We start from the raw sequence: 115343 nt of genomic DNA on the forward strand, positions 1-115343 counted from the left end.
TGTTAAGCCAAAGCGAAATAGAAGCACTAAGAGCGGAACATGAAAAAGCACCGCACCTGCGTGTATTGCAAAAAGCATTGGCCAAAGAAATAACCATTCGTACGCACAGCGAAACTGATTATAATGCAGCTGTTGAAGCCTCGAATATATTATTTGGAAACGCCACAGCCGAGGCTTTTGCCCAACTGGACGAAGCTACTTTTTTAGATATTTTTGAAGGTGTACCGCAGTTTAGCATTGCAAAAACAGAACTGGAAAATACGATTAATATAGTAGATTTATTGGCAGAGAAAACGAGTGTATTTCCATCGAAAGGGGAAGCCCGTAAAATGATAGCAGGTGGTGGCGTAAGTATGAATAAAGCCAAAATAGAAAACGATACGGTAAGTATTGGCACAAACGACTTAATAAACAACAAATTTTTAATTGCTCAAAAAGGCAGGAAAAACTATTTTTTAATTACTGTGAACTAAGTTTGGGGTAGTTTAGTGTAGTTTGAGCGTAGTCGAAAACTATCGGAAGAGAACCCAAAATAATGTTTCGACTCCGCTCAACATCCACGACTCCGCTCGACAGCCGCGACTCTGCTCGACAGCCGCGACTCCACTCGACATCCGTAAGAGCAACAACGTAAAAATATTTAAGCAAATAATGAAAACCATTACACCTAAAGACTTACCATTGGCTGAATTTCACAATGCATTGTTAACCGCTATTGCACCACGACCTATTTGTTTTGCAAGCACCGTTGATAAAGATGGAAATCCAAACCTAAGTCCTTTTAGTTTCTTTAATATATTTGGTTCAAACCCCACTACACTTATATTCTCTCCTGCCCGCAGGGTTAGGGACAATACCATTAAGCATACCTTAGAAAATGTAATGGCTACCAAAGAAGTTGTTATCAATGTAGTTAACTACAATATGGTGCAGCAAATGAGCTTAGCCAGTTGCGAGTACCCGAAAGGCGTAAACGAATTTACCAAATCGGGCTTCACTCCTATTGCTTCAGAAAAAGTAAAACCTTTCCGCGTAAAGGAAAGCCCCGTACAGTTTGAATGTAAAGTACGCGATATTATTGAAACTGGTAACGAAGGTGGTGCAGGTAATTTGGTAATAGCTGAAATTATACTGATGCATATTGATAACTCGGTTATGACATTGGATGGTAAAATAGATCAGCACAAAATGGATTTAGTAGGCCGTTTGGGAAGCGACTGGTATGTAAGAGCCAATGGCGATGCTTTATTTGAAGTACCTAAACCCAACAGGAACCTTGGTATGGGTGTAGACAGTTTACCGGAGGCTATACGTTTAAGTACCATTTTAACGGGTAATGATTTGGGCTTATTAGCCAATGAACAAAACATACCTGATGCTGACAGTGTGGCTATTTATAAACACATGAACAAAGACTTATTAGGCATACACCAACGCTTTAATGACGATGCGGAGAAACTACAATCGGAATTACACCGCTTAGCGCATTATTTGTTAAGTCAGGGTAAAGCAAGCGATGCTTGGAAAACATTGTTAAGTTAAACCAACAAAACATATAAATATGGAAATAGCATCAAAAATAATTATCGCATTCATAGCACTCGAACATTTCTATATTTTATGGTTAGAAATGTTTGCTTGGGAAACCCAGGGCAAGAAAACCTTTAAAGGCTCTTTAAAAGATGAAATGTTTGCACCTACTAAAAAGCTGGCCGCTAACCAGGGTTTATACAATGGCTTTTTAGCTGCAGGTTTAATCTGGTCGTTGTTAATAAGCGATACTGTATGGCAAACCAATGTAGCCTTTTTCTTTTTAGGTTGCGTTACGGTTGCCGGTATTTATGGTGCTTTAACAGCTGCCAGAAAAATATTTTTTGTACAGGCTTTACCTGCTTTAATTGGTTTATTGGTTTTATACTTTGCTCAATAAATGATGGGTATTGTTTTTGAAACGGAAAGACTAAACATACGTCCATTTACTTTACAGGATACTGCCTTTATTATTGAATTAGTTAATAGCGAAGGTTGGTTAAAATATATTGGCGATAGAAATATAAAAACCACCACGGATGCAGAAGCTTATTTAAGCAACGGCCCTATAAAAAGTTATACGCAACACAGCTTTGGCTTGTGGATGGTTGAACTTAAAAACAACACACCTATTGGTATGTGTGGTTTAATTAAGCGCGATACTTTGGCAAACCCAGATATTGGTTTTGCTTTTTTACCTGCATTTGAAAACCAAGGTTATGCTTTTGAAGCTGCACAGGCAACCATGCAATACGCAACCAATATATTAAAGCTGGCTAATGTTTTAGCCATTACTTTACCTGAAAATAATTCATCCATAAAACTACTGAATAAAATAGGTTTACAGTTTGTAGAACATATCACCATGCCCGGTGATGATGAAAAACTAATGTTGTTTAGTAATTAAAGTTTAAGCCTTTTGTATTTTACGTGTTACTAAATCTTTAAAGTAGCACATTTCCGATTCGTCTTTAAATGTACGCTTAGGAATTATCATAGCCATATTGGTATCCATAAATAAATAAAAAGCAGTTTTACCTTCTTCTATACTTTTAATTGCATCCCATCCGGTGCTTGCTTCTGAATTACGCGTTTTGTAAAAATACCTCTCCTCGGTAAATTCTACTTCTTTTTTCCCAAGTATATAACCATTTTCAAGGGGTATTCTTTTTATTACAACATAACTTCTGTAAAGAATAAAAATATATACAACAATACCGAAGAGTGATGAAACAGTAGTTCTCATCAAATCGAATCCATCACTATTCAAAAAATATTGTACAATTAGGAGCGTACATACAATCGCAATAATTGATTGCTTCAACCTAGTTTTCATAAAATGAAACTTATTGAAGTCAGCGTAGTCTTCCCTGGTAATATCTATATTTAATTTCATAGGCTAATACGGTTTACTCCACTACAAACATTTTAGCTTGCTGGCTGCTGTTGTTTTCTATTTTAAAGTAATAAACGCCTTTAGCCAAATTATCTATATTAATGGTTTGGGTAGTTTTAGACAATTGTACTTTGGCAAACTGCTTACCGTTTACATCATAAATAACGGCATCACTATTCAATAGCCTTTCATTTATTTCAATATTTATCTGGTGCTTGGTTGGATTGGGATACAATAAAAAACCACTTTCCTTTTCCTGTATATTTTTAACTCCTGATTTAAAATCGTACATGCCAATGGCATACATTCCTTTTTCAATTTTATTGGTAGTAAACCTTCCGGTTTTATCAAGCTTGCTACCTCCTGAAATGCGTATATTATCAGTATGTAAAACCCATTCGTTGGTTCCTTGTGGTTTAAACAATAAAACCAAACTGTCTTCGTTGGTAAATGGCAAAGTATAATCTAACCAACCGCCACTTGTACTGGCAGGTGTTGTACCATCAAAGTTAAAATATACTTGTGCTTTAAATTTACCAGCGTCAAAATTACCATCTATATTCCAAAACCTGTATTGGCTTATTCTTATGCCTTTTGGTGTTACTTCGTTTTGTTTAGCGCCTACCCAATAGTGTTCAGCTAATATGGTAGCTGAATCGGTATTTTGTTGCACGTTGAGAGTAATTAATGCATTGGCATCTGTTTTTATGCCTGTACCTTTTATGGTTTGTAATGAATAGGTTTTAGCCAAAGGCAATTCATTGTTTTCGTTAATTAAAACAAAAGCCGGCATAAAAGTATAAGGAACACGAACCATAATTTGTTTCTCACTTCCGTTCAGTGAATCCTGTTCTACATATTTATTACCTAAGGTATCAAACAAAGTAATTTTAAATGGTATATAAGAATAAGAAATGTTATTTCCCCTGCTATATTGTTTAACATTTAGTTCCACAAAATTGGCAGCATTACCCACCATCACTTTATAACTACTTAAAACCACTGCTGCACTTCCGGCTGTAAAAACCCAATCGTTAAAAAACTGGGTAAGGTTTACAGATGTAAACTTCTGAAACTCGTCTCTTAACTTTAGTGAACTACTTGTTTGAAATTTGTATTTGGTTAAATAACTATTGCATGCTTTAAAAAAAGCGGTATCGCCCATATAATATCTGAGTGCCGCTACTGTTAATGCGCCTTTTTTGTACACGTGGGTTCCGTATGTTACCTCATGCGGAATTTGGTTCAATACTAAAAAGCTTTTGTCGGCAACATGTGCAAAACGCATTACTTCCAATAACTTTTCATTCATATCTGTATAATAAGTATTCTTATCATACATCAATTCCAAAAACATAGCTTCGCAAAAACTGGCCCAACCCTCGTTTAACCACATTTCACTGGCACTTTCGCAAGTTACCATATCGCCCCACCACATATGGCTTAACTCATGTGCCATCAGAGTTTCATAAGTTAAAGTTCCATCTACACCAAATAATGGATAAGTAATACAAGTAGCATGTTCCATAGCTCCACCGTTAAAAGGAACCATTACATAACCGGCTCGCTCAAACGGATAAGGTGCAAATTTATCTTCAAAAAACTGCAGTGCTTTTGTTAAGTTAACCATGCTCAACTTTACTTTGGCTGTATCTTGTGCTTGTGCTGCCAGTATAATTTCATAAGCTTTTTCTTTACCTTGGTAAACATATTTTACGGGTGTATAGGTACTCACCGCCACACAAGCTAAATAGGTAGGAATAGGGTTGCTTAAAACCCAATTCCAGGTAATAGTTTGGTCGTTATGCACATTTGATGCTTGCGGAATTCCATTACAAACTGCCATGTATCCGCTGTCAGTGGTAATATGAAAATCATAAGTGCTTCTCTCTTCAAAGTTATCCACACAAGGGAACCAGGCACGACCAAAATTATGCGGATTTACCGTAAAACCGACTCCCATATTGAAAGCATACTTACCACTAAAATAAAAGCCTCCCCACTTGGAATCCTGAATTGGAACACCTCCATAAAAACAGTTTAAATCAACCGTATCACCTGTGTTAAAATCCTGACTTACAGATATAAATAACTGAGAGTCATTTTTTGTAAAACTTTGTTTTATACCTTGTATTAGTATAGAATCAACCCCTAATTTGGCTAAATCAAGCACAATTAATTTTACACTGCTTTTTATCAGTTTTACTTTTAGAACAGCATTCCCATTTATGGATTTGCTTCCCAAATTTACGATATTTAACCGAATTGAATAATTGAGTACATCGAACTCACTAGTTCTTGAATCACTGGCATTTACACTTAAAAAAAATGTGGACAAGCCTAGCAGGCAAAATAATTTTATTCTATTTAACATATTCATTTTTTCTTTTTTACAAACAACTTACAAGTTTTTTACACCAATTTAAACCCAAAAACAAGCCCAATTTAAAAATAAATATACACATATTGTCAATAAACTATAAATTGCCGTCTAATTAATTAAAATCCTATGTTAAAGAAAATACTTGCAACGTTATTTACTTTATTAATTTTAGACCTTAGTGCTCAGGTTAGTATTAGTAATTATTTACTAACGACAGGCAATAATGCTTCGTTGTTACAAACCAATGGTAGTGCTTTTGACGATATTGACATGTCGATAGGTACTACTATTTTATTAGGTGGTAGTAATACTAACACGCAATCAAGCACATTATCACCTATTGGTTTCGATTTTTTTATAAACGGAACCAGACAAACTACTTTTAACGTTACCACCAATGGTTTTATTGGAATAGGTAATTTTGCTACTCCGGGTGTGGGTTGGCTAGTTGGTAGTGGTGTAAAACTAGCCCCGTTTTTAACTTCGGGAACCACCAGTATGGGAACCGGTCTTACCGGACGTATCCATTACAAAGTAATAGGTTCTTACCCAACTAGGGTTTGTGTAATTGAGTTTTTAAACATGGTGGTAACATCGGCATTAACGCAGGATACTACTACTTTTCAAGCTCGCTTGTACGAAGAAAATGGCTCGATAGAGTACGTATATGGCGCTATGCGAGTAGGAGCAAATGCACCTGTTAATTACAATATAGGTTTTCAGTTTACCAACCTTATTTATCAAAATATAAATACAACTACTAATACTACTTCTACCACTTCGTCAGCGGCTAACACTGCTTCTACGGTAGCAGTAATTTCTCAATTAAACAGTTTTGCCAATGGTTCAAGAAAATATTACAGGTATGTTCCCACACCACCTAACGAACCGACTAATTTAACATTTTCAAACATTACTTCATCAGGTATGACTTTAAACTGGACCGATGCAAGTAACGAAACAGGTTATGCACTTTACCGTTCATTAGATGATATTACTTACACGTGGGTGGCTAATTTTGGTGCCAATTCAATAGGAACAACCCAAACAGGATTACCTGCAGGTACTGATATTTACTGGAAGTTATTTTCATTCAGAGAATCAATTGCCAGTCCTCTTGTTGGGGTAGCAACTACTTTACCCCCTCCAAGAATTACACCTGTTAGTGATGGTAATTGGAATAATCCGCTTATCTGGTCATCAGGAACAGTTCCATTAAGTTCTGATACCGTTGAAATTTCAACCGGAAGAACAGTAACTATTTCGGCAACGGGTGCAGTTTGCGCTTCATTAGAGGTAAAAGGAAACCTTGTATATGGTAGCAGCGTAGGTGGTTTAACTGTTGGAAGTGATATAGTTGTATTTGGTGGCGGTAATTTTAATGCAGGAACAAGTGCACTTACTACACATGCTTTAATTATTGGAGGTACTAATACCGCAACTAACCAAGGTAATTTAACGGTAGATGGAATATTTGATATGAATACCACTGCAGCAGTTACCACAACATTTGCAGGAAATTTAAATGGAACTTTAAGTGGAGCCGGCTCCACTATTGATTTTGCTTCCATAACAGTTAACAAAGGAACTACGAATGTTGCAACTATTGAAGTTGTAACACCAATAACGCAAGCAATAGCAACCAACATAGTTACTTCACGTTTAACTATTACCAATGGAACACTTAAAATGTCGGGTCCTTGTAATATTAGTCCTTTTTATGGCGGTTCAAGTGTAGTACTTACCAGTCTTACCGGTAAATTATGGTTAAATAATGCCGGATGTTTTCTTAATACAACTGTAGTTACCGGCTTTGGCGCTGCTTTTATACAAGGAGAATTAAGAATTGACGATGGTACAATAACTTTAGGTAATGGAGGTAATACATCAACTATTACTGGTATACTCAGAATAAACGGAGGTACTTTAAATGTATTAGGTGGATTAACTATTCAAAATACTGTTACCAGTAATTTCATTATGACTGGCGGTAACGTAAATATTGACCCTCAAGCCACAGCTGTATTAAATGCATTCAATGCTTGTTTAAATATTAATTCTCAATCAAGCTTTACGTGGAGTGGAGGTAATATTACTATTATTGATCCACACTCAACAGGAACAGGTAATGCTGTTTTAATAGCAAGTGGAGGAACAAAATCAGTTACAGGAGGAACACTTAAGATAGGTAATGGTGTTTCAACTACTGCCAGTGCTGCTAGTCCGTTAAATACTTCTGGTTTTGGTATCAATAGCCAAATTGATTTATATAATGTTGAAATCAGCAATACTATTGGTTCTTCAAATACAAGGTTAGCACGATTAACCGGGCCATTAACCGTTTTAAATAAATTAGAAATAAGAAGTAATGCTTACCTGTTTTTAGGTAATGCAGCTACTGGTGCTACTTTAACAGTTAAAGGTGCTTGTATTAATGATGGTGTATTGGCCGGAAGTGAACCCTCAGGTACACAAAGCATAGGTACCCTATCTTTCGAAGGTACGAGTGCACAAACTTTTTCAGGTGCAGGAAGTACTTTTAATACAAACACTATAGCATTTAATAATAACAATGGCGTAACGCTAACAAACGGAATCAATTGGTCATTTGTAAGAGCTAACTTATTAAAAGGATTGGTTTCAAATGGTGCCAACTTAACTATTGGAAGTGCTTCATTTGCTCCAACCATTCAAATAGGTGGTGTTGATGAATTAACAACTGCCGGTAACTTTTCAACTATTCCTGCTTTTAATACTACTGCCGGCTCAGCTTCTTATATATATGGGCCTAGTTCTAGCACACTTACAACCGGTTCTTTTAATGAAATGGTATCCGGCCCTCAAACTTTATTGTCACTAAATGTTAATGATGCACAAGGATTAACATCTAATAGAAATATAACAACCACCGGTTTAACATTAGGTGGTGGCAACTTAGCAATGGGTACTAATAATTTAACCATTGGAACCAGTTTAGCAAGTGTTGGAACACTAACCAGAACAAGTGGTTTAGTATCATTTACTACCGGTACTTTTACCAGATGGTATGCTACGGGTTCAACACCGGTAAGTGGTTATACAAATGGATTCCCACTTGCTGTTGGTGCTAACGACAGAAGTGTATTTATAGGTACTTCTTCAGCTCTTACAACTGGTGGTAGTATTACAGTTAACTGCAATAATGTTTTTGGTACAAGTAATATTGTTCCATCGTTTATTGAAAACGGTGTTAATGTAGACAGAAGAACAAACAGCAATTGGACTGTTACAAAATCAACAGGTCTTAATTTAGGTGGAGCTACCCTATCGTTAAAATTAACAGGACAAGGAATAAGTGGTGTAACGAATGTAGCTGACTTAAGAATGGTAAAAGTGAACGGTGTTGCAGCCGGAGTTTCTGTAAACGGAAGTGGCTCATTAACTATACCTGAAGTAAACAGAACCTTTACACAAGCTACTTTCCCTTCTACTGATAATTATTATTTTGGAGGAAACGCAACAACTAATTTATTATCGGCTTCATTCACTGCTGTAACCAATGGCGATTGGAATACTCCAGCTACTTGGGATGCGGGTGCTGTTCCTGGCCTATTAAATGATGTAGTAATACCTTCCCCTTTTTCAGTTACTGTTTCAAGCGGAACTGCTTCTGCCAGTAATATTGATATTTCAAGCGGAGGTACTCTTTCTATTGCAGCCGGTACATTAAATACATCAAATAATATTACTGTAAATGGAACTTTAACTCAAACCGGAGGCTCAGTTAACGTTACGGGAGGTTCATTAAACGGATTAACCATTGCATCGGGTGCTACTGCAAACTTATCAGGTGGTTCATTTGCTATAGGTGCTACCGGAGGTGATAACAGAACGCTTAATGTAAATGGAACATTAAATGTTTCGGCTACTTCTTCACTTACTATAAACGGTAACTTAATATTGGCTAACGGTTCAACTTTTAACCAAAGCGGTGGTACTATTAGTGTAGATGGTAATTCAGGAACAGTAGGAACTAGTGTAGCTTCAGGAACAAGCCATATTGCTATTAATACCAGTAACCTTAACTGTACTGCCGGAACAATTATTTTGGTTGATCCACCACACTCTTCTTATGCATTGCTTTCAACACAAAGTTTAAGAATTAACACTACCGCTAATTTAACCGCATTTTCAGGTACACATACTTTCCAGTTTGGAGATGGTGTAAGTACAACTGTTGGAAATACTAACGGATTTAATATTGAAACCAAAAGAAGTGGTGTTGTTCCAATTCAAAATGTAGTGGTTAACGCAGGTGCGGCTACAGGAAGATGGGCATCATCATCATTTACCTCAGGTTCTTTTGGTACTCATATAAAAGGAAATTTAACTATTAATGCGGGTTCGGAATTCAGACATACAACCAATACACAATTAGCTATTGGTGGAAATATTATAAACAATGGTATTTTAACCATTGCTCATCCTGTTGCTTCTACTCAGTTATTTACTTTAGGAGGTAACGGATATACCATTACCAACGCTCAAACTATAAGCGGTACCGGTAGTTTCAGAAACTCAACAACTGCATCAACAGGTGCATTTACCAATATAAACATAACCAATGGAACAGGTTTAACTTTGGCTACAACTTCACAAAGTTTTGGTGTAAGTGGAACTTTAACCATTGGTGCTGTAAATATTACAACAGGAACCAATGCCATTAAAATTAACTCAACCGGTACTTTATCTAGAACTACTGGTTATATTGTTGGAAATTTAACCAGGAATTTTGCAACAGGAAGTTCTGTTGCCAAAACGTTTGAAGTAGGAAGTGCCACTGGTTATTTACCTACAACCGTTACTTTCCCAAGTATAACTACTGCTGGTGATATGACGGTTTCAAATACTGCTGGAGACCATCCTCAAATTGCAACTTCTTGCTTAAACGCTAGTGCTTCTATAAACCGTTACTGGAGTTTAACAAATAGCGGTATTGCACCGGTTAACTATAATATTACTTTAAACTATTTAAGCGCTGATAATGATGCATCAATATCCCTTTCAAATGTTAGAGGCCAATTATACAATGGTTCTTCTTGGTCGGGTAATACAAATGCCGGTGCTACAACTACAAGTGCTACTATTAATGGATTGACCGGCATGGGCGATATTCAGTTAGCTGAGTTTGCAGCCTTCCCGGTTTCTGTTACTATTGCAACTGCTTCTACTACGGTGTGTAACGGTACTTCTGTTACCTTTACTGCCACTCCAACAAACGGAGGTTCTGCTCCTACTTATGTATGGAAAAAGAATGGTGTTACTGTTGGAACCAATGCTAATACTTATATAGATGCTACTTTGGTAAATAACGATGCTATTACTTGTACACTTACATCAAATTCTGTTTGTGCCTTGACTCCTACTGCAGTTTCAAACACCGTAACAATGACGGTAAATACAACTGTTGCCGGAAGCGTGGGCGGAGGAACAAGTGTTTGCCCTAGTTCAACAAGTGGTGTATTAACTTTAACAGGAAATACTGGTTCTGTAGTGAGATGGGAAAGTGCTGTATCACCTTTCAGTACCTGGACTACTATTGCTAATACTACAGCTACTTATACTTCGGGTGCATTGACTCAAACTACTCAATTCAGAGCAGTAGTGCAATTGGGTTCTTGTACAGCAGCTAATTCAACTGCAACTACAGTTACAGTAACGCCCGGTACAACAGGCGGAGCTGTTACAGGTGGAACAACTATTTGCCCTAGTACTACCAGTGGTACCTTAACTTTAAGTGGAAATGTTGGTTCAGTGGTAAGATGGGAAAGCTCAGTAGCGCCTTTCAGTACTTGGACTACTATTGCTAATACTACAACTACTTATACTTCGGGTACATTAACCCAAACTACTCAATTCAGAGCAGTAGTACAAAATGGTTCTTGTACAGCAGCTAACTCAACTCCAACTACTGTTACAGTAAGTGCCGGATCAGTTGGAGGAGCAGTAGCCGGTGGAACAACTATTTGTTCTGGTTCTACAAGTGCTGCTTTAACTTTAAGCGGACATACAGGTACTATTGTTAGATGGGAAAGTTCAGTTGCTCCTTTCAGTACCTGGACTACTATTGCCAATACTACAACAACTTATACTTCGGGCGCTTTAACACAAACTACTCAATTCAGAGCAGTAGTTCAAAATGGTTCTTGCTCTACAGCTACTTCAACTACTACAACGGTTACTGTTGACGCAACTTCTGTAGGTGGAGCGGTTACTGGCGGAACAACTATTTGTTCAGCTTCAACCAGTGGTACTTTAACTTTAGCCGGATATACAGGTACTATTGTTAGATGGGAAAGTTCAGTTGCTCCTTTCAGTACTTGGACAACTATTGCTAATACTACAACTACTTATACTTCGGGTGCTTTAACGCAAACTACTCAATTCAGAGCAGTAGCTCAAAGCGGTTCATGTGCTGCGGCTAACTCAACCCCTACTACGGTTACGGTTGATGTACCTTCTGTTGGTGGAACTATAGCAGGTGGAACAACTATCTGTTCTGGCTCAACCAGCGCAGCTTTAACTTTAAGTGGAAATACCGGTTCGGTAGTAAGATGGGAAAGCTCTGTGGCTCCTTTCAGTACTTGGACTACTATTGCCAATACTACTACAACTTATACTTCGGGTGCTTTAACTCAAACTACTCAATTCAGAGCAATAGTTCAAAATGGTTCATGTGCTACCGCTAGTGCAACTCCTACTACTGTTACGGTAACTGCCGGAAGTGTTGGTGGAGCTGTAACAGGTGGCACAACTATCTGTTCTGGTTTAACAAGTGCTGCTTTAACTTTAGCCGGACATACCGGTACTATTGTTAGATGGGAAAGTTCAGTGGCTCCTTTCAGTACCTGGACTACTATTGCTAATACTACTACAACTTATACTTCGGGCGCGTTAACCCAAACTACTCAATTCAGAGCAGTAATTCAAAATGGTTCTTGTGCTACGGCTAATGCTACTCCTACTACGGTTACTATTACTGCTCCTTCTGTTGGAGGAACTGTTGCAGGTGGAACTACTATTTGTTCCGGTGCTACCAGCGCAGCTTTAACTTTAAGTGGAAACACTGGTTCTGTAGTGAGATGGGAAAGCTCAGTAGCGCCTTTCAGTACTTGGACTACTATTGCTAATACTACAACTACTTATACTTCGGGCGCATTAACTCAAACTACTCAATTCAGAGCAGTAGTTCAAAATGGTTCTTGTGCTACAGCTAATGCAACCCCTACTACGGTTACGGTTGATGTACCTTCTGTTGGTGGAGCTGTTGCAGGTGGAACTACTATTTGCGCTGGCTCAACCAGCGCAGCTTTAACTTTAAGTGGACATACAGGTACTATTGTTAGATGGGAAAGCTCAGTAGCGCCATTCAGTACCTGGACTACTATTGCTAATACTACAACTACTTATACTTCGGGAGCTTTAACTCAAACTACTCAATTTAGAGCAGTGGTACAAAGTGGATCTTGTAATACAGCTAATGCAACTCCTACTACGGTTACGGTAAATCCGGGAAGCGTTGGTGGAACTGTTGCAGGCGGAACAACTATTTGTTCTGGTGCTACAAGTGCTGCTTTAACTTTAAGTGGAAATACTGGTACTGTGGTAAGATGGGAAAGCTCAGTAGCTCCTTTCAGTACCTGGACTACTATTGCCAATACAACAACAACTTATACTTCGGGTGCATTGACTCAAACTACTCAATTTAGAGCAGTAGTTCAAAATGGCTCATGTGTTACCGCAAACTCAACCCCTACTACGGTTACTGTTGATGCTCCTTCTGTTGGAGGTACAATAGCAGGTGGAACAACTATTTGTTCCGGTTCTACAAGTGCTGCTTTAACTTTAAGCGGACATACTGGTACTATCGTTAGATGGGAAAGCTCAGTAGCACCTTTCAGTACCTGGACTACTATTGCCAATACTACAACTACTTATACTTCGGGTGCTTTAACACAAACTACCCAATTCAGAGCAGTAGTTCAAAGCGGTTCATGTACACCTGCTAATGCAACTCCTACTACAGTTACTGTTACTGCAGGAAGTGTTGGAGGAACTGTTGCGGGTGGTACATCTATCTGTTCTGGTTCAACCAGTGCTGCTTTAACCTTAAGTGGAAATACTGGTTCGGTAGTAAGCTGGGAAAGTTCGGTAGCTCCTTTCAGTACATGGACTACTATTGCTAATACTACAACCACCTATACTTCAAACACTTTAACACAAACTACTCAATTTAGAGCAGTGGTACAAAGTGGATCATGCGCTACGGCTAATGCAACCCCAACAACTGTTACAGTAAGTCCGGGAAGTGTTGGTGGAACTGTTGCAGGTGGCACAACTATTTGTTCTGGTGCTACCAGTGCTGCTTTAACTTTAAGTGGACATACCGGTTCGGTGGTAAGCTGGGAAAGTTCGGTAAGTCCTTTCAGTACCTGGACTACTATTGCTAATACAACTACTTCTTATACTTCGGGTGCATTGACTCAAACTACTCAATTCAGAGCAGTAGTACAAAGTGGTTCTTGTACCAGTGCAGCCTCTACTCCTACTACAGTAACTGTTGGTACAGGAAGTATTTGGACGGGAACGGTAAGTGGCGCATGGAGCAATGCAGGTAACTGGTGTGGTAGCGTACCAACTGTAGGAAGTGATGTAACTATTAATTCAGGAACTCCTAATAATCCAATCATTACTACATCAGCGACTATTAATAATTTAACCATTGCAAGCGGAGCCTCACTAACTGTAACAGGTGCAGGAAGCAACATTGCAATTACTGGAACAATAACCAATAACGGAACATTTACAACCACAGGTGGCACGGTAATATTTGCTGGTAGTACAACTCAAACCATTCCAGCTATGATATATGGTGGACTAATGATTACCGGAGGTTCAAACAAAACATTGGCTGGTAATACCACGGTAAATGGCACTTTATCTTTAAGCAGTGGTACCGTTACACTTGGAAGTAATAACTTAACTATTGGAAGTGCCGGAAGTATTTCTGGAGGTTCGACATCTTCATATATTGTAACAGATGGAACTGGTAAACTAACTCAATCTAATATAGGAGCAACTGGCAGAACAGGTAGTATTTTATATCCTGTTGGAATAAGCAGTTCTTCATATACTCCGGTATCTGTAAACAATGCCGGTACTAATGATGATTTCAGTGTAAGGGTAATTAATGGTGCTTACAACAGCTATACAGGAGAAACTCCGGGAGGTTCAGCTATTGCTAATAATGCAGTTGATAAAACATGGTTTGTTACTGAAGGCGTTGCCGGTGGTTCAAATGCGAGCTTAAGCTTCCAGTGGAACGGTAGCAATGAATTATCAGGATTTACAAGAGGTACTTGTTACGGTGCGCATTATACCACTACCTGGTTAGGGGGTGCAACCAGTGCAGCTACAGGCTCTAATCCATATACACAAACTTTAACAGGTGTTACTTCATTCTCTCCATTTGGAGTTGGTTCAAACGGAACATTACCTGTTAAATATTTAAGTTTTAACGGTTCGTTAAACAACAATATTTCAACTATTGTATGGGCTACTGCAGGAGAAATAAACAATGCAGGATTTGATGTAGAAAGAAGTTTTGACAACAAAACATTTACTAAAGTAGCCTTTGTTAAAGGTAATGGAACAACTAATAATACCAGCAAATATGAATATACTGATATTATTGGAGGCAATAATGTAAATGCTGTTTACTACCGATTAAAACAAATAGATTTTGATGCAGTTTATAATTACTCTAAAACTATTTTATTAATCAATAATCAAAACGAAATAGAGGAGACTGCAGCTGTTTATCCTAATCCATTTAACCATAACCTTACTATTGATATTAACTCATTCAACAATAAAAATGTTGAAGTGGTAATAACTGACTTAAATGGAAAAACGATTGGTAGCCAGGTATTCGACTTAAATATTGGAATCACTAAACTGGATATCTCAACTATGAGTACTAATTTGCAATCAGGTATTTATTTTGTAAAAACAATTACTGATAGCAAAACCCAAACATTTAAAGTTGTTAAACAATAATCAATATTAAAAGAACAGAAAAAAGCATAGCTAAATTAGCTATGCTTTTTTTATTTAAGCACAAATGAAAAACTGGAAAGTAATAAGCTTAGGTATTTTTATTGCTTATTTGTTGTTTGCCCAAAGTTGCTTACGCATGCGTACCAGCGATTCGGAGGCAATAAAAATTTTCAAAACAGCAGGTGTAGCCATAATACTCAATAATTTTATAGACAGTACAAATGCGTTACACTTTGCTAAAACGGGCAATGATAGCCTGCCTACACTCCTATTTGTGCATGGTTCACCGGGCAGTTGGAATGCCTATGAGAAATATTTATTGGATATTGATTTATGCAAAAAATACAGGCTTATTAGTATTGACAGAATGGGATTTGGTTATAGTCATTTTAACCAGGCACAAAACTTACAAAGTCATAGTGATATAATTAATAAGCTCCTAAAAAGTATTGATAACAATAAACCCGTTTATGTAATTGGCCATTCGTACGGAGGGCCTGTTGTAGCTAATATGGCTGCTGATAATGCACGTATAAATGGTATTGTTATTATTGCCGGGGCTTTAAGTGCAACACTTGAAGAATCTGAAAAATGGCGTAAAATATTTATCAATAACCCACTTGAATATTTAGTTCCAGGTGCATTGAACCCAAGTAATAAAGAACTTTACTGGCTTAAAGATGATTTAAAGGTTTTAGATAAAAAGCTGAATCAAATTCATTGCAAGGTAGTAGTTATACATGGTACCAAAGACCAATTGGTGCCTTATGAAAATACACTCTTTATGAAAAATAATTTAACTGCTGCTGATACCATAAAAATAGTAAGCATAACGGATGAAAACCATTTTATTCCCTGGAACAATTTTGAATTGGTAAAAAAGGAATTAATGCTTTTAGAATAATAAAACTGATTGGTTAAACAAAAAGGCCCCATTGAAAATTCAATGAGGCTTTTTTTATCAGACGTTGCGTGCAACGTTTCTACAATACAATGGCTATGGTCTATTGTCTATACACCATAGTCTGTCTAAGCTTCTTTCATAAAGTCATACTCATATCTTGTTGGCGATACAAATGTTTCTTTGATGGTACGTTGACTTACCCAACGCATTAAGTTAATCATAGCTCCTGCCTTATCGTTGGTACCGCTTGCACGTGCACCACCAAATGGTTGTTGACCAACTACTGCGCCTGTAGGTTTATCGTTAATATAAAAATTACCTGCTGAGTTACGTAGTTTCCATGTAGCTAAATCAATGGCGTATCTGTCTTGAGCCAAAATAGCCCCGGTTAAAGCATACTCACTTGTAGTATCTACTATATCCAAAGTCTCTTCAAATTTATCAGCATCATATACATATAATGTTAAAACAGGGCCAAATAACTCCTCACACATGGTAGTATATTTTGGATTGGTAGTTACAATAATAGTCGGGTCAATAAACCACCCTTTGGTTTTATTATAAGTTCCACCGGTTATAATTTCGCAGCTTGCGTCCTTTTTAGCTTCATCAATGTATTTAGCCAATTTATCAAACGATTTTTCATCGATAACCGCATTCACAAAATTTCTAAAATCTTCAACCGGGCCTACTTTAATGGTAGCCATTTCTTTCAGCACTTTTTCTTTTACTGCTGGCCAAATATTGCTTGCAATGTATGCACGGCTGGCTGCTGAACATTTTTGTCCTTGGTATTCAAAAGCACCACGAACAATAGCTGTTACCACTGAATCAATATCGGCTGATTTATGGGCTACGATATAATCTTTACCACCCGTCTCTCCTACTATTCTCGGGTATGTTTTGTATTTATGAATATTGTTACCTATGGTTTTCCAAATATCCTGAAACACACCTGTACTTCCTGTAAAGTGAATACCTGCAAAATCAGCATGGTTAAATACCACTTCCGCAGCTACCGGACCACTTGGATAAATTAAATTAATAACGCCATCAGGTACACCTGCTAGTTTAAATACTTCCATTAATACATTGGCCGAATACACTTGCGTATTACTCGGTTTCCAAACTATTACGTTACCCATCATAGCAGCACTGGTAGGTAAATTACCTGCAATAGCTGTAAAATTAAATGGAGTTAAAGCATATATAAATCCTTCTAGCGGACGGTATTCAATTCTGTTCCACATGCCTTTACCCGATTGTGGTTGCTCATGGTAAATCTGACTCATAAAGTTTACGTTAAAACGTAAAAAGTCAATAAACTCACAAGCTGAATCAATTTCTGCCTGATAAGCATTTTTACTTTGGCCTAACATAGTAGCTGCATTTAATTTAGCACGGTAAGGGCCTGCTATTAAATCGGCTGCTTTTAAAAATATGGCTGCACGTTGCTCCCAAGTTAAAGCTTCCCATTTAGGTTTAGCTGCTAAAGCTGCATTAATAGCATCGGTTACATGGCTTGCATCACTTACATGAAACTGGCCTAATAAATGCTGATGATCGTGTGGCGGACGCATTTCCATGGTTTTACCACTGCGTACTTCATTGCCACCAATATACATCGGCACATCTATAACCTTTGAGCGAGCTTCAGCTAAAGCATCTTTTAAATCTTTACGCTCTTTGCTACCGGGAGCATAATTTAATACTGGTTCGTTAACTGGACTAGGAACTTTAAAAAATCCGTTCATATGTTTGATATTTTGAATGTTATGTTAAAAACAGGATGTATTTATTCACCTTTGGGAATACTAAACAAAGCCGAAGTATGAAAAAATCGTGCGCGAAAATAAAGCTTATTTTCGATTTATTGCTTATTGATAGTACTTAGCAAAAAACTTATCCGTCAATTCACAATTAGAATAATGGTCGTAGTAATAAGTACCTAAATGTTTGTTTTTAAGTGCATTTAAATACGGGTTGTTTTCATTTGGTTTGGTAATTCTATTGGAAGCCACCCAAGCCATATAGGTACACATACCTGCTAAATCTTCGGTTTTCGATTCCTGCAAAGCCATTAAATAATATTTTAAAGCCCACGTTGGTTTAAAATAAGTTGGATGTTTTTTTATAAAATCGCGGTCATACTCCAGATAGGCTTCATCTGCCTCATTAGAATAACCATACCAATAGTTGTTTTGCAAAAGCCAATACTTACCATAGGTTGTGGTACTTAGGTAAAAATTAGCTATTTGAAAATAGGCTAGGGCTTTTGCATTTCCATGACTGTTACCGGCTATCTTAAACAAATTTAACACCTGCTTTAACACCACATTTTTATTATACCTTTTACCTGTTTTGTTAAATGAATAGTGCAAATCACTCGGATAAACCCAGAACGGATTATCATTTGTAAAATAATAATTAGGGAATCGGTTCCAGTAACCCGTATCAATATGGCACGTAGCTGCGTATGCTTTAGTTAACTCATTACGTTGTATATGATAGGTGCTTTTCATATCATATATTTTATTCAAATCCCATTTATAGCTATTTATCCTTTCATAATAGTTATTATCCCAATTATATGTATTGTCATCATCGTATTGCTCCACATGCTGTATTCCTGAAGCACACAATATTTGCTCAAACGCTGTTTTTTCTTTTTTGTTAAGAGTATAAATAATGCTGTCGTAGTCGGCTTCATTGGCTCTGTCCAGCATTAAGTGATAAGCATTTTTAGCATAATACGGAGACTGGTAATCAAATACATTTTTGCTATGTGCTAACAGCATAATTCCTTTGTAAGTAGCCCCTTTTTCTAAATACAACTGGCCTACAAAAAACAATAATTGCGATTGAATATATTCCGGGTAAAAATACTCCGCCCCTTTCCTGTTAACAGTTGCCAATAAATTAACCACTGCTGTTTCCGTATTTTCATCTACAGTATTGCTTTGGCTTATGTTGAGCAATAATTTATTAATAGCCAGTTGTAATTGCACACTTTTATCTTTTTCATTGATTAAAGCATTTTGCATATAGTAATAATTGGCCTGACCGTAATCTCGGTTGATATAAGATAAATAACCTGTTGCCAATTGGTAAAACGACTGGTATTTGCCTGCTTTGGTACTTAATACTTTGACCAAGGCTAAGCATCGTTTTAGCTGCATTTTTTTCTTCCTGTCCCTGTCAATAATTTTCTTTTCGTCAGCCGCTTTATTCTCCCCCCAACTGTAATAATCGTCTTTATTCTCTTCATAAGTATAGTTGGCTAACTCTCCTCCTATGCCTGTGTATTGATCGCCCAGTAAGCCGTCTTCTATTTTGTTAATTTCACGGGTAAGTATAAAGGGAATGAGTTCGTGGTTTGGCGCTATACTTATTATTCTTTCTACCTTATCAAGGCAGTTGTATGGGTTTTGTGCTATACCCATCATTAATATAGTGGCTTCCTCTTCTTTATTTTTAGCAAAGGCTAAAGTTCCTGCCAGTAATTTGTACTCAAAAAGTTCCTGTGTTCTGTACCTTTTTTCAGGACAGTTTTTATACACTATACTGAACAAATAATTCTGCTCTTCATCAGGCTTAGTCAATGCTAAAAAATATAAGGCATAATTTTTCAGGAAATAATCATCAGGCAACTTCGTAAAATATTTTTGATAGGTTTCAGCCAATAAATTGTACTCAAAACCATAATAATAGTATCTACATAAAACAAAAGCATACCTGTTAATTAAAAACTGGTTTTTGGTACTGCTTATATTTTGCAGTACTCTATCAAGTACATCTATCTGAACAGGATTGTTGTTTTTAATAAAATAATCCTTATTCGTAATTTCATTGCTATACACATCCTTCCACTCCAACTCCCCATTTTTGGTTATTACCGGACAATCAGGGCAATTCCATTCATCGCCTGCATAATTGGCCAGTTCTATTTCTTTTATTATTTCAAAATAGGCTAGCTCCTCTTTGTAAGCAGGTGTTTGTAATAATTTGTAAAATGGATTGTTTGCTTTTAACGAATCATATTTTTGGTAAAATGTTCTTACATCCATACCAAATAATAAATCGCTAATTGATTCACGCGATACTTTATTTTTTAAATGTCTTTGCCAGTCTTCGGTTATAATATCGTAGTCAGATATATAATAACGACTGTTTAAATCAATAGTACTTTTATCACCATAATTGGCATATTCATTATCGTATAAGTTGGTTTGAAAATAAATACTGTTGGAATAAAAAAACGGGAACATTTCTCTAGGCGATTTTACCGCAGGCTGAAACAAACAAACCCTTGACAAATCACCTGTCATTACGTAAATACCGCAACTATCAGTACCAATATGTATAGCACACAATAAAAGTGCTAATAAACTACCAGGTATATGCTTTTTCAATGCTTTCATGGTTTATGTGTTTAATGTCCGTTGCGTTTAAATCAAATAAGGCTACTTCCAGTGTATCTTTAGCAGCTATGCGATGCATGGCAAAATTGGCTTGTGTTATTTCTGTATTGTAACATTGTTCTATCTTTAAAATATTGCCTGTTTCGTAATTTACATTATTAAAAACGGTGTCGTACTTCACTACAAAATCGTTCGCATTAAGCTGCTGTAAAAAACCAAGCTCCTTTGCTTGTGTTTTATTCATATCGTTTACAACTGCTTTAAAGGTATAGTTGTTAAATAATATACCCCAACTAAACATAGGTAAAGCTACACTAAGCGATAAAGGATAGGGATGATTGGGTGGTAAATATTTTACTGCTTCCGATAAATTAAAAATGCTGTTTTGGGTACTGTATTTGGTAGCATTATTAATATTGTAAAGCATAAGCATGCCTTTATCTACCGGTGGTACACCCGCTTTGCTAAAGTATTTGTATTGGTATAAACGTATAGTGGCCGATACTTTTTTGGTAGGCAAATAGCTTTTCATTTTCCTTATCAGGGAAAAATATTGCTGCTGTGTAGTAGCAGTCCAGTCACAGTCTAATTGGTATTCTGTTATTTCCTGCCCGGCATATTTTTGTATTCTGAATAAGTGCTTTAAAATTTGCTCGGCTAAATAATTTTCACTACTGCTGTCCATATGCGCAATGGCTTTGTTGGTAATAAACACTACTGGCACAAACTGTATGTCCTGTCGTAGTCTATCAGATTCATATCCACTTTCAGGAATGGGTTGGTTATGGACGTATGGGCGAAAAAAATTCAAGCCATCACTGTAGTCAGATAAATAAGTTTTGGTAATGGGTACTATGCCTTGTTTAAAAACCCAATCTACATCCAACATTTTTACATATACTTTTTTTATTTGGTGCGTATCAATAAACTGCGGATATACCGTATCGCCCTGATACCAATTAAAAGTAGCATTGTTTTTCCAATAATAAATAGCCCTTTTAATAACCACTTGATGGGATTTAAACTGAGTAATACTATAAATAACTAAAAGGAATGAAATAAGTGCGGTGCACTTAATAATTTTGGGGCTCATGAAATAAAAATATGGGAGTACAACGAAAGTAAAAGAAGATTATTATATTATTTAAAAACTTTTTAAACATTATTTTTTGGGTGGAGACGTAGCATGAAAAAATCATTACCAAACAAAACAATTAAAACTATTTTTGCGCTTGCATAAACAATAAAATTTAAATGAAATTGTACGTAAAGAATATGGTTTGTCCGCGCTGCATTACCGCTGTTGAAGGGGTTGTGAGAGATTCGGGTGAAGAATATAAATATGTAGTATTGGGTGAAATGGAGTTGAAGCAAAAGCCGAGTGCCGGCTCATTGACCTATATAAAAACAGAACTACAAGCGTTGGGTTTTGAACTATTGGATGACCAGAAAACACAGATTATTGAAAAAATAAAAACAGCTTTAATAGCTGTAGTACAAACAGGGCAAATTGCCGAACACTTCTCCATGAGTGAGCATTTAGCCGGTTTATTAAACAAAGAATACTCCAGTATATCTAAACTGTTTTCGCAGGTAGAAAGCATTACCATTGAACAATATTTTATTTTACAAAAAATTGAAAAAGTAAAAGAGTGGCTTATATATGATGAACTTTCTTTATCGGAAATAACTTTTAAACTGGGTTATAGCAGTGTGGGTTATTTAAGCAACCAGTTTAAAAAAGTAACGGGCTTAACACCATCTGCCTTTAAAACACACCACCAAGGTTTACGCAAAACCATTGACCATATTCACCACTAAAAACATATAACTACAAACATTACCCATAAATACGTAACATTATAAATAGGGAACGAATCAATCTTTGCATACCAAAATAAAAAGAAATGAACACCCAAAATATAACTTACGAATTACCTCTTATAAACGTGCACAGTGAACATTGTGCATTAATAATAGACAAAGAACTTGGTACTATTGAAGGCATTACTTCACACCATGTAGAACTTAACAATGAAAAAGCTTTTATAGCAATAGCCAATAACCAAACTCATTTAATAAGTGATGCGGTAACCCATATACGCGACATAGGCTACCAAGTAGCTACCGAGCAAAAACAATTTCCGGTAACGGGCATGACTTGTGCCTCTTGCGCTTCGAGTGTAGAAAGTATTTTACAACATACCCCGGGTACCATACAAGCCGCTGTTAACTTTGCTAACCAAACGGTACAACTGGAATATGTACCCACTATTACCAATCCCGATTTATTAAAAGCGGCTATACAAGCCATTGGGTATGATTTAATAATTACAGATAGTGAAGATAGTAAACAAGCGGTAGCCGAACTTCATAACAACAACTTAAACAAACTCAAAACAAAAACCATTTGGACCATTATTTTAAGTATCCCTTTGGTAACTATTGGTATGTTTTTGATGGATATTCCTTATGCCAATTACATCATGTGGTTATTGAGTACTCCGGTTGTATTATGGTTTGGTCGCTCCTTTTTTATCAATGCATGGAAACAAGCCAAACACCGCAATGCCAATATGGACACACTGGTGGCTTTAAGTACAGGTATAGCTTATGTGTTTAGTATTTTCAATACACTATATCCTTCGTTTTGGCACGAACGTGGATTACACGGACACGTATATTTTGAAGCATCGGCTGTGGTCATTGCTTTTATTTTACTAGGAAAATTACTGGAAGAAAAAGCCAAAGCCAATACCTCATCAGCCATTAAAAAACTAATGGGCTTACAACCTTCCACTGTTACCGTGGTACATGGTGACCATACCATGGAAATACCCATAGCCCAGGTAAAAGTAAACGATGTATTAATGGTTAAGCCTGGCGATAAAGTGCCAGTAGATGGCTTGGTAAAAGCAGGCAGCAGTTATGTAGATGAAAGCATGATTACGGGTGAACCCATTGCGGTAGCCAAACAAATAAATGATACCGTATTTGCGGGGACCATTAACCAAAAAGGAAGCTTTCAAATAACAGCCGGTAAAGTAGGCAGCGACACTTTATTGGCTAGCATTATACGCATGGTGGAGAAAGCACAGGGAAGTAAAGCACCTGTACAAAAACTGGTCGATAAAATTGCAGGTATATTTGTTCCTATAGTCATTATAATAGCCTTACTTACTTTTTTGACTTGGTGCTTATTGGGTGGCGAAAATGGTGTAACACAAGGTTTATTGGCTATGGTAACCGTATTGGTTATTGCATGCCCTTGTGCTTTGGGTTTGGCTACACCCACAGCTATTATGGTAGGTGTAGGTAAAGGTGCCGAAAATGGTATACTAATAAGAGATGCCGAAAGTTTAGAACTGGCACATCAAGTAAACGCCATAGTATTAGATAAAACAGGAACCATTACCGAAGGTAAACCAAGCGTTGTGGAGATGATTTGGTTAAACGATGCCGAAACAACCCAACATAAAAATATACTCTTTAGTATTGAGCAATCGTCTGAGCATCCTCTGGCAGAATCTATAGTTCAAAAATTAAACTCAGAAGCTATTTTCAGTAATTTAAGCCAAATAGAAAGTATAACAGGTAAAGGCATTGTGGCTTGTTTTAACAATACTAAATGGTGGGTTGGAAATGCCAAATTAATGTTTGATTATTCCTTATTGGCTCCTACTAATATACAGAAAAAAATTGACCTATTAACAGCGGCAGCCAATACGGTAGTTTACTTTGGTAATAGCGAAAAGCTATTGGCTATTATAGCCATTGCCGATAAAGTAAAGGCTAGCTCGAAAGAAGCCATCAGTATGCTTACTAAAATGAATATTGAAACATACATGCTTACTGGCGATAATCCGCAAACGGCTTCAGCAGTGGCCAAACAAGTTGGTTTAAAAAACTTTAAAGCGGAAACCATGCCTGCCGATAAAGCCTTATTTATAGAGCAATTGCAAAGCAAAGGAAAAATAGTAGCCATGGTGGGCGATGGTATAAACGATAGCCATGCGCTGGCACAAGCTAATGTAAGTATAGCCATGGGTAAAGGAAGCGATATTGCCATGGATGTAGCTAAAATGACTATTATAAGTAGTGATTTGACCAAAATACCTATTGCCATTAAGCTGAGCAAACAAACGGTTAAAACCATTCGACAAAACTTATTTTGGGCCTTTATTTATAACCTTATTGGCATACCATTGGCGGCTGGTATTCTTTACCCCGTAAATGGTTTTTTGTTAAACCCAATGATTGCAGGAGCAGCCATGGCTTTGAGCAGTGTTAGCGTAGTTAGCAATAGCCTTCGACTTAAATGGATTAAATAATAAAAGCAATTAATTACAAATCAAACCCCGAATTATATAACAGTTAAAACAAACAATTCAATCAATTTTGTAACGTTCAATTAAAAACAAAAAATGGAAAATCAAATATTCAATACCAACATCAATTGCAGCAGCTGTGTTGCTAAAGTAACTAATACCTTAAACCAAGTAGTTGGCGAGGGTAATTGGGAAGTAGACACTAACCAAGCTACAAAACCTTTAACCATTAAAAACAATAGTGTATCAAGCAACGAAATTATTGAATCAATTGAAAAAATTGGTTTCAAAGCAGTAGCACAATAATTTAGCATATACAACACATTGAAAAAAACAATTGCCATATTATTATTAGCCCTATATAGTTCAGCAACTATTGGGGCTAATATTAACTTACAGTTTTGTACTGATAAGTTAGTGTCGTGGAGTATATGGCAAACTCCAGAAAAAACTTGTACTAAGTGTGGGTTAAGCAATAAACAGCAAGACTGTTGCAAGCAAATACAAGGGCAACTTAAAATAACCCAAGCCCATACTCAAAATAATATAAGCGAAAAACAAGAGGCAAAAACTATTCATGCACACCTCATGCATGATGCTATTACTTGCTTGATCAGCGAGCATTTAATTAGCAACAACATAAATAAACCAATACCACTACTACCCTATAGCAAATCCAAGTATAGAACACATATACACTTGCGTATTTTATTAATTTAAATGTTGATTAACAAATTCCGCTGTGCGTTTATCGCCATATAAAATTTAAATAAATCAATACAACATTTAAACAACAAATACCATGAAAACCATATTATCAATCATTATTATTGGCATGCTTTCTATTACAGCATGCAATGCCAGCATTAAAAATGTAAGTACCCAAAATGTAAAAGTATATGGCAACTGCGATATTTGCAAAGCCAATATAGAAAAGGCTGGTAGTAGCAACAACAGCTATAAAACCATTTGGAACAAAGACAGTAAAATAGCCGCCATTACTTTTGATAAAGAAAAAACAAACCTACAAGAAGTATTAAAACAAATAGCTTTGGCTGGTTACGACAATGAGCAATATTTGGCTCCTACGGAATCGTACAATAAACTATTAGCCTGTTGCCAATATGATAGAGCAAAAAAACAAAATGCTTCATTACCTATAACAAATAACAACACAAGCAATACCGTAACCAATGAAACAGCTGTTGTTACCAATACAAATCAATTAACGGCTGTGTTCGATCATTACTTTTTATTGAAAGATGCTTTGGTGCAATCAAACAGCAAGGAAGCCAGTAACAAAGCTTTAAACTTAGAAAAATCTTTGCAAGCCATTAAAATGGAACAACTCACAAGCAAAGAACATGTAGTTTGGATGAAAATAGAAAAAGATTTAAAAAGTATTACTCAAAATATAGCAAAGGCTAATACCATTGCAAAACAACGTAATTTCTTTATAGCACTTTCAAAAAATATGTACGAGTTATTAAAGGTAAGTAGTACAGAACAAACTATTTATTACCAACATTGTCCAATGGCCAATAATGGCAAAGGAGCTAATTGGTTAAGTAAAGAAAACACCATTAAAAATCCTTACTACGGCTCACAAATGCTTTCGTGTGGAAGTACCGTAGAAACCATTAAACCATAAGTTAGCATTACCTTAAATTTTATTGCAACCTATCAACCCTTATAATTAAAGAGTTGATAGGCCTTGCCTCCATTTTACAGACCTTAAGGTAATTTTTATTAGTACCCTTTAATTAAAACTATTCATGATTTTTAATAAAATAAAATTAAAACAACTGCTGTTGGTAAGTCTGCTGTTTTGTTTCACTACACCCATAGCATTTACACAACCCATTGTAACTTATCATTTGTATGTAACCGATACAGTAGTTAACTATGCCAACAAACCTGTAAAAGCATATGCTGTAAATGGCCAAATACCAATGCCTCAATTAAACTTTACCGAAGGCGATAGTGCAGTAATTTATGTCCACAATCAATTAAAAGAAGAAACATCTATCCATTGGCACGGGCTTATATTGCCTAATCAATACGATGGTGTTCCATACTTAACAACCCAACCTATACCCGCAGGAAAAACCCATCTTTATGCTTTTAAATTGTTACAAAGTGGTACTTACTGGTACCATAGTCATACCAAATTGCAAGAACAAAATGGCATGTATGGAGCCTTTATAATTCGAAAAAAAGAACACGATACTACTTTTAGAGCTATTGATAAACTACCCGACTACACCTTGGTATTAAGCGACTGGACCAACGAAAAACCTTTTGAAGTACATAGAAAATTACACAATGCCACTGATTGGTATGCCATAAAAAAAGGCTCTACACAAAGTTACTCCGAAGCCATACAAGCCAAACATTTTACAACCAAAATAACCAATGAATGGAAACGTATGTTAGCCATGGATGTAAGTGATGTGTATTACGATAGATTTTTAAGCAATGGACAGGTAAATGATGAAGTAAAACATTTTAAAGCGGGCGATAAAATACGTTTACGCATTATCAATGGTTCTTCCTCTACCTATTTCTGGTTAAAATATGCAGGTGGTAAAATGGATGTAGTAGCTAACGATGGAATGGACGTACAACCCGTTACAGTGGATAGAATGATTATAGCCGTAGCCGAAACGTATGATGTAGTTGTAACTATTCCTGATGATAGCACCGCTTACGAATTTTTAGCTACTTCGGAAGACAGGATTAAATCCACTTCGTTATGGATAGGTAACGGTATAAAACAATTGGCAAACCCACTTCCCAAACTAAAATATTTTGATGGCATGAAAATGATGAACGACATGATGAAAATGAATGGTCGCTTAGACGATATGGGCATGCACATGAGTTTACAACAAATGGATATGAATGTAGTCATGTACCCGGAAATTACAGGTGTAAGTAATAACAAAGATGACCAATACAATAGCAATAAATTATCAGATATAGTTACGCTGAACTATGCCATGCTCAAATCGCCATACAAAACCAATTTACCCAAAGCCACTTATAGAGAGTTTAAGTTTGAACTATCAGGCAACATGAACAGATATGTATGGAGCATTGATAACAAAACCGTTTCAGAAACCGATAAAATACTGATTAAAAAAGGAGAAAACATACGGATTATATTATACAATGGTTCCATGATGAGGCACCCTATGCACTTACATGGTCATTTCTTCAGGCTGCTCAATGGACAAGGTGATTATGCACCTTTAAAAAATGTATTGGATATATTCCCAATGGAAACAGATACTATTGAATTTGCCGCAACTGAAACCAACGACTGGTTTTTCCATTGCCATATTTTATACCACATGATGAGTGGTATGGGGCGCATATTCAGTTATGAAAACTCCCCTGCCAATCCTGAAATACCAAACCCTAAAGCGGCTTTTAAAAAACTGTATGCCGATGACCGCGAATACCATTTTATGATACAAAATGACTTTGCCAGCAATGGCAATGATGGAGAAGCCATGTACCAAAATACCCGTTGGAATTTCCAGGCGGAATGGCGTTTAGGTTATAATGACGACCATGGTTATGAAGTAGAAACTCATTTTGGTAGATATATCGGACGTATGCAATGGTTATTTCCTTATGTAGGTATTGACTGGCGTTATAGAAAAATGCATGAGGCAGGAGAAAAGAATATTTTCGGGCAAGAAAGCACCAAGGATAAAAGAGCTGTTATTTGTTTGGGTATTGAATACACCTTGCCCATGCTGTTAAAAGCCGATGCAAGAATAGACGCTGAAGGTAAATTGCGTTTGCAACTCATGCGGGAAGATATTCCCATTAGCAAACGTTTACGTTTTGGTTTTATGACTAATTCAGACCTAGAATACATGACCTCCTTACGCTATATAGTAACAAAAAATGCAGGCATTTCAACCCATTACGATAGCGATATGGGCCTTGGTATTGGCGTAATGCTAAACTATTAAATAACAAACCCCTTATTATTACTGAAAAGTATATAATAAGGGGCTTTTGCTTTATCTCTATACTTAATTTTTAAGTTTAGCTTCGAATGTTTTATTCGAAATGTCCTTAATTAAAATATCTAGTTCATTAGCTGAACTAAGTAAATAAGTCATCATTTCCTCTTTCTCCGCATCATTTAAACTATGGTTTTGAATTACGTCTATTAAACCCATCATTCTGGCCAAAGGAGCCCTCACCAAATGCGATTGCATCCATGCTATTTCGTTTAATATTTTATTCTGTTCTTCAATAGCTTTAATGTAATTAGCCTTTTCAGTAATATCATTTATTACAATTATTTCTGCTTTTTTACCATTAAAATTAATAATATTTCCACGTAGCTCTACCTGAATACATTCTCCATTTTTTTTAGTATGTCTGTAGTTACCTACGGTAATCCCTCCCTCTTGTTTATCCTTTATTTTTTCAACGGCCTCATCAACAATAGGTATATCCTCCAGAGGTCTAATATCTCTAATCGTTTTACTTAAAAATTCTTCTTTGCTATATCCATAATGATTGACGGCTGCTTCGTTTACATCTAAAAAACAAAGTGTTTCCAAATCAAATACCCACATAGGTTGTGGACTTAATTGAAACAAGTCACTATACCGTTTTTCCGATTCATATAATTTTAAATTGGTTTTTGCTCTTTCAATATTATAAACAATACTTTTATACAATGAAGTTGTATTAATATCTTCCTTTAACAAATAATCAGAAATACCTAACGACATAGATCTGATACTAAATTCAATATCAGTATATCCGGTTAAAGCTATAATAGGGCAGTCTAATTTAAGTGAAACTATTTCTAATATCAATTGCTCTCCACTACTATCAGGCAGTGAAAGATCAAGCAAAATAATATCAAACTTAAATTTATTATTCAGTGTTAACTGTTTAGCTTCTTTAAAATTTTTTGCATGTATAATATTTGGAGCAATTATCTGTTCCTTAATGTAATCCTCTATTAAAACAAAGTCACCTAAATTATCTTCAACAACTAAAATATTATATTTTTTTTTGTCCATTTCAATTGTCCATTTCAATCTATTTAGTTTTTGTTCTTAGGCAACTTAACAATATTTATCCAAAAATCTTCAATTTTAGCTACTGCATCCATAAATTCATTCACTTCCACTGGTTTTGTAATAAAACAATTGGCGTAATTTTTATACGATTGCATAATATCATTCTCAGAAGAAGAGGTGGTAAGCATAATAACCGGAATTTGTTTTAACTCTTCCAGTGATTTAATATGTTGCAATACTTCATACCCATTTTTTTTAGGTAAATTAACATCTAACAATACCAAATCGGGCGTATCAGCCTCTTTATATTTACCCTCTTTACTAACAAAATCAATAGCCTCCTTCCCATCCCTTACCACACTAATTTTATTAACAATTTTCCCTTCCTCTAAAGCCTCGGTAGTTAATAGTATATCACCATCATTATCCTCTACCAAAAGAATATGTATTGTTTTCATAGGCATTAATTTTTTATGATTGTAAAATAAAAAGTACTTCCTTTTCCCTCTTCCGACTCTACCCAAATTTTTCCACCTAAATTTTCAATTATTTTTTTTGTAATGGCCAAACCCATACCTGTACCCGAGTATTCTTGCTTGTGGTGTAAGCGTTGAAAAATAATAAATATTTTATCGAAATATAATGCATCTATCCCTATTCCATTGTCGGCCACAGAAAACTCCCAATGGGTATCTAACTCCTTAGCTGATATAGATATGTTAGGGCTAATACCTGCTTGCTGGTATTTTAAACTATTACCAATTAAATTTTGAAATATTTGTCGTAATGGAGAAGTAAATGATAACACGGTAGGCATTTCGTCAATACATATTACAGCCTGTTTTTCTTCTATTTTTTTATAAAACAAACTCAATACCTCTTTCAATAATTCATTGATATCTAAAGGCTCCAATTTATCTTCCATTTTTCCTAATTTAGAATACTCCAATAAATCAAGTATAATTTGGCGCATACGCTTAGCCCCATCTACAGCAAAATGAATATACTGCTTACCTTTATCATCAATAACATCAATATATTTTTTCTCTAACTGTGTTAAAAAACTTGTAACCATGCGCAATGGTTCTTGTAAATCATGCGAAGCCACATAAGCAAATTGCTCCAACTCCTGATTAGATATATATAACTCCTTAGCATGTTTTTCTAAGTCGTTATGTAACTCCATTAATTTTATCTCGGTATTTTTCCTTTCAGTTATGTCTTTAAAATAAACTGATAAACCATTAGCAGATGGATAAGCGCTCACTTCAAACCAACCACCTAAAACGGCTGATTGCGCTTCAAAATGCTTCGTTTCATTTTCAGCTATTGCTTTTCTATAGTTCTTAAAAAAAACACTTTGCTCAGCATCCTTAAATACTTCCCATAAATTTTGTCCAAGCATTTCCTCTTTGGTTTTACCTAAAAACTTTTCAGCTTTATTGTTCCAATATATAACTGTACCCAACGCATCAATTGCAAAAAACGCATCATAAATACTTTCTAAAATAGTGTTTCTTTCGTAATAAGAAGCTTGAAGCGATTGTTCCACCAATTTACTTGCCGTAATATCACGTTCTATAGCTATCCAATGCGTATACCAACCTTTTTCATCGGCCACAGGGCTAACAGTAAAGTTAATCCAAAACTCTTCCCCGTTTTTTTTATAGTTAATGGTAGTTATCTCACACGACTCCCATTTATGCATAGCCTGCCTTAATTTTTTTAGTTCTAATCTATTTGTTTTAGGCCCCTGCAAAATACGTGGTGTTTTACCAATTACTTCCTCCGCCTTATAACCCGTCATTTTAGTAAACGCCTCATTTACATAAATTATTCGAGGTCCGGGATGATTAAAGGGTTCTGCCTCAGTAATCAAAATAGAATCGTTGGTATTGGTAATTACTGATTCTAATAATTTTAATCGTTCTTCTTCAGCTTTTTGTTTGGTAATATCCTGTATAGCCCCTACCATTCTCACCGCTTTACCTTGTTTGTTTCTTATTATAAATCCTCTATTTACAATAAATGCATAAATACCATCAACCTTTTTAAACCTGAACTCGGCCATCCAGTTTGATTCTTTACCGTCAATTGCCTGCCTAAAACTATCTACTATTCTCTTATAGTCATCCGAATGTATCTTTTCTATCCATGAGCTGCTATCCGTTTTTGTGTCTTTTAAATCGTACCCGAAAATAATATTAAATCCATCTCCCCAAAAAATAGTATCCGAAACAAAATCCCAATCCCATATAGCATCAAAGGTAGCTTTGGTAGCATATGCATACCTTTGGTTACTCTCTTGTAGTGATATGGATAATAGCTTTTCAACCGTAATATCCTGCACGGTTCCTTCATACAAAAGAGCTTTACCTGTTTCATCCTTAAATAAATTTCCTTTTACATGTACCCATTTAGTAGAACCATCAGGTAAAACTATTCTATGTTCTAAATCGTGCTCTTTTTCTCCTCTAAAAAAAGCATCATGTTCCTCTTTATATAAATCCTTATCCTCTTCATGAATCGTTTCGAAAAATGAATCATAGCTTAAATCAAAATTTTTCTTATCAAGCCCCCAAATATTATACACCTCATTTGACCAATACAAATTTTGCCTATCAAGTTGAATTTGCCAATAACCTAGTTTAGCTATCTTTTGTGCATTTAACAACTTTATTTCATTGTTGCGAAGTTTTCTTAAGGCATCCTCTCTTGCTGTTACATCATTGCATACTATTAATACACAATCTTTATTTTGATAGTTTATCTTATTACCAAATAACTCTACTTTAATAATGGTTTTATCTTTTTTGGTGTGGTTAACAATACCCAATTGAATAACTCCATTTTGTTCTTTATTCTCCATGAAGCTATTGTTAACTTCTCCAATATCATTCATGGTCATATTCAAAAACTCTTCTTTGGTATAGCCATAATGGCTCATTGCCATTTCATTTACTTCAATAATTTTATATGTTTCACAATCACAAATCCACTTAGGCAATGGGCTGTTATAGAATACCAATTTGTATTTTTCTTCTGAATTTTTCAGCTCATCTAAAGCTATTTTCTTTTCTGTAATATCTGCAACCGAAACAAAAACACCAACTATTTCATTTAGCTTATTTAATGCCGGTTTATAAATAATATTAAATGTTTTTTGTATATTTTGTGCTACAGGAATAGTCAATTCTGATTCTTCCTGCTCTCCTTTTAAAACCCTTTGATAAATTTCATTTACCAGAGTTCTTCTTTCAGGTAAAGCATAATTCAATATTGGCTCTCCCTTTTTCACATCCAATCCAAAGTAATTTTTATACAAATGCAAAAATTGTTTATTGAATGAAACAATTTCCAAGTCTTTATTCAATAAAATAAACGATTCCTCCGTATTATCCATTAAAAGAGTTACTTCAAACTCTTGTTCTTTTTTATCTGTTATATCTTGAAAAACCCCAAACAACTTTATAGGGATACCTTGCTCATCTTTTATTAAACTAGCCTTTGAAATTATATTCCTTACTTCACCATTGGCCAGCACAAAACGTTTTTCTATTTTATATTCATTACCCGTTTTAATGGTTTCTTGTATTTCATTAATAGCTCTTTCTCTATCATCCGGATGAATAATGCTTAATCCTTTTTCAAAAGTAACTTCAAATGATTGTGGCTCATAACCACAAATTAAATAAACACCATCTGACCATGTTAATTTATTAGTAACCAAATCAAGTTCCCAGGTACCCAATTTTGAAATAATCTCCGCTTTGTTCAATAAGGTTTTTACCTTTTCATTTTCCTCATTTATAATTAGTAATTGGTTGGTAATTTCCGTAACATTTATAAGCGTATGTACAATATACTCAATGGAACCATCCGATTTGAGAACCGGAGTGTTTTCTATTTGAAAACTTTGTGTTTTTTTATTTTTTAAGCTATTACCTGTAATGTATTGAAATGCGTCTGTTTTATTTGGTTTTAGTGTAGTTACAACTCTTTGCAATGAGTCAGAAAGAGCATTAACAAACATTACATTATTTGTATTCTTAGATAAGGTTTCTAGAAATCCTTTTTCAATTAAATCCTTTTTCTTAGTGTTGGTAATTTTTAAATAAGCATTACTTACTTCAATTACTTTAAAAGTGTTTGCAAAAGGAGCAATAATCAAATATGGCGTTGACAATATTTTTAATATTTGTAACATACATTTGTTATTAGATATATGTAAATATAAATTAAATCCCAAAACTAAAAAATTTAATTTCCTCTAGTTTATTTAACTGTTTTTACCTGTCTATACTCGTTTTAATAAGGTATCAATAGCTCTTTAAATTGATTGAACAATATTTCTTTGGTTATATATTACTTATTTAAAAATCTGCTTTTTTTCCTTTTATTTGAATATATAAAATTAAAAAAACAATATGGGTTTAGCTTCAGAATTTAGAGAATTTGCCATGAAAGGCAGTGTAATAGACTTAGCAGTGGGTGTTGTAATAGGTGCTGCGTTTGGTAAAATAGTTGATTCTATGGTAAATGATATTATTATGCCAGTAGTAGGCATCGTATCAGGAGGAAAGAGTTTTGTAGATAAATTTTTTGCCATTGATGGCGGCAACTATAAAACCTTGGAAGAAGCCAGAAAAGCAGGAGGAGCAGTAATAGCTTATGGCAATTTTATCCAAACTACTTTAAACTTTTTAATTATTGCGTTTGTACTGTTTATGGTTATAAAAGCCATGAATAATATTAAACGTATAGAAGAGTTAAAAGAGGAAATTTTAGCTAAAAAATTAAACAAATAGCATAAATATTATATTTACTATGAAAAAAATAGTTTTAATTTTAATCTTACTTCCAATGCTATCAAAGGCACAAAACACATTAACAAATGGTTTAATTGCCTATTACAAATTTGATGGTAATCTGGCCGATTCAAGTGGAAACAATAACCACGGAACCAACTTTGGTTCTCAGTTTACAACAGACAAAAATAATATAAGTTCCAAAGCTGTTAACTTTAATGGTACCAGTGCTTACATCAATGTACCTGCATCTACTAGTCTTAACTCTGTACAAAATGAATTATCTATTTCTGCCTGGGTTAATGTAACAGATTGGTATCATTGGGCAGAATTTTCATATGCGGCTTTACTTTGTAAATCAAATACAAGTTCTTCTACTCAATACAGATTCTCTTTATTAAACAATGCTTTTGACGTTATTTCAAATCAAAAAAAATTCTATAAATTAATCCCTACTTCATTCGATACTGGAACATGGTATCATGTAGCCATTGCAAAAAAAGCCGATAGTTGTATACTTTACGTAAATGGTAATGTTATGCAAACTGCCGTTACTGAAGGCACATTCCCATCAGACTCAACAAAACCTTTAGAAATAGGCAGAGATTATGCCGGCAGTATGGAATATTATAATGGTAAAATGGATGAATTACGTATTTATAACAGGGCATTAACAAGTGTAGAAGTGACAGCTATTTATAACAATGTAAATACTTCTATTCATAATGCTAAAGTTACACCTATATCGAATTTAGTTATATACCCTAATCCATCTAATGGCATTTTTCATTTAAATGTATCAGCTTTAAATGTTCAAAAAATAGAAGTCTTTAATCATATCGGGCAAATGGTATTCAGTAGTAATCAAGCATTGAATGAAATCAACTTAAGCTATTTAAATAAAGGTGTTTACTTTGTTAAAGTTACCGATTCAAAAGAATCTATTTTTAAATCACAATTAGTTATTGAATAAATTTAATCAATTTCAATAAGCACAAAAAAAGCCAATCAGATTTGATTGGCTTTTTTATTTATATCAATTTACTTCCGTTTGGAGTCGGTTTATCAACTGCAGTAATTATAATATGTCCGTTTTCATCAGCAAAGCCAGTTAAAAGGAACTCACTGATAAAATTGGCTATTTGCTTGGGTTCAAAATTGATTACCCCTACTATTTGCTTGCCCAATAAATCCTGCTTGGTATAATGAAATGTTACTTGAGCCGATGTTTTCTTAACACCAATTTTCTCCCCAAAATCAACCCATATTTTATAGGCTGGTTTCTTCGCTTCAGGAAAGTCCTCTACTTGTATAATAGTGCCTACATGTAAAGCTACCTTTTCAAAATCAGTCCAGGTAATGGTATTCATTTAGTTAATCATATCAAAGCCTGTATAAGGAACCAATGCCTTAGGTATTTTTATACCTTCTGGTGTTTGGTGGTTTTCCAGTAAAGTAGCAACTATACGAGGTAATGCCAAAGCACTTCCGTTTAAAGTATGTACCAAATGGTTTTTACCATCAGCACCTTTGTAACGACATTTCATTCTGTTTGATTGGAATGTTTCAAAGCATGAGGTACTGCTTACTTCTAACCATCTGTCTTGGGCAGCACTGTATGTTTCAAAATCGTAAGTAATGGCTGCAGCAAAGCCCATATCGCCACCACATAAACAAAGTATACGGTATGGTAATTCTAATTTTTCTAAAAGTCCTTGTACATGCATAACCATTTCGTCTAAAATAGCAGCCGATTGATTAGGATGGGCTATTTGTACAATTTCTACTTTATCAAACTGGTGTAAACGATTTAAACCACGTACGTGTGCGCCATAACTTCCGGCCTCACGTCTGAAACAAGGCGTATAACCTACGTTTTTAATAGGCAATTCTTCTTCCTTTAAAATTACATCACGGTATAAATTGGTTATAGGCACTTCAGCCGTTGGTATTAAATATAAATCGTCCACTGTTACATGGTACATTTGTCCTTCCTTATCAGGCAACTGGCCTGTACCAAAACCACTCTCTGCATTAATCATCAAAGGAGGCATTATTTCATGGTAACCAGCTTTAGTAGCTTCATCTAAAAAGAAATTAATCAACGCACGTTGCAAACGGGCACCTTTGCCTTTATACACAGGAAAACCCGCACCGGTAATTTTATTACCCAATTCAAAGTCAATTAAATTGTACTTAGCCGCTAACTCCCAATGAGGCATAGCACCTTCGTGCAATACAGGTTTTTCGCCTTTGGTTAATACATTTACATTCTCTTCAGGTGTTTTACCTTCAGGTACTACACTGGTAGGTAAATTAGGGAAAGTAACCAACACATTAAATATTTCCTCTTCTAATTGTTTTAAACGCTCTTCTAATTGTTTAGCGCTTTCCTTCAATTCGGAAGTACGTGTTTTGATGGATTCAGCTTCGGCTTTGTTACCTGCTTTCATTAACTCACCAATTTTTTTAGCTAATTGGTTGGATTCTGCAGCATTGTTCTCCGCTTCTACTTGCGCTTTGCGTTTGTCTTCATCTAAACGCAACAATTCATCAACAGCAGCTATGTTTTTAAACTGCTTTTTAGCTAAACCAGCCTTAACTGCTTCAGCATTTTCACGTATATAATTTATTTGTAACATGTTTATTTTTTAAGGATGGCAAAGATGCTTATTTTGATTGTAAATTAAAAGGATTTGCAAGCAATGCCATTTTTTGAAAACTAATTATCCATAAAAAAATCCGTTGGGTTGCAACGGATTTTTTATCAATTGATAAAACAATGGTGCTTATCCTTCAATAATTACCACTTTATCCATTACGTCACCTTGACGAATTTGATCAATTACTTCTACACCGGATACTACTTTACCAAAACAAGTATGGTTTCTGTCTAAATGGGCTGTATTGTCGCGGCTATGGCATATAAAAAATTGCGAACCACCTGTATTTCTTCCGGCATGAGCCATTGATAATACACCTTTATCATGGTATTGGTTATTACCTGTTAACTCACAATCAATTTTGTAACCTGGTCCACCAGCCCCTGTTCCTGTTGGGTCGCCACCTTGTATCACAAAATTAGGAATTACCCTATGAAAGGTTACTCCGTTGTAAAATCCACTTTCAGCTAACTTAACAAAATTGGCTACTGTGTTTGGTGCATCTTGTTCGTAGAACTCAATTGTCATGACACCTTTTGCGGTATGTATTTCTGCTTTTTTCATATATTTCTTGCTTCTGGCTGTCGGCTTCTGGCCTCTAGCTATATTAATTGTATTGATTATTTATTAGTTTTCTTATCAAATGCCTGCGGCTAGTTGCCAGTCGCCAGCAGCGGCTGTTCTTTAAAATCCAAAAATCTCTTTCAACTTAGCTTCTAATGCTTCACCACGTAATTTAGTGGCTATAATTTTACCGTCTTTGTCAACTAAAACAGTATGAGGTATCGCTTCAAAATTATACGTTTTAAGCAATGGTGTACTCCACTGTAACAAATCACTTACATGGTACCATGTTAATTTATCCTGGTTAATGGCATTAATCCATTTTTCGCGGTTGTTATCCAAGCTCACACCCAATATTTCAAAACCTTTGTCTTTGTATTTATTGTACATAGCCACTACACGCGGATTGTCTTTGCGGCAAGGCGCACACCAGCTAGCCCAAAAATCAATCATTACTACTTTACCTCTTAGCTGGCTTAATGAAAACTCTTTTCCGTACGGATCGTTTAATTTTATTTCAGGAGCCATACTACCTGTTGCAGTAGCAGCCATACTCAATACCCTGTTGTGCAATACTGTTGCATATTTCGAGTTTTGAAATTTGGTAAATAACTTTTTATCAATGCCGTTCAAAAACTCATAATCAGCGTCTGGCATCATAAAGTTAGTAGCAAAAAACGGTACAACAGTATTCATTGATTCAATAGCCGTTCTCAATTGTCTTTCGTTATTTTTGGTAATGCTGTCAAACTCTCTTCTTATTTTATCTTGCTCACTTGCTGGAGGCATAGTGTTGCCATACATAGCACCATATTTTTTTTCCAATGCTGCCATCTCTCCGGTGCTTGCTGCATTAATAGCCAATAGCTTTTTCAAATCGCTGTTTTCAGGTGAATTTTTTACCGTGTATTCATCAATTTTCTCTGCATCAATATTTAGTTCAAAATTACTGTTACTGTCAACCATAGCCACAATATCGCCTTTAGGTAAACGAATAACACAAAAGGTTTTTTCTTTCACCGTGCCGTTTAACTCAAAAGTACCATCAGCTAATATAGCCGAGCTATCTAAGAACAATAAACCAGTATTGGTGATTTCCTGTATATTGATGCTGCCTTTGGCATTTTTAACCGAACCGGTAATAACAAAACCTTTTTTGCCTCCATTTGCTTCGGTAGTCATTGAGTTACCACAGGCAACAAAACTGCTTAATAGCAGTATAATAAATATATTTCTCATTGTACGTTTAATTATTGTTAACTAAACTGTTTACATTTAGTTTTTGTTTTTATTATTTAAGCTTTATCTAAAGATTCTTTCACCAGTTTACTTGCTATTTTAGGGTCAGCTTTGCCTTTGCTCAGCTTCATTACATCACCCATAAACATACCTACTAAACTTTGTTTACCTGCTTTGTATTCAGCAACCTTAGCGGGGTTAGCAGCTATGGCTTCATCAATCCATTTTTGCAATTCATCCGAATTACTTTCCTGGATTAAGTTCAACTCAATGGCAATATTCTCAGCTGTTTCATTCACCTTTTGAACCAACCCTGAAAACACTTTTTGAGCAGCACTGCTGCTTATTTTCCCACCATCAATCAAAGCAATAATTTCAGCTATTTGCGTAGGTTTTAAAACAAACTCACTAATGGTTACAGCTTGCTCATTTAAATACGATTTAATAGCACCCATTACCCAATTAGCTGCTGCTTTGGTATTGGTAGTATTCAATAAAATTTGCTCAAAGTAATGGGCAATTTCTTTATTCTCCGTCAATACATTGGCATCGTATTCCGTTAAACCCAGCTCTTTAGTGTACTTATCAAATAATGCTTTAGGCAATGCCGGCATTTGTTGTTTTACTTCATCAATAAAGGTTTGTGTAACACGCAAAGGTGGTAAATCCGGCTCAGGGAAATAACGGTAATCAGCTGCACCTTCTTTAGTACGTAAAGTAATAGTAATTCCTTTTTGCGCATCAAATGTGCGGGTTTCCTGCACTATAGTAGCACCTGCTTCTATGGCATCTATCTGGCGTTTTATTTCAAAATCAATAGCACGTTCTACGTTTTTAAACGAGTTCATGTTTTTAACCTCTACTTTGGTTCCAAATACTTTACTCCCCTTCAACATTACTGAAATATTGGCATCGCAACGCAAACTGCCTTCTTCCATATTACCATCGCATATATCAAGGTAACGAACCAGTTTTCTTATTTCTGTTAAATATTGGTAAGCCTCTTCACCTGTTTTTATATCAGGTTCCGTTACAATTTCTATCAACGGAACTCCAGCTCTGTTCAAATCAATTAAGGTATTGTAAACATCCTGGTCATGAATACTTTTACCCGAATCTTCTTCCATATGAATACGGGTAATACCAATTTGTTTAGGTTCCTGGTCTTTTAATTTTATTTCTACAAAACCACCTGTACAAATAGGTGTTTTGTCTTGTGTTATTTGATAACCTTTAGGTAAATCGGCATAAAAATAATTTTTACGCGCATAATATTGGTAACCGGCTATAGTACATCCAAGGGCTAAACCCATTTTTACAGCACATTTTACTACCTCTAAATTATGTTTAGGCAATGTACCCGGATGACCTAAACTAATAGGACTAACTTGGGTATTGGGCATTGCACCATATTCATATTCATCAGCGCAATACGCTTTACTTTTGGTAAGCATTTGTGCATGCACTTCTAACCCAATTACTGTTTCGTATTTATTGTAAATTGATTCGCTCATTTTTAGTGGGGCGAATTTAGGTTTTTAAAAACTAAAATGAAGTATGTTATTCAATTTATTTTAAACGGCTAGACAGGGCTTATAACTTACACGCTGTAAGCGCTTTTAGTCATTAATTAACCAATGGGTTTGGTAAACTTTTCCAGACTATTTTCTGGTAATAATTGAATTGGGTTATTGATAGAAACAAACACTGTTAAGCCACAATATTTAAAACAGCATGGCAAAATTCGTACTCGTAAGGCTGATTACTGGCAACTATAATGGTGCTTTTATCTTTCACCAAATCAATACATTGTTTATACCATTTCACACCTTCTTCGTCAAAGTTACTGCAAGGCTCATCAAGCAGTAAAAGGGCGGCCTCCGTGGCAAAAGCCAAAATTAATTTTACCCTTTGTTTCATTCCGCTGGAGAAATTTTTTATTTGCTTATGTTTATGTGGGGTAAGGTTAGCACTTTGTATCAAATCATCAATTACCACCTCGTGGCGCTTTATCCTGATACTAAAATAAAATCGCACCAGTTCATCCAACGTTAAATCTTCAGGTAAGTCAAGGTAAGGAGCGGCAAAAGCCATATTTTGCTGCTGGTGTTCGTCTATTATTTGATTGTTGATGGAATAGGCTATTTCACCACCCGAAAAAGTATTGTAATTAAACAATATTTGAATAAGGGTTGATTTACCGCTTCCGTTATGGCCAATAATGGCGTAGCTTTTATTGGCTTCAAAAGTATAATTGAGGTTTTTAAAAATCCAGGTAGCATTGAAACGTTTCGATAAATCTTTAACAACTATTTGCATCATAAAATGTTAAGGGTTGTTATTTTTAAACTGTTTAGCTATTTCGTCCAGCTCGTTGTACCAGGCTTCACCAAACTTACGGGTTAAGGCATTTTTTAAAAACTGGTAAACCGGCACCTGATGTTCCTTACCCAATGTACAGGCCGGTGCGCAAATATCCCAACTGTGGTAATTTAACGCTTCGTAGTTACCAACCTGGCTGATGCGTATAGGGTATAAATGACACGAAATAGGTTTATACAAACTGCTTTTCCCATTTTTATGCGCTTCTTCAATACCACATTTTAATATACCATTGGCATCGCGTAACGAAAAATTGCACTCACCCGTAGGTAAACAGGTTGTCACTAAATCGCCATCAGAATCGCGCTCCCAAAAACCACGTTCTGCTATGGCTTTAATGCCTGCTTCCGTTAAAAATGGTTTTATATTTTCTATTTCGCTGGCCAAGGTTTCTATTTCTTCTTCCGTAATAGGCGCTCCAAAATCACCCTCAACACAACAGGCACCTTTACAGGCTGTTAAGTTGCAAATAAAATTGCGCTCCAACACATCTTCCGAAACAATTGTATTATCTAATAAAATCATAAAACAAGGTTCAATAATACCATTTTTATGGCAATGTTATGACTGATATTTGTTTTTGATAAAGAACAAGCTACCTACTTTTTATTTAGCTTTGCCGTGTTAATAATTACACATGAAAAAGTTTTTTCTGATTTTATACCTAGCCCCTCTTTTTTCTTTAGCCCAAAATCTGCCCAAAATTGGTAACGATACTTTAATAGACGTAGCCTCATGGAATATTGAATGGTTTGGTGATACGGGTTACGGACCAACCGATGAAACTACCCAATTTAACAATGTAAAAGCCGTTTTAGAAAAAACCGATATTGATGTTTGGGGATTGGCTGAAATGAGTAATACTAGCTCGTTTACTTCTCTAACCAATGCTTTACCTAATTACAGTAGCGTAAATAGCAGTTTTAGCCAGACACAAAAAATGTGTTTGTTCTATAAAAAAAGCATGTTTAACTTTATCAATGCTGAGCATATTTTAAGCAGCAGCAATTACGATTTTGCAAGCCGCCCACCATTAATGGTTACTTTAGCTACCAAAGGCGATAGCACTTTACAGGTTGATACCCTATATTTTATTGTGATGCATTTAAAAGCCAATACAGGCACTACCAGCGAAAAACTGGAATCATATAACCGCAGAAAACGTGCGGTAGATGCATTAAAAGTTTTTATTGAAAGTACTTTAAACAACAAAAAGTACTTTATTCTAGGCGATTGGAATGACAGATTGGATTATAGCATTTACAACAACAGCGCTGTAACACCTTTTAAACAATTGCTCGATGCCAACTATAATTTTATAACCAAACCTTTATCAGATGCTGGTAAAAGAAGTTATGCAACAGGTGGTTTTATTGATCATATTTTACCTTCGCCACGTATGGATAGTTTTTATGTAAAACAAAGTGCAAGTGTTTATGATAATATTGGCTCTATCATAGCCAATTATAGTAATTCAACTTCTGACCACTACCCTATTTATGGCCGCTTTTTGTTCAACAAAAAACCATACATTAAACCTATTGATTCTATTCCAAACGATACCTTACCTACAGATACAGTACCACCTGTAGATACCACACACACAAGCGTAATAAACAAGTATTCAGTACCTGCCAGCGTAAGCGTTTACCCAAATCCGTTTACCTATAATTTACATATACAAGTTCCGGCTGAACACCTGCAAGCTACTTTCCAGTTGTTTAACCATTTAGGGCAACTGGTTAGTGAGGGTTTAGTTAACAAAACCTTGTTTACCATTGAAACCAGTAACCTTACAAATGGTATGTATTATGTTAAAATAAACAATACTTACACCAAAATGTACAAGGAGTAAAGCTCCTATAAAGTAACAAAACCAATCATAGTAATCAAAGTATCGTCCTTTATACTCTTCCCTTTTTTATTGTTAATGGCTTTATCATAATCACTCACCGATAATAGGTTTAAATTATTTACATTGGGTAAAGCATTATCCTCAACCGATTGTTGGTTTTGTGGTGTTTCATAACTAGCTGCTTGTTGCTTCGGTTTTTCATGCTTAACAGCACTCACCGTTTGTTTTAAATATACAGTATCATATATTTTTTCGGCTGGCAATAATTTCTCCAAATACACCGTATCTGTTTGTGCCAATAAACTTTTATTGTTTTGTCCCGTTTTAGTATGAAGATAGAAATAGCCCATTAAACCAAACAATAAAAAAGAAGCTGCTACTTTCCACAAAGCAACGGGCGTTTGCCACCACATAAAAGCATTGTGTTTTTGTTTTAACCGATGTAGCAATAATTCCTTTTGGGCATCATTGCTTGGTATTTGTTGTTCATTAAACACCAAGGCTTCACTCAACAAAACACCTTGGCGTAATTCATTGTATTCCTCTTCACTCAGGTATGCAAGCACTTTGACTTTTTCCTGTGTGGTTAATGCTTCAAAATCTTTTTGATTCACCAAATCAAAAATGGGTGATGGTATATTTTCCATACTAGTTATTGGTTATTTGATAATTTTTAAGTTGTTGTGCCATTTTCTTTAATAAGTAAAACAAGCACGATTTTACTGACCCCTCAGGTATTTGCGCAATAGCCGCAATTTCTTTAATACTTAGTTCCTGTTCAAAGCGCAATACAAAAACTACCTGTTCCTTACTGCTTAAATCTTTGTACAGCGTATTTATTTTTTGTTGAATAAATTTTACATCAATACTGTGTTTTAAATGGGTTATATGAACAGGTACATAATTTTCTGCCAGTAGTTTATCCCGATGCGTTTCATTGCGCATATTGGTTAAGCAGGCATTGTTTACAATGGTATAAATCCACGTAGAAAATTTCAATGTTGGGTTAAATGCTGCGGGCTTATCAATTATTTTAATAAAAGTATCCTGCACTATATCCTCCGCCTGTTCCTTACTGCCCACTAAACGCATGCTAAACCACAACAGCTTTTTATAATACCTGTTGTACAGTTCTTCAAACGCTGGCTCGCTACCACGCGCAAACACCAAACTCATTAATTGCTCATCAGTTTGGTGTTTATGCGCTTGTTTAAATATTTTAAACTCCACTACTATTTAAAGTGCTTTTTAATGGTCTCCTCCTCGTCACAGCCTTTAGCCAATACCAGAATTTTTCGTTTTATCCATTCCTGCTTTTGCAAATCGCCTGCTTCGTTATAGTGGTCATATAGTTTAAGCATAGGCACCACATAATTTTGGTTTACACACTTTACATAGTAAGCCGATATATCCCTGTAAAAAGTATTATCAATATAATCCAACGCATACTGTTGTTCAAAGTTTTTCTTTAACGCAGCCATGTTATCAATATTTTCGGTACTGTATTCGTAAGCCAAACCTGTTAAGTATAAATTCTCTTCAATTGATTCTGTATTTTTTTCAGAAGCTGTTGTCAAGGCCACATAAACAGGTGAATGGTTCGCATTGGCTGCAATATGTTTTATCAGATCAGCCTGGTGAGGATTCAAGTCATAAATGTTTTTTCCCGAATGTTTGGCAGTATCCCATTTAGCTACGTTTAACTCTTTAAAAATTTTATCGCGGTAAGTATCAATATTCAATAAATACAAATTCAATACCGTTACATCCCTCCTAATCCCTTGTGATTGTAATTGCCAGATTGGGTAAGTATCATTATCACCCACGGTTAAAAGAATAGCGTTTGGCTTTAAACCCATAATTACATTGTAGCTATAATTAAGCAATCCGGGCGAAGCCATATTTGATTCATACCATTTTTTAGCATACTTATCACGTAAAGGTATATCTCTACCCGTTTCACCCATGTTAATCATGTCAGAAACAATCTCAGGTCTGTTTTCGCCCAAAGCAGCGGCCTTTTTAAGATATGGCAAATACTGCAAATCATTTCCTCCTATCATCCATTTACACAAATTATACTCAAACGACTCAGGTATTACTTTACCCATATCCTCTACTATTTTTCTCTCTACCGTCCATTTCTCATTATACGGACGTTTATCGGTAGTATCTAAACGGGCTAAGTTGCGGGTGGCCCGGTAATAATTGTACCAGGCATAACCATTCTTGTTATCCTTTTTTATTTCTTTTTGCCACGCAGTTACCTGCTCGTTGTACCACGCCACAGGTTTTAATTCGGTAGCAAAACTATAAATAGGTTGAGGTTGTTGGGCAAAAGCAAACTGAGTAATAAAACAAAGGCTGCTTATAAAAGCTTTGATTTTTAAATTCATATTATTCATTATTTTGCTACTTATACGCTCGGATTTTATTTTGGTTCAAAAAAATAAAAATAACTTTTAGCCACATTATTTGCGCTATATTATTTTCATACCTTTGTTCCACTATACCTAAAAGTATTCTATATGACAAAAGCGTCTGAAACCAGACTTGCCATTTTAAAAAAAGCATTCGAACTCATTTATACCAGTGGCTACCAAACCACCAGTATTGACGATATTATAGCTACTACACAGGTAACCAAAGGAGCTTTTTATTACCATTTTAAAAACAAAGATGAAATGGGTTTAGCTGTTATCAATGAATTAATGGCTCCCACTATGCTTACGAATTTTATTGAGCCACTCCAAAAATCGGAAAACCCACTGAACGATATTTATACATTAATTAAAAAATTGTTGTTAGGTAATCCGTTTTTAAAAATGGAATATGGCTGTCCGGCAAGTAATCTTACACATGAAATGTCGCCCGTTAACAATGCATTTAATTTAATTCTGTCAGAACTGAGCAAACAATGGCAGGAAGCTCTGGAAGAGTGCCTTAACAAAGGCAAAAAAACTGGCCAGGTAAACAGCAGCGTAAATGTCAAACAAACGGCTTTTTTTATTATGTCGGGCTACTGGGGTATTCGTAACTTAGGTAAATTAGGCAACAATGCTGATTGCTATCAAACCTATTTAAAGGAGTTAAAAAAATATTTAAAAACGTGTGAATAATTTTTTTCGCCAAAAACATACCACTTAGTATGTTTTTGATATATTTGCCCCGCTTTATTTGTTTACTATGTACCAAATGCTCACCTTTTACCACTCATTAATCAGGTGGTTTGTATTGTTTAGTTTATTATATGCTATATATAGGGCATACAAAGGCTACAACCAAAAACTACCCTTTACCAAAACAGATAACAGCGTAAGACATTGGACTGCCACCATTGCACATACACAACTTACCATAGGTATTTTACTTTATATACAAAGTCCGATAAGTAAATACTTTTGGCAAAACACACGTCAGGCTTTTACCCATATTGACATTTACTTTTTTGCGCTGATACATGCTTTGCTTATGCTCATAGCCATTGTTTTTATTACCATTGGCTCTGCACTGAGTAAACGTAAAATCACCGATGCTGAAAAATTTAAAACAATGCTTATTTGGTTTCTGTATGCGCTGCTTATTATTTTTATAGCTATACCTTGGCCATTTTCGCCATTAGCCACCCGACCACTCTTACGATAAAAATGATACATCTTTTCAAAACAAAAATAGGACGACTGCGCATAATAGGTATGCTCGAAGGCATATCATTACTAACGCTATTTTTTATTGCAATGCCCATGAAATATATTTTCGATAATCCGGACGGTTCAAAACTAATCGGCCCTGTTCATGGGGCTTTATTCCTGCTGTTCATTATCAATACGCTGAGTGTTGGTGTGGAGCAAAACTGGAAAGCAAAAACAACTTGGAAAGTACTGCTTGCCTGTATTATTCCATTCGGCACTTTCTATATTGATAAAAAAATACTACGAACCATAAACACTAAACATACATGACAAAAACAATTATACTCATTACCAGTGTACTCGCCATTATTTATGCATCTTACAAAACCTACCAGATTATGTCATTGGATAAAGGTTTAGATAAAATGATAATAGAAGGGGCTGTTATTTTAGATGTACGCACTGAAACAGAATACAAAATGGGCCATATTGAAGGCGCTGTAAATATTCCTTTAAGCAAACTACATGCTGATAATATTCCTTTAGATAAAAGCAAAGTGATTATTACCTGTTGCTCACACGGCTTAAGAAGTGTAAAGGCCGTTAGCCTGCTCAAAGCAAATGGCTTTACCCAAGTATATAATGGTGGTGCATGGACCGACCTTCAAAAATGTATATCCACCCAAACACCTGATTAGCGATTAGCTTCAGTAAATTAATTTTCAAATTCTTTTTATTTATTTAATATTACAACAACATGAAAAACCAACAAGAGTTAGCCATACAATTAATAATTGATTCATGGAACAGCCACATAAAAAGGGCTACCAAGCTATTTGATAGTTTAAGCGATGAGGCTATACAAAACCACATAGCACCCAATAGAAATTCAGGAACCTATTTATTAGGCCATTTGGTTGCTGTACATGATGGCATGTTATCGTTAATGAATTTTGGCGATAAATTACACCCGGAATTAGAGCAATTATTTATTCGCAATCCCGATGGAGCAGCACTTGAAAAACCATCGATAGCGCAATTAAGAAGCTATTGGACAGAAGTGAATAATGTGCTTAACAATAAAATAAATGAGCAAACTACCGATGACTGGTTTAAAAAACACAGTGCTGTTTCGGAAGAAGATTTTGCAAAAGAACCACATAGAAACAAAATCAATATTTTGTTGACCCGAACCAACCACGCTGCTTACCATTTAGGCCAACTGGCATTGTTAAACAAATAATTTCACTAATCGTAATTAATAAAAGAATGAAGCCCTTGATTAAAAACCAAATCGCCTTACACCGATTACACAATCAGCAAATAGCGCTTCATTCTTTTCATACACCACAGGAAATTGTTGCACACTTAGGAGCAGTACAAGCACAAGATTACGAAATGGCTAAATGGGCCATTGGAGCTAGACTCCACAATAGCCACAACGATTTAATAGAGCAGGCTTTAAACACACATACCATATTTAGAACGCATATACTCCGCCCTACCTGGCATTTGGTGGCAGCCACCGATATTAAATGGATGCTTGCTTTAACAGCTCCACATGTACTAAAACTATTAAATCCCTCGCTAAAAAAAGTAGGCTTTGATGAGCATATATTGCAACGAATTATAAAAATAATTCAAAAAGTATTGGCTCAAAAAACAGCGCTAACCCGAACCGAAATAATTACTCAACTGGCATTACAAGGTATTAAAACAGATGAACTACATGCTTCACATATTATGATGTATGCCGAGCTAAAAGGTATTGTTTGTAATGGCCCTAAAAAGGATAAACAACAAACTTATTTATTGCTGGATGAATTGGTAACTAGTGATACATCATTGAACCGGGAAGAATCCTTGGGCAAATTAGCCAAGAGGTATTTTGTCAGCCACGGACCTGCCACTTTACAAGATTTTATCTGGTGGTCGGGTTTAGGGGTAAAAGATGCCCGACTTGGTTTGGAATCCATCAAGCATGAATTGTTATACGAAAAAATAGAAGAACAGGAATATTGGTTTGAAAGCCTACAAACTATTCCTACCAAACAAAAATCCCAAACTTATTTCCTACCCGCCTTCGACCAATATATAATAGGTTATAAGGACAGAACAGCTTCGTTACATCCCACACATTTTAGTAATGTAATAACAAACAATGGTATTTTTAAACCTTCCATAGTAAGGAATGGAGAAGTAATTGGTACTTGGAAAAGAACCATTAAAAAAGACCAGGTATTAATAGAACCTACTTTTTTTGATACCGCCAATCAACTTAACAGCAAGGAACTGAACAAGGCCACGCAATTGGTAGAAACATTTTTAAAGGCCCGCTAAAGCTTTGTCGTAAATAGCCTTTTTATTGTCGTATTCGTATTGTTTAAGATTGAAAGAATGATGCTATCATTGTAATGCACTAATCTTAGTAATACACAAATGGCTAAAAAAACTTCTAATAAACCAAATGATGTGGAACAAGTAGCCTTGTATATGGACGCTTTGGAACATCCGCTAAAGGCTGAGTTTGAAATCATGAGAAATATTATAAAAGCTGCCAACAACAAGCTACAGGAACGTATAAAATGGAATGCCCCCAGCTATTACTACCTACAGGATATAGTGACCTTTGGCCCACCCATGCGTAGTTTAGATAAAATATTGTTGGTATTTCACCATCCATCTGTAGTTAAAATCAAATCGGATTTATTAGAAGGTAATTACTCTGACAGACGCCTAATGTATTTAAGCAACAGTGCTGAAATTGAAAGCAACAAAACCGAACTAGCCCGTATTTTAAATTTGATAATCGCTGAAATTGATCAATCGCAAGCTTAACATGGAACGCAATAAAACCAATACTTTCGCCAATGTTGATGAGTACATTGCTTTACAAGCAGAACAGGCTCAATTGGTACTCACACATATAAGGCATGTAATTAAACAAACTATACCTGATGCGGAAGAAGTAATCAGTTACCAAATGCCTGCCTACAAATATTTTGGAATGGTTGTTTTTTTCGCAGCCTTTAAAAACCATTATAGTTTGTTTTTTGGGCCGCCTGTTTTAGTGGCTTTTAAAAGTAAAATTAAAGGGTTTGACCAAACCAAATCGGCTATAAAATTCCCTTTTTCCACACCTTTACCGGAAGCATTGGTGAAAGAAATGGTAAAATATGTCGCCCAGGAAAATAAGCAGAAAGCCTTGGCAAAAAAGGCTGCTAAAAGTAAAAAGAAGTAATTTTTACGGAAACTTAAGAGTGACTAGGCAATACCCTTAATACAACCTCCTCCACTTTGGAGCCGCTTGATTTTTGTATTACAAACTCAAAATTATCAATCACAATTTTTTCTCCCTTTTGCGGAATATCCTCATGGTTGGCAGTAATATACCCCCCCAGTGTATTGTACTCGCCTTCCGGAATACCTAAGCTGTATTTAGTATTTAGATGGTATATTTCTAAGCGGGCAGAAAACAAATACTCTGTTTCATTCATCACCTTTTCGGTTAATGTTTCGGTATCGTGTTCATCATCTATCTCGCCAAAAATTTCTTCCATTACATCTTCAATAGTAACAATACCTGCAGTACCGCCCAGTTCATTTACCACCAAAGCTATGCTTTTACGTGTTTTGCTGAATCGGTTTAGTATTTCCATTACAGGCGTAGTAGCGGGTACTATTTCTATAGGAATCAAAATTTCCTTAATGCTGTCAACCTTTTTAAATATTTCCTTTTGGTGTACATAACCTATAATATTATCCTGTGTACCACCATAAACCAATATTTTAGAAAGACCTGTTTGCACAAATTTATTATACAACTCTTCGGTGCTTTCCGTAATGTCTATTATCTCTAAATCAGTACGCGGAGTCATACAATCACGCACCCTTAAGTTAGAGAAATCGAGCGCATTTTTAAACATTTCAGTATCTACTTCAGCATCATCGTCTAGGTCGTTATCGCTTACCTGATTGATATACTGATCCAAATCAATCTTACTGAAAACAGGCGTGGTTTCAGTATATTGAATTTTCAACGTATAGTTTAATATAATTTTCGACAAGTAAATAATAACGTGTACTACCGGCCAGAATAAATAATAAAACAATAAAAACGGAATAGCCAAAACCTGTAAAACCAAATCAGGATTGATACGAAAAAGTACTTTAGGAATAAACTCAGCCGTAACCAGTACAATAAGCGTAGAGATAATGGTTTGTGAAAATAACAGTAAAAACTTATGCGTTAAAAAATAAGGCGAAATGCCCACCAATATAGGGTCGAGCACCTTAGCCATGTATATACCATATATTACAAGGCCAATATTATTACCAACAAGCGTGGTGCTTATAAACTTAGAAGGATTATTAACAAAATTAGAAAGAATGCTTGCCGTTAAATTGCCTTGCTTATTCTTAAGTTCAATTAATAATTTGTTTGAAGATATAAAAGCAATTTCGGTACCGGCAAAAAAAGCCGAAAACAATATGCTTGATATAATAATGAGTGAATAATTATCCATTTATTTAAAAATACAATATTAGTAAATGGATGGCTGCTTAGGTAAAAAAGTTTTAAATATTTTAGGAGGCTCAATTATACCTCAAATTTATACCCCACGCCTTTTACGGTGCCTAATAAATCTTCACCTACTTTTTCCCTTATTTTTCTAATGTGTACGTCTATTGTTCTGTCGCCAACTATTACATCATCGCCCCACACTTTTTCTAAAATGGTTTCGCGGGTAAATACTTTACCTGGTTTGCTTGCTAATAAATGCAGTAATTCAAACTCTTTGCGGGCTAACTGAATTTTTTCATTGCCTTTGTATACCAAAAAGGTTTCCCTGTCTATTATTAAATCCTTTACTTTTAGTTGTTCAGCATCGGCTACTACCGCCTCCGTTTGTCCTGAATCTTTTCTGCGTAAAATAGCAGCAATACGGGTTAACAACAATTTAGGTTTAATCGGTTTGGCTATATAATCGTCAGCACCGGCATCAAAACCTGCCAGTTCACTATACTCTTCGGCTCTGGCTGTTAAAAAAACAACGAATATTTTATTTAAAGCGGGGTTCGATTTAATCTGCTGGCAAGCCTGAATACCGTCCATTTGAGGCATCATCACATCCATTAGTATTAAATCGGGTTTTATTTTTTTGGTTTGCTCAATGGCTTCAATACCATTGTTTGCTAAAAATACCTCGTAGCCTTCCTTTTTTAAATTGTATTCAATAAATTCTTGAATGTCCTTCTCGTCATCAACTACAAGTATTTTGTATTGCTTTTTATCAACCATGATTGTGTAATTTATTGCACTTAAATTCTACTGCAATAGTAATAGGTTTAATGTTAGATTATTGTTAAGTTAATGCAAACTTATGTATTACAATAATACAAATATTATGAAATTATTACTTCATAATTATTTGCTTGTAATCTACTGCATAACCTGTAAATGAGCCAATGGCTCCTGATATATTTGATTTAACCGAACCGGGTGTAGCAAAAGGCCCTCCGTTATTATCGGCTCTGCCAAACGATTGCCAAAACGCAAACTCTTTTCGCCCAATATGTGATAGATATAAATTCAAAGTATCACCAGCGTTAAAAGGTCTGAAAAATTCATAGGGTCTTACACCACTGCTTATAAATTCATCATCGAAAGTACGGTAAAAACTGCAGGCACCCCAGCCAAACAAAAGAGAATCAGCACTTACATTTACAGCCAAACGATAATTGTCTCTTTCGGGACCTTCGTTAAACCAAAACTTCACAAACGATTTATCAGCCGTATCTCTCTCTTGTTTTTTCTCAATGGTATATTGGATACTATCTATTGTAACTACTTTAGGTATAAATGTCTTTCCTGTAATAATATTCGCCCCGTTGTTAATAGATATATCCAACTTATAAGCACGGTTTTCCTGTCCTGTTAATTGAATCGGGTTCATATACACACCGGAGAATGGCCCTAATATACTATCGAGCGCAGGTATTAGTTTCGTTATGGTATCAACCGAATATAACCTTATTCTATCAGCATCATTATAAACAGTATCGTTGCCAACTATGGTACCGGGTGTAATATATACCTCAGCATTTTTAACCCCGTTTAAGCTTAAATCAGGTTTAAAATAATCAATAGTAGTGCTGATAAATACGTAGTTCAGTAAAGGGAAACGGTTATTAATACTGGCTTCCACTACAAATTGTGGCGTACTGGGCGGTACATTTATATCAATTTCTTTTTCGCAGCAAAACCCGCCTATGGCTAAAAGTATGAATAGAAATATATGTTTTACGGCTTTCCGCATGAAATGAGCATGATTGTTTATGAAGGAACAATTTTAGTCAATTATTAGTACATTGTAAGGTAAAAATAATTTAACCAAGCGCTGCACCAAGTACTAATTCAAATACTTGTCAAGCCATTCAAAAAACACACGTTGCCATAACACACTGTTTTGAGGTTTGGTTACCCAATGGTTTTCGTCAGGGAAATATAAAAACCGACTAGGCACTCCTTTTAGTTGAGCGGCTGTAAAGGCTTCCATACCTTGCCCTAGCGGCACCCTAAAATCTTTTTCGTTATGAATAACCAATATGGGGGTATCCCAGTTTTTAACAAATTTATGGGGCGAAGCATCAAAATTATTGGGGCTTTCTGTCTGGCTCCAGTATGGACCTTTGCTATCGTGGTTGGCAAAAAACATTTCTTCGGTAGTGCCATACCAGCTTTCCATATTAAACATACCGCAATGGGCTATAAATGCTTTAAAGCGTTTGTTATGGTTACCAGCCAACCAATATACAGAAAACCCACCAAAGCTTGCTCCTACTGCACCTAACTTATCCTTGTTTACATATGTTTCTTTACTTAAATCATCAATAGCACTTAAATAATCGCGCATACACTGGCCACCATAATCGCCTGTAATCTGGTCGTTCCACTCACTGCCATAACCCGGCATACCACGTCTGTTTGGTGCTATAACTATATAACCGTTGGCCGCCATTAACTGAAAATTCCAGCGGTAACTAAAAAATTGGGTTAAGGCACTTTGCGGTCCGCCTTGGCAATACAATAAAGTTGGGTATTTTTTAGTCGCATCAAAATCCGGAGGATAAATAACCCAGCTTAACAGATCTTTGCCATCGCTTGTTTTTACCATGCGTTTTTCCACCTTACCCATTTTGGTATCGTTTAAAACACTTTGGTTGGCAAAAGTCAATTGGGTTTCTTTTTGTGTTTTCAACTCCAATGTATACAACTCGCTGGGTGTAGATATATCCATTCTGTTTATAACCAAATGGATATTGTTTCCTTCACCTACTATGCAAAATGCACCATAATCGTGCTCCGCACTGCTTATTTGTTTAATAGGATTGACTCCTTTTTTAGCAGCTAAATTGTACGCAAACAATTGTTTTGAACCGTGGTAAGGAGCCGTAAAATAAACGGCTTTACCATTAGCGGCTATTTGGTAGTTTTCAATGGTATAATCAAAATTGTTTTTATCAGTTAATACTCTAAGTGGTGCAATTGACATGCTTTTGTCCTTGCTATTCAGCAATAAATCCAAATCAAAACATATTAATCTGTTTAAATCACTTTCATCGCCTTCCCTTTCTACACTCAACCAATATATCTTTTTTCCATCAGCTGAAAACTGCGCATTCCTGTCATAACCTTGGTTCATTACCGATAAATTTAAGGTTTGTTGTGTGCTTAAATCGTATAAATACACATCACTATTGGTAGACACGGCCTCGGCTGTTCCTGTTAATTTACGGCTATTGTAAACCAGTTTGGTTCCATCAGGATGCCAGTTAAATTCATCATCGTCACCATGAGGTTGCAAAGGGCAATCAAACTTTTCATCCTTCATAATGTCTAAACCATCGCCTGCTATTTTGCCGTTGGTATAGGCTGCTATAAATAAATGGCTATAAGCATAATCGTGCCAGCTATCCCAATGGCGATAAAACAATCCGTCTATAATACGTGCATTACATTTATCCAAATCAGGGTAAACTTCTTTTACTTCTTTATCCAATTTTACATCGGCAGTAAAAGCTATATTATTCATTTTGGGCGAATATTTATAGCCGCTGATACCACCTTTTATAAAAGTAACCTGTGTTTTGTTACTTCCATCTATGCTCATTTCCCACAGTTGCGTTTCGCCACCTTTAGCACTTAAAAAACTTATTTTTTTACCATCGGGTGTATAACGCGCAGCAAATGCATTAATAGCTGAATCTGTTAATGTTTGTTTATTGCTACCATCTATTTGGATGGTGTAAATAAGCTGCGTGCTTTTATTGGTTTTAACACTGTAATGTCTTACGCCATATAAAACAGTTTTTCCATCGGGAGAAACCTGTGGGTCGCCCACTCTGCCTAATTGCCAAAGTTTTTCAATGGTTAAATTTTGTTGTGCTTTGGCTTTATTTGGAACAAGCATAATTGTTAAACTAAAAGCGTAAAAAATAATTGATTGTAGAATTGATTTCATGGTTTAAAAGCTACTGAAGTATAATTAGAATGATTAAACACCGCCATTGTTAATAGTTGCTAACTACTGTAAAAAGCAGTTAGCAACTACCCCAATATTTACCAAACGTATTGTGCTTTGTTCATTAATAAAGCTTCGCCTACTATAGTATCTGCACCTGTAGCTACATCAACCACTTTGGTTTCATATAATACACGGTTTTTCTCCGGGAAAATTTCTTTTACGGTTATTACAGCCTGGTAAGGCGTATCTACAAACATAGGTTTAAGGAAAGTATTATTTTGTTTCATATAAATATGTCCTTCGGCATAATACAACACGCCAAATATTTTGGTAAACACACTGGCACTAAAATGTCCGTGAATAATGTTGCGGCCAAACATACTGGCTTTACCTGCTGCCTCGTCAATATGAAGCGGGTTGGTATCGCCACTTATTTGAGCGTATAAATTAACTTGTTCTTGCGTGTATTGAATGTCGTGCGTAAATACATCGCCTACTTTTGGTGCTGCCATAGTTTTATATTTTGTTTTTAAAGGTTTGTTTTCTATTTATCCCGACTACGCTCGAATAACTGCCGTAATCTTTCATTAAACTTTACTTCACCAATTCATCATACTGAATTAATTAAGTAATAATCTACATCTTCTTACTTTGCAATAAAGTAATTAGCCAAATAAAAAGTAGTATTAAGTAGTATATGATAAAAATCAACTACTATGAATTGCAGCCACTGCAAAGCGATTAGAAAGGTTTAAAGTTTTGATAATAAACACACTGGTTGACTTTAAGGAACTTATATCTACTTTTGCGCCCGATTTAAAAAAGCAAAACACTATAAATCAACCCAAAGAGTAAAAAAATTACAATGATGGAAAATACAACAAAAAATCTGTTTGAAACTATGGCTGACATGCAAAAACAAGCTGTAGAAACAATGAGTAACGCTGCTAAAACTATGCAACAAACAATGGGCACTGGTGCTAACGTTAACATGGATTCTGATTATTTTAAAAAATGGTACGATAGCCAAATGGCTTGGTTCAATAAAGTAAATGGCGAAAGCAACAACATGCACAATGGCATGGAGTTTTTCACTAATTACATGAATAAACAAAACGAAATGGCAAAACAATGGTCAGAAATGAGCCAAAACATGATGCCAGGTGCTACTAATAATTTTGACATGAAAAACAACATGGATAACATGATGAACGTTTTTAATTCATGGAAAAATACAATGACTGACAGCTACAATGAAATGATGAAAAATTTCAACAATGGCGAAACTAAAAACAACTTTGCTGATATGTTTAACAATTCAGAAATGTACATGAAAACTTTTCAATTTTGGATGCCAATGATGAAAAGCTTAAATGATAAAACATTTACACCTGATATGTTCAAAAACATGTTCAATACAGAAGCTTACAAAGGCATGATGGATAAAATGTTTAACATGAATCCTGATATGATGAAAAACTTAATGGACAATCCAGCCATGGCAAGCATGAAAGAAAACATGACCAAAATGATGGATATGGGCAAAAGCAACTACGACAACATGAAAAACAGCATGGGTAATGCATTTAACTTTAACCCAATGATGGATAGCATGAACAGTAACTACAACCAAATGTATGCACAAATGCAAACAGCTATGGCTCCGTTAACTAAATTATTCGGTAGCAATGCCAATATGGTTAACATGGAAACTGCAAAAGAATTGGTTGACATGATGAATGCTTACAATACTAAAAACAACCAAATGCAATACATGATGTACACTACAGGCATGAAAGCAATGGATGAAGTAGCAGAAAACATGTATGCTAAAATTAAAAATGGCGAAGACGTAAAAGAATTTGCTGATGTATACAAAAACTGGTTAAACACCAACGATAAACACTTTGTAGCTTTGTTTGAAACTGATGAGTATTCAAAATTAATGGCAGAAGTAAGTGCATTACAATTAACATTAAAAGGTAAAATCGAAAAACAAATGGAAAAATCTTTCGAAAAATTACCTTTAATCAACCGCACTGAAATGAATGAGTTATACCAAACTATTCAAACATTAAAAAAACGTATCAGCACTTTAGAAAAAGAAAACAACAGTTTAACCAATGCTGCTGAAGCAACAGAAGAAGCTCCTAAAGCTACTGCTAAAAAAACAGCTAAAAACGCTTAATAATTTTAGGTTAATTATATAGTTAAAAATCCTCATCGACTTTAGTTGGTGGGGATTTTTTTATGCGTATGCGTGTAGTTTGAGCGTAGCCGAGAACTTATTATAACAATAATTGAATGCATTACATTTCGACTACGCTCAATGTACCCTACCTAACACAACAAAAAAGGCTGCTCCAAAAGAGCAGTCTTTTTTATTATATCACATAAAGCACATAGCGCCCATTGAGTGGAGCCGAGGTCGAAATGTGTTATATAATCTATACAATCGTTTTAGCCTTCGTTAAAGCATTTGCTAAGCCATTCAAATCATTACCACCTGCAGTAGCATAAAAAGGTTGGCCTCCGCCTCCACCTTTAATTTCTTTGGCGAGGTCTTTTACAATATTGCCTGCATGCAAGCCTTTTTCTTTGACTAGGTTATCACTCATAATAACGCTTAACATAGGTTTGCCATTTAACTCACAACCCAGCACACAGAACAAATTATCAATTTCGGTTTTTAACTGAAACGATAAGTTTTTCAATTGTTCAGCGCTTGGTACAGTTACAAGCTCAATTAAAGTATTTACCCCATTCGTGTTGTTTACTTTAGCTTTTAACTCCTCTTTTAAAACGCTTATTTTTTCATTTTCAAGTTGGTCTACCTTTTTAAGCATACCACCTTTTTCATGCAATAACTGCTCTACACTTTTAACAATATCGGTTGATTTTAACAACTCCGAAACGGCACGAACCTGGTTTTGCAAATTCATAATATAATCATCAGTAGTAATAGAAGTAATACCTTCTATCCTGCGTACACCGGCAGCTACTGCACTTTCGCTTGTAATTTTAAACATACCCAGTTGAGCCGCTGCTTTTACATGCGTACCACCACAAAGCTCAATAGAGTCAGGCCCAAACGAAATAACTCGAACACGGTCGCCATACTTTTCACCAAACAACATCATAGCTCCCATAGCTTCCGCATCGCGTATAGATACATTTCTTTTTTCATCCAAATGCAAATCCTGTCTGATCATCATATTCACCACATGCTCTACCGCTTCTATTTCAGCAACGGTCATAGCGGCAAAATGCGAAAAATCAAAACGTAAATATTTATCGTTTACCAACGAGCCTTTTTGTTGTACATGCGTACCCAATATTTGGCGCAATGATGAATGCAATAAATGGGTAGCTGTATGGTTATTTTCCGTCATCATACGCTGACCCATATTGATACCCGCACCATACGTTTTATACAGTGGTTTTTGGTCAGCAATATGAATAATCAGGTTATTTTCCTTCTTCGTATCCAGTATTTGAATACTCTGGTCAAATATTTTTTCATCGCGGTATTCCTGGTAAAATAAGTTACCCGTATCACCCACCTGTCCGCCACCTTCCGGGTAAAAAGGAGTACGGTTTAAAACAATTTGCCACTCCTCTTTTCCTTTGTTCATTACCTTGCGGTATTTACGCACACGCACCTCTTCTACATACATTTCATCGTAACCTACAAACTCGGTAGGTGAATTATTACCATCTACTATAACCCAATCGTCAGATGCTTGCAAAGTAGCCTTACGCGAACGATTTTTTTGTTCGTCCAATGCTTTTTCAAAACCCTCCACATCCACTTCAAATCCATTTTCCCTGGCAATCAATTGCGTTAAGTCCAACGGAAAACCATAGGTATCTGATAATTCAAAAGCATTTTCCCCACTAATATTTTTTTGAATTTTAATTACTTTACTAATTAATTCCGTTTCATCTTTAGTTTGAGAAAAATTGTCCGCTAATTCTTTTAGTTTACTAATTTTATTCTCATCCAAAGACTTGTAAATAATATTACTTGACAACCCCATTTTACCTAAGGTATCATTTGTATCAATTTCGTTTTGATTTGTTACCGAAATTAGTTCATTTAATTTATTAGCTTTTATAGATTCAACTATAATTTGAATAGTTTGATCAGGGAAAACAAATAAACCTTCCAAAATTTTTATTCCATTTTCCAAAGTTCTTAAAAAACTTTGCTCTTCTTCTTTAATCACCTTAGCCACAAAATCTTTTTGCGCAAACAATTCAGGAAATACATGCTGAAAGCTGTCAGCTATTAACAAAGTCAACTGGCACATAAAAGGTTCCTTAATGCCTAAAAACTGGTATTGGTAACGCACTGCCCTGCGCAATATTCTGCGTATTACATAACCAGCCCCATTGTTACTTGGCAATTGTCCGTCAGCAATGGCAAATGCAATAGCACGTATATGGTCAGCCATTACACGCATAGCTATGTCTTGTTTACTATCGCTAAATTTATATTCAATACCCGAATGCTTTTCAATAGCCTTAATAGTAGGCACAAATACATCCGTATCATAATTACTGGTTTTGCCATCAATGGCACGCACCAAACGCTCAAAGCCCATTCCTGTGTCTACGTGTTGCGCAGGTAATTTTTCCAAGCTACCATCGGCCTTGCGGTTAAATTCCATGAACACATTGTTCCATATTTCAATTACTTGCGGATGGTCGTTATTAACCAATGTAGCTCCATCCACCAGCTTACGTTCCGCATCAGGTCTTAAGTCAATATGTATTTCAGAGCAGGGGCCGCATGGGCCTGTATCGCCCATTTCCCAGAAATTATCTTTTTTATTGCCGTTTAAAATACGGTCCTTATCAATCCATTTTGCCCAGTTATCAAAAGCTTCCTGGTCAAAGGCCAAACCTTCCTTTTTATCACCTTCAAATACCGTTACATATAACCTGTCCTTAGGTAGCTTATATACATCTACCAATAACTCCCAGGCCCACTCAATAGCTTCCTTTTTAAAGTAATCGCCAAAGCTCCAGTTACCCAACATTTCAAACATGGTATGGTGATAGGTATCTACCCCTACTTCTTCTAAATCGTTATGCTTACCGCTTACACGCAAACATTTTTGCGTATCGACCACACGTTTGTATTTGGCGGGCTCATTGCCTAAAAAAATATCCTTAAACTGGTTCATACCCGCATTGGTAAACATCAATGTGGGATCGTTTTTTACTACAATGGGTGCAGAAGGAACTATGGTATGGCCCTTACTTGCAAAAAAATCTAAAAACTGTTTACGTATGTCTGCTGATGTCATGTGTATTATAAAATTCTATGCTACGAATGCTGAAAAATTGCTTTAAATTAATATTTTCGCCTCTTCAGTAATGAGCAATATTACACCAATTGGTTTTACTTTTTTGGTATCATATGGTTTGTTCACTAAAAAATTAGCGTGGCAAAGATAAAATACTTTTACAATCCCAATAAGCTAGACTTTGAAAAAGTTCGCACCAGTTTTACCACGGTAATTTGGCGTGTTTTTGGGTTTTTATCAGCCTCTATTGTTTCCGGAGCTATCATGGTATTAGCACTTTACAGTTTTATCGACTCCCCAAAAGAAAAAATACTCCAACGCGAAAACAAACAATACAAAGAACAATTGCGCAGAATACAGAACCGGATTAACGAATTAAGTGGCGTTTTAGGAGAGTTGCAGGAGCGCGATGCGCAAATTTACAGAACTATATTTGAGGCTGACCCTGTAAGCTTTAAACCGAAGCTAAACGAGAACGAAAAAAAATACAAACTGGCTGAGGGTTTTGACGATGCTGTATTGATTAATGATTTAAACAAAAAGGTAGAACAACTGAGCGCTTTGGCCGAAACTCAAGCCAAATCGTTTGACGAGCTAAAAAAACTGGCCGATAACAAAAGTGATTTCCTGGCTTCCATTCCAGCCATTCAACCCATAGCCAATAAAGATTTAAAACGTATCGCTTCCGGTTTTGGCTATAGAATACACCCTATTTACAAAACCACCAAATTCCATTCGGGTATTGATTTTACAGCTCCTACGCGTACCCCGGTATATGCCACAGGTAATGGTAAAATAAGCTTTGCCAAATACGAAGGACGCGGTTATGGCAACCATATTATTATAAACCATGGCTTTGGTTACCAAAGTTTATACGGGCATTTAAGCAGTATAGAAGTATATGAAGGGCAAAAAGTAAAACGTGGCGAGTTAATTGGCTACGTGGGTAATACGGGTACATCTACCGCTCCCCACCTACATTACGAAGTAGTAAAAGGAACCAAAAAAGTAAACCCCATTAATTACTTCTTTAATGATATAACCGAAGCAGATTACGAAGCTATCCGCGATATATCTGCCCGCCCTACTCAGTCGTTTGATTAATGGAGGTAAACATTAATTGCAGGCGAGGACGCCTGCAATGGCCTAATACACTTAACCATAATTACGATAAGCATGACCAAAACAATCATCCACATTTTCACAATAAGTCTTTTGTTTGCATGCGCCACAAGCGATAGCAATAAAAGCAATTCCAACAATCATTTTAAACAATTAGATACCAGTGTTAGCGTATCAGGTTATTGGTTAAGCGAGGATTATTACCAAAGCATCCAAAACTTTAAATCACCCAAAAAAGCACAGGACGGTTCAGCGTTTATTTTTATACCCAATAGAACCCTCCAACAAACAACCATGATTTATAATTTTCATGAAGGAGGCCCGCTTTTAAAAGTACTTAAAAACAACAAGCACTATGAATTATGGGAAGTAGTGGATGATAGCTTAACACAAAAACTATATATCATTGAAGAAATATCACCTACCCAAATAAAGCTGGGTAAAAAAGTATTTTATAAAATAAATATAGAAAAACACCATGACACCTATAAAATTTCAGAAGCCCTATTATTCAAAGGCAAGTATACAACTGCCGGGGGTAAAACAGTAGAGTTTAAAGCCAATGGGCAGCTACTCGGTTTAGACAACTTTACCTACTACGAACCCATTATAGATTACTTTGATGCAGGCATGCAAGTAGACCAGATTGGTCTGGGCAACTCGCCCGAAAAACTAACCGGGTATGGTTTTACATTTAACAGAGATACTTTATCATTATATAAACTTAATTGCTTAACCTTTGACAGCACGATGAACGATTGTGTGGAAGTAGGCTACGGACAGCTAGCCTACAAGCTTTGGAAAAAATAAACCCGTAATATAAATTGGTAAAATTGCTTATGAACTGGGTTTTGAACATTCACAATTGTTCAGCAAACTATTCAAAACAAAAATAAATCTCTCGCCTTTAGCCTTCAGGGCCTCATTTAACTAGGAATAACCCTGTTTATATTTTTTTCAAATTACAAGGCCTGATTATTAGTTATTTCGGAAATAATTTGTTTAATTTGTTATAGGTATTTAAACTAAAGCTTATGAAGAGAGTATTTTACAGTTTAATTTTAGGGAATCTGATTGGCATATCAGCTGCTTTTGCAGCATGCGATATTCAGGTTGGGTTCACAGGCAAAAGTATGACTTGGAGTCAACTGCAATCAAAGGCGGTAAATGGGGTTATTTATTTAACACTTGATACCGATATTGACAGCTTGGGTTTACAGTTTACTTCCCCATGCAGCAACATCACTATTAAGGAATGTTATTTTAACGACATGCCGGTAGCTGTTAACGAAGAACAACAGTCAGGTGGATTAATTAAAACCAAAACTACCGGTACAGGTTTATACAAAATTCAGGTGGTAGGACCACAAAATAACGATTGGTTTAAAATAGTAATCAAAGCCAAAGGCAGTACCTCCATTAACGAGTTTAATGGTGACTTGCATTTTGCACTATATCCAAATCCTACTAGTGATAAATTAACCATTGAATCAGTTGATGCAGTAAAACAAATACAAGTGTATGATAACAAGGGTATGTTGGTAATGGAAAAACAAAACAATGTATTTAATGAGTTTCAAACTATTGATGTGGCTGCTTTACCCAATGGTCAATACTTTATGATTTGCAGCAATGACGATAAAAAATCTAGCATGAAATTTATTAAACAATAGGTTTATTGATTCCATTGATAATAAAAAAGCCATCCTTGTAAGAGATGGCTTTTTTATTGCTCTACGGTGTCTCAACTATGCTCGACAATACTGACGTAACCTAATTAACATATCAATACCATTAAGATTTAAATAAAAAAGCAGCGCAAAATGCGCTGCTTTTCAGTTCCATATTAGTTAAATGTGCACTATTCAACAATTAATCTTCTCGCTACATTCAGTTGTTTACCATCGTCTATTTTAACAAAATAAATTCCTTTGGGTAAATTGGTAATATCAATACTTGCTTTGTTGTTGCTTTGAAAGTCAATAACTGCATTGGTATTTTTCCCCAATACATTTATCAAATCAATTTTTGCCTCTTGTATATTTATATCGGCTTGAATAAAAATAATTTCTTTGGCCGGATTAGGGTATATTTTAATTGATTTAGTAAAATCTGCTACGGTATTTACACCTACACTTTGTACACTTATGTATGCCACTTTGGTTTCGGTTACCTGACTTGTACCATAAGTAGCAGTTAAGGCAACGGTATAATTGCCTTTTGCATTAAACATCACTTTCGGATTTTTAGTAGATGCGCTTGTTCCGCCTGCAAAACTTACTGTATTGGGTGTAAACACCCACCTATAAACGGTTGGGGTTCCTGCACTACTATCAGTAAACGATACTATTTCACCTACGTTAGCAGTTACTTTATCGGCCACAAAATTTACTTTAGGTGCTTCATTAACGGTAATATAGTTGGTTCTTACTGTATCATCCTCCCCTCCTTCATATATTACTTTTAACTTTACAGAATAAACACCCGGCTGGGTTAACAATACTCTAGGACTTCGGGTAGTGGCATTGGTACCTCCTACAAATAAAGCATTGTTGGGTGTTATAGTCCATTGGTACGATTTAGGTGTACCAATACTACTATTTGTTAAATTAATGGTATCTGTAGTAAGCGCTGTAGTTCTGCTGGCATTAAACTTAGCTGCACTTACAAATGCTTCCGCTCTATAAATGTCTTTGTATTTAATAGCAGGTGCACCTACACCTCCTATGGTTTTTGTAATTTCTAAAATAGGGTAATGTTCGCCTTTGGCCCACCAGGTATAAATGGTTCTGTTGTTAGGTAATGGTATTTTAAAGGTTTGCACTTCAATAGAATCAGTACCGGTAATTTCTGTTTTTACCCTGATACAATCAAACTGCCCATAAGGTGTTTTTATTACGCCCCAACCATCTACAATATTTACCCTACGGCCTTTTTGCGAAATACCTCCTACACCCGGAATGGTTGTTGAACCCGCATAATATGTAGTATCAATATCGCCATAATTTAAAGGGAATTTATAAACCGTATCGCGTGGATTTAAATTAATGGCTAAAGGCAAACCTGAAACGGTAACACCACGTCCTAATAAAACGCTGGCACTGGCTGTATTTTTATAAAAACCGTAAATATTTTCAACGGTAATGCCTGCTGCGCTACCAAAACTGGCTAAGTTATTTAAGGTATTGTCTTTTATTCCATAAGTAGCACCTGTTAGTATACCAAATTGTATAGCGTAAGGCGTACCCGATGGAGCATAAAATTTTTCTACATCCTGGCTGGTAGGAACTAAATCGGTAAAATCCCAAATAGTATCGGCTCCGGTTAAAGCAGCTTTTGTTGGGTTAATACCAATGCTGGTAGCACTATATCGCATGGTATCATTTACTCTCGACATATCTGCATTTAAAATAGTTATCTGTGCAAATGATTGTAAGCTAATGAACAGCAATAAAATAGGAAATATTTTTTTCATGTTGGCTTGTTTTATATGGGCAATTTATACAAAACAACTTGATTAGCAATTGGTACATAGTAAAATTTAAAACCACTCTTTTGGTATTTCCTTCGTTTAATAAAGTACCTTTGTCTGGCAAAACGAACTATCGCGTTATAAGCAATTATAATGAGGAAAGTCCGGGCAACATAGAGCAGCATACTACCTAACTGGTAGGCGGCTGATTGTAATGATTAGTTGACAGACAGTGCTACAGAAATTTAAACTACCCGGTTTGCAAAAATCGGGAAAAGGTGAAAAGGCGGTTTAAGAGACCACCGGGCTTATGGCAACATATGCTGCAAGGTAAACCTTATGCGTTGCAAGGTCAAATAGGTTGTACAGAGTTTCGGCTCACAAGGTGGCTCGCTTTGACGTACAATGGGTGGACTGCATGAGATTGTGCCAGCGATGGTACAACCAGATAAATGATAGTTATATTTTGCTTAAAGCAAAATGAAACAGAACCCGGCTTACAGTTTTGCTAAATAAAAAAGGCTGCTTTATAAAGGCAGCCTTTTTTGTGTTAAGTCACATGGAGCGAAGTCGAAATATAGTTCTCGACTACGCTCGAACTGACTATAATTTCAGTAAAAAGTCTAAGGTATCTATACCATCAGCGTAATCCCATAGCTCGGGTTGTTGACTTTTACCTAAAGGAATACTGTTACCAATTTCTATTTTACTTACTATGCACTGAATATCTTCTTTGCGTTCTTCTATAATGGCTTTTACTTCGTCTAGTGTATCGTAATATTCGTAATAAACACTTGCTAATGGCGAGGCTAAATCTTTGCTTTCTTTTAAATTAATCAATCCGTTTTCCAAAAACTGGTCTTGGTTTAATAACCAAATGGCCTTGTGATAAGTGTAGTTATTGGCGTATTTATTATGGTGCATGTAAGAATCGTACTCATGGGTGTTTTCAAAAAACATGGCCATATCAAAATCGCGGGGAATGTATAATTTACTCACATTGCGGCACCCTAAACCAAAGTAGGTAAATATATCTTTGGCTAACAGCTTCATGTCCTCGTCTGTTTCATGCCCTGTTAAAACGGCTATGCTGTTTCGGTTACGTCTTAATATATTGGGCAGTTTGCTAAAATAGTATTCAAAATACCTATTGCTGTTATTACTACCTGTTGCTATTACTGCATCGTAGTTACCTCCCAGTTTTTCATCATTGAGTACCGTTATTTTATCGGCAAAAGCAGGTTCTATTTGTATTAAGGCAGCTACAATAAATTTAGGTAAAATATTGTCATCGCTACTTAGCTTAATAATGGCTTTATGGCCGGCTAACAATACGCACACTAAATCGTGTAAACCAACCAAGGGTATATTACCTGCCATAATAATGGCTACTGACTTGTTGGACGACTCGTCAGTAAACTGATATTTACTGACCCAAGTATTTATTTTTTGCTCCGTTAAAGTATCGGCCCAGGCTTGCAAAGCCAAGCGTTGGCTTTCTTCTGTAAACCAGTTATTATATAAGTAGGCCTCAACTATAGCCTTATGTGCGTTAGTAGCAGCATTTTGTAAAAAACTGCCTAGTTGAATAAAAGCTTGTACACGGTGTTGAAAAGTCATGTTATTTAGAACGATTCTATTTTTTGATTTGAGTGAACAAAACTAATCTTGCAGTAGTTAATAACAATAGAAAAAAACAAAAATTAATATATAACATATTATGGCAATAATGATAACTGACGAATGCATTAATTGTGGTGCATGCGAACCTGAATGTCCAAACAATGCAATTTACGAATCAGGTGCTGAGTGGGCTTGGAAAGATGGAAATAATTTAACCGGTGCTATTGATATTGATGGCGATACAACTGATGTATCAAAACGTTTTGAACCTAAGTCGGCTGATACTTATTATATTGTTACCGGTAAATGTACAGAGTGCGTTGGCTTTCACGAAGAGCCTCAGTGTGCTGCTGTTTGCCCGGTAGATTGCTGTATTGCTGACCCTGAAAATGTAGAAACACAAGAGCGTTTATTGGAAAAGAAACAAAGAATGCATTTGTAATTGCTACTCTATTTATAACGAAAAGCTGCCTCAAAATAATTTTGAGGCAGCTTTTTATTTTCAGTTAACTGTACTTATTTTTAAAAACCGTTTGCTGATTTACATAAAAAGGGCCGTTTGTATAAACAAACAGCCCTTTTTTAAAACAATTATTATTTTGTATTAAATAGTTTAATTATTTAATACTATTGGTTTTGGTTGCTTTAATTACTTTTACATCAATACCCTGTTTTACTTTTATAAAGTACATTCCTTCGGCTAACTGATCTAAGTTATGCAATACATAGTTCGAGTTTCCTTGTAAGAAATTCAATTTTTCTGAGTATACAACCAAACCTTTGATGTCAATTATTTCTATTTGTGCTGGTGCTTCATTATTTGTTAAAACATTTAATTGCACTAAACCATCAAACGGATTAGGAGAAATAGTAGCATTGAATACTATAAACTCATCATCAAATAATATGCTGATTGATTTTGAATAATTAATACTGCCATCAAAATCAACCTGACGTAAACGATAATAAACCGTTGAACTATTATTAGCTAAAGCATAATTCATAGCATCTGCATCAACACTTTCATACTGATTAACATTATTGCTATTGCCCTGGCCTTTTATTTTTTGTCCGATTGGCTCGAATACTTTATTGTCTAAACTGCGTTCTACTATAAAATAATCGTTGTTTATTTCACTGGCTGTAGTCCATCTTAAGTATGCTTTTTCCGATTTTCTTGTACCGGCAAATACTACTAACTCAACCGGTAAAGTTCCTCCGCTACCCACACTAAATGGAGAAAATGAAGTAATACCTGAACGGGTTTGTGTGTATGGATTTGAACCTGTTGCAGTTGCTGAAGTAGTACTCATCCAAACGGTTCCATTGTAACGGGCTACATAACATAATGCACGGTTAAAGCCTGATAATTCATCAGCTGTATTCCATTGTAATGTTACTGTTGCATTGCTTCCACCTGCAGTTCCTTCGTTTATAATCCAAGTGCGGTTTAATGCGTTACTGGTTAACTTAGCACCTGTTGCTACCGAACCTGTATAGTTTGTTGTTACACTATCAAATAAACGTACTGTATAGTTATCGGTTGTTCCTGTATTCACTAATATAGCCGGGTTGTAAGTGGCATTTCCTACCGGTATTCTTACACTACCTGTTTTACCTGTACTACCGACTCCGTTTACTATAATTGAACCTGTTCCATTGGTTCTTATAAAACTGGTTGCACTTCCTGCACTGGCATAAGAACTGGCACCTAATGTTAAATTGTTAGCATCTAATGTAAGTATACCATTGCTCAACAATAATGAATCGCTTAAAACTACTGCTCCACCTAATATAACTCCTGTAGCATTGTTTATTTGCAATTTAGTGTAATTACCTGCCGGTACTGTTTGTTGTGTACTTCCACTAAACACTGTTTTACCTGTGCTGCTATTGGTAAATGTTCCATTATTGGTAAATGCACCATATAAATTTAATTGTGCAGTTGCACCTATTAAAGTTAAGGTTGCTCCGCTATTTATAGTTAAATTATTACATTGTTGTACATCTGTAATAGTTGGCATATTAGTAGCACCACTGCTAATAGTAACATTGGTAGTTGATGTTGGTATTTGAGGACAAGTCCAGTTAGCCGTATTATTCCATGCAGCACTCACAGTACCACCCCAGATACCCGGAGTATTTACAGTAATTGTTACCGCAGTAGAAGTATCGCTTGCAGCACCCGATACCACGTAACGTCTGTACCATGTAGTTTGCGTTAATGAACCCGGGCTATAGTTTTGTGTATTGCTACTGGCTATGACACTAAAGCCTGCAGTTGCACTAGTAGTTGAACTTAACCAAGTATAAGTATAAGTTCCTGTTGCTCCGGTTGGTAATGCACCAGTTAAACCTGTTGGCGTTGAACCTGAGCAAATAGTACTTGTACCACTTATAGTATTATTAGCTATGGCACTTGTTACACTAATAGCTACAGCGCTTGAGGTATCAGAGCATGAACCTGAAACTACTAATCTTCTATACCATGTATTTGCAGTTAAAGCACCCGGACTGTAGTTTTGGGTATTGCTGCTACCTATAGCACTAAAGCCTGTTGTTGCACTGGTAGTTGATATCAACCATGTATAAGTATAAGTGCTGTTTCCACCTGTTGGCAATGCACCAGTTAATCCGGTTGGCGTTGCTCCACTTAAAATAGATTGGCTGCTGGCTATGGTATTGTCTGCTATTACAGCATTTACTGTTACGGCTACTGCTGCTGTAGTATCTGCTGCACATGATCCTGATGTTACTCTTCTTCTATACCATGTACTGGCTGTTAAAGCACCCGGAGTATAGTTTTGGGTATTGTTAGTTCCACTTGCTGCTGCAAAACCTGCAGTGGCACTTGTAGTTGAACTCAACCATGAGTAAGTATAAGTAGTTCCGTCACCACCGGTTGGAGTTGATGCTGTTAATGATGCAGGGGTTGAACCCGAACAAATGGTTTGTGGCGATGAAGTAATTGTATTATTATAAACGGAATCGCTTATGTTAACTACAATTTGTGTTCTTGGAGAAACACAACCCAATATTTGGTTGCTATCTGCTACGTAAAAATTAATGCTACCTGGCGTTGTAGTTGTAGGAATTGGTGCTGTTAAATTACCTACCCCACCAACTGCATTGGTGTACCATATTAATGTATTAACTCCTGTAGCTGATAAACTAGTAGTAGAGCTATTTTTACAATAGTTTATTGGACTAGTAGCGGTTGGAGCTGTAATTGGTGCCGGTGTAAACTCAAAAGCTCCAATATCAGGGTTTGAACTCCTGGCTGTTCCATTGATATCATTGGTTACATCTGACAAAGCTATACCGCTATTATTTACAATACAAGACAATGGTGTTAAATTACTATTTGCATCAGTATAATTTGGATTCACGGTAGATGAATTAGCATGTGAACTTGTAATTGCTTGTAATGCTGGTAAAGAGGCATAGTCTGTAGTACCAACCAATGACAAAACTGCATTCGGACCTGTAGTATATAAAACATTATTACTTGCGTTAGTTACAGTTCCTGATGATAAATACAGTGCATAAGCTTTTGAACCCGTAAAACCAGTTTGGGCGTTTCTTAAAATATTGTTTACAATTTCAACGCCAGTAGCTCCAAAATTTGCAATACAAGCTGTATATTGAGCAGAGGTTGTATTTAAAGAAGCACTATCAATTGAGATGCTATTGTTATATATTTTCACCCCCGATGCCACAGCCAATCTTATACCATATGTATTATCGGTTGTCGTTGTTAAATTATAAGACGCTGAATTAATATTATAAATAGCATTGTTCTTTATGGTAATATTTGTACCTGCTAATACACTTATACCATAAGTGCCATAAAGCCCTGTATTTGTAGATCTATTTCCAAACATTCTATTTTGCTCTACCACAACATTTGAACAACCTGTATTTACTAAAATAGAACTATTGTTTATTGCTAAATTAGTTACTAAATTTTTAAATATATTATTTTTAACAAACGAATTAGAGGTATAGAATAATTGAATTCCAGAAAAGGTTAAATATTTAGTTGCTAAATCTTCTCCAAAAATATTATTGGTAAAAAATAAGCTATCATAGTTAATAGTAACCGTTCCTGCACCAACAACAGCACCATTATAAGCCTTTTTAAACTCGCAACTATCCACAAAAATTTTCCTATGCCCGTTGTTTTGGATATGTATATTATTAACCAATGTACCTCCTGATAAATTGGTACTTCCACTTTCAAACAAGGTATTTCTTATATTTATATTTTGACATCCATTACTAGTATTTGTTATATTAGAAAGTAGCAATGCAATTGAAGTAGTAGATGTATTGTTATTTTGTAATAACAAATACTTACCACTACCACCACTTCTCCCATCAATTGTTACATTATCAGCACCCAAAAAGCCAAACAAAACGGCTGATGTAGTAGAAACAGTGCGCAACACAGCAGCATCTGGAACTATTGACAATTGATAGGCTGTATTAAATTCTAACAATCCAATTGAACCTAATTCAGTACTAATATCGCTTATTACTTGTGCTGTAATATTGCCATTTACATATTTATTATTAATATCATCAAACAAACCGCCTGCATTGGTAAATGATGAATAAGTCCCCCCAACACCAACTGTTACAACTCCGGAAAGATTACCTACTATTCTATAATAACTAGTTAAACCTGTAATTGGAAAATTAGCTGATCCCAATATCGTGCTAGTGGTGGTTAATGCCAAAGTTCCGTTACTAACAACAATATTATTATTTGGAGAACTATCCATAGCAACAATAAAATACTGAATTGTATCGTTTGCAGCCACAGCACCACCATTCAATATTGAATAATCAATATTGAAAGTAAACAACGAACCAACATTAGTTGCACTTACATATTTCCAACCATTATCAGCACTAGTATTACCGATTAAAGTATTATTATCAGTAGTCTTTTTGTAATATAATTTAGGTCCATCAGTACTAATTCTAACGCCATTAGCATCAGTAATAGTAGCAGAAACTGTTCTATTTAAAGTTACTGGACTATTACCTAATGATGCAAGAGAAACACTAGGCGGATTTAAATCAAGTTGAACGCCATTAAATTCGTCCGCACCTAAATCAGGGGCGAAACCAGACCCAGTATAACCAACAGAACCTTGACGTACATCGTTATCAAAATCATTATTAATACCAGAAACAGCCGCTCCTCCTGACTCAATTTGAGTAGGTGTAGTACCCATATTTAAATGCAAATCTCCAGAAGCTGAATTAACAAAACTTGTTGTAATATTAGAAATACTATTTGCATCACTAGCAGAAGCAGTTTTCCAACCAGAAAAAGTTTGTACACTTGTCCAATGACCAACTGTAGATACATTGGCATTTAACACATTATAATTTGATACACCAGCAGCCCAACCTGTAGCACTTACCGTTGTACTATTAAATCCATTACTTATAGCGAAATGCTGTCCTGTGCCACCATTGCGATTATTTTGAAATATATTATACTTAACATCTACAGTAATTGTATTAGCTGTTGTAGAAACATATTGAGCTCTTAAAAAAGCAAAACTTGGTAATGCTCCTGAGGTCGCAGTTCCTTCTATATTTACAGTATTGTAATAGATATTTGCAGTGGGATTTGGAGTTGAACCATTATTACACCAAATTCCAATAAAAGAAGTATTGGTTGTTTGTCCATTACCCAATGATATCATATTGTTATTAATAGCAGCAATATTGTTACCCGATCTAACAGCTATCCCGGCTACAATAGGAGGTGCAGTTGCTGTAGTTCCAATAGAAGCATTGCTCAAGCCCCAAATTTTATTTCTACTAATAACAGTTCCTAAACTTGTAGTTACTGCAGCATTGGCCGATACAATACCGGCTACAAGTATATTTGTGGTTGCAGTTGTATTAGTATTCGAGATATTACTAATACTGTTTTGTGAAATAACAGAACCTTGAGAAGACAAATGATGAATTCCACTTGCTGAGCACAAACCACTACTAATACCAGTTAAGGTTGAATTAGTAGTAAGATTATTAATAGTATTATTAGATATAGACCAATTAACAGCGGTAGCGAGCGATGCTGTTGTTGTTTGTACTCCTCTAACATATGAAGAAGTGCTAGCCCCTACTGATATTAGATTTTGAATTGTATTGTTATTTATTAAAGCTGTTGTAGGAGTTGAAGGTAAGTTAACACCACTAACCAACGAACCACCCGTAGTTAAACCAACTGTTCCACCTCTCATATTGTTAGCAGTTGAATTACCAATAGTATTACCTGAAATGGTTATTAAGGCCGCTGCCCCAGAAACATTAACCCCAGTTATACTACCTGCTATTGTAGCAGTTGTGCCTGAACATGACAACGCGCCAATAACATTGTTTTGAATATCAATAGTTCCAGTTGAACTAGAGTTTATTCCCACTACTAAACCGCCTGTAGTGGTAGGTGTAGCAACAATGCTATTAACACCAGCATTGGAACCAATCACATTTCCGGTATTAGTCCCTACATTTACATTTCCGCTTGTAATATTAATACCACAAATAACGCCATTAGCTGTTGTAGCGCCACTTGATGTTGCTAAACTAATTGCTGCAATTGTATTACCTTGAACAGAAGTAGATGGTGATGTTCCTACACTTAAATTTATTCCTATAAACCTGGTGGCAATAGTTCCTGCCAAAGTATAAACTCCTGTAGCGTTTGCCGCTGCATAGCCAATAGTATTGTTTGTTATAGCATAACCATTTCCCGAAGTAATAATAATAATATTGTGTGTATTTCCTGTAGTGTAAGTTCTGGTGGCTGTTTGATATAATTTGTTATTACTAATGATCCAATTTGAATTGCCAGAATTAACATTGATACCACTAGTTACAGCGGTAGCACTAAAAAAATCGAAAATATTATTGCTTGATATTGTATTGTTATTATTTTCAATGGTTGAACTCGTACCTAAGGAGTAAACTCCATTTACAGGGTAATTACTTCCTGCAACACCAATATTGTTATTGCTTATGGTATTACTATCATTACCATTAGTATTGCCGGTAGAAAAAAAGATGTTACCAAATGACGTTGTTGAACCTGTAATTGTACAGTTTGTAACGGTATTCAAAGACGCATCTGCAATAAAGCGAATACAACTAGAAGCACCAGTTGCTGTATTGCTAATTGTTAGTGCGTTACCAGCAGAATTCAATCCATTAATGGTAACATTTCTTGCACCATTTAAGTCAATTAAATGACCTGTAATAGCACCTGTAATGGTTCTTGAAGCACCACCAGTTGGCGATATTGAAATACTGGTATAAGACGCAGAACTGCTACCGCTTGCAATTAGTGTAGCAGAAACAGTTTCAGTAGTATTGGCCGAAATGCCAATAGATATAATACCTGTATGCAAACCACTATCCACAGCTGCAAAAGCAGTAGCTAGCGTTGTATAAGCTGCTGTGGGAGTCCCCCCCGATGATGTTACATTCACCTGAGCAAAGGCAAAACTGGTTGCAATGAGAGCAACTAATAATAGTAAATTTTTTTTCATTTTGTTATTTGTTAAGTAGTTTGAAGAACGCTAGTTGGAATCTCATTTTATTCATTACCAGCCAAGTTTGGCAATACAATAAAAAGTCATTACTAAATAATGAGTATTATTTAGCTATTGATTTCAAAGCAGTTCAATTAAATTGATTATTATTTTGAACAGAAATTTGTTCTTTTTTGAATGAGCGGTTAAAACAATAAGCTATATTACCAAGGTGGCCGTAATAAATCATTTTTGAATGGTTTACTCAACTTTTCGTTCAACTTAATAGCAAATACTCCACTAATACCAATAGCATATAATTTTAGCCGATACAACAAAAATGAAGAGTTATATATATGAAATACTCCATTCATTAAGTTCGAAGTATTATTATTGGTATCAGGAGGCAGATTATTAGGTAAAATTCTTTTTGAGTATTTAATTTCTGTACTTAAATTAATAGAATCGGTGATTGTCAGTCCTAAAATTGCATAAAATACATGTTGTAAATATGGCTGATCCGCTATTCTTGAACCAATACGATTGAATAATGCCCCATTAAGCAAACTACCTACTATTATAAAGAGAATTAGATTATGTAGCTGTTTTTTCAAGTTTGGTAACTATTTGATAACAGCCAATTTCTAACTTATTCCTTCAACAAAAAAAAGTTTCCAACAAAAACAACCTAAATTTACTCATGTTGACTAAAATGACAGACAAACGGGCGTTAATAATACACGAACAGCTATTATTGACATCTAAAGCGCATATTTATCTATATTAATAGCGAATTAATGTCAATGTAAAATTTTTAAACCCAAAAAATGATAGTCATTCATTGTACCATAAAAGTATTTTTTAGAAAAAATACTTAAAATTATTCACATAATACACTGACTGATAACATTTAAACTCTGTACTAAATAAATTATGCAACAAGATTTCTTACGAACAAAAAAGCCAATACATTAAAAATGAGGCTAAATAATTTAACAAATTCAAAAATAAAAGGACTATTTACATTAATAAAACGCCTTGTTTATCAATTAAGTTAATATGGGCTAATTTGCTTTTTGAAATATTATGGGCTGTAAAAATGAATTTTCGGTCGTACATTTTACCATCTAAAAAGAAACTTACCCAGTACTCATTGTTCAATACAAATACTTCTTCCTGTATAGGTTCAATTTTGGCATAATCAAGTGCCTCTATGGTATCTAAAAAGTGGCGTAACTCGCTGGTTTTTATTTCTTCGTTATTAATTATGCCATAACCTTTACTACTCACCAATACTCCATCAATCAATGCATTATTGAAATTAATCAAATATACATTCCATACTTTCTCTCCCTCGTCATTGGTTTCATATACTACCGCTACTCCTACTCCATCAAATGCTGGTTCTTCTATATCTTTTAACATAACTTATTAGTCAATATTTTTTGTGTATTTATTATTTATGTAATCGCGCAAATGAGCACATTGCTCTTTATATTTTTGATAGCTTACACTATCGGTATGTAATGGTTTATGGTTTATTAACATATTGTACTTTTGAAAATCATTTAAGTAATCAATACTGTTTTTATCAAAACAAGTAGCTGTAAATTTTTGCCAAACGTAATTTATTGCCAACTCATTGGGGTGTACCAAATCTTCTTTATAAAATCTGTAGTCACGTAGTTCATCTATTACAATTTCGTAAGCAGGAAAATAAAAACAATTAGTAGGATTAGTATTTACAATTTGATGAACCAACAGATGTAATATTGATTTACTAATGTTGTTCTCATATAAGCCATCACGTACATACCTAACGGGACTAACGCTCCAAAGCATTTTTATAGTTGGGTTTATTTGTTTTATACTTTGCCAAACGGTTTCAAACTGATTATATAGCTCATCAATAGACAGCAATTTTTTATTAAATAAATCAGCAGATAGCTTATGGTTATTGGTTACTTTTTTTTGTGTAGGTAAGTACTCATAAACCCAGGCAGAACCTAAGGTAATAAACAACCAATCAGCTTGTTTTAATTGATTATGTGCTTGTGCTATCTGGGTATTTACATTGGCTATTAACTTTGCTTTATCAGCACTTGAAAACGAACCATGGTGTTGCATACTATGCCATAGACCATCATGTAAAACAAGTTCTTCTTCTGTTAAATTTTTGTTACCAACGTAATCTTGCAAATGGCTGAATATACTATGCGGATTAAACACAATGCCATTAGGATTCAGCATGATGTTAAAACCATTTTCTTGCATTTTAGCAGCCATGTTTTCGGCAAAGCATGAACCAACAGCCAGCATTGAATCATTCATATTCAATGTATTTGCAAGTGGCTTTATGTTATAATCAATACTAAATTTCATTCAAAAAATTAATCTCTTACGTTCTTTTTAAATTTATAGCTGGTTCACTTCGTCCATAAAAACAGCAGTATCAGTGAAGCGTTCAAATTTACTCAATTCACATGTGTTTAAAAGTTTATTATAAAATTTAAATGGTTTAAATACATTTTTGATAAAACACAAGTGTTTATTACTATTAATTACTAACTAACAATATGGCTAAGAAAATTGTCGCGAAGAAGAAAGTAACCAAAGTAGCTGCAAAAAAAACTACTGCGGTAAAAAAAGAAACTGCTCAAAAGAAAATATTTGTATTGGATACATCTGTTATTTTATTTGACCATAATGCCATTAAAAATTTCCAGGAACATAATGTAGCTATACCTATTACGGTGTTAGAGGAACTTGATAACTTTAAAAAGGGCAACGATACCATCAACTTTGAAGCCCGCGAATTCATCAGGTACTTAGACAAACTTTCGGGTGAATATACTATACAAAACTGGATGCCTATTAACGGGCCCAAACGGGGTATGTTTAAGGTTATAATGAATGAAAAGCCAAAAGGTATTGATGCACAAATAGTATTTGGCGAACGCAAGGCTGACCATAAAATTATTAATGCTGCTACTGTAATGAAGGAAGAAAATCCTGAATGTAAAGTAGTATTAATTACCAAGGATGTAAACCTTAGGCTTAAAGCCAAATCATTAAACTTACATGCGGAAGATTATGAAACGGGTAAGATAAAAAATCTGGAAGGTTTATACAGTGGCAATTCAATTATAGAAAAAGTAAAACCAAGTGTTATTGAAGAAATATACGCCAAAGGTTTTGTGCATTACGAATTTGCTATTAAACAACGCCCTAAAGCCAATCATTATTTTATTTTAAAAAACGATAAAACCTCCGTGCTTTGTTTTTACGAAGCAGATACAGAATGCTTAAAAAGAGTAGATAAACAAACTGGCCACGGTATTAAACCACGTAATGCGGAACAAGCTTTTGCTTTACATGCGGTACTAAACCCAAAGGTAAGTTTGGTTACTATACAAGGTATGGCTGGTACTGGTAAAACCCTTTTGGCTTTAGCCGGGGCTTTACAGCAACGTTCTGATTTCAGACAGATTTATTTGGCAAGGCCTATTATTCCTTTAAACAACCGCGATATTGGTTTTTTACCGGGCGATATTAAATCAAAAATTAACCCATACATGGAACCGCTGTGGGATAATTTAAAAATGATTCAGAACCAATGGAAAGAAAGCGATAAAGAATACCAGAAATTAACTGAAATGGTTAACAACGAAAAAATAATGATTTCGCCACTGGCTTATATCAGGGGTAGAAGTTTATCGAACATTATTTTTATAATAGATGAAGCACAAAACTTAACACCACTGGAGGTAAGAACCATTATTACCCGTGCGGGCGAAGGAACCAAAATAATTTTTACAGGCGATATTCACCAGATAGATACACCTTACCTTGATTCGCAATCAAACGGATTATCGTATTTAATGGATAGGATAAAAGACAACGAAATGTATGCGCATATAACCTTAGAAAAAGGAGAACGAAGTGAACTGGCTAATTTAGCTAACCAGTTATTATAAAACTATAAACCATAAAAAAGGGTGCTTTAAATATTTAAAGCACCCTTTTTTGTTTTTTAAACTATGGTTTATTTAAAACCAATTTGTAATGAATCGTTCTCCGAAATTTTGTTAAAGAACTCTTTAAACTCTGCATAATCTTTTGGTGTAATAATTACATCTTTACATTTTAACTCACGTACTGCCACTAATTTATTGGGTAATACTTTATACGTAATTGAATAGTCTATTCCTTTACAGTTTAACTTCACATTTTTAGGAACATCAGCCAATAGTTTACCTTTAGGGTACTCAATGGTTATTTGCTCTTTCACTGTTTCAGCATCGGTTAACTCCCACATATTAAATGCATAGTTTCTTGTATCGGTCGATACAAAATCAACGGCACGGTAAGCATCCGTCCAAGGCATTCTAAAAATTTTTAAACCTGCTACATCGGTAAATACATTTTTAGTATTGAACACATAGTTGTACGATACGGTATCGTTCAATGTTTTTAAATCGCTAAAGCTTAAGCTGGTTAAAGTAACCGTATTGGTAAAGTCACTGCTTAATGATTCAAGCATTTCTTTCTCTTGCTTTTCTTTACCTATATCAGCATAAGTGGAGCGTGTTCCTTCTGCAAATACACCTGAGCGATAACTGGTACGTTTGGCATTTAAAACATTGTTATCAAAAGTTAAATTGGTTTCACGCCATATTGCATTTAAAGCACGTTTCGAATCTTTAATTGGCAATAATGTAGAAGTAGTTTTGGTATTTTTTGGAATAAACAACGACTTAGCATGTAACAAGTTATTACCTAAAGTACCAAACGATAATTTTTGTGAAGTTAACTCAATATAATACGGTTGTTTATCAAGTACGGCATAAGCTATACAATGGTTAAAGTTAATGCTTGGCAATACCATATCAGAGTCACCATTGTTACGGGTATTTACCAATATTAAATTGGCTTCTATACCTACTTCTTTTGCCATTGATACAAACAAGGTTGATAAATCTTTACAATCGCCCAGCTTAGTATTTAAAGTACTTGCCGCTTTTTTAGGCACGTGCGAACTTTGTAAGAATGCAATACTGCTATAGCTAATATTACTTTCAATATAGTTGTAAATTATTTTGGCTTTTTCTAATTGGCTTAAACCTGTTTTGTTTTTAAACAAATTGGCTACTGTTTCTTTTACCTCATAGTTAGCTTCCGATTTTGATTCTGATAAATCAGCATACCAATTAGCTATATAGTTCCAATCCTCAATTGACGATATTTCTAAAGCAATACCAATATCGGCCAGAGGTGGTGCATACGACTCCTGTTTTAAAGCCGGTTTATTGTTTTGCTCCCACACATACATTTTAAAATCATCAAACTCGCTTTCCTCCGGTTTGTTGTCAGCGTTAATCATTTGGTATTTAAATTTTTTATCCTTTGGTAGTATTAAACTATAACGTGTTAAACCTGCCGGAAAGAAATAGTTAAAGGTAAATTTATCCCAAAAATGTTCTGATAGTTTACCTGAATAATAGCTTTCAATTTTATATAACATATGTATAGCATCACCTGGCTCCAAAGCGGTAAACACAAAATAATTATCGCGTGTTTCAGCTTGTACTTTGCTACCATCAGCCTTAAATACTTCTGCTTTATCAACTATTAAACGTTGTGAGTAGCCATTGTATGATACCGAGTATTCTTTCCATGTATCAATACCTGCCTGGTTAAATACTTTTATAACCAATTCCGATTTTTCTTCGGTAGCACCTTCCGGATATACAATGCGTTCCATTTCATTCAATAAAATAATGCTATTGTCTTCAGGGAAATCTTCTGCTTTAGGCGATTTTTTAAATATTTCAACCGCATTCACTTTTTTAAATTTCTCAAACAATTCTTTTTTACCTTCTAATTTACGCAATTGTTTACGTGCATCATAATCAGTCGGGTCAAAGTAAATAGCTTTGTTATACGCATTTTTAGCTTCTACTTCTTTGCCTTCCATACTCATGTAAATATTACCCAAAGTATTCCACGATGAACCATGTGTTGGGGCTATTTCAGTTACTTGTAATTGCCATTTCACCGCATTTTCATAATCTTGTTTACCTAAATACAAATCGCTTAAATCGTTGTAATATTGGGTAGCATAAGGGTAATCAGTAACACGTTTGGTGTAAATTTTAAAACCTTCGGCTGAGTTACCTAACTTAATACTGTTATCGGCTAATTGGGTTAATGATCTATCGCGGTAATTGTTTTTAAGGTATTTTTTCAATACGGCATTCCCTGCTCCAATATCTTTACTTCCATTTGACTCTACTGCATATTTTAACGAAACAAAATCGTACACATCAGGGTATTTCACATAAGCATTATTGATAACCTGAATAAGCTTATCATATTGTTTACGCTGACTTAATAAGTTAATATTTACTAACTCGGTATAAACTGTTTTACCATAATTATCTTCTAATTTATGTAATAAGGTTTCTACTTCATCGTAATCTTCTTTGTTATACGCTTCGTCTATCAGCAACTTAATAGCATACATTGATTCCGGGTCGTCTAACTTAATACGGCCTTGCTCTTTAGTTAAGTCCGTATTGTTATCATCCTTATCATAAGCATCAATTAACAGTTGACCAATAATGGTGCTTTTTGGATTGGCATCTTTTAGTTTTTGTAAAATTTTACGGGCATCATATACTTTATCATTACGCATGTATATTTCAGCAAGCATCATTAAATCAATAAAATTATCAGGTGATTTTGCTAATTTTTTCACGAAATAATCTTCCGCAAAAAAGGCTATGCTATTGGTATCAGTTGTATTGTCTTTTTTATACGCTTGGTATGACGACATATAGGTTAAACCATTTATTGGCATTGCATTTTCATCGGTAATACGCAACATAAAGTTAGCGCGGTTAACCTCGCTTTTACCCACCTGAACTAGTATTCTGTTATAACCTTGTGTTAACTTCACTTTGGTAGCATAGTTATCAAGGTCGTTATTACGTTCTTCTTTTTCAGCTATTACTACTTTATCGTTTAACCAAACTTTAAGTGAACCACTCACTCCTGCTCTTAAATAAACAGTTTGGTCTGTTGGGCTGTTTACATACGTTTGCGCATAAATAATAGAGCTGTTTAAGCTAAACTGAAAAGAAAAATCAACCCAATTATCCTCACGAATAACGGGTATGGTTTGCCAACCTACTTTTGCATTTACTTTGTTTTTAAATACCGCATCTGCTTGTGGTTTTTCAACTGCTCCAAAGTTTTTATTAAATCCACTGGCCGATGTATTATCAAAAGTGCCTAAAAATTGCCATTGGGTAATAGCCATTTGTTTTTTATGCTCTTCAACAGCTTTCTTTAATTGGTTTGCATTTTCATAATGGTAGCCCAACATTTGATTTGCCATGGCTTTCATGGTTCCATTGGCTTTTGGGTCAGCAATTACTTTTTGTAAAAAAGCCAATTGTTCATCCGTCTTTTTTCCATAATTAATATTTAAACAACCTGTTGACCACAATGCAAAAGCATAGGCATAAGGTTCATCCGTATTTTCAAAAAAGGTTTTAAAATACTTAAAAGCTTCAGTAGGTTTTGATTCAAACCTATTCATAATTGATAATGCTAAGGCTGCCTCGGCTTTTGTAGCAGGTTCGTTAACAGCTTTTTCAAAAAATTCTTTGGCTTCTTTGCGGTTGTTTTGATTCAATAAATCCCAACCTTTTTGAAGCTTTTGAGCAAAAATAATATTTGCAAACAGGAGTAATAAGCTACAGCTTATCAAAAGTTTTTTCATGCGCTTTTTAGTATTGATAAAGTGCTAAGAAACTACTTTTATTGAAAAGTTAAAAATAAATTTAAATAATTAAAAAATAATTTATTACGCGTAAGAAGGGATGGCTTCATTTTCTATAATAATAACTCCTTTTGCATTTTTTTGAGCCACTTTATACATAGCCTTAGCTATTACCGATGCTTCTATTGGTTTGTATTTTTTAAGACCACCCAACATAAATAACGAAAATGGTTTCATAACAACTTGCGCTAGTTTTTCACCCAACCTAAACTCCCTCCTATCACCTAACAATAAAGAAGGCCTGAACACATAAAAACTATTAAATGCTATATGTTTAATGGCTTCTTCTGTTTCACCTTTCACCCTGTTATAAAAAATAGTAGAAAGCGGATTGGCACCCAAAGCCGATACCAAATAAAAATTTTGCGAGCCTTGCTTATATGTTTCTTTGGCTAACTGATAACAATATTTGTAATCTACTTTTCTAAACTCAGCCTGGCTGCCTGCTTTTTTAATGGTAGTACCAAGGCAACAAAAAACATCATTGGCTTTCAATAAGTGCTGTACCATTGTTAAATCATCAAAATCAGTAATTACCTGTTTCAGCTTGGGCGAAGCAATGGATAATTCTTTTCTTACCAAAGCTATTACCGTTTCGTACTCACCTGCTTCTATTAAGTTATACAAAAGTTGTTTGCCTATTAGCCCACTGGCACCTGCAATAATTGCCGTTTTCATTTGTATTTTTTCCATTTATAATTATTTACAAATAAAAGTAATAAACCTTAAGCACCAATCATTAAAAATTAGGTGCAGAGTTGTTATAATTGCATAGCAAAAAATCAAACAAATTTAAATTATGTCAAATAACCACGAAATTGATTACCGCATTTTTGGAAGCGAAATGCAATGTGTAGAAATAGAACTTGATCCAAACGAAACTGTAATGGCAGAGCCGGGCAGTTTTATGATGATGAATGATGGTATACAAATGCAAACCCTTTTTGGCGATGGCAGCCAGCAAAACGCAGGTATACTCGGTAAGTTATTTAGTGCGGGCAAACGCTTGCTTACTGGCGAAAGTTTATTTATGACTGCTTATACCAATATAGGTCACGGAAAAAAACAAGTAACCTTTGCTGCGCCATATCCGGGTAAAATTATTGCACTTGATTTATTGCGTTTGGGTAATAGAGTAATTTGCCAAAAAGATTCGTTTTTATGTGCAGCCAAAGGCGTAGCAGTTGGTATTGAGTTTCAACGTAAGTTAGGTACCGGCTTATTTGGTGGCGAAGGTTTTATTATGCAAAAACTGGAAGGCGATGGTTTGTGTTTTGTACATGCTGGTGGTCACGTAGAAGAGCGCGAATTGCAACCGGGCGAAATGCTTAAGATAGATACAGGTTGTATAGTAGCTTTTACAAAAGATATTGAGTACGATATTCAATTTGTTGGCGGTATTAAAAATACTTTATTTGGTGGCGAAGGAGTGTTTTTTGCAACCTTACGCGGACCCGGAAAAGTTTGGATACAAACATTACCTATTAGCCGTTTAGCTGGACGTATATTACAATACGGAACACGTGGCGGTAAAGAGCAAGGAAGTATTTTAGGCGGACTTGGTAATATTTTGGATGGTGATGGTTTTTAATTAAACCGGTTATTATAATTAAAAAAGGCTGGTGGAAACACTGGCTTTTTTTATACAAATAATTTTCTCATTAAGAAATTAAAATGTGATTATTTAAAAGGGCTATCTTTTTCTTTTGCAATGGTGTTATAAACCAATTTATCTAATATGCGTGGTACAAATTTTTGTAATAAGTAACTCAATTTACCTTGCATAGTTAAAACCTGATGAGCCCTTCTATGGGTAATCATTTTGAGTATGTAATCGGCTACTGTTTCAGCAGGCATTAGTTTCTTTTCATCAAAAGGACTTTCGGCCTGACTTCTGGCATCTTTGTTTAAAGCAGCATTGCGTATGTTAGAAGCTGTATAACCCGGACATATAACACCTACGTGTAAACCTTTTTTTAAGTTTTCAATGCGTAGTGATTCTAAAAAACCTTCCATTGCAAATTTACTGGCACTGTAACCCGTACGGCCCGGCAATCCTTTAAAGCCTGCTACTGAGCTAACTCCTATTACACTGCCTTTTTCTTTTAACAAATAAGGCATGGCATATTTGGTACAATATACTGTTCCCCAAAAATTGGTATCCATTACTTGCTTTATTACCGTTAAATCTAACTCCGCAAATAAAGCACGCATGCTTATACCAGCGTTGTTAATTAAAACATGTATGGTATGGTACTCATGAATGGTATGTGCTATTAAATCTCTACAATCATTCTCATCACTTACATCGCATTTCACCAATAAACAAGAAGCACCTAATACTTCACAATTGTTTTTTACATGTGTCAGTTTATCAGTATTACGCGCAGCCAATACCAACTTTGCTCCTTGTTTGGCAAAAGCATAAGCACAAGCCTCGCCAATGCCTGATGATGCTCCGGTAATGATGATTACTTTATTTTTCAAATGGGGTGTATTGTATTTTGCATGTTGGTTTTAAAGTTAATTTAAAAACCAACCTATAGCGATTATAATTGACTATTTCCAAACAATAGGAGTTCCCACTGCCGGCACTTCCGGAAAATCAGGTTCAATACCATCTAAAGCTTCTTCTATTGCATCTTCTAAATAGGCTTGGGTTACCATGTGTTCATTTTCCCAACTATCGTCAATAGCACCTTTATATACTAACTCACGTTTCCCATTAAATAAAAATACTTCAGGATTGGTTTGTGCGCCAAATTTTTTAGCTACTTCTTGTGTTTCATCTTTCAAATACAAAAAGTTCAATTTATCCAGACCAAATTTATAAGCCGCCTTGGTCATGTGTTCTAAACTATCTTCTGGTGATTTAACTACATCGTTGCTGTTAATACCAACTATACCTAAATTATCGTCTTCATATCGTTCAAACAAATCAATAATACGTTTGCTATATGATTGTGATATAGCTGAGCTATCGCAGGTAAAAACAACGACTAAAGCATATTTATCAGCATACTCAAAACTTGAGTGCATTTTATTGTCAAAACCTATTAGGTTAAATTCAGGTAACTTATCTCCTATTTGTAACATATTTATAGTTTTAATACGTGTATAAAAAAGTATTGGTTAAATATTTGGTCAATAATAGTAAAATAACTTACAATTTCTCCAACCAAAAGTTAAACATTTTATTATACAAATGATAACGTGTTTTCCCCCCGCTAATTCCGTGGTTTTTATTAGGATAAAATTCGGAATCGAACCTTATATTTTTCTTAATCATGGCATCCAACATTTCTACTGTGTTTTGAAAATGTACGTTATCATCAGCAGTACCATGAATAATTAAGTAATTGCCTTTAATTTTATCTACATGGTTAATGGGTGAATTATCATCATAATTTTTGCCATTTTTCTGTGGTGTACGCATGTAACGTTCGGTATAAATATTATCGTAATAACGCCAGTTGGTTACCGGAGCCACAGCTATAGCTGCTTTAAATACATCGGCTCCTTTGCTAATGGCTAAACTAGCCATATAACCGCCAAAACTCCAACCCCAAAAACCTATTCTATTGGCATCTACATAAGCTAATTTACCTAACTGTTTGGCTAAATCTATCTGGTCTTCAATTTCATACTTACCTAGGTTCAGGTAAGTACATTTTTTAAATTCCTCTCCTTTAAAACCAGTTCCTCGTGCATCTGCACAAAATATAATATATCCTTTATTTGCTAGTGCCTGGTAATAATAGTAATTCATACCCATCCACCTGTCAACCGCTAACTGATGACCAGGACCATTGTAAGCATACATTAATACAGGGTATTTTTTAGTAGCATCAAAATTTTGTGGCTTAATAACAAATGCGTTTAAGCTGGTACCCTGCGCGTTCCTTATAGCCATAAACTCAGCTTTGGCAATATCAAACTCATTTAAAACATTCGTTAATTTTGAGTTGTTTTCTAACATTCTTACTTCTTTACCGCTTGCATTGTTTATGGTATAAACGGGTGGTGTATTTATATTACTCCAAGTATTTAAAAAATAGGAAAGTGACTGGTTAAAAATGGCTCCATTCCAACCGTGTTTAGGTGTCAGCAATTTTTTGTTTTTACCATTTAAACCTATACTGTATACAAATCTTTCGGCTGAAAGGTTAGTGCTTGTTTTACCTGTTATATATTCCGGGCTTGAATAAAACAATGTTTTTGTTTTTTCATCTATACCATAAAAAGCATCTACATCAAAATTACCTGCTGTTATTTGTTTTACTAATTTGCCATTTAAATCGTACTGATAAAAATGGTTAAAGCCACTTTTTTCGCTAGTTAAAATAAATGTTTTGTTGTCTTTTAAAAACACCAATCTATCAATTATATCTAAATAATATTTGTTTTCTTCTGTATAAATTACATTCGATTTTCCTGTAGTAGTATTGGCCAATAGTATTTCTAGTTTGTTTTGTAAACGGTTTAAACGTTGAATAGCCAATATATTGTTATTATTAGTAAATTGTATACGCGGAATATATATATCGGTTTCTTTACCTATTTCCATTTCTGCATTTAGCTGGCTTCTTAAATCATGTACTAAAACAGTAATAAAAGAGTTTGACTCTCCTGCTTTCGGGTATTTAAATTTGGTTTGGGTAGGATATAATTTACCATACATAGCCATTTCAAACTCTTTCACATTGCTTTCATCAAAACGGTAAAAGGCTATTTTATCACTATTAGGGCTCCATTCAAAACCTTTCCAAATAGCAAACTCTTCTTCGTACACCCAATCGGTAGCACCATTTATAATGGCATTTATTTTTCCGTCATTGGTAACGGCCTCTTCTTTTCTAATGGTTAAATCGTAGTAGTATAAATTATTGGCTCGTACATAAGCTATTTTATTACCATCAGGCGAAAAGGTACTATTCATTACCTTATGCGTAAATGGCTGAAACAATTGTTTCTTTATTAAATCATATACATACACATTTGACTGGCTGGAATGGCGGTAAATACTTTCGGCATTCGTAGTAAACAATATTTTAGTTTCATCAGTACTGAATTCAAAACTACTATAGGCTAATGGCTTGTTATCAACCAATACGTTGGCACTGGTAATAATGGTATCAACCAAGTTACCGGTAGCAAACTCATAACGTAAAATATTATTGTCTTTATCTGTTTCACAATAGTAACGTGCATCGTTTAATGAGGTAAAGCCACTCACGCCTGCTCCTGCAAAACTGCCTTTAACAAATATATCTTCCAGTGTAACCGGCTTTTTATTTTGAGCAAACAGGCTTGTAACAAGGCTGAAGCAAATAATGGCACAACTGGTTATTTTTTTTAAGTTTAAGAGAGTAAAGTAGTTAAATTTCATATATTGTAATTATGCTTTTGTAATACCAAAACGGCATGGTTTATGCAAATGCGAATAAACATAAACATTTTATAAAAACTAAAACCATTGGTGTAATTATAAAAAATCAACTTAAACTTTAAAAATCATGAAAAAAATTGCATTTATCCTGTTGTCGTTATTGGCTGTAAACAGCTTTGCACAAAACGCTACGCAAACCCCACCCCATAAGACCATTGCCGTTACCGGAACTGCTGAAATGGAAATTGTACCTGACGAAATTTATGTTTCCATTACTTTACAAGAGTATAAAGATGGTGGCAACAAAGTAATTATGGAAACGCTTGAAAAATCGTTACGCGAAGTTATTAGCACTATGAAAATTGATGTAAAGAATTTAAGTATTGAAGGTAGTTACGGTTATAGAAATTATATACCTAAAAAACATAAACAAAAAGATTTCTTTTTAAGTAAAACCTATCAATTAAAAATGAGTGACTTAACCAAGTACAATGAATTGATTGACAGACTTGACGATGAAGGCATAAGCCAGGTATTTATTAGCAAAACTAGCCATAGCAAAATAGAAGAGTATAAAAAGCAAATGAAAATAAATGCCATTAAAGCAGCTAAGGAAAAAGCAGCTTATTTATTGGTAGCTATTAATGAGCAATTGGGCGAAGCATTGGAAATAAACGAGCAAGCCAACAATGAATTTTTCCCGGTATATCAATCAAACAGGATGTATAAAATGCAGGGTGCTTTTGCTTCGGGTGACACCAATGGAGCTGATGAAAATAATATTGACATGAAACAAATAAAAATTACCAGCCAGATAAGTGTGGTTTTTGCTATTAAGTAATAATTAAGCATAAATTTATATCCTACAAAAAGCGCCTTATGCAAATGCATAAGGCGCTTTTTTGCTTTAAGAGAGTCTTTTATAATACTGATTATCTGTGAATAGAATTTGTTTATCGCAAAATTTAAGTTGCCTGATACTTAATTAAGTTAACAGATTTTGTAAAATTTTTAATTTGTTATTAATATTACTTTGTAATTATACATAACAACCTTACTTTGCATACAATAAACATTAAATATATGAAAAAAATCTACACCTTACTTTTAGTATTAACCTGCTTGTTAATGACAAGTAACACAAACGCACAAACAACGGTAAACGTTATGGTGCCAAGTGCGGCAAACGGAACCTCCGGAAACGGTAGAGGCCCCGTAACACAGTTCTTATTCCATAGAAGTTGCGCTATTTATAGTGCCGCTGAGTTTACAGGTTTAGTAGCCAATGGAGACAGTATTCAAAGAATCGGATGGAGCATTTTAACTGCAGGCTCTTCTGTTTCAGGAACCATGAAAATTTACTTAGTAAACACAACTGATGCTACCTTTACAAGAAGTTCAACATGGGCTACTTTACTTACTACCCCTACAGCATTGACATTGGTTTATAATGGACCTATGACTATTCCAGCTGCCGCAACAACTTATAGCGTAGTGCTTCCAACCCCATTTAAATATACCGGTTCGGGATTATACCTGGCTTACGAATGGACACCAACTATTGCCGGTACTGGAGCTGTATACAATTGTAATACAGGCATTACTAACGGACAATGGAATGCAAACAACAGTACTTCACTTCCAACAACGTTAGCTGCTTCAAACTTCAGAGCTCAAATTTTAGTAGGTGTTAAACCTGCCAAACTTGATGCAAAAATCAATGAAATTTACACTTTAGGTAAAATGCCTATTCCATACACTGCTCCTCACGCTGTTAGCGCCAATTTATCAAATATTGGTATTGATACTTTAATCAATTACCCGGTTATATTGAAAATAACGGGAGCAAATGCTTTTGTTGATACTTTCTGGATGGATACTTTAAAGCCCGGTGTAACAAGACAAGTTTCGTTTGCTGGTTTCAACCCGACTGTATTAGGCAATAACTTGGTAACGGTTAGTGTGCCTGCGGATAGTAATAACGGTAACAATTCAAAAACATTTAACCAGGTTGTTACAGCCACCACTTATACTTATGCTGAACCAACTTTACCTGCCATTGGTGGAGTAGGATTTACAGGAGGAACAGGTGATTTTGTGGCTAAATTCGCCTATTCAGGTGTAGCTAATGCAATTAACCAAGTCGGTGTTAATTTTTTTGGCGGAGGTATCTCTCTTGCCGTTGGTATATGGTCAAGAAATGCCATAACCGGGCAGCCGGGTACATTACTTTGGCAGTCATCAACCTTTACAAGTGTTACCGGGTTAAATACTATACCTGTTTCACCTGCTGTTACTATTACAGATACTTTCTTTGTGGGTGTAATTCAATCATCGACCGTTAACGCGAATTTTGCTTTCCAAAATGAAAACCCTATTCGCTCACAAACCTTCTATTACAGATCACCAACAGCTTCCGGAATATGGACAGATTTTGCACCGGCCAACTCTTTTAGATTTATGATTGAGCCAAGGTTACAGGCAGCGGATGATATTGGATTTACAGCAGTAAATTTCCCTTGTAAAATATTACCACAAGGTCAAACAGCTTTCAATCCTATTGGTACAGTTATTAATTACGGAACCAATCCACAAAGTAGTTTCCAAGTAAAATGCCGTATAACAAATGCATCAAATGCTCAGGTTTATTATGACTCAACTATTGTTTCTTTTTTAAATATAAATGAATCATTACCGGTAACTTTCACTACTTTATTTAACCCTACTGTTGCTGGAACTTATACCATTAAAACATGGAGTGACTTAACAGGAGATGCCAGCAGCTCAAACGATACAGCTTCGGCAACTTTTGTAATTAATAATATTCCGGTATTAACCCAGGAAAACAGACTTCAGTTCAATGGATCAAACAGCTATGTGGAAATTGCTAATAAATCATCAGTAAAACCAACTACTTCGTTTACCCTTGAAACTTGGGTATTAGGAAACAATGCATTACTAAATCCTGGTTGTATTTTCTCTGCTGATTCAAGTAATTCAGATACAAGTATTACTATTGAAACAGTAGGAAGAAAAGTTTTTGTAACACTTAAAACCACTAGTGGTGTATTCTTTTTAACCAGTAATGATACTATACCAACTAATAACTGGGCTCACGTTGCTGCTACTTATGACGGAGCTACTTTAGCTTTGTATATTAACGGTGATACAGCAGGTTCAATGGGTGCAACAGGTCTTATAAATTATAAAACCAACCCTATATACCTAGGTAAAAGAGCAGGACCTAAATCAACCAATGGAGTATCTGCTCTAAATGGTGGTTTAGATGAATTCAGAATGTGGAATATTGCACGTACACAGCATGATATTATTCAAAACATGCATAACAAAATTGCTAATTTCTCTGATCCTAATTTAGTTATTTACTATAGAATGAATGAAGGTTTAGGCAACGCCTCTATATCTGATGCTTCTGGAAACTGTAATAGTGGTGATTTAATAAATATGGATGCTAACATAACCGGACTTGGACAAGTTTGGTTTGGTGGTTCTGTTATGCTTGATACTATTCCAGCAAGTATTTTTAATATTTTTAACAATTCAATACAATCAAGTACTTCAAATAAAATAGCAGTGAAAGTAGAAAACCCTATTGGAAACGGTTCATTTGCCGTAACAGGATCTACTCAAGCCTTAATAGGTACAACTCCAACCGGATTTGCTAATAACAGTACAACTTCATGGGTTGTTTACAAATACGGAGATATGACTTTTGACAGTGCAAGATTCGAGTTTACAGTTCCAAATGGTAGTATATTATCATCATCAACCAATGCTGATTTAACTTTAAATGGACGTTTAATGGGCTTTGGAGCTTGGAATACAGTAAGAAGCACTGCTAATACTTTTGAAAGAGTAACCAATAACTTTAAAGCTAACTATTTACTTTTAAATACTGATACTTTCAACAGACAATTTGTTGTTTCATCAAATACCAACTCACTTCCTGTTAGTTTCATTTCTTTCAATGGAAGTAAAATGGATAGCCGTGTAATGCTAAACTGGATTACCGGATTTGAAACAAACAATAAAGGATTTGAAGTAGAACGTAGTATTGATGGAAAAGAATTCAGCAATATTGGATTTGTTAAAGGACAAGGTAATAGCAATAAAGTTAACACTTATAGCTTCTTAGATGAAAAAACAGGTAATGAAAACACTATTTTCTATCGTTTAAAACAAGTTGATTTTGATGGAAAATATACTTATTCATCGGTAATCAGAATTGCTAATCAAATCAATAATGCATTTGATGTAGTTGAAGTCTTACCAAATCCTTTTGATAATGATTTAACTATTAAATTAAACAATGCTTCTGATAAAGACATTCAAATTTCTATCTATAACTCGAATGGTATTTTAGTTAACAATAAAACTATAAATATTCCTTTTGGTTTAAATAGTATTAATATGGATGAAGTACAATATTTATCAAAAGGCTTTTATGTTTTAAAAGTGAACCAAGGCGGAAACATTAAAACATTTAAACTGATAAAATAAACACATTAAAATAACCAGTAAAAAAAGAAACCTCTTGATATTAACTATCAAGAGGTTTTTTTATGTCATTAAAAAAATATGACTTGCTAATTTCATTTTAATCTCGTACTTCGAAAAACATTTAAAAATAAAAACCATATGAAGAGAACAACTACACTAAAAATTTTTCTTGCCTTTTTGTTTGTAAACTTTGTTTACTATTCAAATGCCCAGCTTAATTATTTACCCGGAGGGTTTACCATTGCCGCTAATAGTTATGTTGATTTAGGTACGAATGGCAATGTCATTCCTGTGGCAAACAACGATGATGCTTTTTCTGCTCCTCAGCCAATTGGCTTTACTTTTAACTTTAACGGAGCTGCATATGACTCATTTGTATTTAGTACTAATGGATTTATTAAATTAGGTAGAGACAGCGCTTCTCGTCATTTCTTATTTACAACTTTTGCTCAACCACCATCTAATGGGGTTTTCACATCTGCAACTTTACCTACACCTTTTGCCAGCGACAGTTCTATGTTATTTGCAATGGGGCAAGATTTATTTGGCGGCTCATCAACTCCTGAATTCAGGGTTTTTACAGATGGTTTTTCTGGCGCACAGGTTTGTACTATTCAATGGAAAAACGTGAAAGATAAAACACAAGCTTCCACAGCCGGTTTATATGATACCATTAATTTTCAAATAAAACTGTATGAATCAACCAATGTGGTAGAATATGTATATGGTAACTGGACAACCACTATTAATCAACCTCTTGTTCGTTTTGCCGCTGTTGGTATAGTTGGTAGCAGTGTAATCAATGCTGCTCAAAACTTACATTTGGTAAAAGGTTCTACTATTGGCTGGACCAATACTGTAGCTAACCAAGGCTTTTATTTAAATAATGCTGTAAACTATAGAAATCCTATTAGTACTCCTGCAGGTCCTGCACCTGTTTCTGGTACTACTTTCAGGTTTACACCAATAACTGCTAACGATGCTTCGGTAAAAGCTATTTACACACAAGGAAAAACAACCTTAAACTATTCTATCTCAGATTCTATCAGAGCAAATATTTCAAACAATGGAGTAAGTACATTAACAAGTGTTGTTGTTACACTAGATATTACTGGTGCGCACTCTTACACTACCACTGCTACTATTCCATCATTAGGTCCTGGTTTAAGCACCAATGTTAGTTTTGCTCCTTTTATACCTACAAATACAGGTGCTTCGGTTATTACGGTATCGGTTCCTACTGATGATAATAATGCCAACAATACTTTAAGCAATAGCTATTTCGTAAATAATTATGAAATGAGTTATAGAGATACTTTATTAGCTCACTCAGGTAGTAATGGTATTACTATTCCTAATTTTTGGGGTGCTAAATTTTTTGTTAGTGGCGATGCATTGTTAACTACTGTTAGATCTTTTTTAGTTTCAAATGCTGATGCGGTAGGTGATACTGTTTGTGGAATGATACTGGATACATTAGGAAATGTTATAGCCAGATCGGCAAACAGAATAGTACAAGCTTCTGACCAAGGAACTACTATGAATTTTAATATTCAAGTACCAATATATGTAACCAATAAATCAGTTATTGCCGGAATAGCCGGAAGTACTGCTGTTAATGGATTAAACTATTTCTTAGGAACTTCTCAAACAGAAAATCCATTCAGAACAAATAATCCTTTTTACTTTCTTACAACAGGAACAGCTCTTAGTAATTCAACAGTTGGTACATTTTATGCCCTTCCGGGTGCAACGGGTAATCAAACTACAAGGTTAATGATGGAATGCCATGTTCGCCCGATACCACAAATAGAAGTAGGTGTTACGGCAAGCTCTATCTCAACTAAATACAGTGTTCCAACAGGAGTAAGTATTCCTTTCAGAGCTATTGTTAAAAACTATGGTATGCAAAACCGTCCGGCAGGAATAGCTGTTCGTTACAGCGTTAACAATGGCCCGGTAATTGGACCTATTAATACTACAACGGCTATTGCTCATAACGATACTACCAGTGTTTTATTTACCGGTGCCAATGCTATTACTTTTGCAAGTGCAGGTACTTATACTGTTAAAATATTCACTAGCTTAGTAAATGATTCGCTTGTTGCTAACGATACTTTAATAATCAATTACACTGCTTCTCCGCGCAATACTGTACCTTTCAGAACGTCAGGAGCTACTTTAACAAGCAATTGGACTATTGACAATGCAAGCAATGTAACTACTATATGGAAAACAACTTCTTGCGTTATGCCTAATGGTGCTACTAATACTTCTTTCTATGCTGATAACTTTAACTATGTTAGCAACGGACGTATTGTATCTACTTCGGCTTTTAACTTTACAGGTGTAACCAATCCTACTTTATATTACTCATTGGCACATGCGCCAAAAATATTAAGTGGCGATGATACATTGGATGTTGAAGTATCAACAGATGGTGGTAGTACTTTTACAGTAGTACAAACTTTAACCAGCCAAACCAGCAACCCTAGTTTAGGTACTGCTGCTGCTCAAAGTTCATTCTTCTTACCAAGTTCAGCTTCACAATGGCGTAATGCTACTGTTGATTTATCAGCTTATGCGAATAATGGTTTTGTAATGATAGCTTTTAGAAGCAGATCAGGTTTAGGTAATAGTATTTTCCTTAATAACATAAATGTATTAAACCCTCCTTCAACAAACTACCAATCAGTACCTTCTCCTACTATTTATTCAAGTGGAATTGTAACAGTTAATTACAATACCTCAGTAGGTGCCAGCAATGGTGTTTTAGCTATTTCAGCCTTTAATGGTTCACCTGTGTTTAGTGCTGCAAGTCCGGTATTTGCAACTAACACAACTGCTACTACAAACAATACTGCTATATTCACGCCTGACGTAATTAGTCCTTCTGCGTGGTTTACTATTAACTACTCAGGTATTGGAACCGGTAACTTACCAAGCACTGCTCCATTTGACTTAAGTATTAGTACTACTACTATTGGTGGTATTCAAAGTATTGATAGTTTATATATTGTTAGACGTTCTGAATCAAACGGAAGCTGGATAGCATTAAATACATCAAGAACTTCTACTTTATTAACAGTATACAATATTACTGATTATGGTGATTTTGGTATTGCAAGTAGTGTTGTTGCAAATACTTTACCTGTTTCTTGGTTAAGCTTTAAAGCCAATAAATTAGATAAAAACACTGCACAATTAGCTTGGTCAACAGCGCAAGAAATGAATAACAAAGGGTTTGAAATAGAAAGCAGTGTTGATGGCAGAAACTTTAACCGTATTGGTTTTGTTAAAGGTGCCGGTGTAAGTACTAAAGTAAACAACTATAGCTTTACTGATGCAGCTGTTAATAGCAACGTAGTATTTTACAGATTAAAACAATTGGATTATGACGGTAAATTTAACTACTCAAATACTATTCAATTAGCTGATGCAATCAATGCTATTGATATGGCTGAAGTATCACCTAATCCATTTGACAATGAGTTAACGGTTAAATTAAATGCTACTTCAACCAAACCTGTTCAGGTGGATATTTACAATGCCGATGGTAAATTGGTTAATCAAAGAACTATGGATGCCGTAATAGGTGCAAATAATTTCGCCATTGAAGGTGCAAATAATTTACCTAAAGGATTCTATATTTTAAAAGTAAACCAAAACGGAAATACCAAAACATTTAAATTAGTTAAATAATTTAAGTGAATAAAAGAAAAGGCCGCTTTGAAATTTCAAAGCGGCCTTTTTTATGTTTCATTATTTAACTGTAAAAGCATTTCGTTATAAAATAACAAAGGCTGTTTGAATGATTCAAACAGCCTTTGTTATTTTAATATTTCTCGGTTTTATGCTTGTTTTACCAATTGTATTTCAGCATGTAATTTTACTTCGTTACTTACTAAAACACCTCCTGTTTCTAATGCAGCATTCCATGTTAAACCAAAATCTTCACGGTTAATTTTTCCACTTAACGAAAAACCTGCTTTGTTGTTACCCCAAGGATCTTTTGATACGCCTCCGTACTCTACCTGTAAAGCTACTTTTTTAGTTACATCTTTAATGGTTAAGTCACCTTCTAATTTAAATGTATCTTCATCTTGTTTTACAAAATTGGTCGATTTAAATGTAATAGCAGGATACTTGTCTTTGTCAAAAAAGTCAGGCGATTGTAAGTGCTGGTCTCTTTGTTCGTTGTTGGTGTTAATAGATTTTGTTGCTGCTGAAAAATTAATTTTAGCTGTGGTAAAGTCTTCGCCCTCTGTTTCTGCATCTGCTGTAAACTCATTGAAAGAACCTGAAACATTGGTTAACATCATATGACGAACTTTAAATCCGATTTCGCTGTGTGTAGGGTCTAAGCCCCATTTTGTTGTGCTCATAATTTTTTTAATTTTGATTCAAATTAAGGTTGTTTATTTTTATAAAAACATTGATGTAGTTCAATAAATTTATATCGTTTCTAAAAGCAATTTCACTTCTTCATCTATCTGAACAAGCAGTTGTTCCAACTCCTGGTAGTTAAATTCTGTTTCGTGTTCTATTTTAACAACCAACTTACTTAACAAGGTAAATGAAGCGGATAACGCAATACCATTGTACTTATGAGCAGCTTTGGTTAAGGCATCCCAATTCCTGTTGTTTAAATGTCCTTTCAACTCCTTTACCAAACCAGATAAACTTAGTTTTACCAGCTCCATAAACCCATTGTAAACTTCCTGATCGTTACCTAAACGCTGCATTAAATCTTTTTTGTAAAAATGTACGGTATTACTTAACTCCTGCTGGGTTACTTTTGATCTGTTGAGTAACCATTTATCAATCATTACCTCAACCGTTTCTTTAATTACAGGTTTACTGATATAATCGTCCATTCCTGCTTCAATACATTTTTCCTTCTCTCCTTTTACGGTACCCGCTGTTAATGCTATAATCGGAATACGTTTTTTTACTTCCAACAGGCGTATGGCTTTTGTTGCTTCGTACCCGTTCATATCGGGCATTTGCACATCCATAAAAACTATATCGGGCATTTCATTGGTATATATTTCAATGGCTTCGTTTCCATTTTTAGCTTCAAATATTTGTGACTGTGGCAGCACATTATTGATTATTATTTTAGCTAAAAACATATTCACGGTATTATCATCGGCCACTAAAATTTTTAAATTAGGATATGCTTTTACTTCAACCTCTAAGGTTTTACTTTCAGATGTGGCTAATAGCTTATTGGTGTTTTTAGGACTCAACTTAGAAAGGGTATCGAACAACTGTTGTATTTTAATAGGTTTAACTATGCGTTGTGCAACGTTTAACTCTTTACAGGCTATATTAATCGTTTCATCATCGGACGAGCTGTAGAGCAAAATAATAGGCTGCTGCCCACCTTCTACATTTTTACTGTTTCTAATATTTCTGATTGTTTCTATACCATCCATTTCGGGCATATTAAAGTCCATCAGAATAGCATCGTATATTTTACCTGAATCTATAAGCGCTACGGCTTGTTTACCACTCTCTGCCAAATCGGTTCCAATTTGTTTCATGGCTAACATATCCTGTAAAATTAAACGGTTATTGGTATTGTCATCTACCACCAGAATATTTTCAAAATAATCGAGGTTTTCCCATACTATAGGCTCTCCCCTCATGGCTTTAAACGTTACATCAAAGTAAAAAACACTTCCTACACCAACTTCACTTTTCAACTGTAATTTACTATCCATTAAGGCCAGTAATTTGTTTGATATGGTTAAACCTAAACCTGTACCACCAAACCTGCGTGTAGTAGAGGCATCTTCCTGTGCAAATGCTTCAAATATTTTTTGTTGGTTAGCAGGTAAAATACCAATACCGGTATCTCTTACCGAAAACCTGAATACAATATCTCCATCTATTACTTTTGATAATGTTTCAACCTTTAATTCTATTTCGCCTTTCTGTGTAAATTTAATGGCATTGCCCAATAAGTTTACCAGTACTTGCCTTAACCTTATTCCATCAGCCCAAATAAAACGAGGTACTTCGGGCGATATATTTAAAAGCATTTCCAGCTTTTTTTGATGGGCTTGAAAAGTAACCACATCAGCCACTTGGTCGGCAATTTCCAGCAAATCTATTTTACTTAATTCTAACTCCAGCTTGCCTGCTTCTATCTTTGAAAAATCTAAAATATCGTTGATAATATCGAGTAAAGAATTGGCGGACTGAAACACGGCCGACATGTATTGGTACTGCGTTACATCTAAATTTGTTTTCATTAACAAATCGGTAAAACCAATTACACCATTTAAAGGTGTACGTATTTCGTGACTCATATTGGCCAAAAACTCTGACTTGGCTTTGCTCGCTTCTTCGGCCTGTTGTTTTGCTTTTATTAACTCTTGTTGTTGGCCTTTTCGCTGGGTAATATCTCTGACTATAGCCTGAATTACTTTTTCTCCATCTAACTCTAGAGCTATTAAAAGCACTTCGGTTGGAAATTCCTCTCCTGTATCTAATCGTTTATGGCGCCATTCAAAACTGCATATATCTTTGGCTAAGGCCAGTTTCATATATCTGTTGGAAAGTTCTTTTGAAGGGCGGTCGTTTGCTTGAAACAATGGAGAAACATCATCCAGTGTCAGCTTGCAAAACTCTTCTACCGAAGGGCAGCCAAACATTTTTAAGGTAGTTATATTACAATCAAAAAAACCTTTGCTATTGATTAACGCAACGGAATCGCTGGTTGAATTATACAAGGTTTTAAATTTAGATTCTGAACGCAATAAATCCTGCTCAGCCATTTTCAAATCAGTAATATCAACAGCTATTCCCAAAAAGCCAATAATATCACCATTGGTATTTTTTCGGGCTGTTATTACCAATTGAACAGGGAATGAAGAACCATCTTTTCTAAAATAAGTCCACTCCCTGGTTTCGTTCTGTCCTTGTTTGGCGTATTCATGAAATACATCAATGCCTTCTATAGGATAACCAAATATTTGGGTTAACTCTTTACCTCGTGCTATTACTTCTTCTTCTTTGTGAATAATGGATGGTGTTGTTTTGCCAATTACTTCTTCGGCCTTATAACCCAAAAGGTTTTCAGCACCTGCATTAAAATGAGTTATGTATCCGTTTAAATCTGTACCAATAATGGAAACCTCTGTAGTTGCGGCCATTAAGGTATTCATTTGAATATACATTTCGTCTGCCGCAATCCTACTTTCTTTTTCTCTCTGTATGTCTTGAAAAGTTCCAAATATTCTTACACAAATACCATCAACCATTTCCGGATTACCAATGGCTTTTACCCATCTGTCGTTTCCTTTTGCTGTTACTATTTGTACTTCCTGTTCAAAGGCCTCCCCTTTTTCAATAGCATTTTTTACTAGCTGTGTTATTAGGTCTCGGCTTTTACCTTGCTTATAAAAATTAATTCCTTGTGCCAGCGTTGGTTCAAAGTCCGGGTCGGCTTCATGAATTTCTTTGGTAACCGGTGACCATGATATAGTTTGCTTTAACAAATCGGCTTCCCAACCCCCTACTCGTGCTACTCTGCTTGCTGTTTCAAGCATTTCTCGGATTTTCACCAATTCTTTTTCTGTTTCTATCTGTGGGGTAATATCCCTTGCTATGGCAAATAAATTTCCTGTTGAAGTATCAGGCGTAGCTACCCATTGAAAAAATTTAAATAAACCTGATTTTGTTTTAAACCTGTTTACAAAATTGATTGTTTTAACTCCTTGTGATAAAGTTTCTATTTCGCGCAAGGTTGCTGCTATATCATCAGTATGTATAAAGCTTAAAAATGAATTGGCCAGTAACTCTTCTTCGCTCCACTCTAGGGTTTTAACAAAAGCCGGGTTTATTTTTTTAAAATACCCGTCAAGGCCTGCCACACAAATCATATCTGTAGACAAGTTGAATAAACGTTCTAAATTATGTAATTCTATTTTTTCCTTACGCGATATAATTTGAGCTGTTACTTCTTTGGATAAAATATCAAGTGCTTCTATCTGGTTTGGGGTTAATTTATTAGGCACTCTATCTATTACACATAGGGTTCCTAAAGCATAACCATCATTATCAATTAAAGGGTAACCGGCATAAAATCTTATATTAGGATCGCCTGTAACAAACGGATTATTAACAAAGCGTTTATCCTTTGTAGCATCTTCAACCTCCATTAAATCTTTATCCATAATGGCATACTGGCAAAAGGATGTATTCCTGTCGGTAGACACAACATCTAAACCTATTTTCGATTTAATCCATTGGCGGTTTTCTTCAATTAAAGTTACCAATGAAATGGGTACGCCACATATTAATGAGGCCAATTTGGTCAATCTGTCAAACTCAATTTCGCTACCGGTATCTAATATATTATAACTCTTTAAAGCTTTGATTCGCTCCGTTTCGTTATGTGGAATAGGTTCCATAAATTTTAAAATAATAAATGCAAATTATAGATTTAAAAACTGATTTAAGGGTTTATTCCACCAACTACTTAAACAAAATAACAACCGCTTAAACACTTTTTTAGCAATAATAGATAAAATTCAGTACTTATAAGCTAATAAATTTACTCTTTTCTAAAGGTATTGGGCTTGCGTAAACTGCCTATCAATTTTTTGTTAAGTAATGCAACATAAATGAATTAAGAAAACAGCAAATAATAAATAAAGCCACAAAACGGCCAATACAATATTGCTGCTTAATTCATGTTTCTATCGCCATATTTTTTAACGCGCTTGCGTTTATGTATTGTTTGGTTTTTTAACTCTTTTGATATAACGCTTATGCTTCCATCTTTTTCAAGCATAACCAACTCGGCCTGTTCTACCTTTTCTAAACCATGCTCACGTACCACTGCTTCTAACTCTTCCATGGTTAATTTCTGCGCCCTTAAATGGTCGGCATTTATAAAGCCTTTATACACCAACATAACGGGTTGGCCTTCTAAGATGTTACTAAACAACTTACTCCTGAACGAAATAATTTTTATGAGGTAGTTTAATAAAAACAAAGTAAGGGCTGCCAATAAACCTCCCTGAAGTGAGGTATCTTCGCCTACCATAGCATTTTGCACGGCATTGCTTATTAATAAAATCAACACTAAATCGGTAATGCTTAACTGCGAAAGTTCTTTCTTGCCAAACAAGCGAATGGCTAAAATAATAAATACGTAAACTGCTAATGAACGTAACACAATTTCAAGAAATGGATTCATATTAATTTATATTTTTAGGTATGGTACTTTTCAAAATGACATTTTTCAAATAGGATTATTACCATTTCTTACACTTATTTTGCAGCCCAAACATACATAAAATGACAAATAAAATAGCATTTATAACCGGTGCTTCGGCAGGTATAGGAGAAGCAGTTGCACGCAAGCTTGCAGCGCAAGGATATAACTTAATTTTAAACGCCCGCAGAAAAGAAAAAATTGAAAATTTAGCTACTGAATTAACAGGTAGCTATGGAATAAAAACATTGCCTTTGGTATTTGATGTAAGAAAGCATGATGAGGTAAAAACAGCTATTGAATCCCTACCCAACGATTGGAAAAATATTGATGTTTTAATAAACAATGCCGGTTTGGCAAGTGGCTTGGCTCCCATTTTTGAAGGCGATTTAACTGATTGGGAAGCCATGATTGACACTAACTTTAAAGGTTTACTGTACGTATCAAGATATATTTTACCCATTATGAAAAACAATGCCAGTGGACACGTTATCAATATTGGTTCTATAGCCGCAAAAGAGGTTTATGCCAATGGCAATGTATACTGTGCTACCAAACACGCTGTAGACGCATTGAATAAAGCTATGCGTATTGAATTAGCTCCGTTCGGTGTTAAAGTTACAGCCATACATCCTGGTGCTGTTGAAACTGAATTTTCTATTGTTCGTTTTCATGGTGATGAAGAAAAGGCAAAAAAAGTATACGAAGGTTTTGAAAACCTGATAGCTACTGATATAGCGGAAGCTATTGAGTTTTGTATAAACCGTCCGTTTAGAGTAAACATTAATGAGCTGATAATTATGCCAACGGCACAACCAATAGCCTCTATTATAAACAGAAAATAATACGATAATTACTTTTTTATAAACGGCAAAATTTAGTGCTGTTTTTGTTGGGCATGTTGCTATGTTTGCAACGCTAAAATGACTTATGAATGAATAAAATTTTTTTAATTATAAAGCGTGAATTTCTGACACGCGTAAAAAAGAAATCATTTTTAGTAATGACTATTTTATCGCCATTACTTATCGTTTTGTTTTATGGCGTAACTATTTACTTTAGTATTCATGGCCCCGGAGATGAAAATGTAAAAAACATTTTTGTAAACAGCAAAAACAGTTTAATCAAAAACAAACTTACTAGCAGCAAAATTTACAATTTTGAATATGGAAGTATTGAAACCAACACGGTTAACGATTTTCTTAAAACCAATAATACTTATTATGCAGTTTTAAGCATTCCTGATTCGTTTGGTATTGATTACCTTGACGACATTAAACTTACGGCCATTGACCAGCCCAGCATATCGCAGATAAATTACATTGAAAATGAATTAGAAAAGTATATTAAAAATGAACAACTCGCCAATTACAAAATTGACGAGAGCATTATTAATAAAATAAACGAAACTAAAATAAATGTAAACACCATTAAACTAAGTGCTGAAAGTGGTGTGGAGGAAAACAGCAACTCAAGTGCTGCTACTGCTTTGGGTATTGGTGGAGCTTTACTCATTTACCTGTTTATATTTTTATATGGTGTGATGGTTATGAAAGGCATCATTGAAGAAAAGACCAACCGTATTGTCGAAATTATTATATCGTCAGTAAGGCCTTTTCAATTAATGATGGGTAAAATTTTAGGAATAGCCAGTGTTGGCTTACTACAGTTCATTATTTGGGTAACACTTATTTTGCTAGCTACCCCTTTGGTAAGCTCATTATTAATGGGCAATAAAGCCCAAGAATTGGCTACAGCAGCGGCAAGTATGCCTAATTCAATGCCTGCAAAAGCCATTAGTGGCAATGCCTTTTTAGACGGTTTACTTTCTTTTAATTACCCCTATTTAATTGCGGTGTTTATTTTTTATTTTTTGGCCGGCTATTTATTTTATGGTGCTTTATTTGCCGCTATTGGCAGCGCTGTAGACAACGAAACCGATACTCAACAATTTATGTTACCTGTTACTATGCCTTTGTTATTTTCTATAGCATTGGCACAAGGTTTAGTATTAAATGCACCTAATGGTACAGCCGCATTCTGGCTTTCTATTATTCCATTTACTTCACCTATTGTTATGATGATTAGATTACCTTTTGGTGTACCTACCTGGGAACTGCTATTGTCAATGGGATTAATGATAGTTGGCTTTATGTTTACCGTATGGCTGGCCTCACGCATTTATAGAATTGGTATATTAACTTTTGGAAAAAAACCCACTTATAAAGAAATATGGAAGTGGATAAGAATGAATAATTAAATGGCAATAGAACATCCGTTACGCGTAAGTGGTTATAGAAATTTTATATTAACCAGATTTTGTTTAACCGTAGCGCTGCAAATACTTGCGGTAATAATTGGCTGGCATATTTACAAACTAACTAAAGATGTTTATGCACTTGGATTAATAGGCTTAGCCGAAGCCATACCTGCTATAAGTGTTGCCCTATTTGCCGGGCATTTTGCTGACAAGCATAACCGCAAAAAAATAATGCAGGTAAGCTTATTTACGATGCTTATAAGTGCTTTGGCATTATTATACATTACACAGGAAAAATTTGAATCAACTCACCAAATAAACAGCATTTATTTACTCATTATGCTTACCGGTTTAGCCCGTGGATTTTATGCACCCGCTGCACAGGCTATACTTACACAATTGGTTAACAAAGAGCAACTGGTTAAAGGCAGTACCATTTATAGTACTACCTGGCAAATGGCTTCTATTTTAGGACCTGCAAGCGCGGGTTTTTTGTACAATTACGGAGGAATAACCAATAGTTTTATGGTAATATGTACTATTATTTTTATTGCTTTTATTTTTTTAAGTTCTATAAAAGTAAAAAAACATACGGTTCAATTAAACCATACTTCTATCTGGCTTAATTTAGCTGATGGCATAAAATATGTATTTAACCACAAAATTATTTTAGGTGCTTTATCGCTCGATTTATTTTCCGTTTTATTTGGTGGTGCAGTAGCTTTATTACCTGCCTTTGCCGATGAAATTTTAAATGTAGGCCCACAAGGTTTAGGTTATTTGCGTGCAGCCCCATCGTTGGGTGCCAGTATAACCATGATTGTATTTTCGTTCTACAACAACTTTAAAAACCCTGGGCAAACACTGATAGCTGTAGTAGCTTGCTTTGGCATTTGTATGATAGGATTTGGCTTAAGTACCAACTTTTATTTAAGTATTGTATTGTTATTATTCAGTGGTGCTTTTGATAGCATTAGCGTAATTATCAGGGGTGCTATTATGCAAATTTATGTACCTGATAATATGCGTGGTCGTGTATCGTCTATCAATACCATTTTTATTGGAAGCTCTAATGAAATTGGTGCTTTTGAAAGTGGGTTTGCGGCCAAATACTTAGGTTTAGCTCCTTCGGTTATTTTTGGCGGTTGTGTTACTTTATTGGTGGTAAGTGTTACGCAATGGAAAGCTAAATCGTTGAAGAAAATGGAATTTAGCAACGGCTAATCAACTGTAAGGTAATAAGAGGTGCCTTCTTTATCTTTACAATTCACAAAAAAATCGTTGGGTAAGCCATTCTTTAAATCAACAATGGTAATCAATTTGGTATCGCATTCTTTTTTGTTTTTATTGTTAAAAACAAGTGCTGAATCGCTTAATTGTGTAGGTAAATCAATAGGTAAATTGAATTGGTAGTTTCCTACATATTGGTTCTTTTCGTTGTAAACCAAAACCTTGGTTGTTGACCTATGTGATATACCCCAATACCAAACCCAATTTACAATTTTATATATTTTTCCATCTGTGGTTTTCACATCACCCAAGTATTTCATGTGCGTTTCATTACCGCCTGAGGTATTCCATTTACCAATAACTATTAAAGTATCTTTTACGTTTTTATCCAATAGCTTTTCGCTAATTTCTTCATGGTTTGTCTGCGATTTAACATTGTTAGCAAGCACAAAAAAAACACTTAGCAAAAGTCCTAAATAAAATTTCATGTTAATTTAAATTACAACTTCAATAGCTTTTAAACTTATTGCTAATATAATCATTATACCTATATGTTTAAGCAAATTTTATAATCCAATAAAAGCTCCTGAAATAACAAAATTAAATCTATCACCCGTTCTTTTTGTATCATTTTTTTTAATGAGGCCTGTCATATTTTATTGGGGAAATAGCGCTAAACTTGCATTCGTAATTTTATTATAATGATACTATTTGATTTTATTGAAGCCAACAAAGAAAAATACCGCGAACAGTTTTTAACGGCCAAGCCTTTTCCTCATATAGCTGTAGATGGCATTTGTGATGAGGCTAAGTTAAATACTTTGTATAATAACATACCTGATATTGAAGTAGCGAGCGCTGATTATGTTTTTGCCAAAAACAAATTTGAGAAGTCAAAATTTAAAGACTTGGGTGGCCTTTTTGAAGAACTGTATAATGATTTAATCAGTGAAAGGTTTAAAAACTGGGTTGCTTACATTACCAATGAAGATATTTTTATTGATACTACTTTTTATGGCGGAGGCATACACCAGGGTAAACAAGGAAGCTTTTTAGATATGCATGCTGATTTCAACTACCACCCTTTGGTTGAAAACTGGTATCGAAATTTAAACTTATTGCTATATATTAATAAAGACTGGCAAGAAGGCCATGGCGGGCACTTGCAGTTAGAGGACGGCAGAACGGGCGAAAAAACAGCGGTAGCAATTCCTTTTAACCGATTAGCTATTATGCATTGTCGTGCTTATACATTGCATGGTTATAACCCTATTAGTTTTCCTGAAGGTAAATATAGAACATCTATAGCCGCTTATGCTTATACTGTTCATGAAAATCACTTAGAAGCATCGCGAACAACTGTATGGCATGTAAAAAAAGATAATCCTATTAAATATGCTTTATCAAAAATATGGGTACCTGCTGTTAAACTTAAAAGTTTGTTTTCAAAAAGTAATACGGCTAAACACTAACCCACACTAACGACATATATTTTATTTAAAAACGCCAAAACTAAGTATTAGTTTTGGCGTTTTATATTTATGAACTGGAATCAATTAACGCAAGTAGCGGAACTAAATACAATTAACGAAGAATCGAATTCGCAAAAAATATTAGTGTTTAAACACAGTACACGCTGTAATATCAGTTCGAGTGCTTTAAACAGGTTGGAACGCAATTGGAACGATACAACTGACAGTGAAAAATTAAAACCTTATTACTTAGATTTAATTGCTCACCGCGATATATCGGCTGAAATTGCCAGTAAATGGAATATTGAACATGAATCGCCACAGGTATTGGTTATTGAAAATGGTAAATGTATTTACAACAACTCTCATTTGGGTATTGACTACGAAGAGCTAATGGCTCTTTAAAGCTCGTTTAGCAATAAAACAACAACCAAACCAATACTAAAACGGGCAACAAATAAGGAATACTGTATTTAAAAATATAAGTACCAAAACTTGGCATTTTAACACCCGCCTGATCGGCAATTGATTTGACCATAAAATTGGGCCCATTCCCTATATAAGTCATCGCACCAAAAAAAACCGCTCCTGTGGATAATGCTGATAGGTAATTGATATGTTCTGTCTTTAAAAAAGCCCTAACGCTCTCCACGCTTTCTATACTAAAGCCAAACTTAGCCAATACAACTGCAAATACATTTAAGTAGGTTGGAGCATTATCTAAAACACTTGAAAATACACCACTAAACCAATAGGCCACACTAGCTGATATTTTATTACTGATAGCAGGGTCTTGAGCCAAATGTTCTAACCATTGCAAAGCTGGAATCATGGTTAAAAAAATACCTATAAATAACCAGGCTACTTCTTTAATGGGTTCAAATGAAAAATCGTTGCTTAACAAGGCCTTTTTATCTGATAATCTGAAGCAAAAGAATGCGGCACTTAACTGTATAATTTCTCTTATAAACGATATTTTTTTACCTGCTATATCTATATGAGGCAATATATCAATTAAATTAGGATCAATAAAAATACTGGCAATCCCTATTAAAAGCCATATAAAATTGCGTTTCCCGTTAATCAATACTTTGTTGGTGTAATGTATATTTGAATCTACTTCATCCAATTTGGTGTTTTTTCTATCTACCAAAAAGAACACCAATAAAATACCTGCTATGGCTACTATCCATTTAGGAAATAAATGAATGATAGTATATTCAAAAGGGACCCCTTTTAAATAACCCATAAACAAAGGAGGGTCGCCAATGGGTGTTAACAAACCCCCTAAATTGGAAACAATAAAAATAAAAAATACAATATGGTAAGGTTGTAAGCGATAACGATTGATACGCATAAAAGGCCTTATCAATAAAACGGAAGCACCTGTTGTGCCTACCAAATTGGTTAAAATAGCTGCTATAAATAAAAATATTATATTGGTAAGTGGTTTACTCTCTACATCTATAAAAACATAAATACCGCCACTGGCCACAAATAATATAACCAGCAAGCTGATGAAAGAAATATACTCTGCTATGGTTTCTAACGGATGCAAAAAATTATCCATCACAAAACCATAATACAAAAATACAATTAGACCTAAACCCACACTAATTTTAGGATAATGGTGGTGCCATAGTTTTTGAAAAAAAATGGGCCCCGTTGCTATCATTAATAATAAACCGATGAAGGGAAATACTAGTATTAAAGGGGGAATAGTATGCATATTGTATAATTTTAGGTGCAATTAACACTTTTAAACTATTTTTTAGTTTATTGCATATTAATTTTTAGTCTAGTTAGTTATTAAACAATTATTTAGTTACTAAAACTCAACCCCCAATTATGAAAAAAATATTGTTGTTATCCGCTCTTTTATATGTAGGTAAAGTAAATGCCAGCATTGGTTTTGCTGCACCTTTCATTTATTTACAAATTATTTCTGAAGAGCAAAAAATAGAAAAATTGATAGCTTACCTTGAAAAAAGCGATGCGGTTTTTATAAGAAACGGAAAGGAATACCCGGGTAAAGAAGCGGCTGAGCACTTGCGTATGAAACGTAAAAAAGCAGGTAGTAAAGTAAAAACTGCCAAAGATTTCATTGACTATATAGCCAGTAAATCATCCATGAGTGGAGATGCTTATAAAATGAAATTTAAAAATGGTTCTATATTTAATACTCGCGATGTATTATACAATGAGCTAAGAAAATTAGAAAAAGAAAAGAGCTAAAAAGAAAAGCCGTTAACTTCATTTGTTAACGGCTTTTTTTTGAATACTTGGATTGGGATTAATTAGTTAATTTATCTTTCTCCATGTTGTCAATAAACTCTTTTATTTGGTCAGCAGGAATGCGCTTGGCTACAATCTTTTTATTCTTATCAATAATATAAATTACCGGTGTGCTAAACACATCGTATAACACTCTGAAATTGGTTTCATTTAATGGATCGTACAAATGTAGTTTCCATGGTAATTTTTGCTCGTTTAAGTATTTTTTCCACTCAGTAGGATCTTCGGTTAAGCTCACTGAAAATACATCAAACTTTAATTTGGCTTTTGGAGCAATTCCGTTGTTTAGCTCTTTGTATGCTTTCACTATTTTAGGCATTTCTTCTTTACAATGTCCGCAGGTGGCATTCCAGAAAAACACCAATGTATAATCAGCATCCATGTTGTATAAGCTATGGTATTTACCGCTTGTATCCTGCATGCTCAAGTTTCTGGCTTTTACCCCTAACAGGTTATTGCGTAATTTATCACATTTGTCTTTCATACGCCAAATCAATAAACTATCAACCCAATAAGCTTTGCCTTTTGCATAGTAATTATCAATTAAATGTACAAAAACAGCATCCATACCCATAAACTGCGAAGCTTCGTAATGATTGGTTGTCCAGAACAAACAAAACTTAAAGTTTTCGCTTCCTTTTTCTGCTAACTTTAATACCTGATCAGCAGCTTTTATAATGCTATCAGGAATTTGCGGAGTCACTTTTAAAATAAAGGTTTCAAACTTTGGAAAGAAAATAGGTGTACGTGAAATTCTATTGTCGCTAAAATCAAAATTATCGAAGTAATGGTTTTTATAATACTCGTACTGAAAGTTTGAATCTATAATTTGGCCTTTGCTATCTTTTGGTGCATCGGGTACATCTACTTCTTTCATCATGCTGAATATTTTACTGATAAGCATATTGGGGTTTTCGGTAGCTATTCTTTTACGTTCCTCATTTAGCTGGGTCATCATTTGTTTGTACTGAGCTAATAATTTATCTTCTTCTTCTTTATTCTTTTGCTCTTTGGCTTCTTTAATTTTGGGTTCCAACTGGCTGGCTTCTCTTCCCATTTTCGAAGCAAATTTGGTATACGCAAAAAACACTTCATTTTCCGGTGTATTGGTGGTTTTCATGTTGTCAATTAATGACGAACTATCTGTTTCTAACGTGAACTTTTGTTCGGTTACCACAAAATCAAATAACAATGCTTTATCGGCAGTAGCTATTAAATAAACACCGCCTTCTAATACATCGGTTCCTTTAAAAACCATTTTACCTTTGGTGTCAGTAACAGCACTATCACGCAGGTATTGTTTATCGCCAAAATAGTATCCTAAGTAAAATAATTTATTGGCATAGCCTTTAATAGTTATATTCAGTTCATGCCCCGGCTTATCGTTTTTCGACTTATTATTTTCAGTATTTGCTTTTTGAGGAGCTTTTTTTTGAGCCACACTTAACAGTGTAACCACACTAAAAAAAACGGATAATGATATTTTTAAAATACGCATAAATGTTGATTTATTTTGGGGTGAAATTAAGAAAAAACTATACCACAAAACATCAAATTTTAACTTTAATAATTTTTTAAGTAGCACAAACCCATAAAAATCACTTTTTCAAGTATCAACAATTACCAAACAATCTATTTTTTGGCTTGCTAAAGTGCAAGGGTTTAATACTTTTGCCGCACTTATTTTAAACAATATAAAAAACGAAATGAAAAACATAACTGTAATTGGCTCGGGTACTATGGGCAATGGTATTGCTCACACATTCGCTCAGTATGGCTACCAGGTTAATTTAATTGATGTAAATGAAACTGCTTTACAAAAAGCATTAGCTACTATTGCTAAAAATTTAGATAGACAAGTAAGCAAAGGCAGCATTACTGAAGCTGATAAAATAGCTACTTTAGGAAACATTACTACGTTTACCAGCTTAAAAGATGCAGCAGCCAATGCAGACTTAGTGGTAGAAGCAGCCAGTGAAAACATGGCTATTAAATTAGATATTTTTAAGCAGTTGGATGAAATATGTCCTGCACATACTATTTTGGCTTCTAATACTTCATCTATATCTATAACTAAAATAGCAAGTGTTACTAAACGTGCTGATAAGGTTATTGGTATGCACTTTATGAACCCGGTACCTGTTATGAAACTGGTAGAGGTTATTAATGGTTTTAAAACAAGCAAAGAAGTTACTGATACTATTATTACTTTATCAAAAGCAGTGGGTAAAATACCTGCTTTGGCTAACGACTATGCAGGCTTTATAGCTAACCGTATTTTAATGCCTATGATTAACGAAGCTATTTTCTGTTTACAACAAGGTGTTGGTTCGGTTGAATCAATTGATACGGTAATGAAATTAGGTATGGCTCATCCAATGGGTCCATTGCAATTAGCCGATTTTATTGGTTTAGATGTTTGCTTAGCTATTATGAATGTATTACACGAAGGTTTAGGCGACCACCGTTATGCTCCATCTCCTTTATTGGTTAACATGGTTACTGCCGGTAACTTAGGTGTTAAATCTGGCGAAGGTTTTTATGTATACACAGCGGGTAGCAAAGACTTAGTAGTAAGTGACCGTTTTGCTAACTTTGGATAATTATTACTTTTAAATTGATATACCAGTCCTTGCAGCCCAAAGCTGCAAGGATTTTTTTATTATGACTAAAAAATTAATTTTTGCTTCCTTATTGCTGGTACTTGGCAAAGTCGGTTACTCGCAGGCTTATTACCCGGGTGTTAAACTAATTAGTGCTCGTGTAGGTCTGTTATCAACTTTAGCAAGAGGTGCTGAAAAATCGACTGTATTACCTTATATGGTCAATTTAGAATATGGAGTAAGTGAAGAAGTAAGTGTTGGCTTATTTGGCGGATACACACAAACAAGCAGCGAAAGGGATGGACTTAAGTATATTTATGACTATACCTTTTTTGGTGCCAATGCAGCTTATCATTTTGAGACTATAGAAAAACTGGATGTTTATGCCGGTTTAAATTTTGGTTATAACATAGGTAAAGGCCGTGTTGAAGTACCTGTCAGTTATATGGGTGGACCTGTTACTGCTAATAAACAAGGTGGCATTTTATTAGGTGGCTTTGCAGGAGCACGATACTACCCTATTGAAAATTTAGGGATTGGTTTAGAAGTTGGCTCCAGTATAGCATATTTGCAAACCGGACTTACTGTAAAATTCTAATTCTGCAATTACCTCAACAAAGTAAACTGTCCGTTTTTACTAAACTGTTTACCTCCAATATACCGGCCTTCTACTACCCAAACATAGGTATCAATAGTGGCTTCGCCTCCTCGTATGGTTCCGTCCCAGCCTTCTTTTAAATTGGCTGTTTCAAATACTCTTTGTCCCCATCTGTCATATATTCTAAATGAGTAATCGCCATAAAGCACGCCTGTTGTTAAAGGAATAAACACATCGTTTTTGCTATCGGCATTGGGCGTAAATGCAGTTGGCACTACAATGCTTCCGCCTTCACCTACTTTTATAGCATTTAGTTTTGTCAAACTATCTAAACAGCCAAAGGCATTCATTACAACCAGTTTTACGGAGAAGCTGGCCGCACTGTTAAACAAGTATTCTGAATTTAAATTGGTATCGGTAAATAATACTGCGTTATTTTCATCAAAAATAGTCCATTTACTTTTTACCACATCAAACGAAGTATTGAGTAAACTAAGCAATGCATCAGGTAAATAAAGCGTTAATGGCGAAGCATTAAAATTGGCTTTTGGCGCAGGATGTACGGTTATAATACTGGCCATAATGGTATCATCTACCCCACCCTCGCCAATAGCGCGTAAAAACACGCTGTAAACACCCGGGAAAGTATAAGTATGTTGCGGGTTGGCACTGGTATCGCTAAAAGCATCGCCAAAACTCCATTGGTACGAACGTGCGTAAGTGCTTTTATTGGTAAACTGAACGGTTAAAGGTGAACAACCTTGTGCTAAATCAAAAGTAAAATCAGCAGCCGGAATATGTGGACTTATCCTAATGATGTTTTCAATTGTGTCAATACAGTTTTGATCGCTTGTAGCGATCAATTGTACGGTATAGTTACCGGAATCAGCATAGGTATGTAAAGGGTCTTTTAAAGCGGATGTATTATCGCCTGAACCTATATGCCCAAAATTCCACCTGTAAGTTAATGTACCTGTTGATAGGAATGAAATATTGGAGAAGTTGACCGTGGTATTGGGTAGATTAATAGGTTGTGGTGAGGCTAGAAAGTTAGCCGTTGGCATTTCGTACACATTGATATAATTTGATTTTTCAACGGTATCGCTACAGCCATAAGCATCGTAACTGATTAATGAAACTTTGTACGTACCCGGATTTGTATATACGTGTGTAGGGTTGCGCAACTGGCTTCCTGCCCCATCGCCAAATGTCCAAAACCAATTAACATCGTTTCGGGAGGTATTAGCCATTTGCACATTTAAGTTTGAACAACTTGAGGTAGTAGCTGTGGTAAAGCTTGCAATAACCAATGGTTTAATAAGCACATTCCTAACAGCGGTATCGAAACAGGTATTGATACTTTGTGCAATTAAGGTTACATCGTAATTGGTATCAATAGTGGTTCGAGTTGGGAAAATATGGCTTGGGTTGAACAAACCTGATTCAAGCACTCCATCACCATAATTCCATCTGTAATTACTGGTGGCTCCTAATGTGCTGTTCAATACTTTAAATTCTGCAGTATCACATCTGTTGGTTTTACTAATAGAGAAATTAGCTACCGGTTTTGGAAACACGGTTACTGTTTGCTTAGCGGTATCGGTACAACCACTTGCTGAATATACTTTTAAAACAACGGGGAACGAACGGTTAATTAATGGCGTTGTGTTTTCAAATAGTTTTGAACTGCTCATCACCGTGTCGTTGGTTCCATCGCCAAAATCCCATTCGTATTTTACAGCTCTTAGTGAAGTAATGCCGTTAAAGTTGGCTTTAATAGGTGTGCAACCATTTGAAATAGGTAAAAAATGAGCATCCGGTAAAGGGTTTACTTTAATTGTTCTCTCCACAGAATCTTTACATGCATAAGGTGTAGTAACCACTAGTTTTATGGTGTAGCTTGTATCTTTTATTGGTAATCCTGTATAGTTTTTAACCGGGTTATAAGCAGTACTTGTTGTACCATTACCAAATGTCCAGTTATTACCAACCCCTCCGCTTGACAGGTTAAAAAAGGCTATCGTTCCACTTCCACAAAGGGAGTCGACTGAAGTAGTGAAATCAGCTATGGGATTATAACGTGCAATAATGCTTCGGCTTGGTGTATCGCTTTTACAACCGTATAACGATTCGGTATTTAAAGTTACATCGTATATGGAATCAAATAAATCGTATGACTGATAGGTATGTGCAACTGATGTTGCTGACGAGGAATCGCCATCACCAAAAATCCACCTGTGTTTGGTGCTTATTTGGCTTGTATTGGTAAAATTAACCTGTAGTGGTCCGCAGCCTTGTGTTTTATTTACCGTAAACGAAGCTATTGGTTTTGGATGTACACGAACTGTTTTAACTGAAGTGTCTTTACAGGCATGCTCGCTAACGGCAATTAACTGAACACGGTAAACGGTATCAATTAATGGGGCTGCAAAATATTGTGCACTTGGATTTTTAGATATGCTGATAAAACCATTGCCTATATCCCACCTGAAAGTCATGTCGTTTATACTTCCTGTATCGTAGGGCAATGAAGCATTGCTAAACAATACACTTAAAGGACCACAACCTGCCGTGTCGGAAACGCTAAATGATGACAATGGTTTAGGATATATTCTTACATCCTGATAAGCGGTATCTCTGCAACCATGTTCACTATAGGCTATCAGCCTTGTATTATATATGGTATCTTTGGTTGGGTTGGCTATAAAGGTACTTGACGGGTTTAAAACTGTGCTTGTTAAACCATTGGCAAAACTCCAGTTAAAATTCATAATGGAAATAGAACCGGTATCGTTAGGATAGGATTGATTTAAGAAATTAACCGCCAAAGGCGCACAACCATTATTGGTGGTTACAGCAAATTTTGATTTTGGGTTTGGATATACCCGAATGTTTTTGGCAGCTGTATCTTTACAACCATATTTAGTAGTAGCTATTAGTTTTACCAAGTAATTGGTATCTATAATACCTGATGCGGTAAATGTTTGGTTCGGATCTTTTTGAGCA

83 protein-coding genes, 1 other RNA gene and 1 pseudogene (2 of these 85 running past the window's edge) are annotated in these 115343 nt (G+C 35.2%); 43 read left to right on the top strand and 42 right to left on the bottom strand.

From position 1 onward, the window contains the following. From tyrS to V4538_02575, 4 genes are all read left to right on the top strand, one after another. On the top strand, positions 1–473 hold the 3' portion of the coding sequence (gene tyrS, locus V4538_02560; protein ID MES2379894.1) for a tyrosine--tRNA ligase. Its footprint begins 811 nt before the window's first position; only the last 473 of its 1284 coding nucleotides appear in the window; its start codon lies beyond the left edge, outside the window; it ends in the stop codon at positions 471–473. Between the two features lie 178 nt (positions 474–651). Then, the gene (locus V4538_02565; protein ID MES2379895.1) at positions 652–1542 is read left to right on the top strand and encodes a flavin reductase family protein; all 891 of its coding nucleotides are present in this window, start codon (positions 652–654) and stop codon (positions 1540–1542) included. Between the two features lie 19 nt (positions 1543–1561). Beyond that, the gene (locus V4538_02570) at positions 1562–1930 is read left to right on the top strand and encodes a DUF1304 domain-containing protein (protein ID MES2379896.1); all 369 of its coding nucleotides are present in this window, start codon (positions 1562–1564) and stop codon (positions 1928–1930) included. Then, a complete protein-coding gene (locus V4538_02575) occupies positions 1931–2437 on the top strand; it encodes a GNAT family N-acetyltransferase (protein ID MES2379897.1) in 507 nt (168 codons plus the stop codon). 3 nt (positions 2438–2440) lie between these two features. On the opposite strand, the gene V4538_02580 is transcribed toward V4538_02575, so the two are convergent. Continuing rightward, the gene (locus V4538_02580) at positions 2441–2866 is read right to left on the bottom strand and encodes a YcxB family protein (GenBank protein MES2379898.1); all 426 of its coding nucleotides are present in this window, start codon (positions 2864–2866) and stop codon (positions 2441–2443) included. Positions 2867–2939: 73 nt separating this feature from the next. Further along, the gene (locus V4538_02585; GenBank protein MES2379899.1) at positions 2940–5264 is read right to left on the bottom strand and encodes a M1 family aminopeptidase; all 2325 of its coding nucleotides are present in this window, start codon (positions 5262–5264) and stop codon (positions 2940–2942) included. A 171-nt stretch (positions 5265–5435) separates the two neighbouring features. Here V4538_02585 and V4538_02590 point away from each other — a divergent pair, with 171 nt between their 5' ends. Both V4538_02590 and V4538_02595 read left to right on the top strand, forming a co-directional pair. Further along, a complete protein-coding gene (locus tag V4538_02590) occupies positions 5436–15407 on the top strand; it encodes a T9SS type A sorting domain-containing protein (GenBank protein MES2379900.1) in 9972 nt (3323 codons plus the stop codon). Between the two features lie 64 nt (positions 15408–15471). Beyond that, entirely contained in the window at positions 15472–16311 is an 840-nt protein-coding gene (locus tag V4538_02595) for an alpha/beta hydrolase (GenBank protein ID MES2379901.1), read from the top strand. Positions 16312–16436: 125 nt separating this feature from the next. On the opposite strand, the gene pruA is transcribed toward V4538_02595, so the two are convergent. From pruA to V4538_02610, 3 genes are all read right to left on the bottom strand, one after another. Beyond that, on the bottom strand, positions 16437–18065 hold the full coding sequence (pruA, locus tag V4538_02600; GenBank protein ID MES2379902.1) for an L-glutamate gamma-semialdehyde dehydrogenase: 1629 nt from the start codon (positions 18063–18065) through the stop codon (positions 16437–16439). Between the two features lie 123 nt (positions 18066–18188). Further along, positions 18189–20732, bottom strand: coding sequence for a hypothetical protein (locus tag V4538_02605; GenBank protein ID MES2379903.1), 2544 nt, complete (start codon positions 20730–20732; stop codon positions 18189–18191). After that, positions 20701–21825: a hypothetical protein gene (locus tag V4538_02610; GenBank protein ID MES2379904.1), complete on the bottom strand. Its 1125-nt coding sequence runs from the start codon at positions 21823–21825 to the stop codon at positions 20701–20703. Before V4538_02610 ends, V4538_02605 begins: the two co-directional genes overlap by 32 nt. A 161-nt stretch (positions 21826–21986) precedes the next feature. Here V4538_02610 and V4538_02615 point away from each other — a divergent pair, with 161 nt between their 5' ends. The 6 genes from V4538_02615 to V4538_02640 all read left to right on the top strand — a co-directional run bounded on the left by V4538_02615 (position 21987) and on the right by V4538_02640 (position 29049). Further along, on the top strand, positions 21987–22553 hold the full coding sequence (locus tag V4538_02615; protein ID MES2379905.1) for a helix-turn-helix transcriptional regulator: 567 nt from the start codon (positions 21987–21989) through the stop codon (positions 22551–22553). Positions 22554–22639: 86 nt separating this feature from the next. Then, positions 22640–25063, top strand: coding sequence for a heavy metal translocating P-type ATPase (locus V4538_02620; protein MES2379906.1), 2424 nt, complete (start codon positions 22640–22642; stop codon positions 25061–25063). A 93-nt stretch (positions 25064–25156) separates the two neighbouring features. Further along, positions 25157–25366 (top strand): heavy-metal-associated domain-containing protein, encoded by a 210-nt coding sequence (locus V4538_02625; protein MES2379907.1) that lies wholly within the window; start codon positions 25157–25159, stop codon positions 25364–25366. A gap of 18 nt (positions 25367–25384) precedes the next feature. Beyond that, on the top strand, positions 25385–25780 hold the full coding sequence (locus V4538_02630; protein MES2379908.1) for a hypothetical protein: 396 nt from the start codon (positions 25385–25387) through the stop codon (positions 25778–25780). A gap of 82 nt (positions 25781–25862) precedes the next feature. Then, the gene (locus V4538_02635) at positions 25863–26711 is read left to right on the top strand and encodes a DUF3347 domain-containing protein (protein MES2379909.1); all 849 of its coding nucleotides are present in this window, start codon (positions 25863–25865) and stop codon (positions 26709–26711) included. 124 nt (positions 26712–26835) lie between these two features. Then, entirely contained in the window at positions 26836–29049 is a 2214-nt protein-coding gene (locus V4538_02640; GenBank protein MES2379910.1) for a multicopper oxidase domain-containing protein, read from the top strand. 63 nt (positions 29050–29112) lie between these two features. Here V4538_02640 and V4538_02645 read toward each other — a convergent pair whose 3' ends face one another. From V4538_02645 to V4538_02655, 3 genes are read right to left on the bottom strand one after another with little or no spacing between them, the layout of a single operon-like run. Then, a complete protein-coding gene (locus V4538_02645) occupies positions 29113–30141 on the bottom strand; it encodes a PAS domain S-box protein (protein MES2379911.1) in 1029 nt (342 codons plus the stop codon). 5 nt (positions 30142–30146) lie between these two features. Further along, a complete protein-coding gene (locus V4538_02650) occupies positions 30147–30581 on the bottom strand; it encodes a response regulator (protein MES2379912.1) in 435 nt (144 codons plus the stop codon). A gap of 5 nt (positions 30582–30586) precedes the next feature. Beyond that, complete coding sequence (locus V4538_02655) at positions 30587–34330, bottom strand: PAS domain S-box protein (protein ID MES2379913.1); 3744 nt, start codon at positions 34328–34330, stop codon at positions 30587–30589. 220 nt (positions 34331–34550) lie between these two features. Here V4538_02655 and mscL point away from each other — a divergent pair, with 220 nt between their 5' ends. Both mscL and V4538_02665 read left to right on the top strand, forming a co-directional pair. Further along, complete coding sequence (mscL, locus tag V4538_02660; protein MES2379914.1) at positions 34551–34931, top strand: large conductance mechanosensitive channel protein MscL; 381 nt, start codon at positions 34551–34553, stop codon at positions 34929–34931. A 19-nt stretch (positions 34932–34950) separates the two neighbouring features. Continuing rightward, complete coding sequence (locus V4538_02665) at positions 34951–35904, top strand: LamG-like jellyroll fold domain-containing protein (GenBank protein ID MES2379915.1); 954 nt, start codon at positions 34951–34953, stop codon at positions 35902–35904. Between the two features lie 58 nt (positions 35905–35962). On the opposite strand, the gene V4538_02670 is transcribed toward V4538_02665, so the two are convergent. From V4538_02670 to V4538_02700, 7 genes are all read right to left on the bottom strand, one after another. Then, a complete protein-coding gene (locus V4538_02670; protein ID MES2379916.1) occupies positions 35963–36301 on the bottom strand; it encodes a tRNA-binding protein in 339 nt (112 codons plus the stop codon). Further along, complete coding sequence (serS, locus tag V4538_02675; GenBank protein MES2379917.1) at positions 36302–37573, bottom strand: serine--tRNA ligase; 1272 nt, start codon at positions 37571–37573, stop codon at positions 36302–36304. Positions 37574–37720: 147 nt separating this feature from the next. Then, positions 37721–38158, bottom strand: a complete 438-nt coding sequence (locus V4538_02680) for a peptidylprolyl isomerase (GenBank protein ID MES2379918.1) — start codon at positions 38156–38158, stop codon at positions 37721–37723. 120 nt (positions 38159–38278) lie between these two features. Beyond that, complete coding sequence (locus V4538_02685; GenBank protein MES2379919.1) at positions 38279–39397, bottom strand: TlpA disulfide reductase family protein; 1119 nt, start codon at positions 39395–39397, stop codon at positions 38279–38281. 56 nt (positions 39398–39453) lie between these two features. Next, entirely contained in the window at positions 39454–40911 is a 1458-nt protein-coding gene (gatB, locus tag V4538_02690) for an Asp-tRNA(Asn)/Glu-tRNA(Gln) amidotransferase subunit GatB (GenBank protein ID MES2379920.1), read from the bottom strand. A gap of 196 nt (positions 40912–41107) precedes the next feature. Next, on the bottom strand, positions 41108–41719 hold the full coding sequence (locus V4538_02695; protein ID MES2379921.1) for an ABC transporter ATP-binding protein: 612 nt from the start codon (positions 41717–41719) through the stop codon (positions 41108–41110). Between the two features lie 6 nt (positions 41720–41725). Then, positions 41726–42304, bottom strand: a complete 579-nt coding sequence (locus V4538_02700) for a DUF3109 family protein (protein ID MES2379922.1) — start codon at positions 42302–42304, stop codon at positions 41726–41728. Positions 42305–42416: 112 nt separating this feature from the next. Between V4538_02700 and V4538_02705 the strand changes: the two genes are divergently transcribed. Further along, positions 42417–43634 (top strand): T9SS type A sorting domain-containing protein, encoded by a 1218-nt coding sequence (locus tag V4538_02705; protein MES2379923.1) that lies wholly within the window; start codon positions 42417–42419, stop codon positions 43632–43634. Between the two features lie 5 nt (positions 43635–43639). Here V4538_02705 and V4538_02710 read toward each other — a convergent pair whose 3' ends face one another. From V4538_02710 to V4538_02720, 3 genes are read right to left on the bottom strand one after another with little or no spacing between them, the layout of a single operon-like run. Continuing rightward, complete coding sequence (locus V4538_02710; protein MES2379924.1) at positions 43640–44281, bottom strand: hypothetical protein; 642 nt, start codon at positions 44279–44281, stop codon at positions 43640–43642. Position 44282: 1 nt separating this feature from the next. Continuing rightward, positions 44283–44864 (bottom strand): RNA polymerase sigma factor, encoded by a 582-nt coding sequence (locus tag V4538_02715; GenBank protein MES2379925.1) that lies wholly within the window; start codon positions 44862–44864, stop codon positions 44283–44285. Between the two features lie 2 nt (positions 44865–44866). Then, positions 44867–46030, bottom strand: coding sequence for a hypothetical protein (locus V4538_02720; protein ID MES2379926.1), 1164 nt, complete (start codon positions 46028–46030; stop codon positions 44867–44869). A gap of 132 nt (positions 46031–46162) precedes the next feature. Here V4538_02720 and V4538_02725 point away from each other — a divergent pair, with 132 nt between their 5' ends. The 8 genes from V4538_02725 to V4538_02760 all read left to right on the top strand — a co-directional run bounded on the left by V4538_02725 (position 46163) and on the right by V4538_02760 (position 50507). Then, positions 46163–46753 (top strand): TetR/AcrR family transcriptional regulator, encoded by a 591-nt coding sequence (locus V4538_02725; GenBank protein ID MES2379927.1) that lies wholly within the window; start codon positions 46163–46165, stop codon positions 46751–46753. Between the two features lie 67 nt (positions 46754–46820). Next, positions 46821–47279, top strand: a complete 459-nt coding sequence (locus V4538_02730) for a hypothetical protein (protein MES2379928.1) — start codon at positions 46821–46823, stop codon at positions 47277–47279. A gap of 2 nt (positions 47280–47281) precedes the next feature. Next, a complete protein-coding gene (locus V4538_02735; GenBank protein ID MES2379929.1) occupies positions 47282–47596 on the top strand; it encodes a DUF3817 domain-containing protein in 315 nt (104 codons plus the stop codon). After that, positions 47593–47964, top strand: a complete 372-nt coding sequence (locus V4538_02740) for a rhodanese-like domain-containing protein (GenBank protein MES2379930.1) — start codon at positions 47593–47595, stop codon at positions 47962–47964. Before V4538_02735 ends, V4538_02740 begins: the two co-directional genes overlap by 4 nt. A 59-nt stretch (positions 47965–48023) precedes the next feature. Further along, the gene (locus tag V4538_02745) at positions 48024–48509 is read left to right on the top strand and encodes a DinB family protein (protein ID MES2379931.1); all 486 of its coding nucleotides are present in this window, start codon (positions 48024–48026) and stop codon (positions 48507–48509) included. 26 nt (positions 48510–48535) lie between these two features. Then, the gene (locus tag V4538_02750) at positions 48536–49606 is read left to right on the top strand and encodes a winged helix DNA-binding domain-containing protein (protein MES2379932.1); all 1071 of its coding nucleotides are present in this window, start codon (positions 48536–48538) and stop codon (positions 49604–49606) included. 99 nt (positions 49607–49705) lie between these two features. Then, a complete protein-coding gene (locus V4538_02755; protein ID MES2379933.1) occupies positions 49706–50104 on the top strand; it encodes a DUF1801 domain-containing protein in 399 nt (132 codons plus the stop codon). A 1-nt stretch (position 50105) separates the two neighbouring features. After that, positions 50106–50507 carry a DUF1801 domain-containing protein gene (locus tag V4538_02760; GenBank protein ID MES2379934.1) on the top strand — a complete coding sequence of 134 codons (402 nt, stop codon included), beginning with the start codon at positions 50106–50108 and terminating at the stop codon, positions 50505–50507. A gap of 13 nt (positions 50508–50520) precedes the next feature. Here the strand turns inward: V4538_02760 and V4538_02765 are convergent, their stop codons facing one another. The 5 genes from V4538_02765 to V4538_02785 all read right to left on the bottom strand — a co-directional run bounded on the left by V4538_02765 (position 50521) and on the right by V4538_02785 (position 56306). Beyond that, entirely contained in the window at positions 50521–51792 is a 1272-nt protein-coding gene (locus tag V4538_02765) for a hemolysin family protein (protein MES2379935.1), read from the bottom strand. Positions 51793–51866: 74 nt separating this feature from the next. Further along, entirely contained in the window at positions 51867–52568 is a 702-nt protein-coding gene (locus V4538_02770) for a response regulator transcription factor (protein MES2379936.1), read from the bottom strand. A 115-nt stretch (positions 52569–52683) separates the two neighbouring features. Continuing rightward, entirely contained in the window at positions 52684–53586 is a 903-nt protein-coding gene (locus V4538_02775) for a DUF4249 family protein (protein MES2379937.1), read from the bottom strand. A 93-nt stretch (positions 53587–53679) separates the two neighbouring features. Then, positions 53680–55791 carry a S9 family peptidase gene (locus V4538_02780; GenBank protein ID MES2379938.1) on the bottom strand — a complete coding sequence of 704 codons (2112 nt, stop codon included), beginning with the start codon at positions 55789–55791 and terminating at the stop codon, positions 53680–53682. Between the two features lie 98 nt (positions 55792–55889). After that, positions 55890–56306, bottom strand: coding sequence for a MaoC family dehydratase (locus tag V4538_02785; GenBank protein ID MES2379939.1), 417 nt, complete (start codon positions 56304–56306; stop codon positions 55890–55892). 353 nt (positions 56307–56659) lie between these two features. Between V4538_02785 and V4538_02790 the strand changes: the two genes are divergently transcribed. After that, on the top strand, positions 56660–57982 hold the full coding sequence (locus V4538_02790; GenBank protein MES2379940.1) for a poly(R)-hydroxyalkanoic acid synthase subunit PhaE: 1323 nt from the start codon (positions 56660–56662) through the stop codon (positions 57980–57982). A 259-nt stretch (positions 57983–58241) separates the two neighbouring features. Here the strand turns inward: V4538_02790 and alaS are convergent, their stop codons facing one another. Next, positions 58242–61109, bottom strand: a complete 2868-nt coding sequence (gene alaS / locus V4538_02795) for an alanine--tRNA ligase (protein ID MES2379941.1) — start codon at positions 61107–61109, stop codon at positions 58242–58244. Positions 61110–61247: 138 nt separating this feature from the next. Between alaS and V4538_02800 the strand changes: the two genes are divergently transcribed. From V4538_02800 to V4538_02815, 4 genes and pseudogenes are all read left to right on the top strand, one after another. Further along, positions 61248–62213, top strand: a complete 966-nt coding sequence (locus V4538_02800) for a M23 family metallopeptidase (GenBank protein ID MES2379942.1) — start codon at positions 61248–61250, stop codon at positions 62211–62213. 72 nt (positions 62214–62285) lie between these two features. Further along, on the top strand, positions 62286–63041 hold the full coding sequence (locus tag V4538_02805) for a hypothetical protein (GenBank protein MES2379943.1): 756 nt from the start codon (positions 62286–62288) through the stop codon (positions 63039–63041). A gap of 7 nt (positions 63042–63048) precedes the next feature. Beyond that, a pseudogene (locus V4538_02810) lies at positions 63049–63165 on the top strand (AraC family transcriptional regulator). A 100-nt stretch (positions 63166–63265) separates the two neighbouring features. Then, entirely contained in the window at positions 63266–63904 is a 639-nt protein-coding gene (locus tag V4538_02815) for a T9SS type A sorting domain-containing protein (protein MES2379944.1), read from the top strand. A 188-nt stretch (positions 63905–64092) separates the two neighbouring features. On the opposite strand, the gene V4538_02820 is transcribed toward V4538_02815, so the two are convergent. Then, positions 64093–65706, bottom strand: coding sequence for a PKD domain-containing protein (locus V4538_02820; GenBank protein ID MES2379945.1), 1614 nt, complete (start codon positions 65704–65706; stop codon positions 64093–64095). Positions 65707–65820: 114 nt separating this feature from the next. Here V4538_02820 and rnpB point away from each other — a divergent pair. Then, positions 65821–66219, top strand: an RNA gene (gene rnpB / locus V4538_02825) — RNase P RNA component class A. Positions 66220–66306: 87 nt separating this feature from the next. On the opposite strand, the gene V4538_02830 is transcribed toward rnpB, so the two are convergent. Next, positions 66307–67323 (bottom strand): acyl-CoA reductase, encoded by a 1017-nt coding sequence (locus V4538_02830; protein MES2379946.1) that lies wholly within the window; start codon positions 67321–67323, stop codon positions 66307–66309. Positions 67324–67423: 100 nt separating this feature from the next. On the opposite strand from V4538_02830, the gene V4538_02835 reads away from it, so the two are divergent. Further along, on the top strand, positions 67424–67768 hold the full coding sequence (locus tag V4538_02835; GenBank protein MES2379947.1) for a 4Fe-4S dicluster domain-containing protein: 345 nt from the start codon (positions 67424–67426) through the stop codon (positions 67766–67768). A gap of 175 nt (positions 67769–67943) precedes the next feature. Here V4538_02835 and V4538_02840 read toward each other — a convergent pair whose 3' ends face one another. From V4538_02840 to V4538_02855, 4 genes are all read right to left on the bottom strand, one after another. Continuing rightward, the gene (locus tag V4538_02840; protein MES2379948.1) at positions 67944–74903 is read right to left on the bottom strand and encodes a T9SS type A sorting domain-containing protein; all 6960 of its coding nucleotides are present in this window, start codon (positions 74901–74903) and stop codon (positions 67944–67946) included. Positions 74904–75109: 206 nt separating this feature from the next. Further along, positions 75110–75499: a hypothetical protein gene (locus V4538_02845; protein MES2379949.1), complete on the bottom strand. Its 390-nt coding sequence runs from the start codon at positions 75497–75499 to the stop codon at positions 75110–75112. Positions 75500–75905: 406 nt separating this feature from the next. Next, positions 75906–76310, bottom strand: a complete 405-nt coding sequence (locus V4538_02850) for a hypothetical protein (protein MES2379950.1) — start codon at positions 76308–76310, stop codon at positions 75906–75908. A 6-nt stretch (positions 76311–76316) separates the two neighbouring features. After that, positions 76317–77267, bottom strand: a complete 951-nt coding sequence (locus tag V4538_02855) for a GSCFA domain-containing protein (GenBank protein MES2379951.1) — start codon at positions 77265–77267, stop codon at positions 76317–76319. Between the two features lie 194 nt (positions 77268–77461). Here V4538_02855 and V4538_02860 point away from each other — a divergent pair, with 194 nt between their 5' ends. Continuing rightward, positions 77462–78862 carry a PhoH family protein gene (locus V4538_02860; protein MES2379952.1) on the top strand — a complete coding sequence of 467 codons (1401 nt, stop codon included), beginning with the start codon at positions 77462–77464 and terminating at the stop codon, positions 78860–78862. Between the two features lie 68 nt (positions 78863–78930). On the opposite strand, the gene V4538_02865 is transcribed toward V4538_02860, so the two are convergent. Both V4538_02865 and V4538_02870 read right to left on the bottom strand, forming a co-directional pair. Beyond that, the gene (locus tag V4538_02865; protein MES2379953.1) at positions 78931–82674 is read right to left on the bottom strand and encodes a DUF3857 domain-containing protein; all 3744 of its coding nucleotides are present in this window, start codon (positions 82672–82674) and stop codon (positions 78931–78933) included. 84 nt (positions 82675–82758) lie between these two features. Then, positions 82759–83427 carry an oxidoreductase gene (locus V4538_02870; protein ID MES2379954.1) on the bottom strand — a complete coding sequence of 223 codons (669 nt, stop codon included), beginning with the start codon at positions 83425–83427 and terminating at the stop codon, positions 82759–82761. Positions 83428–83533: 106 nt separating this feature from the next. Between V4538_02870 and V4538_02875 the strand changes: the two genes are divergently transcribed. Beyond that, positions 83534–84325 (top strand): TIGR00266 family protein, encoded by a 792-nt coding sequence (locus V4538_02875; GenBank protein ID MES2379955.1) that lies wholly within the window; start codon positions 83534–83536, stop codon positions 84323–84325. 89 nt (positions 84326–84414) lie between these two features. On the opposite strand, the gene V4538_02880 is transcribed toward V4538_02875, so the two are convergent. The 3 genes from V4538_02880 to V4538_02890 all read right to left on the bottom strand — a co-directional run bounded on the left by V4538_02880 (position 84415) and on the right by V4538_02890 (position 88123). Continuing rightward, positions 84415–85221 carry an SDR family oxidoreductase gene (locus V4538_02880; protein MES2379956.1) on the bottom strand — a complete coding sequence of 269 codons (807 nt, stop codon included), beginning with the start codon at positions 85219–85221 and terminating at the stop codon, positions 84415–84417. 72 nt (positions 85222–85293) lie between these two features. Continuing rightward, positions 85294–85830: a thioredoxin family protein gene (locus V4538_02885; GenBank protein ID MES2379957.1), complete on the bottom strand. Its 537-nt coding sequence runs from the start codon at positions 85828–85830 to the stop codon at positions 85294–85296. A 67-nt stretch (positions 85831–85897) separates the two neighbouring features. After that, the gene (locus V4538_02890; protein ID MES2379958.1) at positions 85898–88123 is read right to left on the bottom strand and encodes a S9 family peptidase; all 2226 of its coding nucleotides are present in this window, start codon (positions 88121–88123) and stop codon (positions 85898–85900) included. Positions 88124–88250: 127 nt separating this feature from the next. Here V4538_02890 and V4538_02895 point away from each other — a divergent pair, with 127 nt between their 5' ends. From V4538_02895 to V4538_02905, 3 genes are all read left to right on the top strand, one after another. Further along, the gene (locus V4538_02895; GenBank protein ID MES2379959.1) at positions 88251–88964 is read left to right on the top strand and encodes an SIMPL domain-containing protein; all 714 of its coding nucleotides are present in this window, start codon (positions 88251–88253) and stop codon (positions 88962–88964) included. Between the two features lie 242 nt (positions 88965–89206). Further along, entirely contained in the window at positions 89207–92644 is a 3438-nt protein-coding gene (locus V4538_02900; protein ID MES2379960.1) for a LamG-like jellyroll fold domain-containing protein, read from the top strand. 138 nt (positions 92645–92782) lie between these two features. Further along, on the top strand, positions 92783–96346 hold the full coding sequence (locus V4538_02905) for a T9SS type A sorting domain-containing protein (GenBank protein ID MES2379961.1): 3564 nt from the start codon (positions 92783–92785) through the stop codon (positions 96344–96346). A 149-nt stretch (positions 96347–96495) separates the two neighbouring features. Here the strand turns inward: V4538_02905 and V4538_02910 are convergent, their stop codons facing one another. The 3 genes from V4538_02910 to V4538_02920 all read right to left on the bottom strand — a co-directional run bounded on the left by V4538_02910 (position 96496) and on the right by V4538_02920 (position 101861). Continuing rightward, positions 96496–97029 carry a YceI family protein gene (locus V4538_02910; GenBank protein ID MES2379962.1) on the bottom strand — a complete coding sequence of 178 codons (534 nt, stop codon included), beginning with the start codon at positions 97027–97029 and terminating at the stop codon, positions 96496–96498. A 69-nt stretch (positions 97030–97098) separates the two neighbouring features. Further along, positions 97099–101070, bottom strand: coding sequence for a PAS domain S-box protein (locus V4538_02915; GenBank protein ID MES2379963.1), 3972 nt, complete (start codon positions 101068–101070; stop codon positions 97099–97101). A 275-nt stretch (positions 101071–101345) separates the two neighbouring features. Then, positions 101346–101861, bottom strand: a complete 516-nt coding sequence (locus tag V4538_02920; protein ID MES2379964.1) for a YetF domain-containing protein — start codon at positions 101859–101861, stop codon at positions 101346–101348. Positions 101862–101962: 101 nt separating this feature from the next. Between V4538_02920 and V4538_02925 the strand changes: the two genes are divergently transcribed. From V4538_02925 to V4538_02935, 3 genes are all read left to right on the top strand, one after another. After that, positions 101963–102724 (top strand): SDR family NAD(P)-dependent oxidoreductase, encoded by a 762-nt coding sequence (locus V4538_02925; GenBank protein MES2379965.1) that lies wholly within the window; start codon positions 101963–101965, stop codon positions 102722–102724. Positions 102725–102813: 89 nt separating this feature from the next. Next, positions 102814–104139, top strand: a complete 1326-nt coding sequence (locus V4538_02930) for an ABC transporter permease (GenBank protein ID MES2379966.1) — start codon at positions 102814–102816, stop codon at positions 104137–104139. Continuing rightward, entirely contained in the window at positions 104140–105363 is a 1224-nt protein-coding gene (locus V4538_02935; protein MES2379967.1) for an MFS transporter, read from the top strand. It begins immediately after the preceding gene. Here the strand turns inward: V4538_02935 and V4538_02940 are convergent. Continuing rightward, on the bottom strand, positions 105360–105857 hold the full coding sequence (locus V4538_02940) for a hypothetical protein (protein ID MES2379968.1): 498 nt from the start codon (positions 105855–105857) through the stop codon (positions 105360–105362). The genes V4538_02935 and V4538_02940 overlap by 4 nt on opposite strands. A gap of 213 nt (positions 105858–106070) precedes the next feature. Between V4538_02940 and V4538_02945 the strand changes: the two genes are divergently transcribed. Then, the gene (locus V4538_02945; GenBank protein ID MES2379969.1) at positions 106071–106841 is read left to right on the top strand and encodes a 2OG-Fe(II) oxygenase; all 771 of its coding nucleotides are present in this window, start codon (positions 106071–106073) and stop codon (positions 106839–106841) included. 69 nt (positions 106842–106910) lie between these two features. After that, positions 106911–107246 carry a bacillithiol system redox-active protein YtxJ gene (gene ytxJ / locus V4538_02950; protein MES2379970.1) on the top strand — a complete coding sequence of 112 codons (336 nt, stop codon included), beginning with the start codon at positions 106911–106913 and terminating at the stop codon, positions 107244–107246. 7 nt (positions 107247–107253) lie between these two features. Here ytxJ and V4538_02955 read toward each other — a convergent pair whose 3' ends face one another. Next, on the bottom strand, positions 107254–108570 hold the full coding sequence (locus tag V4538_02955) for a sodium:proton antiporter (protein ID MES2379971.1): 1317 nt from the start codon (positions 108568–108570) through the stop codon (positions 107254–107256). 119 nt (positions 108571–108689) lie between these two features. Between V4538_02955 and V4538_02960 the strand changes: the two genes are divergently transcribed. Next, positions 108690–109076 (top strand): DUF5329 family protein, encoded by a 387-nt coding sequence (locus tag V4538_02960; protein ID MES2379972.1) that lies wholly within the window; start codon positions 108690–108692, stop codon positions 109074–109076. A gap of 58 nt (positions 109077–109134) precedes the next feature. On the opposite strand, the gene V4538_02965 is transcribed toward V4538_02960, so the two are convergent. Further along, entirely contained in the window at positions 109135–110634 is a 1500-nt protein-coding gene (locus tag V4538_02965) for a thioredoxin-like domain-containing protein (protein ID MES2379973.1), read from the bottom strand. Between the two features lie 208 nt (positions 110635–110842). On the opposite strand from V4538_02965, the gene V4538_02970 reads away from it, so the two are divergent. After that, on the top strand, positions 110843–111739 hold the full coding sequence (locus V4538_02970; GenBank protein ID MES2379974.1) for a 3-hydroxybutyryl-CoA dehydrogenase: 897 nt from the start codon (positions 110843–110845) through the stop codon (positions 111737–111739). Positions 111740–111800: 61 nt separating this feature from the next. Continuing rightward, positions 111801–112337 (top strand): hypothetical protein, encoded by a 537-nt coding sequence (locus V4538_02975; protein ID MES2379975.1) that lies wholly within the window; start codon positions 111801–111803, stop codon positions 112335–112337. Positions 112338–112345: 8 nt separating this feature from the next. Here V4538_02975 and V4538_02980 read toward each other — a convergent pair whose 3' ends face one another. Further along, on the bottom strand, positions 112346–115343 hold the 3' portion of the coding sequence (locus V4538_02980) for a PKD domain-containing protein (GenBank protein MES2379976.1). 3368 nt of this gene lie beyond the right edge of the window; the window shows 2998 of its 6366 coding nt (coding positions 3369–6366); the start codon falls outside the window, past its right edge; its stop codon occupies positions 112346–112348.

Source organism: Bacteroidota bacterium (assembly GCA_040388375.1).
Lineage (GTDB): Bacteria > Bacteroidota > Bacteroidia > UKL13-3 > UKL13-3 > JAAFJM01.

Excerpts from the sequence above, each read along its gene's own strand:
- V4538_02565 (MES2379895.1), top strand. The coding sequence starts at position 652 with ATGAAAACCATTACACCTAAAGACTTACCATTGGCTGAATTTCACAAT.
- V4538_02570 (MES2379896.1), top strand. The coding sequence starts at position 1,562 with ATGGAAATAGCATCAAAAATAATTATCGCATTCATAGCACTCGAACAT.
- V4538_02575 (MES2379897.1), top strand. The coding sequence starts at position 1,931 with ATGATGGGTATTGTTTTTGAAACGGAAAGACTAAACATACGTCCATTT.
- V4538_02580 (MES2379898.1), bottom strand. The coding sequence starts at position 2,866 with ATGAAAACTAGGTTGAAGCAATCAATTATTGCGATTGTATGTACGCTC.
- V4538_02590 (MES2379900.1), top strand. The coding sequence starts at position 5,436 with ATGTTAAAGAAAATACTTGCAACGTTATTTACTTTATTAATTTTAGAC.
- V4538_02595 (MES2379901.1), top strand. The coding sequence starts at position 15,472 with ATGAAAAACTGGAAAGTAATAAGCTTAGGTATTTTTATTGCTTATTTG.
- pruA (MES2379902.1), bottom strand. The coding sequence starts at position 18,065 with ATGAACGGATTTTTTAAAGTTCCTAGTCCAGTTAACGAACCAGTATTA.
- V4538_02605 (MES2379903.1), bottom strand. The coding sequence starts at position 20,732 with ATGAAAGCATTGAAAAAGCATATACCTGGTAGTTTATTAGCACTTTTA.
- V4538_02610 (MES2379904.1), bottom strand. The coding sequence starts at position 21,825 with ATGAGCCCCAAAATTATTAAGTGCACCGCACTTATTTCATTCCTTTTA.
- V4538_02615 (MES2379905.1), top strand. The coding sequence starts at position 21,987 with ATGAAATTGTACGTAAAGAATATGGTTTGTCCGCGCTGCATTACCGCT.
- V4538_02620 (MES2379906.1), top strand. The coding sequence starts at position 22,640 with ATGAACACCCAAAATATAACTTACGAATTACCTCTTATAAACGTGCAC.
- V4538_02625 (MES2379907.1), top strand. The coding sequence starts at position 25,157 with ATGGAAAATCAAATATTCAATACCAACATCAATTGCAGCAGCTGTGTT.
- V4538_02635 (MES2379909.1), top strand. The coding sequence starts at position 25,863 with ATGAAAACCATATTATCAATCATTATTATTGGCATGCTTTCTATTACA.
- V4538_02640 (MES2379910.1), top strand. The coding sequence starts at position 26,836 with ATGATTTTTAATAAAATAAAATTAAAACAACTGCTGTTGGTAAGTCTG.
- V4538_02650 (MES2379912.1), bottom strand. The coding sequence starts at position 30,581 with ATGAAAACAATACATATTCTTTTGGTAGAGGATAATGATGGTGATATA.
- V4538_02655 (MES2379913.1), bottom strand. The coding sequence starts at position 34,330 with ATGTTACAAATATTAAAAATATTGTCAACGCCATATTTGATTATTGCT.
- mscL (MES2379914.1), top strand. The coding sequence starts at position 34,551 with ATGGGTTTAGCTTCAGAATTTAGAGAATTTGCCATGAAAGGCAGTGTA.
- V4538_02665 (MES2379915.1), top strand. The coding sequence starts at position 34,951 with ATGAAAAAAATAGTTTTAATTTTAATCTTACTTCCAATGCTATCAAAG.
- V4538_02670 (MES2379916.1), bottom strand. The coding sequence starts at position 36,301 with ATGAATACCATTACCTGGACTGATTTTGAAAAGGTAGCTTTACATGTA.
- serS (MES2379917.1), bottom strand. The coding sequence starts at position 37,573 with ATGTTACAAATAAATTATATACGTGAAAATGCTGAAGCAGTTAAGGCT.
- V4538_02680 (MES2379918.1), bottom strand. The coding sequence starts at position 38,158 with ATGAAAAAAGCAGAAATACATACCGCAAAAGGTGTCATGACAATTGAG.
- V4538_02685 (MES2379919.1), bottom strand. The coding sequence starts at position 39,397 with ATGAGAAATATATTTATTATACTGCTATTAAGCAGTTTTGTTGCCTGT.
- gatB (MES2379920.1), bottom strand. The coding sequence starts at position 40,911 with ATGAGCGAATCAATTTACAATAAATACGAAACAGTAATTGGGTTAGAA.
- V4538_02695 (MES2379921.1), bottom strand. The coding sequence starts at position 41,719 with ATGATGCAAATAGTTGTTAAAGATTTATCGAAACGTTTCAATGCTACC.
- V4538_02700 (MES2379922.1), bottom strand. The coding sequence starts at position 42,304 with ATGATTTTATTAGATAATACAATTGTTTCGGAAGATGTGTTGGAGCGC.
- V4538_02705 (MES2379923.1), top strand. The coding sequence starts at position 42,417 with ATGAAAAAGTTTTTTCTGATTTTATACCTAGCCCCTCTTTTTTCTTTA.
- V4538_02710 (MES2379924.1), bottom strand. The coding sequence starts at position 44,281 with ATGGAAAATATACCATCACCCATTTTTGATTTGGTGAATCAAAAAGAT.
- V4538_02720 (MES2379926.1), bottom strand. The coding sequence starts at position 46,030 with ATGAATTTAAAAATCAAAGCTTTTATAAGCAGCCTTTGTTTTATTACT.
- V4538_02725 (MES2379927.1), top strand. The coding sequence starts at position 46,163 with ATGACAAAAGCGTCTGAAACCAGACTTGCCATTTTAAAAAAAGCATTC.
- V4538_02730 (MES2379928.1), top strand. The coding sequence starts at position 46,821 with ATGTACCAAATGCTCACCTTTTACCACTCATTAATCAGGTGGTTTGTA.
- V4538_02735 (MES2379929.1), top strand. The coding sequence starts at position 47,282 with ATGATACATCTTTTCAAAACAAAAATAGGACGACTGCGCATAATAGGT.
- V4538_02740 (MES2379930.1), top strand. The coding sequence starts at position 47,593 with ATGACAAAAACAATTATACTCATTACCAGTGTACTCGCCATTATTTAT.
- V4538_02745 (MES2379931.1), top strand. The coding sequence starts at position 48,024 with ATGAAAAACCAACAAGAGTTAGCCATACAATTAATAATTGATTCATGG.
- V4538_02750 (MES2379932.1), top strand. The coding sequence starts at position 48,536 with ATGAAGCCCTTGATTAAAAACCAAATCGCCTTACACCGATTACACAAT.
- V4538_02755 (MES2379933.1), top strand. The coding sequence starts at position 49,706 with ATGGCTAAAAAAACTTCTAATAAACCAAATGATGTGGAACAAGTAGCC.
- V4538_02760 (MES2379934.1), top strand. The coding sequence starts at position 50,106 with ATGGAACGCAATAAAACCAATACTTTCGCCAATGTTGATGAGTACATT.
- V4538_02765 (MES2379935.1), bottom strand. The coding sequence starts at position 51,792 with ATGGATAATTATTCACTCATTATTATATCAAGCATATTGTTTTCGGCT.
- V4538_02770 (MES2379936.1), bottom strand. The coding sequence starts at position 52,568 with ATGGTTGATAAAAAGCAATACAAAATACTTGTAGTTGATGACGAGAAG.
- V4538_02775 (MES2379937.1), bottom strand. The coding sequence starts at position 53,586 with ATGCGGAAAGCCGTAAAACATATATTTCTATTCATACTTTTAGCCATA.
- V4538_02780 (MES2379938.1), bottom strand. The coding sequence starts at position 55,791 with ATGAAATCAATTCTACAATCAATTATTTTTTACGCTTTTAGTTTAACA.
- V4538_02785 (MES2379939.1), bottom strand. The coding sequence starts at position 56,306 with ATGGCAGCACCAAAAGTAGGCGATGTATTTACGCACGACATTCAATAC.
- V4538_02790 (MES2379940.1), top strand. The coding sequence starts at position 56,660 with ATGATGGAAAATACAACAAAAAATCTGTTTGAAACTATGGCTGACATG.
- alaS (MES2379941.1), bottom strand. The coding sequence starts at position 61,109 with ATGACATCAGCAGACATACGTAAACAGTTTTTAGATTTTTTTGCAAGT.
- V4538_02805 (MES2379943.1), top strand. The coding sequence starts at position 62,286 with ATGACCAAAACAATCATCCACATTTTCACAATAAGTCTTTTGTTTGCA.
- V4538_02815 (MES2379944.1), top strand. The coding sequence starts at position 63,266 with ATGAAGAGAGTATTTTACAGTTTAATTTTAGGGAATCTGATTGGCATA.
- V4538_02820 (MES2379945.1), bottom strand. The coding sequence starts at position 65,706 with ATGAAAAAAATATTTCCTATTTTATTGCTGTTCATTAGCTTACAATCA.
- V4538_02830 (MES2379946.1), bottom strand. The coding sequence starts at position 67,323 with ATGACTTTTCAACACCGTGTACAAGCTTTTATTCAACTAGGCAGTTTT.
- V4538_02835 (MES2379947.1), top strand. The coding sequence starts at position 67,424 with ATGGCAATAATGATAACTGACGAATGCATTAATTGTGGTGCATGCGAA.
- V4538_02840 (MES2379948.1), bottom strand. The coding sequence starts at position 74,903 with ATGAAAAAAAATTTACTATTATTAGTTGCTCTCATTGCAACCAGTTTT.
- V4538_02850 (MES2379950.1), bottom strand. The coding sequence starts at position 76,310 with ATGTTAAAAGATATAGAAGAACCAGCATTTGATGGAGTAGGAGTAGCG.
- V4538_02855 (MES2379951.1), bottom strand. The coding sequence starts at position 77,267 with ATGAAATTTAGTATTGATTATAACATAAAGCCACTTGCAAATACATTG.
- V4538_02860 (MES2379952.1), top strand. The coding sequence starts at position 77,462 with ATGGCTAAGAAAATTGTCGCGAAGAAGAAAGTAACCAAAGTAGCTGCA.
- V4538_02865 (MES2379953.1), bottom strand. The coding sequence starts at position 82,674 with ATGAAAAAACTTTTGATAAGCTGTAGCTTATTACTCCTGTTTGCAAAT.
- V4538_02870 (MES2379954.1), bottom strand. The coding sequence starts at position 83,427 with ATGGAAAAAATACAAATGAAAACGGCAATTATTGCAGGTGCCAGTGGG.
- V4538_02875 (MES2379955.1), top strand. The coding sequence starts at position 83,534 with ATGTCAAATAACCACGAAATTGATTACCGCATTTTTGGAAGCGAAATG.
- V4538_02885 (MES2379957.1), bottom strand. The coding sequence starts at position 85,830 with ATGTTACAAATAGGAGATAAGTTACCTGAATTTAACCTAATAGGTTTT.
- V4538_02890 (MES2379958.1), bottom strand. The coding sequence starts at position 88,123 with ATGAAATTTAACTACTTTACTCTCTTAAACTTAAAAAAAATAACCAGT.
- V4538_02895 (MES2379959.1), top strand. The coding sequence starts at position 88,251 with ATGAAAAAAATTGCATTTATCCTGTTGTCGTTATTGGCTGTAAACAGC.
- V4538_02900 (MES2379960.1), top strand. The coding sequence starts at position 89,207 with ATGAAAAAAATCTACACCTTACTTTTAGTATTAACCTGCTTGTTAATG.
- V4538_02905 (MES2379961.1), top strand. The coding sequence starts at position 92,783 with ATGAAGAGAACAACTACACTAAAAATTTTTCTTGCCTTTTTGTTTGTA.
- V4538_02910 (MES2379962.1), bottom strand. The coding sequence starts at position 97,029 with ATGAGCACAACAAAATGGGGCTTAGACCCTACACACAGCGAAATCGGA.
- V4538_02915 (MES2379963.1), bottom strand. The coding sequence starts at position 101,070 with ATGGAACCTATTCCACATAACGAAACGGAGCGAATCAAAGCTTTAAAG.
- V4538_02920 (MES2379964.1), bottom strand. The coding sequence starts at position 101,861 with ATGAATCCATTTCTTGAAATTGTGTTACGTTCATTAGCAGTTTACGTA.
- V4538_02925 (MES2379965.1), top strand. The coding sequence starts at position 101,963 with ATGACAAATAAAATAGCATTTATAACCGGTGCTTCGGCAGGTATAGGA.
- V4538_02930 (MES2379966.1), top strand. The coding sequence starts at position 102,814 with ATGAATAAAATTTTTTTAATTATAAAGCGTGAATTTCTGACACGCGTA.
- V4538_02935 (MES2379967.1), top strand. The coding sequence starts at position 104,140 with ATGGCAATAGAACATCCGTTACGCGTAAGTGGTTATAGAAATTTTATA.
- V4538_02940 (MES2379968.1), bottom strand. The coding sequence starts at position 105,857 with ATGAAATTTTATTTAGGACTTTTGCTAAGTGTTTTTTTTGTGCTTGCT.
- V4538_02945 (MES2379969.1), top strand. The coding sequence starts at position 106,071 with ATGATACTATTTGATTTTATTGAAGCCAACAAAGAAAAATACCGCGAA.
- ytxJ (MES2379970.1), top strand. The coding sequence starts at position 106,911 with ATGAACTGGAATCAATTAACGCAAGTAGCGGAACTAAATACAATTAAC.
- V4538_02955 (MES2379971.1), bottom strand. The coding sequence starts at position 108,570 with ATGCATACTATTCCCCCTTTAATACTAGTATTTCCCTTCATCGGTTTA.
- V4538_02960 (MES2379972.1), top strand. The coding sequence starts at position 108,690 with ATGAAAAAAATATTGTTGTTATCCGCTCTTTTATATGTAGGTAAAGTA.
- V4538_02965 (MES2379973.1), bottom strand. The coding sequence starts at position 110,634 with ATGCGTATTTTAAAAATATCATTATCCGTTTTTTTTAGTGTGGTTACA.
- V4538_02970 (MES2379974.1), top strand. The coding sequence starts at position 110,843 with ATGAAAAACATAACTGTAATTGGCTCGGGTACTATGGGCAATGGTATT.
- V4538_02975 (MES2379975.1), top strand. The coding sequence starts at position 111,801 with ATGACTAAAAAATTAATTTTTGCTTCCTTATTGCTGGTACTTGGCAAA.